At 70.6% G+C, this 115,343-nt stretch carries 97 protein-coding genes and 4 pseudogenes (2 of these 101 running past the window's edge); 63 read left to right on the top strand and 38 right to left on the bottom strand.

The window, feature by feature from the left end:
• Window positions 1-58: the 3' portion of a nucleobase:cation symporter-2 family protein gene (locus OG395_RS16080; RefSeq protein WP_327243565.1), read on the top strand. Its footprint begins 1,385 nt before the window's first position; only the last 58 of its 1,443 coding nucleotides appear in the window; its start codon lies beyond the left edge, outside the window; its stop codon occupies window positions 56-58.
• An 81-nt stretch (window positions 59-139) separates the two neighbouring features.
• Here the strand turns inward: OG395_RS16080 and OG395_RS16075 are convergent, their stop codons facing one another.
• Complete coding sequence (locus tag OG395_RS16075; RefSeq protein ID WP_327243564.1) at window positions 140-1,057, bottom strand: chitosanase; 918 nt, start codon at window positions 1,055-1,057, stop codon at window positions 140-142.
• A gap of 362 nt (window positions 1,058-1,419) precedes the next feature.
• Window positions 1,420-2,271, bottom strand: coding sequence for a chitosanase (locus OG395_RS16070; protein WP_327243563.1), 852 nt, complete (start codon window positions 2,269-2,271; stop codon window positions 1,420-1,422).
• A 60-nt stretch (window positions 2,272-2,331) separates the two neighbouring features.
• Between OG395_RS16070 and OG395_RS16065 the strand changes: the two genes are divergently transcribed.
• Both OG395_RS16065 and OG395_RS16060 read left to right on the top strand, forming a co-directional pair.
• Window positions 2,332-3,015: an alpha/beta fold hydrolase gene (locus OG395_RS16065; protein WP_327243562.1), complete on the top strand. Its 684-nt coding sequence runs from the start codon at window positions 2,332-2,334 to the stop codon at window positions 3,013-3,015.
• Window positions 3,016-3,256: 241 nt separating this feature from the next.
• Complete coding sequence (locus tag OG395_RS16060; protein WP_327243561.1) at window positions 3,257-5,392, top strand: hypothetical protein; 2,136 nt, start codon at window positions 3,257-3,259, stop codon at window positions 5,390-5,392.
• 462 nt (window positions 5,393-5,854) lie between these two features.
• Here the strand turns inward: OG395_RS16060 and OG395_RS16055 are convergent, their stop codons facing one another.
• Window positions 5,855-6,436, bottom strand: coding sequence for a TIGR03086 family metal-binding protein (locus tag OG395_RS16055; protein WP_327243560.1), 582 nt, complete (start codon window positions 6,434-6,436; stop codon window positions 5,855-5,857).
• A 168-nt stretch (window positions 6,437-6,604) separates the two neighbouring features.
• Between OG395_RS16055 and OG395_RS16050 the strand changes: the two genes are divergently transcribed.
• Window positions 6,605-7,600, top strand: coding sequence for a fibronectin type III domain-containing protein (locus tag OG395_RS16050; protein ID WP_327243559.1), 996 nt, complete (start codon window positions 6,605-6,607; stop codon window positions 7,598-7,600).
• Between the two features lie 81 nt (window positions 7,601-7,681).
• Here OG395_RS16050 and OG395_RS16045 read toward each other — a convergent pair whose 3' ends face one another.
• The gene (locus tag OG395_RS16045; protein ID WP_327243558.1) at window positions 7,682-8,920 is read right to left on the bottom strand and encodes an FAD-dependent monooxygenase; all 1,239 of its coding nucleotides are present in this window, start codon (window positions 8,918-8,920) and stop codon (window positions 7,682-7,684) included.
• Window positions 8,921-8,990: 70 nt separating this feature from the next.
• Window positions 8,991-9,491 (bottom strand): annotated as a pseudogene (locus tag OG395_RS16040) (IS200/IS605 family accessory protein TnpB-related protein); the annotation flags it as partial.
• Window positions 9,492-9,564: 73 nt separating this feature from the next.
• Between OG395_RS16040 and OG395_RS16035 the strand changes: the two are divergent.
• Window positions 9,565-9,786 carry a hypothetical protein gene (locus tag OG395_RS16035; RefSeq protein WP_327243557.1) on the top strand — a complete coding sequence of 74 codons (222 nt, stop codon included), beginning with the start codon at window positions 9,565-9,567 and terminating at the stop codon, window positions 9,784-9,786.
• Here the strand turns inward: OG395_RS16035 and aceB are convergent.
• Together aceB and OG395_RS16025 are read right to left on the bottom strand one after the other, a co-directional pair.
• Window positions 9,741-11,360, bottom strand: a complete 1,620-nt coding sequence (gene aceB, locus OG395_RS16030; RefSeq protein WP_327243556.1) for a malate synthase A — start codon at window positions 11,358-11,360, stop codon at window positions 9,741-9,743. The genes OG395_RS16035 and aceB overlap by 46 nt on opposite strands.
• Window positions 11,361-11,605: 245 nt before the next feature.
• A complete protein-coding gene (locus OG395_RS16025; protein WP_327243555.1) occupies window positions 11,606-12,208 on the bottom strand; it encodes a nucleotidyltransferase family protein in 603 nt (200 codons plus the stop codon).
• Between the two features lie 215 nt (window positions 12,209-12,423).
• On the opposite strand from OG395_RS16025, the gene OG395_RS16020 reads away from it, so the two are divergent.
• On the top strand, window positions 12,424-12,726 hold the full coding sequence (locus OG395_RS16020) for a DUF5955 family protein (protein WP_327243554.1): 303 nt from the start codon (window positions 12,424-12,426) through the stop codon (window positions 12,724-12,726).
• Between the two features lie 24 nt (window positions 12,727-12,750).
• On the opposite strand, the gene OG395_RS16015 is transcribed toward OG395_RS16020, so the two are convergent.
• Both OG395_RS16015 and OG395_RS16010 read right to left on the bottom strand, forming a co-directional pair.
• Entirely contained in the window at window positions 12,751-13,386 is a 636-nt protein-coding gene (locus OG395_RS16015; protein ID WP_327243553.1) for a response regulator transcription factor, read from the bottom strand.
• Complete coding sequence (locus tag OG395_RS16010) at window positions 13,383-14,591, bottom strand: sensor histidine kinase (RefSeq protein ID WP_327243552.1); 1,209 nt, start codon at window positions 14,589-14,591, stop codon at window positions 13,383-13,385. The genes OG395_RS16015 and OG395_RS16010 overlap by 4 nt, the downstream gene beginning before the upstream one ends.
• 111 nt (window positions 14,592-14,702) lie before the next feature.
• On the opposite strand from OG395_RS16010, the gene OG395_RS16005 reads away from it, so the two are divergent.
• Both OG395_RS16005 and OG395_RS16000 read left to right on the top strand, forming a co-directional pair.
• Complete coding sequence (locus tag OG395_RS16005; RefSeq protein WP_327243551.1) at window positions 14,703-15,800, top strand: ABC transporter permease; 1,098 nt, start codon at window positions 14,703-14,705, stop codon at window positions 15,798-15,800.
• Window positions 15,797-16,477: an ABC transporter ATP-binding protein gene (locus tag OG395_RS16000; RefSeq protein ID WP_327243550.1), complete on the top strand. Its 681-nt coding sequence runs from the start codon at window positions 15,797-15,799 to the stop codon at window positions 16,475-16,477. Before OG395_RS16005 ends, OG395_RS16000 begins: the two co-directional genes overlap by 4 nt.
• Window positions 16,478-16,538: 61 nt before the next feature.
• Here the strand turns inward: OG395_RS16000 and OG395_RS15995 are convergent, their stop codons facing one another.
• The gene (locus tag OG395_RS15995) at window positions 16,539-17,339 is read right to left on the bottom strand and encodes an IclR family transcriptional regulator (protein WP_326792942.1); all 801 of its coding nucleotides are present in this window, start codon (window positions 17,337-17,339) and stop codon (window positions 16,539-16,541) included.
• A gap of 353 nt (window positions 17,340-17,692) precedes the next feature.
• On the opposite strand from OG395_RS15995, the gene allB reads away from it, so the two are divergent.
• The 3 genes from allB to OG395_RS15980 all read left to right on the top strand — a co-directional run bounded on the left by allB (window position 17,693) and on the right by OG395_RS15980 (window position 20,637).
• Entirely contained in the window at window positions 17,693-19,036 is a 1,344-nt protein-coding gene (allB, locus tag OG395_RS15990) for an allantoinase AllB (RefSeq protein WP_327243549.1), read from the top strand.
• A 2-nt stretch (window positions 19,037-19,038) separates the two neighbouring features.
• Window positions 19,039-20,154 (top strand): allantoicase, encoded by a 1,116-nt coding sequence (alc, locus tag OG395_RS15985; protein WP_327243548.1) that lies wholly within the window; start codon window positions 19,039-19,041, stop codon window positions 20,152-20,154.
• A 153-nt stretch (window positions 20,155-20,307) separates the two neighbouring features.
• Window positions 20,308-20,637, top strand: a complete 330-nt coding sequence (locus tag OG395_RS15980; protein WP_327243547.1) for a putative quinol monooxygenase — start codon at window positions 20,308-20,310, stop codon at window positions 20,635-20,637.
• 34 nt (window positions 20,638-20,671) lie between these two features.
• On the opposite strand, the gene OG395_RS15975 is transcribed toward OG395_RS15980, so the two are convergent.
• Window positions 20,672-21,502 carry an aldo/keto reductase gene (locus OG395_RS15975; RefSeq protein ID WP_327243546.1) on the bottom strand — a complete coding sequence of 277 codons (831 nt, stop codon included), beginning with the start codon at window positions 21,500-21,502 and terminating at the stop codon, window positions 20,672-20,674.
• 88 nt (window positions 21,503-21,590) lie between these two features.
• Window positions 21,591-22,331 carry an SDR family NAD(P)-dependent oxidoreductase gene (locus tag OG395_RS15970; protein ID WP_327243545.1) on the bottom strand — a complete coding sequence of 247 codons (741 nt, stop codon included), beginning with the start codon at window positions 22,329-22,331 and terminating at the stop codon, window positions 21,591-21,593.
• Window positions 22,332-22,545: 214 nt separating this feature from the next.
• Between OG395_RS15970 and OG395_RS15965 the strand changes: the two genes are divergently transcribed.
• Both OG395_RS15965 and OG395_RS15960 read left to right on the top strand, forming a co-directional pair.
• Window positions 22,546-23,169, top strand: coding sequence for a dihydrofolate reductase family protein (locus tag OG395_RS15965; protein ID WP_327243544.1), 624 nt, complete (start codon window positions 22,546-22,548; stop codon window positions 23,167-23,169).
• Between the two features lie 353 nt (window positions 23,170-23,522).
• Window positions 23,523-24,440, top strand: a complete 918-nt coding sequence (locus tag OG395_RS15960; RefSeq protein WP_266979850.1) for a DMT family transporter — start codon at window positions 23,523-23,525, stop codon at window positions 24,438-24,440.
• 171 nt (window positions 24,441-24,611) lie between these two features.
• On the opposite strand, the gene OG395_RS15955 is transcribed toward OG395_RS15960, so the two are convergent.
• Window positions 24,612-24,815 (bottom strand): hypothetical protein, encoded by a 204-nt coding sequence (locus tag OG395_RS15955; protein WP_327243543.1) that lies wholly within the window; start codon window positions 24,813-24,815, stop codon window positions 24,612-24,614.
• A 145-nt stretch (window positions 24,816-24,960) separates the two neighbouring features.
• Between OG395_RS15955 and OG395_RS15950 the strand changes: the two genes are divergently transcribed.
• The 5 genes and pseudogenes from OG395_RS15950 to OG395_RS15930 form a co-directional block, all read left to right on the top strand.
• A complete protein-coding gene (locus OG395_RS15950) occupies window positions 24,961-26,181 on the top strand; it encodes a sensor histidine kinase (RefSeq protein ID WP_327243542.1) in 1,221 nt (406 codons plus the stop codon).
• Complete coding sequence (locus OG395_RS15945; RefSeq protein WP_327243541.1) at window positions 26,178-26,912, top strand: response regulator transcription factor; 735 nt, start codon at window positions 26,178-26,180, stop codon at window positions 26,910-26,912. The genes OG395_RS15950 and OG395_RS15945 overlap by 4 nt, the downstream gene beginning before the upstream one ends.
• Before the next feature lie 51 nt (window positions 26,913-26,963).
• Window positions 26,964-28,142, top strand: coding sequence for a cytochrome P450 family protein (locus OG395_RS15940; protein WP_327243540.1), 1,179 nt, complete (start codon window positions 26,964-26,966; stop codon window positions 28,140-28,142).
• A 16-nt stretch (window positions 28,143-28,158) separates the two neighbouring features.
• Window positions 28,159-28,578 (top strand): PaaI family thioesterase, encoded by a 420-nt coding sequence (locus tag OG395_RS15935; RefSeq protein WP_327243539.1) that lies wholly within the window; start codon window positions 28,159-28,161, stop codon window positions 28,576-28,578.
• Between the two features lie 11 nt (window positions 28,579-28,589).
• Window positions 28,590-29,009, top strand: a pseudogene (locus OG395_RS15930) (cytochrome P450); the annotation flags it as partial.
• Window positions 29,010-29,083: 74 nt separating this feature from the next.
• On the opposite strand, the gene OG395_RS15925 reads toward OG395_RS15930, so the two are convergent.
• Window positions 29,084-30,091 (bottom strand): Gfo/Idh/MocA family protein, encoded by a 1,008-nt coding sequence (locus tag OG395_RS15925; protein WP_327243538.1) that lies wholly within the window; start codon window positions 30,089-30,091, stop codon window positions 29,084-29,086.
• Window positions 30,092-30,122: 31 nt separating this feature from the next.
• Entirely contained in the window at window positions 30,123-30,302 is a 180-nt protein-coding gene (locus OG395_RS15920; RefSeq protein WP_327243537.1) for a hypothetical protein, read from the bottom strand.
• Window positions 30,303-30,578: 276 nt separating this feature from the next.
• Here OG395_RS15920 and OG395_RS15915 point away from each other — a divergent pair, with 276 nt between their 5' ends.
• From OG395_RS15915 to OG395_RS15865, 11 genes are all read left to right on the top strand, one after another.
• Window positions 30,579-31,337: a GntR family transcriptional regulator gene (locus tag OG395_RS15915; protein ID WP_327243536.1), complete on the top strand. Its 759-nt coding sequence runs from the start codon at window positions 30,579-30,581 to the stop codon at window positions 31,335-31,337.
• Window positions 31,338-31,429: 92 nt separating this feature from the next.
• A complete protein-coding gene (locus tag OG395_RS15910) occupies window positions 31,430-32,443 on the top strand; it encodes a sugar ABC transporter substrate-binding protein (RefSeq protein ID WP_327243535.1) in 1,014 nt (337 codons plus the stop codon).
• A gap of 164 nt (window positions 32,444-32,607) precedes the next feature.
• The gene (locus OG395_RS15905) at window positions 32,608-33,621 is read left to right on the top strand and encodes a sugar ABC transporter substrate-binding protein (RefSeq protein ID WP_442818566.1); all 1,014 of its coding nucleotides are present in this window, start codon (window positions 32,608-32,610) and stop codon (window positions 33,619-33,621) included.
• A complete protein-coding gene (locus OG395_RS15900; protein ID WP_327243534.1) occupies window positions 33,618-34,670 on the top strand; it encodes an ABC transporter permease in 1,053 nt (350 codons plus the stop codon). Before OG395_RS15905 ends, OG395_RS15900 begins: the two co-directional genes overlap by 4 nt.
• Window positions 34,637-35,491, top strand: coding sequence for an ATP-binding cassette domain-containing protein (locus OG395_RS15895; protein ID WP_442818565.1), 855 nt, complete (start codon window positions 34,637-34,639; stop codon window positions 35,489-35,491). The genes OG395_RS15900 and OG395_RS15895 overlap by 34 nt, the downstream gene beginning before the upstream one ends.
• A gap of 177 nt (window positions 35,492-35,668) precedes the next feature.
• Window positions 35,669-36,832, top strand: coding sequence for an ROK family glucokinase (locus OG395_RS15890; protein ID WP_327243532.1), 1,164 nt, complete (start codon window positions 35,669-35,671; stop codon window positions 36,830-36,832).
• Window positions 36,833-36,845: 13 nt separating this feature from the next.
• Window positions 36,846-37,442: a hypothetical protein gene (locus OG395_RS15885; protein WP_327243531.1), complete on the top strand. Its 597-nt coding sequence runs from the start codon at window positions 36,846-36,848 to the stop codon at window positions 37,440-37,442.
• Between the two features lie 396 nt (window positions 37,443-37,838).
• On the top strand, window positions 37,839-39,101 hold the full coding sequence (gene pcaDC / locus OG395_RS15880; protein ID WP_327249355.1) for a bifunctional 3-oxoadipate enol-lactonase/4-carboxymuconolactone decarboxylase PcaDC: 1,263 nt from the start codon (window positions 37,839-37,841) through the stop codon (window positions 39,099-39,101).
• Between the two features lie 13 nt (window positions 39,102-39,114).
• Window positions 39,115-39,771, top strand: coding sequence for an MBL fold metallo-hydrolase (locus OG395_RS15875; RefSeq protein ID WP_327243530.1), 657 nt, complete (start codon window positions 39,115-39,117; stop codon window positions 39,769-39,771).
• Window positions 39,772-39,819: 48 nt separating this feature from the next.
• Entirely contained in the window at window positions 39,820-40,599 is a 780-nt protein-coding gene (locus OG395_RS15870; protein WP_327243529.1) for an exodeoxyribonuclease III, read from the top strand.
• A gap of 71 nt (window positions 40,600-40,670) precedes the next feature.
• Window positions 40,671-40,997 (top strand): hypothetical protein, encoded by a 327-nt coding sequence (locus OG395_RS15865; protein ID WP_327243528.1) that lies wholly within the window; start codon window positions 40,671-40,673, stop codon window positions 40,995-40,997.
• A 24-nt stretch (window positions 40,998-41,021) separates the two neighbouring features.
• On the opposite strand, the gene OG395_RS15860 is transcribed toward OG395_RS15865, so the two are convergent.
• The 3 genes from OG395_RS15860 to OG395_RS15850 form a co-directional block, all read right to left on the bottom strand.
• Window positions 41,022-41,294, bottom strand: a complete 273-nt coding sequence (locus OG395_RS15860; RefSeq protein WP_327243527.1) for a mycoredoxin — start codon at window positions 41,292-41,294, stop codon at window positions 41,022-41,024.
• A gap of 77 nt (window positions 41,295-41,371) precedes the next feature.
• Entirely contained in the window at window positions 41,372-42,571 is a 1,200-nt protein-coding gene (locus tag OG395_RS15855) for an IS110 family transposase (RefSeq protein ID WP_327243526.1), read from the bottom strand.
• 235 nt (window positions 42,572-42,806) lie between these two features.
• The gene (locus OG395_RS15850) at window positions 42,807-44,039 is read right to left on the bottom strand and encodes a Cmx/CmrA family chloramphenicol efflux MFS transporter (RefSeq protein WP_327243525.1); all 1,233 of its coding nucleotides are present in this window, start codon (window positions 44,037-44,039) and stop codon (window positions 42,807-42,809) included.
• 403 nt (window positions 44,040-44,442) lie between these two features.
• Between OG395_RS15850 and OG395_RS15845 the strand changes: the two genes are divergently transcribed.
• The 6 genes from OG395_RS15845 (at window position 44,443) to OG395_RS15820 (ending at window position 48,706) form a co-directional block, all read left to right on the top strand.
• Window positions 44,443-44,616: a hypothetical protein gene (locus tag OG395_RS15845; RefSeq protein WP_327243524.1), complete on the top strand. Its 174-nt coding sequence runs from the start codon at window positions 44,443-44,445 to the stop codon at window positions 44,614-44,616.
• A 331-nt stretch (window positions 44,617-44,947) separates the two neighbouring features.
• On the top strand, window positions 44,948-45,388 hold the full coding sequence (locus OG395_RS15840; protein WP_327243523.1) for a DUF6278 family protein: 441 nt from the start codon (window positions 44,948-44,950) through the stop codon (window positions 45,386-45,388).
• Window positions 45,389-45,511: 123 nt separating this feature from the next.
• A complete protein-coding gene (locus tag OG395_RS15835) occupies window positions 45,512-46,255 on the top strand; it encodes an amino acid ABC transporter ATP-binding protein (RefSeq protein WP_327243522.1) in 744 nt (247 codons plus the stop codon).
• 14 nt (window positions 46,256-46,269) lie between these two features.
• Entirely contained in the window at window positions 46,270-47,181 is a 912-nt protein-coding gene (locus OG395_RS15830) for a glutamate ABC transporter substrate-binding protein (protein WP_327243521.1), read from the top strand.
• Window positions 47,182-47,198: 17 nt separating this feature from the next.
• Window positions 47,199-47,843 (top strand): amino acid ABC transporter permease, encoded by a 645-nt coding sequence (locus OG395_RS15825; RefSeq protein ID WP_327243520.1) that lies wholly within the window; start codon window positions 47,199-47,201, stop codon window positions 47,841-47,843.
• The gene (locus OG395_RS15820; protein WP_327243519.1) at window positions 47,840-48,706 is read left to right on the top strand and encodes an amino acid ABC transporter permease; all 867 of its coding nucleotides are present in this window, start codon (window positions 47,840-47,842) and stop codon (window positions 48,704-48,706) included. The genes OG395_RS15825 and OG395_RS15820 overlap by 4 nt, the downstream gene beginning before the upstream one ends.
• A gap of 59 nt (window positions 48,707-48,765) precedes the next feature.
• Here the strand turns inward: OG395_RS15820 and OG395_RS15815 are convergent, their stop codons facing one another.
• Window positions 48,766-50,361: a CocE/NonD family hydrolase gene (locus tag OG395_RS15815; RefSeq protein WP_327243518.1), complete on the bottom strand. Its 1,596-nt coding sequence runs from the start codon at window positions 50,359-50,361 to the stop codon at window positions 48,766-48,768.
• A gap of 147 nt (window positions 50,362-50,508) precedes the next feature.
• A complete protein-coding gene (locus OG395_RS15810) occupies window positions 50,509-51,732 on the bottom strand; it encodes a L,D-transpeptidase (RefSeq protein WP_327243517.1) in 1,224 nt (407 codons plus the stop codon).
• A gap of 227 nt (window positions 51,733-51,959) precedes the next feature.
• On the opposite strand from OG395_RS15810, the gene OG395_RS15805 reads away from it, so the two are divergent.
• The 5 genes from OG395_RS15805 (at window position 51,960) to OG395_RS15785 (ending at window position 57,557) form a co-directional block, all read left to right on the top strand.
• Window positions 51,960-53,132 (top strand): lipid II:glycine glycyltransferase FemX, encoded by a 1,173-nt coding sequence (locus OG395_RS15805; protein WP_327243516.1) that lies wholly within the window; start codon window positions 51,960-51,962, stop codon window positions 53,130-53,132.
• Complete coding sequence (gene murJ / locus OG395_RS15800) at window positions 53,129-54,817, top strand: murein biosynthesis integral membrane protein MurJ (RefSeq protein WP_442818564.1); 1,689 nt, start codon at window positions 53,129-53,131, stop codon at window positions 54,815-54,817. The genes OG395_RS15805 and murJ overlap by 4 nt, the downstream gene beginning before the upstream one ends.
• A 99-nt stretch (window positions 54,818-54,916) precedes the next feature.
• Complete coding sequence (locus tag OG395_RS15795; protein WP_327243515.1) at window positions 54,917-55,600, top strand: response regulator transcription factor; 684 nt, start codon at window positions 54,917-54,919, stop codon at window positions 55,598-55,600.
• Window positions 55,597-57,033 (top strand): HAMP domain-containing sensor histidine kinase, encoded by a 1,437-nt coding sequence (locus OG395_RS15790; protein WP_327243514.1) that lies wholly within the window; start codon window positions 55,597-55,599, stop codon window positions 57,031-57,033. The genes OG395_RS15795 and OG395_RS15790 overlap by 4 nt, the downstream gene beginning before the upstream one ends.
• Window positions 57,030-57,557, top strand: coding sequence for a hypothetical protein (locus OG395_RS15785; protein WP_327243513.1), 528 nt, complete (start codon window positions 57,030-57,032; stop codon window positions 57,555-57,557). Before OG395_RS15790 ends, OG395_RS15785 begins: the two co-directional genes overlap by 4 nt.
• Window positions 57,558-57,784: 227 nt before the next feature.
• Here OG395_RS15785 and OG395_RS15780 read toward each other — a convergent pair whose 3' ends face one another.
• The gene (locus OG395_RS15780) at window positions 57,785-58,528 is read right to left on the bottom strand and encodes a hypothetical protein (protein ID WP_327243512.1); all 744 of its coding nucleotides are present in this window, start codon (window positions 58,526-58,528) and stop codon (window positions 57,785-57,787) included.
• A gap of 104 nt (window positions 58,529-58,632) precedes the next feature.
• Between OG395_RS15780 and ggt the strand changes: the two genes are divergently transcribed.
• Window positions 58,633-60,435, top strand: coding sequence for a gamma-glutamyltransferase (ggt, locus tag OG395_RS15775; protein ID WP_327243511.1), 1,803 nt, complete (start codon window positions 58,633-58,635; stop codon window positions 60,433-60,435).
• Window positions 60,436-60,538: 103 nt separating this feature from the next.
• Here ggt and map read toward each other — a convergent pair whose 3' ends face one another.
• The gene (gene map, locus OG395_RS15770; RefSeq protein ID WP_327243510.1) at window positions 60,539-61,306 is read right to left on the bottom strand and encodes a type I methionyl aminopeptidase; all 768 of its coding nucleotides are present in this window, start codon (window positions 61,304-61,306) and stop codon (window positions 60,539-60,541) included.
• Between the two features lie 75 nt (window positions 61,307-61,381).
• On the opposite strand from map, the gene OG395_RS15765 reads away from it, so the two are divergent.
• From OG395_RS15765 to OG395_RS15725, 9 genes are all read left to right on the top strand, one after another.
• On the top strand, window positions 61,382-61,654 hold the full coding sequence (locus tag OG395_RS15765) for a helix-turn-helix domain-containing protein (RefSeq protein WP_327243509.1): 273 nt from the start codon (window positions 61,382-61,384) through the stop codon (window positions 61,652-61,654).
• A 71-nt stretch (window positions 61,655-61,725) separates the two neighbouring features.
• Window positions 61,726-61,890, top strand: a complete 165-nt coding sequence (locus OG395_RS15760) for a hypothetical protein (RefSeq protein ID WP_327243508.1) — start codon at window positions 61,726-61,728, stop codon at window positions 61,888-61,890.
• Window positions 61,891-62,144: 254 nt separating this feature from the next.
• Window positions 62,145-62,534 carry a PPOX class F420-dependent oxidoreductase gene (locus tag OG395_RS15755; RefSeq protein ID WP_327243507.1) on the top strand — a complete coding sequence of 130 codons (390 nt, stop codon included), beginning with the start codon at window positions 62,145-62,147 and terminating at the stop codon, window positions 62,532-62,534.
• Between the two features lie 143 nt (window positions 62,535-62,677).
• Window positions 62,678-64,045, top strand: coding sequence for a hypothetical protein (locus tag OG395_RS15750; protein ID WP_327243506.1), 1,368 nt, complete (start codon window positions 62,678-62,680; stop codon window positions 64,043-64,045).
• Window positions 64,046-64,442: 397 nt separating this feature from the next.
• Window positions 64,443-65,285: a nitrilase-related carbon-nitrogen hydrolase gene (locus OG395_RS15745; protein ID WP_327243505.1), complete on the top strand. Its 843-nt coding sequence runs from the start codon at window positions 64,443-64,445 to the stop codon at window positions 65,283-65,285.
• Window positions 65,282-66,565 (top strand): aspartate aminotransferase family protein, encoded by a 1,284-nt coding sequence (locus OG395_RS15740; RefSeq protein ID WP_327243504.1) that lies wholly within the window; start codon window positions 65,282-65,284, stop codon window positions 66,563-66,565. Before OG395_RS15745 ends, OG395_RS15740 begins: the two co-directional genes overlap by 4 nt.
• 182 nt (window positions 66,566-66,747) lie before the next feature.
• The gene (locus OG395_RS15735; RefSeq protein WP_327243503.1) at window positions 66,748-67,212 is read left to right on the top strand and encodes a nuclear transport factor 2 family protein; all 465 of its coding nucleotides are present in this window, start codon (window positions 66,748-66,750) and stop codon (window positions 67,210-67,212) included.
• A gap of 119 nt (window positions 67,213-67,331) precedes the next feature.
• Window positions 67,332-69,374 carry a hydantoinase/oxoprolinase family protein gene (locus OG395_RS15730; protein WP_327243502.1) on the top strand — a complete coding sequence of 681 codons (2,043 nt, stop codon included), beginning with the start codon at window positions 67,332-67,334 and terminating at the stop codon, window positions 69,372-69,374.
• Window positions 69,371-71,071 (top strand): hydantoinase B/oxoprolinase family protein, encoded by a 1,701-nt coding sequence (locus tag OG395_RS15725; protein WP_327243501.1) that lies wholly within the window; start codon window positions 69,371-69,373, stop codon window positions 71,069-71,071. Before OG395_RS15730 ends, OG395_RS15725 begins: the two co-directional genes overlap by 4 nt.
• Before the next feature lie 225 nt (window positions 71,072-71,296).
• Here the strand turns inward: OG395_RS15725 and OG395_RS15720 are convergent, their stop codons facing one another.
• From OG395_RS15720 to OG395_RS15695, 6 genes are all read right to left on the bottom strand, one after another.
• Window positions 71,297-72,859, bottom strand: coding sequence for a helix-turn-helix domain-containing protein (locus OG395_RS15720; RefSeq protein WP_327243500.1), 1,563 nt, complete (start codon window positions 72,857-72,859; stop codon window positions 71,297-71,299).
• The gene (locus OG395_RS15715; protein WP_327243499.1) at window positions 72,853-73,971 is read right to left on the bottom strand and encodes a DUF917 domain-containing protein; all 1,119 of its coding nucleotides are present in this window, start codon (window positions 73,969-73,971) and stop codon (window positions 72,853-72,855) included. Before OG395_RS15715 ends, OG395_RS15720 begins: the two co-directional genes overlap by 7 nt.
• Window positions 73,968-75,275: a hypothetical protein gene (locus OG395_RS15710; RefSeq protein WP_327243498.1), complete on the bottom strand. Its 1,308-nt coding sequence runs from the start codon at window positions 75,273-75,275 to the stop codon at window positions 73,968-73,970. Before OG395_RS15710 ends, OG395_RS15715 begins: the two co-directional genes overlap by 4 nt.
• A 108-nt stretch (window positions 75,276-75,383) precedes the next feature.
• Window positions 75,384-76,448 (bottom strand): MFS transporter, encoded by a 1,065-nt coding sequence (locus OG395_RS15705; RefSeq protein ID WP_327243497.1) that lies wholly within the window; start codon window positions 76,446-76,448, stop codon window positions 75,384-75,386.
• Window positions 76,449-77,018: 570 nt separating this feature from the next.
• On the bottom strand, window positions 77,019-78,908 hold the full coding sequence (locus tag OG395_RS15700) for an alkaline phosphatase family protein (RefSeq protein WP_327243496.1): 1,890 nt from the start codon (window positions 78,906-78,908) through the stop codon (window positions 77,019-77,021).
• Window positions 78,909-79,419: 511 nt separating this feature from the next.
• Entirely contained in the window at window positions 79,420-80,499 is a 1,080-nt protein-coding gene (locus OG395_RS15695; RefSeq protein ID WP_327243495.1) for a mechanosensitive ion channel family protein, read from the bottom strand.
• 680 nt (window positions 80,500-81,179) lie between these two features.
• Here OG395_RS15695 and hydA point away from each other — a divergent pair.
• From hydA to OG395_RS15675, 4 genes are all read left to right on the top strand, one after another.
• Window positions 81,180-82,580 (top strand): dihydropyrimidinase, encoded by a 1,401-nt coding sequence (gene hydA, locus OG395_RS15690; RefSeq protein WP_327243494.1) that lies wholly within the window; start codon window positions 81,180-81,182, stop codon window positions 82,578-82,580.
• 11 nt (window positions 82,581-82,591) lie between these two features.
• Entirely contained in the window at window positions 82,592-83,593 is a 1,002-nt protein-coding gene (locus OG395_RS15685; RefSeq protein WP_327243493.1) for a TIGR03842 family LLM class F420-dependent oxidoreductase, read from the top strand.
• 80 nt (window positions 83,594-83,673) lie between these two features.
• Window positions 83,674-85,233, top strand: a complete 1,560-nt coding sequence (locus OG395_RS15680; RefSeq protein ID WP_327243492.1) for an NCS1 family nucleobase:cation symporter-1 — start codon at window positions 83,674-83,676, stop codon at window positions 85,231-85,233.
• Between the two features lie 289 nt (window positions 85,234-85,522).
• Entirely contained in the window at window positions 85,523-85,876 is a 354-nt protein-coding gene (locus OG395_RS15675; RefSeq protein ID WP_442818756.1) for a hypothetical protein, read from the top strand.
• A 70-nt stretch (window positions 85,877-85,946) separates the two neighbouring features.
• Here OG395_RS15675 and OG395_RS15670 read toward each other — a convergent pair whose 3' ends face one another.
• Window positions 85,947-86,513, bottom strand: coding sequence for a hypothetical protein (locus tag OG395_RS15670; RefSeq protein WP_327243491.1), 567 nt, complete (start codon window positions 86,511-86,513; stop codon window positions 85,947-85,949).
• Between the two features lie 206 nt (window positions 86,514-86,719).
• Here OG395_RS15670 and OG395_RS15665 point away from each other — a divergent pair, with 206 nt between their 5' ends.
• Window positions 86,720-88,156, top strand: coding sequence for an amidase (locus tag OG395_RS15665; RefSeq protein ID WP_327243490.1), 1,437 nt, complete (start codon window positions 86,720-86,722; stop codon window positions 88,154-88,156).
• Between the two features lie 11 nt (window positions 88,157-88,167).
• On the opposite strand, the gene OG395_RS15660 is transcribed toward OG395_RS15665, so the two are convergent.
• Window positions 88,168-88,977 (bottom strand): class I SAM-dependent methyltransferase, encoded by an 810-nt coding sequence (locus OG395_RS15660; protein ID WP_327243489.1) that lies wholly within the window; start codon window positions 88,975-88,977, stop codon window positions 88,168-88,170.
• Window positions 88,974-89,957 carry a carboxymuconolactone decarboxylase family protein gene (locus OG395_RS15655; RefSeq protein WP_327243488.1) on the bottom strand — a complete coding sequence of 328 codons (984 nt, stop codon included), beginning with the start codon at window positions 89,955-89,957 and terminating at the stop codon, window positions 88,974-88,976. The genes OG395_RS15660 and OG395_RS15655 overlap by 4 nt, the downstream gene beginning before the upstream one ends.
• Window positions 89,958-90,125: 168 nt before the next feature.
• Between OG395_RS15655 and OG395_RS15650 the strand changes: the two genes are divergently transcribed.
• Both OG395_RS15650 and OG395_RS15645 read left to right on the top strand, forming a co-directional pair.
• Window positions 90,126-91,265 (top strand): sensor histidine kinase, encoded by a 1,140-nt coding sequence (locus OG395_RS15650; protein WP_327243487.1) that lies wholly within the window; start codon window positions 90,126-90,128, stop codon window positions 91,263-91,265.
• Entirely contained in the window at window positions 91,262-91,945 is a 684-nt protein-coding gene (locus OG395_RS15645; protein WP_327243486.1) for a response regulator transcription factor, read from the top strand. Before OG395_RS15650 ends, OG395_RS15645 begins: the two co-directional genes overlap by 4 nt.
• 24 nt (window positions 91,946-91,969) lie before the next feature.
• Here the strand turns inward: OG395_RS15645 and OG395_RS15640 are convergent, their stop codons facing one another.
• Window positions 91,970-92,884 carry a LysR family transcriptional regulator gene (locus OG395_RS15640; protein WP_327243485.1) on the bottom strand — a complete coding sequence of 305 codons (915 nt, stop codon included), beginning with the start codon at window positions 92,882-92,884 and terminating at the stop codon, window positions 91,970-91,972.
• A gap of 197 nt (window positions 92,885-93,081) precedes the next feature.
• On the opposite strand from OG395_RS15640, the gene phnA reads away from it, so the two are divergent.
• From phnA to OG395_RS15620, 4 genes are all read left to right on the top strand, one after another.
• The gene (phnA, locus tag OG395_RS15635; protein WP_327243484.1) at window positions 93,082-94,338 is read left to right on the top strand and encodes a phosphonoacetate hydrolase; all 1,257 of its coding nucleotides are present in this window, start codon (window positions 93,082-93,084) and stop codon (window positions 94,336-94,338) included.
• Between the two features lie 148 nt (window positions 94,339-94,486).
• On the top strand, window positions 94,487-95,842 hold the full coding sequence (locus OG395_RS15630) for an MFS transporter (protein WP_327243483.1): 1,356 nt from the start codon (window positions 94,487-94,489) through the stop codon (window positions 95,840-95,842).
• Between the two features lie 100 nt (window positions 95,843-95,942).
• Window positions 95,943-97,076: a TIGR03364 family FAD-dependent oxidoreductase gene (locus tag OG395_RS15625; protein ID WP_327243482.1), complete on the top strand. Its 1,134-nt coding sequence runs from the start codon at window positions 95,943-95,945 to the stop codon at window positions 97,074-97,076.
• A 402-nt stretch (window positions 97,077-97,478) separates the two neighbouring features.
• On the top strand, window positions 97,479-99,629 hold the full coding sequence (locus OG395_RS15620) for a zinc ribbon domain-containing protein (protein WP_327243481.1): 2,151 nt from the start codon (window positions 97,479-97,481) through the stop codon (window positions 99,627-99,629).
• 6 nt (window positions 99,630-99,635) lie between these two features.
• On the opposite strand, the gene OG395_RS15615 is transcribed toward OG395_RS15620, so the two are convergent.
• From OG395_RS15615 to OG395_RS15605, 3 genes and pseudogenes are all read right to left on the bottom strand, one after another.
• A complete protein-coding gene (locus OG395_RS15615) occupies window positions 99,636-101,087 on the bottom strand; it encodes an aldehyde dehydrogenase family protein (RefSeq protein ID WP_266979717.1) in 1,452 nt (483 codons plus the stop codon).
• 143 nt (window positions 101,088-101,230) lie between these two features.
• Window positions 101,231-102,076 (bottom strand): annotated as a pseudogene (locus OG395_RS15610) (lipoate--protein ligase family protein); the annotation flags it as partial.
• 96 nt (window positions 102,077-102,172) lie between these two features.
• On the bottom strand, window positions 102,173-102,355 hold the full coding sequence (locus OG395_RS15605) for a hypothetical protein (protein ID WP_327243480.1): 183 nt from the start codon (window positions 102,353-102,355) through the stop codon (window positions 102,173-102,175).
• Between the two features lie 181 nt (window positions 102,356-102,536).
• Here OG395_RS15605 and OG395_RS15600 point away from each other — a divergent pair, with 181 nt between their 5' ends.
• On the top strand, window positions 102,537-103,628 hold the full coding sequence (locus OG395_RS15600) for a hypothetical protein (RefSeq protein ID WP_327243479.1): 1,092 nt from the start codon (window positions 102,537-102,539) through the stop codon (window positions 103,626-103,628).
• 98 nt (window positions 103,629-103,726) lie between these two features.
• On the opposite strand, the gene OG395_RS15595 is transcribed toward OG395_RS15600, so the two are convergent.
• On the bottom strand, window positions 103,727-112,759 hold the full coding sequence (locus OG395_RS15595) for a golvesin C-terminal-like domain-containing protein (protein ID WP_327243478.1): 9,033 nt from the start codon (window positions 112,757-112,759) through the stop codon (window positions 103,727-103,729).
• Between the two features lie 369 nt (window positions 112,760-113,128).
• Between OG395_RS15595 and OG395_RS15590 the strand changes: the two genes are divergently transcribed.
• Window positions 113,129-113,713, top strand: coding sequence for a hypothetical protein (locus OG395_RS15590; RefSeq protein ID WP_327243477.1), 585 nt, complete (start codon window positions 113,129-113,131; stop codon window positions 113,711-113,713).
• A 140-nt stretch (window positions 113,714-113,853) separates the two neighbouring features.
• Here the strand turns inward: OG395_RS15590 and OG395_RS15585 are convergent.
• A pseudogene (locus OG395_RS15585) lies at window positions 113,854-114,723 on the bottom strand (IS701 family transposase); the annotation flags it as partial.
• A gap of 139 nt (window positions 114,724-114,862) precedes the next feature.
• Window positions 114,863-115,343, bottom strand: partial view of a GNAT family N-acetyltransferase gene (locus tag OG395_RS15580; protein ID WP_327243476.1) — the 3' portion only. It continues 20 nt past the right edge of the window; only the last 481 of its 501 coding nucleotides appear in the window; its start codon lies beyond the right edge, outside the window; the stop codon is at window positions 114,863-114,865.

The raw sequence follows: 115,343 nt of genomic DNA, 5'->3' as shown, positions 1-115,343 counted from the left end.
GGAGGGGAACGAGGAGGAGCCCTCCGTCGCGGCAACGGCTCCGGTGGGCGCGCACTGAGTGTGTCCGGTACGGCGCTGTGGCGCGCACGGCACCAGCCGTACGCGCCACAGGCGTATTCCGGGCAGGTCCGGGCGGGAATCAGCCGATGTGGTAGCTGTCGCCGTACACCTTCCACTCCGGCGGCGGATCCAGGTTCAGATTTCCCTTCCTCAGGAAGACCCGCTGGGCGGTGTCCACCCGGCTGGTGTCCGAGTGGTCCCCCTCCTGCTGGAGCGCCCAGACCCGCGCGTCCAGGAAGGCGTTGAGGTAGGTCACCTCGTTGCCGCCCTGCGACGGCGGCTTCGCCCTGGCGAGCGCGCGCTTGCGGATGGAGCTGAAGCTCGTGCTGTCGCTGTCGCTGTCGCTGTCGCTGCCGTCGCCGTGCGTGACGATGGCGTCGTAGTACTCGAACTGGCCGAGCGTGCCGATGCCGTCGGCCTTCCCCCGATCGACCGCCGGGTTGAAGTACACCCGGTCCCGTTCGTCGTTCTGCGCCTGCTTGAAGGCCGGGTCCGACGCGGCGGTCGCCCAGTCCTCGGCGAAGTCCGGGTCGAGGCCGTCGTGCGAGTCGGTGCCGTTCACCTCCCGCAGAGCGGGCAGATACTTCGCGAGGACGTTGCCCGGCTTGCGCCGGGTGTACAGCTCGACGAGGTCGAGCATGTCACCGGTGCCGGAGCAGAAGCCGATGATGCCCGCGGTGTAGCCGCGGCCGTCGCCGATGTCCTCGATGTACTTGTACTGTGCCTGCCAGTCGAGTGTGGAGTTCTCCGCGCTGGAGACCAGCTGCATGGCGATCTCCTTCTTCGCCGGATTGTCCAGCCCGGTGGCGGCAGCCGCCTTCCGGGTGGCGGAGACCTCGTGGCGCACGGCTGGGTGCGTGGGGGCGCCGGCGTGGGCGGTGGCGGGTGCCGCCGTGAGGGTCACCCCGAATGCGACCAGCGTGAGCCGTCCGGGGTGAGTGTTGCGACGTGCGGCGCGCTTATGACGTGCGGCGTGCTTATGGGAAGCGGGCACCATTCCTCCAAAGGGAGTTCGTCGTTCCGGATCCGCTAGGAAGCTTTCCTACCAGAGCGGAGTGGGAGTCGTGGTGGAGTGAGAGTCGTGCACTCGTTCGGCGCAAGCGAGTTGAGTCCGGCTCCGGCTACGGAAAAGCCCCGCACCACGTGCCGGACGCGCGGTGCGGGACCGTACGGAGCGGCCTGCGGATCAGGGGCGGACACCCTCTGGCCGATGGCTGTCAGCAGTCGGGGCAGGCCACGTGGATCCATACGCCCGTGGGGCCACCCTGCAGGCCGCCCACGGCCCAATGTCCCTGGTGGGCACGGCAGTTGAGATATTGACCCCGATTTCGTCGACCGTGCAGACCGCCGATCGCGGGTTCAGGGTCCGTCGATACGGTAGCTGTCGCCGTACACCTTCCACTCCAACGGTGTTTCCAGCTGGAGTCTGCCCTCGCGTACGAAGACCCGCTGCGCCGTCTCGACGCGACTGGTGTCGGAGTGTGAGGGTTCCTTGCGGATCGCGGTGACCCGGGCATCGAGGAAGGCGTTCAGATATGTCACCTCGTCGCCGCCCCGGGACGGCGGTTCGGCGGCGTCGAGAGCCTCGCGGCGCATCGTACGGAAGCCGACCGTGCCGTCCGAGTCGGCGGCTCCGTGCATCACATAGGCGTCGTAGTAGATGAACTGGCCCAGGGCGCCGAGACCGTCGTTCTTTCCCTGTTCGACCGCCGGATCGAAGTACGAGCTGTCCCGTTCGGCGTCCTGCGCCGATCGGAACGCGGGGTCGGCGGCCGCCTCCACCCACGCGTCGGTGAACGGGCGCCCGAGGCCGTCGTGCGAGTCGCTGCCCTTCACCGCGCGCAGAGCGGGCAGGAACCGTTCCAGCGGATTGCCGGGGCGCGCCGACGCGTACCGCTCGACGACCCTCAGCATGTCGCCGGTGCCGGAGCAGAAGCCGATGATGCCCGCGGTGTAGCCGCGGCCGTCACCGATGTCCTCGATGTACTTGTACTGCGCCTGCCAGTCGAGCGTGGAGTTCTCCGCGCTGGAGACCAGCTGCATGGCGATCTCCTTCTTCGCCGGATCGTCCAGCCCGGCCGCCGGGGAGCCATTGCCGGAAACGCGCCCGGGCGAGCGCCCGGAACAGCCCGCCAGCAGGGTGGCCACCGTGACCAGAGCGATGAACGGAGCCGTGGCGGGGGTGAGCCGGGAACGCGGAATGACCTTCACTTCTCCAGCCTGCCAGGCACGGAGAGGGATCTTGGTCCGTTCGCCTGTAGCGTCAGGGGTATGGAAGATCAGTCTGTTGTGGATGTCGGCGACGTCCGGCTGGCGTACCGGACCTGGGGCGACCCGTTCGGCTCGCCCGTTGTCCTGCTGCACGGCCTCGGCGGTTCCGCCGCGAGCTGGGAAGCGGTCGGGAGCCTGCTCGGCGAGGAATGGCGGGTGTACGCCCTCGACCTGCGCGGGCACGGGGAGAGCGACTGGCCCGACGAGTACTCCTTCGCGCTGATGAGGGACGACGTCCTCGGCTTCCTCGACGAGTGCGAGCTCGACCGCGTCGGTCTCGTCGGCCACTCCATGGGCGGCGTCGTCGCCCATCTGCTCGCCCAGGAGCACGCGGACCGGGTGGAGCGCCTGGTGCTGGTGGAGACCCCGCCGCCGTTCCCCAGCGAGCCGAGGCCCGCCGCGCAGCCCGAAGGGCCGGTCGACTACGACTGGAATGTCGTCGCGCCCATCCGGGCCCAGGTCGCCGACCCCGACCCGCAGTGGGCGGAGGGCCTCGGCGAGATCGTCGCGCCGACGCTGATGATCGCCGGCGGCCCGGAGAGCACCATGCCGCAGGGCCGGCTGGCCGACATGGCCTCCCTGATCCCGGACTGCCGGCTGATCACGCTCGGCGGCGGCCACCGGGTCCACGAGGCCCACGCCGACCAGGTCGCCCAGCAGATCACCGAGTTCTTCACCAGCTGAAACCCCGGCAGCCGGCTGAACCCCGGAGCGGGGGTGCCCCCCGGGAGCCGGCTGAACGGGGGGACAGGCCGCATGAGCGCCTCCCGGTACGGCGAAGAAAGATCGTGCACGATGTAGCGGGCTGTCATGCATGTCATCCGATCGGGCGACCGGAAGATCGGAGCCGGCGAAACCGCACCGGTCGGCATGGGGAGCGGCCCGGCCGACGGCATTGTCAGTGCCGGGTGCCAAGATCGTCCGCATGGAGCTTGCACTGTTCTTCGCCGAGGTCGACGCCCAGCCGTGGGCCGAGCTGCAGCATGCGTACGGAAGCGCCGCCGATGTGCCCGACTGCCTGCGGGTGCTCGCCGGGGACGACGAGGACGCGGCGTCCGAGGCGCTCTCCGAGCTGTACGGCAGCATCCTGCACCAGGGGTCGGTGTACGAGGCGACGGCCCACGCGGTGCCGTATCTGGCGCGGCTCGCGGAGGCCGGGCACCGCACGGAGGATCTGCTGGTGCTGCTCGGCGGGATCGCGGAGGGCGGAGAGGACCAGGGGGAGACGGATGAAGCCACCTGCCGGGCAGCCGTCGTCGCCCAACTGCCGTTGATCCTGGGCTGGATCGCCGACGAGAATCCCGGGTTGCGGCAGGCCGCCGCGTGGACCGGGGCCATGACGGGGGCATCCGGTCAGGTGCTGCCGGTGCTCCGGAGGCGCTGGACGGAAGAGACGGACCCCCTTGTCCGGGCCGAACTTCTCGGCGCCATCGCCCATCTGGACCCGGCAGGCAGCGTTGCCGAGGCGACCGAAGCCATGGGTGCGGGCGAGCCGGGCGAGGTGAGGATCGCGGCCCTGCTGGCCGGCGTCGACGCGGGCCGGCCCTGGGGCCCCGCCCACCACGAGGCGATGCTGATGCTCCTCCCGGCCGACGGGCTGGTCCGGAGTCGCCTCGACCAGGAGCGCAACGAACCGCTGCAGTATGTCGTCGATTCCCTGCTGCTCCGTGACACCCCCGAGGACCGCGAAGCGGCCTACGCCCTGCTCGACGCGGCACTGCGCAGCTCCGACCCCGACGCCCGCGCCGAGGCGCTGTGGGCGGCCGAGACCGCCTGTCAGCTCTCGCGCAGCGCGCCCGAACGGTTGGCCGCGCCCCTGTGTGCCCTGACGGCCGACCCGGCTGCCGTGCCCGCGGCGTACTCGCTCCTCCGGAAGCTGGGTGTCCATGGAGCGGCGGCCGCCCCGGTCCTGGCCCAACTCGCAGCAGGGCAGGGCGATCCGGCGGACCGGGCCCTCGAAGCGCTTGTCGCCGTGGCCTCCGCGCAGGCCGCGCCGCTCCTTGCGCGCGACCTGGGGCAGCGCCCGCGCGCGCTCGGTGCCGTATGCGGCTTCCCGGTCCGAGGGGGAGCCGCCCTCTCGTTCCCGTACGACCCCGACCTGCTGGACGCGATCCGTGTCCGCCTCGTCGCGGACGATCTCGAAGGCAATGAGCCGTTCTGGCTCACTGCCCTGCTCACCGCCTGGGGCAGCCGGGCATCCTCGGCCCTGCCTGAACTGCGGTCGGCGCTGGCGCGGTTCCCGAAGGTCGTCCCCAGGGCGCTGGTGGCAGTCTGCCCGCCGGAACACCGCGCGAAGGCGGCGGAACTCCTGACCACCGCGGCCCGCTCCGGACCGAAGGCGGGCAGGCTCGCGGCGGCCGGGGCGGTGCACGAGCTGACCGGCGACACCGGCCCCCTGCTGGCAGCGACGGCCGCACGGCTCGCCGAGGGTGGCTACGACGCACGGGAGGCTGCGAGCATCGCCGGTGAACTGGGCCCGGAGGCAGCCGATCTGGTGCCCGCTCTGCGGTCCGCGCTCACCGTCCCCGGGCCGAACCGCACCATCCCGCAGCTGGACGGCGATGTCGAGATCGCCACCGCCCTGTGGCGGATCACGGGGGACGCCGAGGATGTGGTGCCGGTGCTCGCCGGGGTGCTCGCGGAGGTCGAACCGGCCTGGATGCGCTGGACGTTCATTCGCGCCGCGGGAGCGGCGGCCCTCATCGGAGAGGCGGCCCGCCCGCTGGTCCCCGCGCTGGAGGGCCTGCTGGCGGACCGGCAACAGACCCCCGCCGCGGTACTTGCCCTGCACGCGATCGCACCCGAGTCCCTCGACGCCCCTCGGATGGCCGGCCTGCTCCTGGACGCCGCAGAGGCGGACGCCGAACCCGTCACCGCCATCGAAGCCCTGGTTGCCCTCGGTCCGACCGCCCTCACCGACGACCACCTGAACCGGCTCACCGCCCTCGCTGAAAGGGACCTGCGGGTGACGGCGTCAGGACTGGAGTCAGGCATCGCCCCGGCCGACGAACGACTGCGCGACCGGGCGCGCGAGGCGGTGCGTACGCTGCGACCGCACTGACCACGCGTGCCGGATCGCCTGCGCGCCGCGGGCAACGCCGAGATCTGTGGACGGGACGATGTCATCTGCCGTCCGGTCACCGAATCCCCGCGAGCTCGCCGTCATCCGGAGCGAAGGAGACCCCGCGAGTGGGTGCGCGGTTTCGTCGACCCGTGCTGCCTCTGCGCCGAGCCCTGACAGCCGGGCCCCTGACAGCCGGGCCCCTGACAGCCGGGCCACCGCACGGATAGCCTTCGACGGGAGTTCCATGTGGCGCAGCGCGAGCACGCCACCGATCGATGTGTCCGCAGTGCCGTCCGCCTCCACCCGAGACCCGGTACGCCGGACGCCTCGCAGAGCCACGAACGTCCGCGACCGCGGGACCGGCGGGCCGCACCGGACCTCCGGTGCGGCCCGCCGTATCGGCCGGGCGTGGGGCGGGCGCGGCCACGCCTCTCCGGCGGCGGCCGTCCCGCGCAGACGTCAGTCCCCGGGCTGCCAGTCCGGGCGCCGGCCGCTCATGGCGATCGCCTGGTCGACGAGGGGCGCGTCGGACGGTACGGGGACCGGCGGTCCGAAGATGTCGGGCCGCGGGATGTCGTCGCGGGGCGTCAGCATGGCCAGCGACACCCGCAGGCTCGCCTCGTCCGCCTCGTACGCCTGCCCGGTGGAGCGGGCCAGGTCCCAGCCGTGGACGACCAGCTCGTTCAGTGCGACCATCGCGGCCACCTCGCCCGGCAGATCCACACCGCCCGCCCTGGTCATACCCTGCCGGGCGGCAGGGTCGCGCCAGGCTGTCACCAGTTCGTCCAGCAGGGGCGGCAGTGCCTCGCGCCAGTCGTCGCCGAGGACCGGCAGTGCGGCGGCCGGCGAGCTGTCGGTCGTCGGCCCGAGATCCTTCCGCGCCGCGTCGCGGAAGGCCGTGCTCAGCCCGACCAGATGGGCGAGCAGCTCCCGTACCGCATAGTCGGGGCAGGGGGTGGGGTCGGTCAGCTGTTTCTCCTCGATGCCGTCGAGCAGCGCGGCGATCTGGCGTGCGGCAGGTCCCAGATCGGCCGTGGGCATCGTTTTGGTTTCGGTATCCATACTCTTCAGACCGCTCCGGCGCCCGGAACTCATCGGTCCTCGCGCGGGGAGTCCACGCCCGCACCGGTCGCATGCGGAACGTACTGCCCCATCCTCTTGTCGTGGACCCGCCAGCAGTGTCATATAGGTCCAGACCATTGCTGCCGGATGGAAGGCAAGACCGTGCAACGCCCCCACGCACACGCCGCGTTGGCCGCCTCCGCCGCCCTGCTCCTCGCCACGCTCACCGCGTGCGGCGGGACCGCCGATGCCGCCGACACGCAGAGACCGACCGCGCCCGGTGGGGTGACGGCGCAAGCGAGCAGCGCCACCTCCGTCCACGTCATGTGGGACCGGTCCTCCGACAACAAGGCGATCACCGGCTACGAGATCTACCGCAAGGGCAAGCAGGTCAGGTCCGTCGCGGCGACCCGGCAGATGACCGACGTCGACGGACTGACCCCCTCGACGGCCTACACCTTCACCGTCCGGGCCCGCGACGCCGCCGGAAACCTCTCCGCTGCGAGCAGGGCCGTCGCCGTCACCACCCCCGCCCCCACGCCTGCCGACCACGGGCCGCCGACCCGCCCGGTCGAGCTGCGCGGCAAGGCCGACGGGGGACGCTCGGCCACCCTGTCATGGGGAGGTTCGACGGATGACGTGGGTGTCACCTCGTACGACATCTACCAGGAGGACTCCCGTATCCACAGCGTGCCCGGCACGCAGACCACGGCCCACCTCACAGGGCTGCGCCCCGGGACCGTCTACACCTTCACCGTCCGGGCCCGCGACGCCGCCGACACGTCCTCGCCGGACAGCAACGACTTCGACCTCACCACCCCGTCCGCCCCGGGCGCCCCGGCGAATACCGCCCCCACCGAACTGCGGACCGACAGTCGTGTGCAGGGCAAGGAGTACGTGATCGACCTCGACTGGAAGCAGCCGGACACCGGCGGCGAGATCCCCGCATACCAGCTCTTCATCGACGGCCGGCTGACCACCACGATCGTGTGGGGTGGCAAGCCGCCCGCGGGCCGGGCGAGCTACCGGCTGACCGTCGGCGACCCGCGCGGCACGCGGTACTCGATGAAGATCCGCGCCAAGCTCCCGGACGGGAAGTGGGGTGACTTCTCCGCCCGGCGCACCATCGTCCTCGGCGGCTGACAAGAGTTCACGCGGACAGACACGGCGAGCGGGAAGCCGCACCGAACGGGCCATCGATCCGGGAAACCTCCCATTCGGGAGTCACGTCTTCAGGGCACGGCCACCGAACCCGCCGCCCACGGCGGCCCATTGCCACCAGGCTTCCAGCGCCGGTGGGTCCATCGAGCCCCAGTCCGGTGCGGCCTCCACCAAGGCATGCCCCAGTCGCCGCCCCAGCTCCACCATGGCCCGGCCGGCCGCGGTGCGCTCGGAGTCGTATGCACGGAGTGCCTCGGCCCAGCAGGGCGCGGACCGGAGCGCCGACTCGAGGGCCGTCGCGTCCTGGAGCGCCTTGACGGCACCGGCACCGGTGTGCGGGCGGGCCACGGTCGCCGCGTCGCCGGTCAGCAGGAGCCGGCCGGTGGCGTAGCGCGGCGCCGTGAAGTCGTACAGCGGCTGGACGAACAGCTCGTCCGGCGCGGTCAGACCGACCAGGCCGCCCCAGTACGGTGGCAGCAACTCGGCGGCGATATGGGCGAGATGGGAGTGCAAGGCGTCGGTGAGCGTGCCGGGCGGCAGGCTCGTCGGAGTCTCCAACGACAGTTCGAGATCCGGGGGAGGAGCGGTGTAGAGCACCCAGTTCACCCGCTGGCCGCCGGTGGCGTCCGGGATGCGGTAGACGATCACGTGGCCGCCCGGGAAGACGACGTACGCACACTTCTCGACGTCCCACAGCCGCCGGTCGGCGGCGGACATCCTGGAGACGGGGAAGGCGCCGCGCCAGGCGAGATAGCCGGCGTACTCGGGGCGAGCCGCGGAGGCGAGCCCGGCGCAGACCTCGGTGCGGACGAGGGAGCGGTAGCCGTCCGCACCGATGGCGAAATCGAACACCTCGGTACGGTCGCTGCCGTCGACGCCCGTGATGCGTAACGCAACCCCGTCCGGGGCGTGTCGCACCGCGCCGACGGTGGTGCCGGTACGGAAGTCGACCTCGCCAGGAACCCGGGTCCGCAGTTCCCGCCAGAGCGGACCCCAGTTGTACGTACGGAACGGGAAGGGCATCTCGCCGATCAGCTGTCCGAGGGGTGCGCCGCCCTCGCCGCGTACGTACCAGCGCCGACGGTTCAGCTGGATCCAGGGCATCCCCGCGTCCAGATACCCGGCCGACCGAAGTTCCTCGTACCGGTCGTCGTGCACGGCCAGCCCGACGCCCCGCTCCGCCAACCGGCCCGGCGCGCGCTCCAGGACCACGATCTCGTCGGCGCCGCCCCGGTGCGCGGCCAGTGCGGCGGCGCATCCGGCGACGCTGCCGCCCACGACGACGACCCGGCCTCCACGCATCTGATGTCTCCTCGGCTGCACGGTGGGAAAATGCCCCACGGACCACACCGTTCCTAACCAGTGTGCGTGAGTCCTGAACCCACTGTTGCGTACTGGAAGCATCCCGAACGTTTGTGGATGCGCTGGGTTCCCGCTTTCGCTTCCCGTTCGGCGACAGTCCTCCAGGGGGCCGGTCCGTGGTGGGTGGGCGGGTTCCCTCGCGCCCCCGGTCACCTGATCCGGCCTGGACGGTCCGATGCCCCGCACGATCACTCCGGTCGTGTGGGGGCGGTGCCGTCCTTCCTCAAGCTCTCAACTACGTTCGAGCAGGGGATACCCCATCCCGGACCGGGTACCCGAGAGCGCGTCGACCGATCGCGATACCGGCGGCATCGTGACGGGACATCGTTCGGCGTGGGGTGGCCAGCGGTTTCTGCCAGTGCTGGGCACCCCACTGGGAGGTGTAGGCGGGGTCGACCGCGATGATCGCGAGGCCCTGTTCGGCGGCCATGGACACGAGTCGGGCCTTGAGCTTGCCAGTCGGGATGCCTGCCACCGCCAGGACCCACTCCCGCACACCACCACTCACTTCGGCTCAGACCGACAGCAGCTCGCAAACCCCGCGGAGCGCGCCCTCCACGGAGGTCAGGCAGCGTTCCGCCACGATGTCCGAGCTGTTCGACATCCCCACGCAGGCCGACTTCATCCGGTCCTTCGCCGACGCGGGCACGGTCGACCGTGCCCCGTACGGGATCCCGTTCCTGGCCAGCACACCGCGCAGCGCTCCGCCCCCGGTGCTGTGCGGTACCGGGGGCGGAAAGCCCGACGAAGTCGGAGCGGCTCAGACCAGCTGCTCGTACGCCGGCAGTGTCAGGAAGTCCGCGTAGTCCGGGTCCAGCGACACCTGGAGAAGCAGGTCGTGGGCCTGCTGCCACTTGCCGGAGGTGAATGCCTCCTGGCCGATCTCCTCGCGGATCGCGGCGAGTTCCTCGGCGGCGACCTTGCGGGCCAGGTCCGCCGTGGCGTGCTCGCCGTTCTCGAAGACCACGTCCGCGTTGATCCACTGCCAGATCTGCGAGCGGGAGATCTCCGCCGTGGCGGCGTCCTCCATCAGGTTGAAGATGGCGACGGCGCCCATGCCGCGCAGCCACGCCTCGATGTAGCGGATGCCGACGGCGACGGCGCCCAGCAGGCCGTCGTACGTGGGCCTGGCGTCCAGGGTGTCGATGGCGATCAGGTCGCCCGGCGCCACGGAGACGTCCTCGCGCAGGCGGTCCTTCTGGTTCGGCTTCTCGCCGAGAACCGCATCGAAGGAGGCCATCGCGATCGGGACGAGGTCCGGGTGGGCGACCCAGGAGCCGTCGAAGCCGTCGTTCGCCTCGCGGTCCTTGTCGGCCTTGACCTTCTCGAAGGCGACCTTGTTGACCTCGGCGTCGCGCCGGGACGGGATGAATGCCGCCATGCCGCCGATCGCGTGCGCACCACGCTTGTGACAGGTGCGGACGAGGAGCTCGGTGTACGCGCGCATGAACGGGGCGGTCATCGTCACCGCGTTGCGGTCCGGCAGGACGAACTTCGAGCCGCCGTCACGGAAGTTCTTGACGATGGAGAAGAGGTAGTCCCAGCGGCCCGCGTTCAGCCCGGAGGCGTGGTCGCGGAGTTCGTAGAGGATCTCCTCCATCTCGTAAGCGGCGGTGATCGTCTCGATCAGGACGGTCGCGCGGACCGTGCCCTGCGGGATCCCGACGTAGTCCTGGGCGAAGACGAAGATGTCGTTCCAGAGGCGGGCCTCCAGGTGCGACTCCGTTTTCGGGAGGTAGAAGTAGGGGCCCTTGCCGAGGTCGATGAGGCGCTGGGCGTTGTGGAAGAAGTAGAGGCCGAAGTCGACCAGCGCGCCCGGCACCGGGGTGCCGTCGAGCTGGAGGTGACGCTCGTTCAGGTGCCAGCCGCGGGGGCGGGTGACGACCGTGGCGAGCTCGTCGGCGGGCCTCAGTGCGTACGACTTGCCGGACCCGGGGTCCGTGAAGTCGATGCGGCGCTCGTAGGCGTCGATCAGGTTGAGCTGGCCGAGGATGACGTTCTCCCACGTGGGGGCGGACGCGTCCTCGAAGTCGGCGAGCCAGACCTTGGCGCCCGAGTTCAGGGCGTTGATGGTCATCTTGCGGTCGGTCGGACCGGTGATCTCCACCCGGCGGTCGTTCAGCGCGGCCGGGGCCGGGGCGACCTTCCAGGAGTCGTCCGCGCGGATCGCTGCCGTTTCGGGCAGGAAGTCCAGCGTGGAAGTGCGGGCGATCTCGGCGCGGCGCTCGCCGCGGCGGGCGAGCAGCTCATCACGGCGGGGCGTGAACTGCCGGTGCAGCTCGGCCACGAACGCGAGGGCCGCGTCGGTCAGGACCTCATCCTGCCGGGGCAGGGGCTCGGCATCGACGATGGCCAGCGGGGACGGCGCTGGTGCGGACATGAGCTGTCACTCCTTCAGCGGGCGGTGCGGGCGGCGCCTTCGTGGCCGCCGGGTCGCCTCTATGGCACGGCGTGCCAGGGCTCCGGGATACGGCCGTGGGCGCCGTCTGGGGTACAGAACGCTTCTGACCAGTGGATAGTAGTTTCCTCATGGTGGAAGTTCAATGGTTTGTTGATGTCGAGATTCTCCGGGTCGACACAAGTGGGGTGGGGCTGGCGCAGCGTGCCAACGCGCTCACAGCACGTTCAGTCGAGGTGCCTCAGGTCCTCCGCGGTGTCGATGTCGTAGGCCTCCGCCACATCGGAACACTCGACGAGGGTGATCGCATCGCGGTGCGCCCGCAGGTACGCACGCGCCCCCTGGTCGCCCACGGCACCCGCCGCGATGTCCGTCCACCGGTCGGCACCGAACAGCACCGGATGGCCGCGCTCCCCGTCGTACGAGGCTGCCGCCAGCGTCACCCGGGAGCGGTACGCCGACCGGACCCGCGCCACCGCCTGCGCACCGATGCCCGGCTGGTCGACCAGGAGGACGAGCGCCGCGTCCGCCTTCGTACCGGAGAGCGCGCCGAGCCCTGCCCGCAGTGAGGAACCCATGCCTTCCGGCCAATGCGGGTTGACGGTCACCGCGCATCCCGAGAGGTCCGCCCGCGCCCGCACCTCGTCCGCCGCGGCGCCGAGCACCACATGGACGGGGTCGCAGCCGCCCTCCCGCAGAATGCGTACGGCGTGCTCGACGAGCGGCCGTCCGCGGTGTTCCAGCAACGCCTTCGGCCGGCCGCCGAGCCGCCGGCCACCGCCTGCGGCGAGCAGCAGACCTGCGACGACGGGGTGAGATGAATGAGCCATGAGGCCCTGAATACCTCACCACGCCCATGAAGTCCTACCCGACCCGACCGTGGCCCGCGTCCCCTCGTGGTCACCCCGATTTCAGTCTCCGGAGTGGCGCACGGCACCTTTCATGGCGTTAACTTGCCCGCATCCCCGGACACTTGACCACGGTCCGGGGCAGGGTCGAAACACCGGCACAAAGATGTGCGAGGGGGAGTGCTTTGTTGCGAAGCGTGGGGCAGACGCGGGTGACCAGCAGTGACGAGGACCCGAGGGTGACGGAGTTGCGTACGGCCGTCTCGCGGCTCCGCCGTGAGCTGGCGGGGCATCCCGCCGAGTTCCCCGACCGGGGGATCGCCGAGGACGAACTGGCGGCCTTGGACGCGATGGCGGTCACCGGTGTGCCCGAGATTCCGCGGCTGCGCCGCTCACTGCTGCTGATCGCGGGGGCGATCGGCTCGGTCAGCGCACTGGCATCCGCGCTCAGGGACGTGCGGGTCGCCGTGGATCTCTTCGGCGAGCCGCCGCGCAGCTGAGTACGGGAGGGGGTGCGGCGGGGGTCAGCGGCGAATGAGGCGCCGCGCCGTTGCCGCAGCCACCGCCGACGTGCGGGAGTCGACGCCCAATTTGGCGTAGATGTGGACCAGGTGCGATTTCACCGTCGCCTGGCTGAGGAACAGCGCCTTGCTGATCTGCAGGTTCGACAGTCCCTCACCGACCAGTTGCAGCACCTCGAGCTCGCGCTTGGTCAGGGCCTCCGCGGGCGTCCGCATGCGGTCCATCAGCCGGTGCGCGACGGCCGGGGCGAGCGCCGAGCGGCCGGCCGCCGCCGTGCGCACCGCTGCCGCAAGCTCCTCGGGCGGGGCGTCCTTGAGGAGGTAGCCGCTCGCGCCCGCCTCGACGGCCGCCAGGATGTCGGCGTCCGTGTCGTAGGTGGTGAGGATCAGGACCCGGGGCGCGTCGGGCGCCGCGGTGATCGCCGCGGTGGCCTCCGAGCCGTGCAGGCCCGTCCCGAACTGGAGGTCCATCAGCACGACGTCGAACTCGCCCGTCGCCGCGAGCGCCACGGCCCGCTCGGCGGTGTCGGCCTCGGCGACCACGCGGAAGTCCGGCTCGGTGTCGAGGACGGCCCGCAGCCCCGCACGCACCACCGGATGGTCGTCGGCGAGCAGCAGGCGGATGGGGGTGGTGCTCATGCGGCGGACCTCTCTTCGTGGCCTGGCAGTGGGAGGGGGAGGGTGAGCGCCAGGGCGGTGCCCTGGCCGGGGGCCGATTCGATACTCAGCGTGCCGCAGAGCGAACCGGCCCGGGCCCGCATGGCGGGGAGACCGAAACCGCTGGTCTCCGCGTCCCTCGAGACCGTGGGTGCGCCCGGCGAGAAGCCCCGGCCGTCGTCCACGACGTCCAGCGACACCGAGGTGTCCATGAAGCTGAGCGTGATCTCCGCGCGCCGGGCTGCGGCGTGCTGCACCGTGTTGGCCAGCGCCGACTGGGCGGTGCGGAGCAGCGCCACCTCGTACGGAGTCGGCAGCTCCACCGGCGTCCCGCTGACCGCGAACTGCACCGCCAGATCCGGTCCGGTGGTGCGCGCGCAGAGGCGTTCGAGGGCGCCCGCGAGCGAACCGTTCTCCAGATCGGGCGGGGAGAGGGCGCGTACGAAGCGGCGGGCCTCGGCAAGATTTTCCTGCGCGGCTTCGCGCGCCCGGCGCACATGCGCCGTGGCGGGGGCGTCCGGCGGGAGGGTGCGTTCGGCGGCGCGCAGCAGCAGCTGAATGCTGGACAGGCCCTGCGCGAGCGTGTCGTGGATCTCGCGGGCCAGCCGCTCGCGTTCGGCGAGCGTTCCCGCCGTGCGCTCGGCGACGGCCAGCTCCGCCCGGGTCGAGACCAGCTCCTCGATCAGCTTGCGGCGCCGCTCGCTCTCCCGGAACAACGCGTCGTACCCGAGGACCGTGGCGATCGCGACCGCCGCACCGAGCAGCGGCCCGATGAACGCGCCGGGCGTGATCTGCCCGCCGTGCAGCACAAAGCCGGTGATGGCAGCCGCCGCGGTGACGACGACGGCGGGCAGACCCCAGCGCATCGGCAGCAGATGCAGCTGCAGGAAGTACAGCGGGAAGGCCAGCCACAGGGCGTCCGGCGAGAGGACGAGAAGCGCGAACCAGAGCGCCCCGAGGAGCGACAGCCACAGGGCGGCCGCCCTGTTCTGCGGCTGCACGGCGGGGGCGAGCGCGCCCGCCGCGTAGACAGCGGCCATGACGCAGGCGAGCGCGACCACGGCGGTCGCGCTCGATGCGCCGTCGCTCACGGCCGGCACCGCGGCGAGCGCCAGCAGTCCCAGCAGCAGTGCGTGCAGACACAGCCGCAGTGCGGCGGCGACCGGGGTGTGCGAACGCGAATCCATGATGCGTTCCAGCGTAGACGCGCGCCGTCCGCGGCCGGTCAATCGAAAGGTTGATGTCAGGCCCGACCGGCGTGCGATGTTTTTGCGGACCGGTCGACCGAGGCTGGAGCCATGTTCGTCGCATGGAGAGATCTCCGGTTCGCCAGGGGCCGGTTCGCGCTCATGGGCACGGTCGTGGTGCTGATCACGCTGCTCGTGGGCTTGTTGTCCGGTCTTACGGCCGGTCTGGCCAGGGAGAACACCTCGGCCGTCACGGGGCTGAACGCCGATCACCTCGCGTTCGCCGCTCCGCCCGACGGCCAGTCGGTGTCCTTCACCAACTCGACCGTCGGGGAGAGTGCGTGGCGGAGCTGGGCTGAGCAGCCCGGTGTCGATGCCGCGCAGCCCCTCGGCATCCGTACGCTCAACGCCGCCGCCGTTGGAGGGAAGGGGACGGCTGCCGTGTCGGCGTTCGGTGTCGAGCAGGACTCGGGCCTTGCCCCGACGGCCGGCGGAGCGCGCGTCGCCCCGGGGAGGGTCGTGCTCTCGGAGCAGGCGGCCGACGAGCTCGGCGCGGCCGTCGGCGACCGGGTGCGACTCGGCCGCGTCGAGGTGCGTGTGGCGGCGGTCGCGGGAGATGCCTCGTACAGCCATACGCCGGTCGTGTGGACCTCGCTCGACGACTGGCAGCGCTTCGCGGACAGCGGGACGGGCGGCGCGCCGCACGCCACGGTGATCGCCCTGACCACCACCGGCGGCGCCGACCTGGCCGCCGGTGACACGGCCGCCGGCACCAGCACGCTCTCCCTCGACGACTCGCTCACCGCCATCGGCTCCTACCAGGCCGAGAACGGCTCGCTCCAGCTGATGCGCGGCTTCCTCTTCGCCATCTCGGCCCTGGTGATCGGGGCCTTCTTCACCGTCTGGACGATCCAGCGCAGCGGCGACGTCGCCGTCCTCAAGGCGCTCGGCGCCTCCACCCCGTACCTCCTGCGCGACGCGCTCGGGCAGGCGGTCGTGATGCTGGCGATCGGTACGGGACTGGGTGCCGCGCTCGCCTCGGGCATCGGCGCGGTGGTCAGCGGCGGGGCCGTGCCGTTCGTCCTCGACGCGGCGACCGTCCTCGTTCCGTCGGCCGTCATGATCGCCCTCGGTGCCCTCGGGGCGGCACTGTCCATCCGGCGGATCACCGCCGTCGACCCGCTCACCGCACTCGGGAGTGCCCGATGACCCTCACCCTCGCCGATGTCACCCTCACCTACCCCGACGGCGACGGCCGGCTCACCGCACTCGACCGGGTCTCGCTCGACGTCCCCGAGGGCTCGCTCACCGCGGTCGTCGGACCGTCCGGCTCCGGCAAGTCCAGCCTCCTCGCGGTGGCCGCGACGCTGGTCACGCCGGACGAGGGGCGGGTCGTGGTCGCAGGCCGGGAGACGGCGGGACTCGGACGCGCGGAGAAGGCGGCGCTGCGCCGCGAACACATCGGCATCGTCTTCCAGCAGCCGAACCTGCTGCCGTCGCTGACCGCCGTCGAACAGCTTCAGGTGATGACCCATCTGTCGGGCGGCACCACGCGCGGCGCCCGCGGGCGGGCGCTGGAGCTCCTCGACGCGGTCGGTCTGGCCGACAAGGCGGGCCGCAGGCCGCACCAGCTCTCGGGCGGTCAGCGCCAGCGGATCAATATCGCGCGGGCGCTGATGAACGATCCGGCGGTACTCCTGGTCGACGAGCCGACGAGCGCTCTCGACCATGAGCGCGGCGCGGCGGTACTGGAGCTGCTGATCGCGCTGACCCGGGAACGGTCGACGGCGACCGTGCTGGTCACCCACGACCGGACGCATCTGGAACGGACGGACCGGACGGTGGTGATGCAGGACGGGCGGCTGACGGCAGCGGTGCTCAGCTGACCCGAACATGTCGGTGCCCGCCGGGTCCCTGCCCGGCGGGCACCGCTGCGTCCGTATGGTCTCAGCCGGTCGGACCGCTGCTGGCCAGCGCGTCGGACAGTTCCTTCGCGACCTGCTGCAGGATCGGCACGATCCGTTCCGTCGCCGCCTCCGTCACCCGTCCCGCCGGGCCCGAGATCGAGATCGCGGCCGAGGTGGGGGAGTTTGGTACGGAGACCGCCAGGCAGCGGACCCCTATCTCCTGCTCGTTGTCGTCGACCGCGTAGCCCGCCCGGCGGACCTGGTCGAGTGCGTCCAGGAAACCGTCCGGGGTGGTGATCGTCTTCTCGGTGGCGGCCGGCATTCCGGTGCGGGCCAGCAGCGCCCGTACCTCCTCCGGCGGAGTGTGCGCGAGCAGCGCCTTGCCCACCCCGGTGGAGTGGGGGAGCACCCTGCGGCCGACCTCGGTGAACATCCGCATCGAGTGCTTCGACGGCACCTGGGCGACGTACACGATCTCGTCGCCGTCGAGCAGCGCCATGTTCGCGGTCTCGCCGGTCTCCTCGACGAGCCGCGCGAGATACGGACGGGCCCAGGTCCCGAGCAGCCGGGACGCGGACTCGCCGAGCCGGATCAGGCGCGGGCCGAGGGCATAGCGCCGGTTGGACTGCTGGCGTACATAGCCGCAGACGACCAGGGTGCGCATCAGCCGGTGAATGGTGGGCAACGGAAGTCCGCTGCTCGCGGAGAGTTCGCTGAGCCCGACCTCGCCCCCGGCGTCGGCCATCCGTTCCAGCAGATCGAAGGCGCGCTCAAGTGACTGCACACCGCCGCTGGAACCGGCGGGTTTGGAGTCGGATGTGCTGGCGTGGGACGGCGGCACGTCAACGGTCCTTTCGAGGCGGAAGGGCAAGGCAGCAGCCTACCGGGAGGTTCCCGATCGGCCCACTGCTCCCGGTGCGGCGTCCTGGCCGGTCAGGGCCTGTTTGTCCGGGTGTCCGGGATCAGCCGGACCGTTCCGCGATGCCGCACCTGGCCCATGCTACGTTCCGCCCTTCGAAATTGGTCTTTTACTTTGTGGAAATCTCCAGTCGGATGTGCGAGTGGTCCGCTTGCTGTCCGGCGAGGAAGGTGGGGTCTTGACGGGCTCGAATCCCGAGTGAAGACTCCTTCAACAGTTCGTTGAATTTCTTCGGTGGCCGTGAGCCGCCGACCATGCGGAAGTGAGGAGCACGGGTGTCCGGTGCGGACGTGAACCTGGTACTGCGCTCGACGCGCGTCGTCACCCCCGAGGGGACGCGCCCCGCGGCGGTGGCCGTCGCAGGCGGTGCGATCGACGCCGTTCTGCCGTACGACACCGAGGTGCCGACCGGTGCCCGGCTCCAGGACTTCGGCGATGACGTCCTGCTGCCCGGCCTCGTCGACACCCATGTCCACGTGAACGACCCCGGCCGCACCGAGTGGGAAGGTTTCTGGACCGCCACCCGCGCCGCCGCAGCGGGTGGGATCACCACCCTGCTCGACATGCCCCTCAACTCGCTCCCGCCGACCACCACCGTCGGCCATCTGCGTACCAAACAGCAGGTGGCAGCCACCAAGGCGCACATCGACACCGGCTTCTGGGGTGGCGCGATCCCGTCCAACGTGAAGGACCTGCGGCCGCTGTACGAGGCCGGGGTCTTCGGCTTCAAGTGCTTCCTGTCGCCCTCCGGGGTCGAGGAGTTCCCGGAGCTCGACCAGGAGCAGCTGGCCCGCTCCCTGGCCGAGATCGCCGGCTTCGACGGGCTGCTGATCGTGCACGCCGAGGACCCGCACCACCTGGCGGCCGCGCCGCAGCGCAGCGGACCCGCCTACGCCGACTTCCTCGCCTCCCGGCCGCGCGACGCCGAGAACACCGCCATCGAGAGCCTCATCGCGCACGCCAGGCGGCTGAACGCCCGCATCCACGTCCTGCACCTGTCGTCCAGCGACGCGCTGCCGCTGATCGCCGCCGCCAAGCGGGAGGGCATACGCGTCACCGTCGAGTCCTGCCCGCACTTCCTCACCCTCACCGCGGAGGAAGTCCCTGACGGGGCGACGGAGTTCAAGTGCTGCCCTCCGATCCGGGAAGCCGCCAACCAGGATGCGCTCTGGGCCGGGCTCGCCGACGGCACGATCGACTGCATCGTCTCGGACCACTCGCCCTGCACCACGGACCTCAAGACGCCGGACTTCGCCTCCGCCTGGGGCGGCATCTCCTCCCTCCAGCTCGGACTGCCCGCCATCTGGACCGAGGCGCGCCGGCGCGGCCACTCGCTCGACGACGTGGTCCGCTGGATGTCCGCCGCCCCCGCCGAGCTGGCCGGACTGACCCGCAAGGGCGCCATCGAGGCCGGGCGCGACGCCGACTTCGCGGTCCTCGCCCCCGACGAGGCCTTCACCGTCGACCCCGCCGAGCTCTTCCACCGCAACCAGGTCACCGCCTACGCCGGTAAGAACCTGCACGGTGTCGTGAAGTCGACCTGGCTGCGCGGGCGGCGGATCGCAGCCGACGGCGTCCTCGCCGAGCCCACCGGCCGCCTCCTCGAAAGGAACCACTGACCATGACGGCGACAGCGCACTTCACCGGTGCCGCCGACCCGTACTCAGGCGGCGACCCGTATGCCGACTACCGCACCGCCGACTTCCCCTTCACCCACCTCGTCGATCTCGCCGACCGGCGGCTCGGCGCGGGTGTGATCGCAGCCAACGACGAGTTCTTCGCCGAGCGTGAGAACCTGCTGAAGCCGGGGCCCGCGGAGTTCGACCCGGAGCACTTCGGGCACAAGGGCAAGATCATGGACGGCTGGGAGACCCGTCGCCGCCGCGGCGTCAGTGCCGCGCAGCCGCACCCCTCGGACGAGGACCACGACTGGGCGCTGGTACGGCTCGGCGCGCCCGGCGTCGTACGCGGCATCGTCGTCGACACCGCCCACTTCCGGGGCAACCACCCGCAGGCCGTCTCCGTCGAAGCGGCCTCCGTGCCCGGCTCCCCGTCCCCCGAGGAACTCCTCGCACCGGACGTGGAGTGGACAACCCTCATACCCCGTACGGCCGTCGGCGGCCACGCGGCCAACGGCTTCGCGGTCGACGCCGACCGGCGCATCACCCATCTGCGGGTCAACCAGCACCCCGACGGCGGGATCGCCCGCCTCCGGGTCTACGGAGAGGTCGCCCCCGACCCCGCCTGGCTGGCCGCCCTCGCCACCTTCGATCTCGCCGCGCTGGAGAACGGCGGCCAGGTCGAGGACGCCTCCGACCGCTTCTACTCCCCGGCCACCAACACCATCCAGCCCGGTCGCTCCCGCACGATGGATGACGGCTGGGAGACCCGACGCCGCCGCGACAAGGGCAACGACTGGATCCGCTACCGGCTGGCCGGGCAGGCGGAGATCCGGGCCGTCGAGATCGACACCGCCTGCCTCAAGGGCAACTCGGCGGGCTGGGCGAGCCTTTCGGTGCGGGACGGGACGAGCGGCGACTGGGCGGAAGTCCTGCCGCGGACCCGGCTGCAGCCCGACACGAACCATCGCTTCGTCCTCCCGGAGGCCGTGCGCGCCACGCACGTCCGGCTCGACATCTTCCCGGACGGCGGTATCTCACGGCTGAGGCTGTTCGGCTCGCTGACGGAGGAGGGGGCCGCACGACTGGCCGCCCGCCACCGGGAACTGGGCGGCTGACGAGGACGGGTGGCGCCACCGCCTCGCGGGTGGCGGCGCCTGTCACTCCTTCGTGCGCGGCGGCTCCCGCCACCCCCTCGGGTGCGCCCGATGCGTCCGTATCCAGGGCTTATGGGACCCTGGGTGCGTCGCACATCCCGAGCAGGAGTCGTCATGATCTTCATCGCCGTCAAGTTCACCGTCCACAGCGAAGAGCGCGACAACTGGCTGCCCGCCGTCGAGCCCTTCACTCTTGCCACCCGTCAGGAGCCGGGCAACGTGTTCTTCGAGTGGTCGTACAGCGTCGAGAACCCGGACCAGTTCGTGCTCCTGGAGGCCTTCGCGTCCCCCGAGGCCGGAGAGGCGCATGTGAAGTCCGAGCACTTCGCGGCGGCGATGGACCTGATGGCGGACCTCGTCGCCGTGTCCCCGGAGATCATCAATGTCGAGGTCCCGGGCGACGGTTGGTCCCGGATGGCGGAGCTCACGCCCAGCCGTCAGTAAACCCAGCCGCCAGTGATCCGTGAGTCCTGACGGTTCAGAACTCCTCGTGGACATCCGGGTCTCCGCCGTACCGTCGCCGCGGTCCGGCGGAGATCCTGGCCAGTTCGTCCGCCGTCAGTTCGAAGCCGAAGATCTCCAGATTCTGGCGCTGCCGCCCCGGATCGGAGGACTTCGGGATCGGGACCGCCCCCAGCTGGGTGTGCCAGCGCAGCGCGGCCTGACCGGGGGTCACCCCGTGTGCCGCGGCGACGGCGACGAGCTCGGGGTCCGCCAGGAGATCGCGGCCGCGGCCCAGCGGACTCCAGCTCTCGGTCACGATGCCCTTGGCTGCGTGCACGGCCCGCAGCTCCTCCTGCGGGAAGCGCGGATGCATCTCGATCTGGTTCACGGCGGGCAGCACTCCGGTCTCCCGTTCCAGCCGGTCGAGCTGGGACGCGGTGAAGTTGGAGACGCCGATCGAGTGCACCAGCCCGTCCTCGCGGAGCTGGATCATCGCCTTCCAGGTGTCGACGTACAGATCGACCCGGGGCAGTGGCCAGTGGATGAGATACAGGTCCACGTAGTCGAGCCCGAGATTGCGGCGGGACTCCTCGAACGACGCCAGGGTCTGCTCGTAACCCTGATGCCTGCCCGGAACCTTGGTGGTGACGACGATGTCCTCGCGCGCCACACCGCTGCGGGCGATCCCGCGTCCGGTGCCGGTTTCGTTGCGGTAATTGAGTGCGGTGTCGATGAGCCGGTATCCGAGGTCCAGCGCTCCGGCCACGGCGTCCTCCGCCGCGTCGTCCTTCATCGGCCAGGTGCCGAGCCCGACGGCGGGGAGGGTGCGGCCGTCGATGAGAGGGTGAACCGGGGTCTCGGTCATGATCTCCCTTGTCGTTCGAAACCATCCTGACCAGGGTAGGACGGGCAGGGGCACGGGACTGGGAGGGCGCGGCCGGGCGGAGTACGGGTCAGGCCGCGTGGCCGCCGTCCACCACCACCTCCGTACCGGTGATGTACGCCGCTTCGTCACCGGCCAAGTAGGAGATCAGGGAGGCCACTTCAGCCGTCGTACCGAAGCGGTCCAGGGCGGTGTCGGCGCGCTGTCCGGCGGCGTACGGGCCGTCGGCCGGGTTCAGGTCCGTGTCGATCGGGCCGGGCTGGACCAGGTTCACCGTGATGGAGCGCGGGCCGAGCTCATGGGCGAGCGGCTTGGTGAGACCGGCGAGCGCCGACTTGCTCATGGCGTAGAGCGTGCCGCCCGGACCGCCCGCGCGCCTGCTCAGGGCCGTTCCGACGGAGATGATGCGACCGCCGCGCTCCATCCGGGTGGCCGCCGCCCGGCAGGCGAGGAACACCGCCCGGACATTGACGGCCAACACCCGGTCCACATCGGCCGGGGTGAGTGAGCCGATGGGGCCGAGGACGCCGATGCCCGCGTTGTTGACGAGAATGTCGAGCCGGCCGAACGTGTCCGCGGCCTCGTGCACGGCCGCCGGGACCGCCTCGGGGTCGGCCGAGTCGGCGCGCAGGGCGAGCGCGCGGCGGCCGTACGCCTCGATCTTCTGGACGATCTCACGGGCGCCGTCCTCGTCCTGTACATACGTCAGCGCCACATCGGCGCCGTCCTGGGCGAGCCGCAGCGCGGTCGCGGCGCCGATGCCGCGGCTGCCGCCGGTGACGAGTGCGGTCCTGGTGTCGGTGCTGGTCATGGTGGGCTCCTTGCCGGTCGGGGCTGCTGTTTCGACAGGGACAAGGAAAGTCCGTTCGCTGCGCGGTGACCGGCGGGAAACGGACGCCTACGCGGCGGAAGCTCCGCCGGGTGGACCGATGAGTTCCGGGCGAAAGCGGGGTCGGAAGAGACAGCAGTGCACGACAGCCCGGACGGCCCGGGAAGGAGCCGGACGGCTCAGAAGGAGAAGGACCATGGCGAAACTGACACTCACCGCGTTTCTTTCCCTCGACGGCGTCATGCAGGCGCCTGGTCGCCCCGACGAGGACCCGAGCGGCGGATTCGAGTACGGCGGCTGGCTCGTGCCGTTCATGGACGAGGGCATGGAGCAGTTCATGACCGAGGTGTTCGACCGGTCGGCGGCGTTCCTGCTGGGCCGTCGTACGTACGACATCTTCGCCGCGTACTGGCCCGGGGTCACCGACCCGGACGACCCGATCGCCGGCCGGCTGAACCCGTATCCCAAGTTCGTCGTGTCGACCACGCTGGAGAAGGCCGACTGGGAGAACACCACCGTCGTCTCCGCCGATGTCGCCGAGGAGGTCGCCCGGATCAAGGCGCGCACCGTGGGCGGCGAGCTGCAGATCCACGGCAGCGGCACGCTCGCCCAGTCCCTGATGGCGCACGACCTGATCGACGAGTACAACCTGCTGACCTACCCCGTTGTGCTCGGCCGCGGCCGTCGGCTCTTCCCGGAGGGCGGGCTGCCCACCGCGTTCGCGCCGGCCGGCGCCCGCACCACCCCCAAAGGCATCGCGATCCACACCTACCGGCCCGTCGGCCGGGCTCGGTTCGGCTCGGTCGACGACAGGCTCTGAACCGCGCCCGCCCGGTCGGGCGGCCTTCCGCGCCTCGTCGGGATGCGGACGACGGTCCTGGCGCCGCGCTCGCCGGGCAGGGCGGGAGACGGAACGCGTCGCCGCCCCGCTTGCCCTTCACCGCGCCCGCCGATGGACCCACCCGTCCGCCATGTGGCCAAGTGCGCGTCGCCCCTGCACCCGGGTTCGCGGGACCGTTCGTGCAGGAGCGCCGGCCACGCCCGAGCGGTGAGACAGGCGTTCCTGGTGCCGCGGACCTCCCGGTACCGTGATCGTTCCGCGGGTGAGCCGGTGCGGTCTCATGGTTCCCGCTGTGGAGCATCACGAGAACCACGAGTGCCAGGAGAAACCAGGTGTCCTCGATCGCCCTGCCCGCCCTCGCGCCACCACGCCGGGCCTGGCTGACCGATCTGCCCGTGCTGCTCGTCGCGGTCGTCTGGGGCGCCAGCTATCTCGCCGCCAAGGGCATCACGACCACGCAGACCGTCATCGCGGTCCTCGTCCTGCGATTCGTCATCGTGCTGCCCGTGCTGGCCGCCACGGGGTGGCGCAGGCTGCGGGCGCTCAGCGCGGCTCAGTGGCGCGGCGCGGGGCTGCTGGGGCTGGTCCTCAGCGGGATCTTCCTTGTGGAGACGTACGGCGTCGTGCACACCTCGGCGACCAACGCCGGCCTCATCATCAGCCTCACCATGATCTTCACACCGCTCGCCGAGGCCGCGGTGACCCGGGTCCGGCCGCCCAGGGCCTTCCTCGCCGCCGCCGCGCTGTCCGTCGCCGGTGTGGTGCTGCTGACCCAGGGCGGCGGTTTCACCAGTCCCTCGGTGGGCGATCTGCTGATGCTGGTGGCCGCACTCGCCCGTACCCTCCACGTGCTGCTGATGGCCCGCATCAAGTCCGTCCAGGACGCCGACTCGCTGTCGCTCACCACCGTGCAGCTCGGCAGCGCCGTCGCCGTCTTCGCCGTGCTCGCTGGCGTGCCCGGTACCGGGGCGTCGCCGTGGGCGGTGGCCTCGGAGTTCGGAGTCCGGGAGTGGGGCGGGCTGCTCTTCCTCTCCGTCTTCTGCACGCTCTTCGCGTTCTTCGTGCAGATGTGGTCGGTACGCCGCACCTCGCCGTCCCGGGTCAGCCTGCTGCTCGGTACGGAACCGCTGTGGGCCGCCGCCGCGGGCATCGCCATCGGAGGAGAACGGCTCGGGGTCCTGGGCGTGGTGGGCGCGGTGCTCGTCCTCGCCGGGACGGGCTGGGGGCGTCGCGCCGCCGCTGCTCCGTGAGCCGGCCGGTCACGGCCTCCCCCACGACAGCGAGTGGGCTCCGATGCCCCGCGACTCCACCTGCGGCGTTGTCGTCAGTCACCGACGCTCCGCGGCGACTGCGTCCTCCGCCTTGCCGTCGAAGCCGCACGACGCCGCTCGCTGATCCATTCCCAGTGGCGGGAGAGGCCGTCACTCCTGGAGCCGGTCCGCCGCAACCATCACCGAGGCGCCCGCCACCACCAGCACGATGTTGACGAAGACCGGGTAGCCGCTGAGGAACTCCAGCCGCCGCACCACCGCCCAGAGCCGGAACCAGCCCGTCCATTCGTGCAGCAGCCCGGCGACGCCCTGGACGAACACGATGAAGCCGACCGACTCGCAGAGTTTCTTCATGGGGAGAGCCTCGCGGGCCCGTTCCGGCCGCGGCGTCGGCCGGCGGTCTGCGGCACGGCGCCGAAAGTATCCGATCCGGCAACTTTGGTGGCATCCCGCTCCCGCACGGCCGGTACGAGCGCGTCACTTGAGTAGTTTTGTCGATATGACGCGTACGGAGTACCGCTGGCTGCTGCCCTCGGCCATGGCCGAACCCGAGCTGCCCGGCGACCACGGTCGCCGGGCGCGCCGCACGGTACGGGACTGGGCTGTCGACATCACGGCCTTCCTCTGTGCGGCCGGCATCGGCCTGCTCGCGGCCGCCGCGATCGACGCCGACCGCACCACCCCCGACGGTGTCGTCCTCATCGACTCGCTGATCGGCGCCGCGGCCTGCTGCGCGCTGTGGACGCGGCGCCGGTGGCCGGTCGGACTGGCCGTGGCCCTGACGCTGCTCGCCACCGTCGAACCGGTCGCTGCCGGGGCCATGCTCGTCGCGCTGTTCAGCGTGGCGGTGCACCGGCCGTTCAAACCGGTGGCCGCCGTCGGTGCGCTGGCCCTGGCCGTCGCACCCGTACAGCCGTATCTGCGCCCCGACCCGGACACCTCGTTCGTCGCCTCCACGATCATCGGTGTGCTGCTGGTCCTGCTGGTGCTGAGCTGGGGCATGGTCGTGCGGTCCCGGCGCCAGCTCGTCATCACCCTGCGCGAGCGCGCCCACCGGGCCGAGACCGAGGCCGACCTCCGCGCCGAGCAGGCGCAGCGGCTGGCCCGCGAGGCCATCGCCCGCGAGATGCATGACGTCCTCGCCCACCGCCTCACCCTCCTCAGCGTCCACGCGGGCGCCCTCGAATTCCGCCCCGACGCGCCCCCCGCCGAGGTCGGCCGGGCCGCCGGGGTGATCCGGGACAGCGCGCACGAGGCGCTCCAGGACCTCCGCGAGATCATCGGTGTCCTCCGCAGCCCCGGCGACAACGGGGAGGGCAACCGGCCGCAGCCCACCCTTGCCACCCTCGACACGCTGATCGCCGAGTCCCGTCGCGCCGGTATGAAGGTCACCCTCGACAACCGCGTCGCCGACCCGGCCGCCGCCCCCGCCGCCACCGGCCGCACCGTCTACCGCATCGCGCAGGAAGGCCTGACGAACGCCCGTAAACACGCCCCCGGAGCCGAGGTCACCGTCACCGTCACCGGGGGTCCGGGCGACGGTCTCACCATCGAGGTGCGCAACCCGGCGCCCGTCGAACCGTTCGAGCGGGTCCCCGGCTCCGGCCAGGGCCTCATCGGTCTGACCGAGCGCGCCACCCTCGCCGGGGGCCGCCTCGGCCACGGGCCCGAACCCGACGGCGGATTCGGGATCCGGGCCTGGCTACCGTGGACCTCATGACCACTCCCCTGGATCCTCCGGCACAGCCCGTGCGGCTGCTCATCGTCGACGACGATCCGCTCGTGCGGGCCGGGCTGACGTTCATGCTCGGCGGCGCGGACGGCATCGCAATCGTGGGGGAGGGAGCGGACGGCTCCGAGGTCGCGGACCTCGTCGACCGGCTCCGCCCCGACGTGGTGCTGATGGACATCAGAATGCCGACCGTGGACGGACTGGCCGCGACCGAGGCGCTGCGCAGCCGCCCCGACGCACCGGAAGTCGTCGTCCTGACCACCTTCCACGCCGATGAGCAGGTGCTGCGGGCCATCCGCGCCGGGGCCGCAGGATTTGTCCTGAAAGATACGCCGCCCGCGCAGATCGTCGACTCGGTGCGCCGGGTCGCGGCGGGTGACCCCGTGCTGTCGCCCGCCGTCACCCGGCAGCTGATGGACCGGGCCGCGGGCATCGGAGCGGGGACCGGCGCCGACGACCGCGCGGGCCGGGCCCAGCGGGCACGCCGGAGGATCGCCGGTCTCGCCGAGCGGGAGCGCGAGGTCGCGGTCGCCGTCGGACGCGGCCGTTCCAACGCGGAAATCGCCGCGAGCCTCTATCTCAGCGTGGCCACCGTGAAAACACACGTGTCACGCATTCTTGCGAAGTTCGACTTCAACAACCGTGTCCAGATCGCGCTGTTGGTGCACGATGCGGGGCTGCTCGACGAGGAGGACGACGGCGCGGGCGACGTACGCTGAGACGGTTCGATCCGAGGCGATCGAACCGAACCGGCCGGGAGGGGCTGAACCGTGTCCGCAGTCGACATCGATCTTCGCGGGGTCCATGGCTTCACCGCGAACCCCTATCCGACGTACGCGAAGCTGCGCTCCGAGGGCCCGGTGCACACCATCCGCACCGATGACGCAGAGCGGATCTGGCTGATCGTCGGGTACGAGGAGGGCCGCGCCGCCCTCGCGGACCAACGGCTCAGCAAGGACTGGCGGACCTCGGACCTCTGGATCGGTGACGGCGATCCGATCAACGCCAACATGCTGGAGATGGACGCGCCGCACCACACCCGGCTGCGCAAGCTCGTCGCCCGCGAGTTCACCGCCCGAAGGATCGAGTCGCTGCGGCCGCGGGTCCAGCAGATCACCGACGAACTGCTCGACGCGATGGTGCCCGCGGGGCGCGGCGACCTCGTCGACACGCTCGCCTTCCCGCTGCCGATGACCGTCATCTGCGAGCTGATCGGCGTACCGGACCTGGACCGCGACCGGTTCCGCCTGCTGTCGAACGGCATCGTCGCCCCGACGTCCCCGGACACGGGAGGCGAAGCGGTCCGCGCGATGGGGGCCTATCTCGTGGAACTCATCGAGGACAAGCGGTGCGCGCCCGGCGACGACCTGATGAGCGCGCTGATCAGGGTGCGGGACGAGGAGGGTGACGGACTGTCGCCCGACGAACTCGTCGGCATGGCCTTCCTGCTGCTCGTCGCCGGACACGAGACCACCGTCAATCTGATCTCCAACGGCGTACGGGCCCTGCTCGCCCACCCCGGACAACTCGCCACACTCCGTGCCGACCCCGGTCTCATCGACGGAGCAGTCGAGGAGATGCTCCGGTACGACGGACCGGTGGAGACCGCCACCTTCCGCTTCGCCCGGGAGCCGGTCGAGATCGGCAACCGGACCATTCCGGCGGGCGAGGCGGTCCTGGTCGCCCTGGCCGGTGGCGACCGCGACCCCGCTCGCTACCCGGACCCGGACCACTTCGACATCCGCCGTGACGCCCAGGGCCACCTGGCCTTCGGCCACGGCATGCACTTCTGCATGGGGGCGCCGCTGGCCCGGATGGAGGGCCGGATCGCGATCCGTACGCTGCTGGAACGGTGCCCGGATCTCGCACTCGACCCGGCCGGTGCGGAGCTGGACTGGCTGCCCGGGATGCTGATCCGAGGGGTCCGGCAGCTGCCGGTGCGCTGGTGAGGTAAGAAGGCGTGTCATGAGCGGACTTGACATGCAGATGGCGCAGAAGGTCCTCGACAGCCAGCCGTTCAGCGGGCTCGTCGGGGCACGGATCACCGCCTTCGGGGACGGCGCCGCCACCCTCGAAGTGGACATCCGGCAGGAACTCCAGCAGCAGAACGGCTTTGTGCACGGCGGCGTGCTGTCGTACGCCGCCGACAACTCGATCACCTTCGCCGCCGGAACGACCCTCGGGCCGGCCGTACTGACCGGTGGCTTCTCGATCCAGTACATCCGTCCGGCCACCGGTCGCACCCTGATCGCCCGCGCCACCGTCGTCCACACCGGCCGTCGCCAGGCGGTGGTCCGCTGCGATCTGTTCGCCGCGGCGAACGACGGCGCGGAAGCCCTGTGCGCGGTCGCCCAGGGAACCGTGCTCTCCGCCCGGACGCAGTGAAGGGACCCTCCTTGACCGGTCGAGCGACCGAAGCGACCGAATCCGCGGATGTCGTCGATCTCGCCGCGCTCGGTGAGACGTTCACCCGCGACCCCCACCCCGTCTACGCCACGCTCCGGGAGCGCGGACCCGTCCACCGGATCCGGATGCCGGAAGGCACCGACGCCTGGCTCGTCGTCGGATACGAAGAAGGCCGCACCGCGCTCGCCGACCAGCGGCTGTCCAAGCAGTGGGACAACGCCTCACCCGCTCCGGGCGTCAGCAGGGTCTCCGCCGGGACGTCCATGCTCAGCTCGGACGCGCCCGTGCACACCCGGCTGCCCAAGCCGGTGACCCGCGAGTCCACCTCGCGCCGTATGGAGCAACTCGCTCCACGGATCCAGGAGATGACCGACGAACTGCTCGACCGGATGCCGGCGGAACCGGACCGAAGGACCTGGCGTACGGGCCATGCTGATCCGGGCCCCGAGCGGCTGCCGGTCGCCTGGTAGCGGGGCCCGCACCGTCAGCCGGTGCGGATCTCCGCCACCGCCACCGGCCGGTGCTCGCGCCGGGACAGCTCGCACGCCTCCGCGATCCGCAGCGCGTGCAGAGCCTCCTGGCCGTCGCACGGGTTGGTCGCCTCGCCCCGCACCACCTGTACGAACGCGTCGAGTTCCGCCTCGTACGCCGCGGCGAACCGCTCCAGGAACCCCGGCCACGGCTTGGCCGGGGCGGTGGGGCCCTGGGGTTCCACCGACGTCAGCGGCGTACGGTCGTCCAGGCCGACCGCGACCTGGTCGAGCTCGCCCGCCAGCTCCATCCGTACGTCGTACCCGGCGCCGTTGCACCGGGTCGCCGTCGCCGTCGCCAGTGTGGAGTCGTCCAGGGTCAGCAGCGCCGTCGCCGTGTCGACATCGCCCGCCGCCCGGAACATCGCGGGACCGGCATCCGAACCGGTGGCGTACACCTCCACCACCTCACGGCCCGTCACCCACCGCAGGATGTCGAAGTCATGGACCAGACAATCCCGGAACAGGCCGCCGGAGTTCGGCAGATACGCGGCGGGCGGCGGCGCAGGATCGGACGTCATGGCCCGTACGGTGTGGAGCCTGCCCAGCACCCCGCTCCGCACGGCGGTGCGCGCCGCACCGTACCCGGCGTCGAAGCGGCGCATGAAGCCCAGTTGGAGCACGCTCCCGGCCCGCTCGACCTCATGCAGGGCGCCCAGCGTCCCCGCCAGATCCAGTGCGATGGGCTTCTCGCAGAACGCCGGCAGACCCGCCCGCGCGGCCAGAGCGATCAGCTCCGCATGTGCCGAGGTGGCCGAGGCGATCACGACGGCATCCACCCCGGCGGCCAGCACCTCGGCCGCGGACCCGACGGCTGTCGCGCGGCCGATACGGTCCGCGACCCCGGCCGCCCGCACCCCGTCGGTGTCCGTCACCACCAGGGTGTCCACCTCGGGGTGGCGGGCCAGCGTGCCCGCATGGAAGGAACCGATCCGGCCGGTGCCGATGAGTCCGATACGCATGGACCCAACGTGCCGCCCACCAGCTGCGCTGTCAACTATATGTCCTGACAAACCAGGGTGTGTTCGACGCCTCCAGACGCAGCACCGACACCCCGTACGGCTCGAGTGTCACATTGTCCACCGGTTCACCGTCGAGCGCCGTGAGGCGGCGCCCCGCCTCGACGGCCGGCTTCACCCGCAGCTCCTGCGGACGCCCGCTGACCAGCCACACCAGGCGGTGTCCTGCTCATAGGCCGGCGGAGATGGTCGACGGTCCCCGGGCGCCGTGCCCCCGCGCGCACGGCCGGCTCGTCGTAGAGGCGGCGCACCACGTCGTTCTCCATGCGGTGGACGTACGGGCCCGGCCGGTCGGTGGCGCGCGGCGGTGTCGCTCAGGTACGACGGCCTCACGCGCGGAGCGACGCGATGAGGCGAGGACACCCTGATTGTCCGGACAACAGGACGACCTGACTACCGGCCGTCCGGACGTGACAGCTACGCTCCTGCCGTGTCCAAACCCACCGCCGACCCCGCCGCCCTCGAACTCGGCGTGGACCGCAGCAGCCCGGTCCCGCTCTACTACCAGCTGTCCCAGCAGTTGGAGGCGGCCATCGAGAAGGGCCGGCTCGCCCCCGGCAGCCTCCTCGGCAACGAGATCGAGCTCGCGGCCCGGCTCGGCCTGTCCCGCCCCACCGTCCGCCAGGCCATCCAGTCACTCGTCGACAAGGGACTGATGGTCCGTCGCCGCGGGGTGGGCACCCAGGTCGTCCACAGCCAGGTCCGGCGTCCGCTCGAACTGAGCAGCCTGTACGACGACCTGGAGGCGGCCGGGCAGCGCCCCACCACCCGCGTCCTGCGCAACACGGTCGAGCCCGCCCCCGCCGCGACCGCCGCCGCCCTCGGCGTCCCGGAAGGCACCGAGGTCCACCTCGTCGAACGGCTGCGGTCCGCGCACGGCGAACCGATGGCCCTGCTCCGCAACCACCTGCCGGCCGGCCTCGTCGACCTGTCCACCGAACGACTGGAGGCCACCGGCCTCTACCGGATGCTGCGGGCCGCCGGGGTCACCCTGCACAGCGCCCGCCAGACCGTCGGCGCCCGCCTCGCCACGGCCGAGGAGGCGGCACAGCTCGCCGAGCCCGAGGGCGCGCCGCTGCTGACCATGGAACGCACCACGTACGACGACACCGGGCGGGCGGTCGAATTCGGCTCGCACATCTACCGGGCATCGCGCTACGCCTTCGATTTCCAGCTGCTTGTCCGCTGACGCCCGCATATCGGCCCGTTGACGGGGTCCCCGCTCCTCGCTACAACTCCCCAAGCCGCACTCGGGCGGCCGGGAGACAAGGCGGACCCACCATGCGTACTCCTCGCAAGGCAGCACCCCTGATCGCCATCTGCGCCATCAGCCTCGCCGTCACCGTCGTCGCCGGATGCAGCAGCTCCGGCGGCAAGAGCTCCGAGGACGGGTCCGGCAGCCGCAGCGGGGAGGGAGTCAAGGGCGTTTCCACACCCCGCATGAAGATCGCGATGATCACGCACTCGGGGGAGGGCGACACCTTCTGGGACATCGTCCAGAGCGGTGCGAAGCAGGCGGCGGCCAAGGACAACGTCGAGTTCCTCTACTCCGCGAACAAGGAGGGCAAGGAGCAGGCCCAGCTCGTCCAGGCCGCCATCGACCAGAAGGTCGACGGGATCGTCGTCACCCTCGCCAAACCGGAAGCCGTGGCGGACGCCGTCGCCAAGGCCGTGAAGGCGGGCATCCCCGTCGTCACCATCAACTCGGGCGCGCAGTTCTCGAAGGGTGTCGGCGCGATCGGCCATATCGGGCAGGACGAGAAGGTCGCCGGCGAGGCCGTCGGTGAGGAGCTCAACAAGCGGGGCCGCAAGAAGGCCGTCTGCGTCATCCACGAGCAGGGCAATGTGTCGCTGGAGGAGCGCTGCGCCGGGGTGAAGAAGACCTTCAAGGGAAGCGTCGAGAACCTCAGCATCGAAGGCACCAACATGCCCGCCTCCACGTCCTCCATCGAGGCGAAGCTCCAGGCCGACCACGGCATCGACGCGATCGTCACCCTCGGCGCTCCGTTCGCCGCCGCCTCCGTCAAGGCCAAGGAGGGCTCCGGCTCCAAGGCCGAGGTCGACACGTTCGATCTCAACGCCGAGGTCGTCAAACGGCTGAAGGCCTCCGAGGTCGGCTTCGCCGTCGACCAGCAGCCCTACCTCCAGGGCTATCTCGCCGTCGACGAACTGTGGCTCGACAGGACCAACGGCAACGTCATCGGCGGCGGAAAGCCCGTGCTCACCGGCCCGGCGATCGTCACCGCCACCGATGTGCCGCAGCTGGAGAAATACACCGCGCGCGGTACCCGGTGACCCGCGTGCGGACCGCCGTGCCCACTTCGTGCCGACACCCACGGCCCGCCCCTGCCGGGCGGCGCCGAGTCGGACTCGGGGATACTTGGCCAGCCGGACCGGGTGGGAACACCGCCGGTCGGCACCAAGCAGCACAGCGAGCAGCACAAGAAGGGCACCACGTCGTGGCAAGGGTTCGGACAGGGGTACGTGCGATGGGCGCCGTGCTTGCGGCGGTGCTCGGGGCCTCCCTCGTGGGATGCAGCAGCACCGGTGGCAAGCGGGCGGAGGAGCGCGCGGCCCGGGCCGCCGCCGAGGGCCGGTCCGCGGTGAACACACCCCGCTGGACCTTCGCCATGGTCACGCACTCGGGCGACGGCGACACCTTCTGGGACATCGTCCAGAACGGTGCGAAGCAGGCGGCCGTCAAGGACAACATCAAGTTCCTGTACTCGCACAACGACGAGGCGCAGCAGCAGGCCCAGCTCGTCCAGGCCGCCATCGACCAGAAGGTCGACGGGCTGATCGTCACGCTCGCCAAGCCCGACGCGTTGAAGGACGTCGTCGCCAAGGCGACCCGGGCCGGGATCCCGGTGATCACCGTGAACTCGGGCTCCGCGGAGTCCAAGGCGTTCGGCGCGCTCACCCACATCGGCCAGGACGAGTCCGTCGCGGGCGAGGCCGTCGGCGACGAGCTCAACGCGCGCGGCCGCAAGAAGGCCCTGTGCATCCTGCACGAGCAGGGCAACATCGGGCACGAGCAGCGCTGCGCCGGAGCGAAGAAGACCTTCGACGGGCAGATGCAGAACTTGTACGTCGAGGGCACCAACATGCCCGACGTCCAGGCGTCCATCGAGGCGAAGCTCCAGGCGGACAAGAGCATCGACGCGGTCGTCACCCTCGGCGCGCCGTTCGCCGACGCCGCTGTGAAGGCGAAGCGGACCGCGGGCTCCAAGGCCGAGATCGACACCTTCGACCTGAACGCCAAGGTCGCCACCGCGCTCCAGGACAAGACCCTGGGCTTCGCCGTGGACCAGCAGCCGTACCTCCAGGGGTACGAGGCCGTCGACCTGCTCTGGCTCTACCGCTACAACCGCAATGTGCTCGGCGGCGGCCGCCCCGTCCTCACCGGCCCGCAGATCATCACCTCGAAGGACGCCGCCCAGCTGGCGGAGTACACGAAGCGGGGGACCCGATGACCACGACGGAGCAACCACCCGCGCCCTCCGGGGCCGACGAGCGGCTGCTGCGCACCTCACCGCTGCGCAGGCTCCTGGGCCGTCCCGAACTCGGATCGGTCGTCGGCGCCGCGGCCGTCTTCCTCTTCTTCTCGATCGTCGCCGACAGCTTCCTGCGCGCGTCCAGCTTCGGCACGGTGCTGTACGCGGCGTCCACCATCGGGATCATGGCGGCGCCGGTTGCCCTGCTGATGATCGGCGGCGAGTTCGACCTCTCCGCCGGTGTGCTGGTCACCAGCTCCGCGCTGGTCTCGTCGATGTTCAGCTACCAGATGACGGCCAACGTCTGGGTCGGCGTCTTCGTGTCGCTGCTGGTGACCCTGGCCATCGGTGCGTTCAACGGGCTCATGCTGACCCGTACCAAACTTCCGAGCTTCATCATCACGCTCGGCACGTTCCTGATGCTGACCGGTCTCAACCTCGGCTTCACCAAGCTGATCAGCGGCACCGTGTCGACGAAGTCCATCGGCGACATGGAGGGCTTCGACTCGGCCCGCAAGGTCTTCGCCTCGGAGTGGACCGTCGGCGGGGTCGAGTTCAAGGTGACCATCCTGTGGTGGGCGGTGCTCGTGGCGATCGCCACCGGGATCCTGCTCCGTACCCGCTTCGGGAACTGGATCTTCGCGGTCGGCGGCGAGGCCGACGCGGCCCGCGCGGTCGGCGTCCCGGTGATCCGTACCAAGGTCGGGCTGTACCTCGGGGTCGCCTTCGCCGCCTGGGTCTCCGGGCAGCATCTGCTGTTCTCGTACGACGTGGTGCAGTCCGGTGAGGGCGTCGGCAACGAGCTGACGTACATCATCGCGGCCGTCATCGGCGGCTGCCTGATCACCGGAGGTTACGGCTCCGCCATCGGCTCGGCGGTCGGCGCGTTCATCTTCGGCATGACCAGCAAGGGCATCGTGTACGCGGAGTGGAACCCGGACTGGTTCAAGTTCTTCCTCGGAGCCATGCTGCTCCTGGCCACCCTGCTCAACGCATGGGTACGCAAGCGCGCGGAGGCGACGACATGACGACCCCGGCCCCCCGGGCGCTGATCGAGCTGGACCACGTCAGCAAGTTCTACGGCAACATCAAGGCGCTCCAGGACGTCTCGCTGGTGGTCCACGCGGGCGAGATCTCCTGCGTACTGGGCGACAACGGCGCGGGCAAGTCCACCCTCATCAAGATCATCGCGGGCCTGCACCGGCACGACGCCGGCACGTTCCTCATCGACGGTGAGGAGACCACGCTCGCCAATCCGCGAGACGCCCTCGACCGGGGCATCGCCACCGTCTACCAGGACCTGGCCGTCGTCCCGCTGATGCCCGTCTGGCGGAACTTCTTCCTCGGCTCCGAGCCGACGACGGGTGTCGGCCCGTTCAAGGCGCTCGACGTCCGGAAGATGCGCGAGACCACCCGCTCCGAACTGCTGCGCATGGGCATCGACCTGCGCGACGTCGACCAGCCGATCGGCACCCTGTCCGGCGGTGAGCGCCAGTGCGTCGCCATCGCGCGCGCCGTCTACTTCGGTGCCAAGGTGCTCGTCCTGGACGAGCCCACCGCGGCGCTCGGCGTCAAGCAGTCCGGGGTCGTGCTCAAGTACGTCGCGGCCGCCCGGGACGCCGGACTCGGCGTGGTTCTCATCACGCACAACCCGCACCACGCGTATCTGGTCGGAGACCGGTTCGTGCTGCTCAAGAGGGGTGCCATGTCCGGCAGCCACGCCAAGGACGGCATCACGCTCGACGAGCTGACCCGCCAGATGGCGGGCGGCAGCGAGCTCGAGGAGCTCAGCCACGAGCTCCAGCGGGCCACGTCACCGGGGCGCCCGGACACCGACGACACGCCTTAGGAATGTCCGGCGGATCATGGCCGGGCTCGACCCTGATCCGCCCGACACCCCTGGGGCGAAGGCGCCGCGGGGCCCGGCCGCCCGCCCCGGCGCCCCGGCAGTGGCAGAATCGAGCCCGACGGGCGCCGTCCGTCGCCGGGAGCATCACCACCCGGCCCCCCAGACCCCGCAGGGACGATGAGCACGTACCGCGACTTCGCACACCGCGGCTCCGCCCGCGCCACCGTCCTGCGGACCGTCGGCACCCGTGAGCGGCGCTCGCACCTCACCGCGCCCCGGGTGCCCACCGTCGGCATCGACATCGGGGGTACGAAGGTGATGGCGGGCGTCGTCGACGCCGACGGCAACATCCTGGAGCAGCTGCGCACCGAGACGCCCGACAAGTCCAAGAGCCCCAAGGTCGTCGAGGACACCATCGTCGAGCTGGTCCTCGATCTCTCCGACCGGCACGACGTGCACGCCGTCGGCATCGGCGCGGCGGGCTGGGTCGACGCGGACCGCTCCAAGGTGCTCTTCGCTCCGCACCTCGCCTGGCGCGACGAACCCCTCAGGGACGCCCTGGCCTCGCGCCTCGTCGTCCCCGTCATGGTCGACAACGACGCGAACACCGCCGCCTGGGCGGAGTGGCGCTTCGGCGCCGGCCGCGGCGAGGACCATCTGGTCATGATCACGCTCGGCACCGGCATCGGCGGCGCGATCCTGGAGGACGGTCAGGTCAAGCGCGGCAAGTACGGCGTCGCCGGTGAGTTCGGCCACATGCAGGTGGTGCCCGGCGGGCACCGCTGTCCCTGTGGGAACCGCGGCTGCTGGGAGCAGTACAGCTCCGGCAACGCCCTGGTCCGCGAGGCCCGGGAGCTGGCCGCCGCGGACTCCCCGGTCGCCCACGGCATCATCGAGCGCGTCAAGGGGAACATCCCCGAGATCACCGGGCCGCTCATCACCGAACTGGCCCGGGAGGGCGATGCGATGTGCATCGAGCTCCTCCAGGACATCGGCCAGTGGCTCGGCGTAGGCATCGCCAATCTGGCCGCCGCGCTCGACCCCTCCTGCTTCGTCATCGGCGGCGGTGTGAGCGCCGCGGACGATCTGCTGATCGGCCCCGCCAGGGACGCCTTCAAACGCCACCTCACCGGCCGCGGCTACCGGCCCGAGGCCCGGATCGCGAAGGCGCAGCTCGGCCCGGAGGCAGGTATGGTCGGCGCCGCCGACCTGGCCCGGCTGGTCGCGCGGAGGTTCCGCCGCACCAACCGCCGTCGCGTCGAGCGGTACGAGCGGTATGCGCAGATCTACGACCAGGCCGCGAACACCATCCGCTCCACGCGCAACACCCGCACCTCCTAGGGATTCCCAGAACATGACCACAGCCGAGCACCCCGTTGTGCCGCGCCAGTCCTCGCCGCCCGGCGAGGGTGGCGGCAGGCCCCCGCAGGACCGGCGCCGGACGATCCGCCGGCGCCTGATCACGGCGACCATCATCGTGCTGCTGATCGGCGTCCCGGCCGGCTATCTGCTGATCTCCGCAGGGCAGAGCCGTCGCTCCGGTCAGGACAAGGAGGCCGAGGCCGCCGCGCAGGGGATGCGCGAGGGCTGGCCGTCCCGGATGCAGCGCAGGATCTTCGAGCTGCCGATCCCCGGCAACGCACTGGAGGTCCAGTACTACGAGACCAACAACTGGAAGGCCAGCCGGATGTACGTGCAGTTCCGCACGTCGTCCGCCGGGCTCGACCGGTTCCTGAGCCGTCTCGGCAGCGGTCGCGCCGCCCTGCAGGAGGGCGAGGTCACCATCGGGGCCCGCGACACCAAGATCGCCGGCTGGTACTTCGGCCCCGGCGCCGACTGGGCGGGCACCACGCACACCAACAAGGACCCGCGTCCCACCCAGAACATCAGTGTCGACATGACCGATCCGGCATCCCCTGTCGTATATGTCGTGTCTGCGGCCACCCCCTGACCAGAAGCCGACAGGGCGCTCACTAACCTGGAGCGAGTGAGCGATGTGAGTGAGACGAAGACCCCGCAGTCCGCGCAGTCCTTCCCGGGGCCGCAGTCCGCACCACCGGCGCAGCCGTTCCAGGGGCCGCAGACGGTGGAGCCGTTCCCGGGTCTGCAGCCCGTGGATCCGTACGCTGCCGTGCAAGGCACGCAGCCCGGGCTGCATCTCCAGCCGGTGGATCCGTTCCACGGACCGCAGACCACATCGGCGCCGCCGTCGCACGTGCAGCCCGAGCACACCCCGTTCCAGGCCGCGCACCTGGAGCCGGTGCCGCCGGGCCGACAGGCGCCACCCGTGCAGCCCGCGCCACCGACGCAGCCCGCCCCGCCCCGGCAGGCCTCCCACGCGCAGCCGGTGCACACCCTGCAGTACCGGTTCGACGGGCCGCAGGACGCCCCCGTCCTCGTCATCGGCCCCTCGCTCGGCACCACCTGGCACATGTGGGACCGGCAGATACCGGAGCTCTCCCAGCACTGGCGGATCTTCCGCTTCGACCTGCCGGGCCACGGCGGCGCCCCCGCCCACCCGGCCACCTCCGTCGGTGAACTCTCCGACCGGCTGCTGGCCACCCTCGACGGTCTCGGCGTCCAGCGCTTCGGTTACGCGGGCTGCTCCATCGGCGGCGCGATCGGTGCCGACCTCGCGCTGCGCCATCCGCACCGGGTCGCCTCGCTGGCCCTGGTCGCCGCCTCGCCCCGGTTCGGCAGCGCCGACGAGTTCCGGCAGCGCGGGGTGGTCGTCCGCACCAACGGCCTGGAGCCCATGGCCCGCAGCGCGCCGGAACGCTGGTTCACCCCCGGCTTCGCCGCCGCCCAGGCCGCGATCGTCGAGTGGGCCGTCCAGATGGTCCGCACCACCGACCCCGGCTGTTACATCGCCGCCTGCGAAGCGCTCGCCTCCTTCGACATCCGTACCGAGCTCAGCCGCATCGGCGTCCCGACCCTCGTGCTGGTCGGCGCCGAGGACCGGGTCACCGGGCCCGCCGAGGCCCGGACCCTGGTCGCGGGCATCCCGGACGCCCGGCTCGCCCTCGTCCCCGGGGCCTCGCACCTCGCCCCGGTCGAGCAGCCCGCAGCCGTCACCGACCTGCTCGTCACCCACTTCTCGACGAGCTGGCAGGACACCCTCGCCGCCATCCCCGTCCCGGGCACCGGCCCCGCGCTCTCCGCCCCCGTGCTGCCCATCGCGGAGATCGCCCCCGCGACGGATCAGCCGGAGGCCGCGACCAGCGGCCGCGCCGACCCGTACGAACCGGGCATGAGGGTACGCCGCGAGGTGCTCGGCGACGCCCATGTCGACCGGGTCATGGCCGCCTCCGACGAGTTCACCGGCGAGTTCCAGGAGCTCGTCACGCGCTACGCCTGGGGAGAGACCTGGACCCGTGAGGTCCTGGACCGCCGCACCCGCAGCTGCATCACGCTCACTGCGCTGGTTACCTCCGGCCATCTGGAGAGCCTGGCCGCGCATATCAGGGCCGCCCTGCGCAACGGGCTGACGCCCACAGAGATCAAGGAGGTGCTGCTGCAGACCGCCGTCTACTGCGGCATACCGGCCGCGGGCGCCGCGTTCACGATCGCCCAGACCGTGATTCAGGAAGAAACGAGGCCCCGCCCGTAGCAGGATGGGGACCATGACTGCTGCGAACCCCGTGCACCTGACCCTGACGAAGAAGACGCACTCCTGCATCCGCCTGGAGAAGGACGGGCGGACCCTTGTCATCGACCCGGGCGGCTTCTCGGAGGAGGACGCGGCACTCGGCGCCGACGCGCTGCTGGTGACGCACGAGCACCCCGACCACTTCGACGAGAACCGGCTGCGGGCCGGTCTGGAGGCCAACCCGGCCGCACAGATCTGGACCCTGCGCAGCGTCGCCGACCAGCTCTCCGCGGCGTTCCCCGGGCGCGTCCACACCGTCGGACACGGGGACACGTTCTCCGCGGCCGGCTTCGACGTACAGGTGCACGGCGAACTGCACGCGGTGATCCACCCCGACATCCCGCGGATCACCAACATCGGCTTCCTGGTGGACGGTTCGCTCTTCCATCCGGGCGACGCGCTCACCGTGCCCGACCACCCCGTCGACACCCTGATGCTTCCGGTGATGGCCCCATGGAACAAGATCTCCGAGGTCATCGACTACGTACGCGAGGTCAAGCCGCGGCGCGCCATCGACATCCACGACGCGCTGCTCACCGATCTCGCCCGCCCGATCTACGACCGGCAGATCGGCAGCCTCGGCGGCACCGACCACGGCCGGCTGACCCCGGGTGACTCGACCGACCTGTGACCGGCGCCGGTCCGGCGACTGTCAGTGGGAGCCGCTAGGTTTACGTACATGCGCATCGCCACGTGGAACGTCAATTCGATCACCGCCCGCCTCCCCCGGCTGCTGGCCTGGCTGGAGAGCACCGGCACGGACGTGCTGTGCATCCAGGAGACCAAGTGCGCGGCCGAGCAGTTCCCGGCGGACGAGCTGCGCGAGCTCGGCTACGAGTCCGCGGTCAACGCCACGGGCCGGTGGAACGGGGTCGCGCTGGTCTCCCGGGTGGGCCTGGCCGATGTCCTCATGGGGCTGCCCGGCGGCCCCGATTACGAGGGCGTGCAGGAGCCCCGGGCGATCTCGGCGACCTGCGGCCCGGTCCGTCTCTGGTCGGTGTACGTGCCGAACGGGCGTGAGATCGCCCACGAGCACTACGCGTACAAGCTGCGCTGGTTCGAGGCCCTGCAGAAGGCGGTCGGCCCCGACGCCGCGGGTTCCCAGCCGTTCGCGGTCCTCGGCGACTTCAACGTGGCGCCGACCGACGAGGACGTCTGGGACCCCGCCCTGTTCGAGGGCGCCACGCATGTCACCCCCGCCGAGCGCGCCGCCCTCGCCACCCTCCGCGAGGAGGGCCTCTCGGACGTGATGCCGCGCCCGCTCAAGTACGACCGCCCGTACACCTTCTGGGACTACCGCGAGCTGCGCTTCCCGAAGAACAAGGGCATGCGGATCGACCTGGTCTACGGCAACGCCCCCTTCACGGCGGCGGTCAAGGACAGCTATGTGGACCGCGAGGAGCGCAAGGGCAAGGGCGCGTCCGACCATGCGCCGGTGGTCGTCGATCTGGATCTGTGACCGCCGGCCGGTGACGTCGCGCTGCTCCTGGCGCACAATGGCGCCTTGATCGGCAACGTCCCGGGGGGACCGTGCAGACCCGTACCCGAGCTCTTGCCGCCACCGGCGCCGCCGCCCTGCTCCTCGTGCTCACCGGATGTGGCGGCGACGCGCCCGCCAAGGCCGATCCGAAGGCGTGCAGGGCCGTCATGGAGAAGCGGTTCGTGGAGAACACGGCCGACGGAATCGTTCCGACGGAGTGCAAGGGCGTCGCCCCCGAGGTCGTGGCGGGCTTTGTCGAGGACATCTTCAATGCCCATATCGGCGACGCGACCCGGGACGCCGTCAAACAGCTGGAGGACGAACAGGGCGGCGGCATGAAGGTGGGTGTCGACGAGCCGCCGACACCCAGTCCCTGATTGTCCCGTCCGGCCGGTCCGGACCTACGACGCCTCCAGCTGCGGCGCGTGGGCCCGGACCGCGTCGAGCACCTGCCGCTTGGACGGGTTGACCATCGCGTGCCCGGCCACGGACACCGTCGGAACGGTTTCGTTCCCGTCGGCGACCGAGCGGACGAACGCCGCCGCCTCGGGATCCCGCCAGATGTTCACCTCGGTGTACCTGAGGCGGGTGAACCGGAGCCGCAGGCGGAGTTTCATGCAGTACGGGCAGCCGGGCCGCCAGTAGACGACCATGCCGTCGCGGTCCTCGGCCATGCGCTTCCCCCTGTTCGCCCACGTGCGAGGGCAAGCATCTCAGATCGGCCCGGGCCGATTGATGCTCCTATTGGCTGTCAAGCGGCGGTTAGCCAGTCGCGGTAGGCGTTGGCGAGGGTGTCGTCACGGCGGGTGCCGCGTTCGATGCAGGAGATGACTGCGGGCCAGACGTTGAAGTGGTGGGCGGCGGCGGTGAGGGTGATTTTCTTGGCCTGGCGCGCGGGTCGCAGGTCGGCGATGGCGGGGACGGCCACCGCTGTGGTGAGGCAGCGGAAGACTTCCCGGGCGATCGCGCGTTTGAGGAGTCGGATGATCTCTTTCTTGGTCCGTCCGGCTTCGGTCTGCCTGGTCACGTAGTCGCGGGTGCGGCCATCGCTGGCCATCCGTACGAGGGCTATCCGGTAGAGAGCGGCGTTGGCGGCGCGGTCGCCGCCCCGGGAGAGACGGTGGCGGTTGGTTTTGCCGCTGGAGGCGGGTACGGGGGCGGCGCCGCACAGGGCTGCGAAGGATGCCTCGGTGCGCAGGCGTTCAGGGTTTCCGCCGGCTGTGACAAGGAGCTGGGCGGCGGTGTCGGGGCCGACGCCGTAGGCGGCGCGCAGGCCCGGATTCTGCTCGGTGACGGCGGCGTCCAGTGCCGCGGTGAGTGCGTCGTGCTCGGTGGTGAGGGCCTGGACGCGCTGGGCGAGGCTCTTCAGTGCGGTCAGGACGGCGACATGCAGCTGGTCGCCGGTGGGACGCAGGCGGGCGAGGGCGTTGATCTGCGTCTTGCCGTGCAGGGCACGGTACTTGGCGCGGATGCCGTCCGGGGCGGTGATGAGGATGTGGCCGATCTGGTTCAGGGTGGCGGTGCGGGCCTTGATCGCGGACCGGGCTGCGTTGTGGAGGGCGCGTATGCCGCTGACGGTGTCATCCTTCGGCGCGGCTGCCGCCCGTCCGGACAGGGCGGCGCGGGCGGCCGCGTAGGCGTCGATCGGATCGGACTTGCCGATCCGGCGGCGTTCGGCCTTGTCGGGCCGGTTGACCTCCACCACTGCCAGGCCCGCGTGGCGGGCGGCACGGGTGAATCCGAGGCCGTAGGAGGAGGTTCCCTCCACTCCGACGGCGGTCACGGTGCCGTGTGCGTTGAGGAACGCGATCGCCGCGGCGAAGCCGGCGGTCGTGGTCGGGAACTCGGCGTCGGTGACGTGGCCACCGTGGTCGGTGACGACCGCCACGTGGATCGTGTCCTTGTGGGAGTCGACTCCTCCGTACACGGTCTCGTGCGCTGTGTCCGTCATGCCCGCTGCTGTCATGCTGAAGGTGCCTTCCTAGCCGGAGGTGGCGCCCGGCCGGGTGGGGCAGACAGGACATTGAGGGGGCTTCTGACCAAGCTCCTATCAGGTCATGTTCCACCTGGCCGGAGCCATGAAGAACGGGTCCCGGCAGCCGGACAGAACAACCGGAGGACAGCCCAGCAGGGCGTCAGTCAGTGGTGGAGCCACGACCACCGGAACCCACTTACGAGTATCAATGTCAGTGGTCGCCGATACGGTGATCCCTGTCATTGTCCCGCTTGCTGGCTGCTTGCGAAGGCTCCGACCGCCCCGCCCGTTCAGCGCCGGGCGGGGCGTCATATGCGGTCGACGCCGCGGTCGCGCCGAGCGCCAGGACCATCAGCAGCGCACTCACCCACAGCGGCGACCGGAAGCCGAACCCCGCACCGATCGTGATGCCGCCGAGCCAGGGCCCCAGCGCGCCGCCCACGTTGAAGGCGGCCGTGGAGAACGAGCCGGCCAGCGTCGGCGCACCGGGCGCCGACTGGAGCACCCGCGAGATCAGCGCTGTTCCGGTGCCGAACGCGAGCATGCCCTGGACCAGGACGAGCGCGACGACCGCGACCGGGCTCCCCGCGGTCAGTGCCAGCCCGGCCCAGCCGGCGGTGAGTGCCACCAGCCCGGCGCTGGTGACGGCGACCGGCCGCGCATCGACGATCCGGCCCGCGACGGTGACACCCAGGAACGAGCCGACCCCGAACAGCGCGAGCACGGCAGGCACCCACCCGGCGCCGACCCCCGTGACCCGGGTGACCAGCGGCTCCAGATAGGAGAACGCGCAGAAGGTCGCGCCCTGCACGAGTGCGCTCGTCAGCAGGGTGAGAGCGAGCCGCGGCTCGGTCAGGGACCGCAGTTCGGCACGCCCGCCCACCGCGTGGGACTCGGCCCGTTCGCCGGGGATCGTCCTGGCGATCACCGCAAGAGCCGGTACGGAGACGAGGGCCACGGCCCAGAACGCAGCGCGCCACCCCCAGTGCCCGCCCAGAACCGCACCGGCGGGCACCCCCGCGACACAGGCGACGGTGACACCGCCGACCACCACCGACGTGGCGCGTGCCCGGGCGCCGGGTCCGGCCACGGAGACCGCGGTCACCAGCGCCACGGCCCAGAAACCCGCGTTGGCCAGCGCTCCGACGATCCGTGTCGCCAGCAGCAGGCCGTAGCCGGGTGTGACCGCGCCCATGACATGGACGGCGGTGAAGACGGAGAGGAAGAACAGCAGCGCGCGACGCGGGGGCCAGTTCCGGCTGAGGAGCGCCATCGCGGGTGCGCCGACGACCATCCCGACCGCGAACGCCGACGTCAGCAGGCCGGCGGCCGGGATGGATACGTGCAGGTCGTCGGCGATGTCCGAGACCAGACCGGACAACATGAACTCGGAGGTGCCCTGGGCGAAGACGGCGAGCCCGAGCGCGTAGACAGCGAATGGCATGAAGAAACCCCATGGGCAGACTGATGGAAGGACCAGGCAGGGGGTGTGGGCCGCGCCCGCCCGACGGGTCGAGCGGCAACGCGTAAGAGCGTCAGGCCTGTTCATGGACGTGACGCGACAACGCGGGCAGCGTCGTGGCCGGAAATCAGGGCACGAGCGCATACGGGGAGGTGCAGCCCACACTGCGGTGGTCCTGCGGCGGCAGCCGGGCAGAAGCGATCCTCCGGCCTGATCGGCCGTGCGGGATCGACTCGACAGCGGGTCAGCCACCGGCGGGACCGGTGGCTAGTTTTTGTTCGCCTCGGGGCTGGACATGATCGCGAACGTACCAGTCGGGATCACTCCGCCTCCACCCCTTTCACAGGAAATGGCCTGCACACGTACCTGGGTGGGCTGCGCGGTCATGACGGACGAGCTCGTGGGTGCGCATGTGCTGAGGACTCGTCCGACGGGCCTGACGCTGCGGGAGCAGACTCGCGCCGACACGGCGGAGCAGGTCGCGCTGCTGGACCGGAACCGCGTGCGTCCGGCCTCGGCCGGCGCGCACGAGGAGGAGCCGGCTGCCGACCGTGCGTGAGTGGGGCGGCACCTGGCCGACGTTCCCGGGGACGGTTCCGTGCGGTGCGGAGTGCGGCTGGACGGCGTACTGCTCGGACGCGTCGATCCGGTGGCGGCCACGCCCGCCCGGTACGCGATCGAGTACTGGCTGGACGCGGCGCACACCGGCGCTCCGGTACCGCGTCCTGGCCGTCCGTCGGCCGGGTCGGGCGGGTGTGACGGCCTGCCCGGCGGTTGCGGGCGGCGCGCGCGGCGGCGCACGGGTGGGCGTGCGCACCTGGTTCAGCACTCGAACGACAGACCGCGCGCCCTGTGGTGCGTAACCGGGCTGGGATGCGACCCTGAGTGGCATGAACATCCCCTTCTTGGACAACTGGCGTAAGCGTCACGACGGTAGGCGCGGGGCGGGCCTCGCGGCCGCCGTCGAGGCCGACCCGGACGGCGTGGCCGAGCTGCTCGCGGAGTGTGAGCTGCTGCGTGTCCGAGCGGGGCAGCGAGGGCTCGAACTCGACGACACTCCGGCCTCGTTGACGGCGCTCGACCAACTGCCGCCCCGCTGGCGGGACGACCCCGAGGAGTTGCCCTGGCTGGGTAACGACGCCGGGCTGTACCTCGGCACGGTCCTGGTACGGAACGTCCCCGGTGCCGTCTGGCACATCTGGCCCAGCGGGCAGCCGGTGGTGCGGCTCGCCTCCGGGCGGGAGATCGATGTCGTCGAGGCAGGGCTCGACTGGGCGATGGCCGGCATCCCTGAGCTCTCGCAGGTGTACGCGGAGTCAGCCGAAGGGTAGGCGAAACGCCGAAACCTAATAAAACGCCTTATACCCCATTTGTGCGTGTCGGGTACGAAGTCCCTTGCTGGGATGGATAGTTTGCGCTGACCTCGACACAGCGATAAGTGGGTAGGGCAGCGTATGGCCGTCGATCCGTTGATCGAGCTGCGGGACGTCAATAAGTACTACGGAAAGTTGCACGTACTGCGGGACATCAATCTCACCGTCGGCCGCGGAGAGGTGGTGGTGGTCATCGGCCCCTCCGGCTCCGGCAAATCGACGCTCTGCCGGACCATCAACAGGCTCGAGACGATCGAGTCGGGCTACATCGCCATCGACGGCAGGCCCCTCCCGGAGGAGGGCAAGGGACTCGCGGAGCTGCGGGCCGAAGTCGGGATGGTCTTCCAGTCCTTCAATCTCTTCGCACACAAGACCGTGCTGGCCAATGTCTCGCTCGCTCAGCTCAAGGTCCGCAAGCGCAAGAAGGACCAGTGCGACCTGCGGTCCCGGGAGCTGCTGGAGCGGGTCGGGCTTGCCTCCCAGGCGGACAAGTATCCCGCCCAGCTCTCCGGCGGTCAGCAGCAGCGGGTGGCCATCGCCCGCGCCCTCGCCATGGACCCCAAGGCCCTCCTCTTCGACGAGCCGACCTCGGCGCTCGACCCGGAAATGATCAACGAGGTGCTGGAGGTCATGCAGCAGCTGGCCCGGGACGGCATGACCATGGTCGTCGTCACCCACGAGATGGGGTTCGCCCGGTCCGCTGCCAACCGTGTGGTCTTCATGGCCGACGGCCGCATCGTCGAGGACCGCACCCCGGAGGCGTTCTTCACCGCCCCTGAGACCGACCGGGCCAAGGACTTCCTGTCCAAGATCCTCAAGCACTGACGGGAGGCTCACTGTTGCGTACGAGAAGACTTCTGGCCGCCTGCTCGGGCCTCCTACTGGCCGTCATCGCCGCCGGCTGCGGGAAGGAGGGCAGCCCTCCGGTGAAGGGGCCCAAGCCCGGCCAGCTGCCGGTCTACAAGGTCGACACCGCGTTCCGGCTGCCCGAATCGAAGACCTGGACGAAGGCCAGGAAGCGCGGATACCTCCGGGTCGGGGCCAAGGAGGACCAGCCCTATCTGGGCGAGAAGGACCCGGCCACGGGCATCTACTCCGGATTCGACATCGAGATCGCCCGGATGATGTCGGCCTCGCTCGGCTTCGACCCGAAGACGATCCACTTCAAGACGATCGCCTCCGCCAACCGCGAGACCGCGCTGCAGAACGGGCAGATCGACTACTACGTCGGCACCTACACCATCAACGACATGCGCAAGAAGCTCGTCGGGTTCGCCGGGCCGTATTTCATGGCAGGTCAGTCCCTGCTCGTGCGCACCGACGAGCACGACATCAACGGCCCGCAGGACCTGGCCGGCAGGACCGTCTGTTCGGCCGCGGGCTCGACCCCGTACCAGCGCATCGCGGCCGACTACCCGAAGGCGATCCTGGTCGCGTACGACACGTACTCGATCTGCGTCGACAACCTGCTCACGTACCAGGTCGACGCCGTCACCACCGACGACGCCATCCTGCTGGGCTTCGCGGCCAAGGCGCCCAAGGAGCTGAAGGTGGTCGGCAAGCCGTTCTCCGAGGAGCCGTACGGCATCGGCGTCCAGCGCAGCGACAACGCGCTCCGGTTCGCACTCAACGACGCCCTTGAGGCCAACGAGAAGAACGGCAACTGGAAGAAGGCGTTCGAGGCCACGCTCGGCCTGTCCGGGGTGCCCGCGCCGACTCCGCCGCCCATCGACCGCTACCCGGCGACCTGAGAGGACGGGCCACGTCCATGGACGTACTCACAGAGAACTTCTCGCTCTACGGCAAAGGCTTCCTCGGCACTCTCGAACTCACCGTCTACGCCTCGATCCTGGCGCTGGTCCTCGGCTTCGTCATGGCCTCGTTCCGAGTGGCGCCCGTCGGCTCGCTGCGGGTGTTCGGCACGGTCTGGGTGACGGTGCTGCGCAACACCCCGCTGACCCTGCTCTTCTTCGCCGTCCTGCTCGGTCTGCCGCGTTTCGGCCTGGTCCTGCCGTTCAAGGTCTTCGCGATCCTCGCCCTCGGCTGCTACACCTCCGCGTTCATCTGCGAGGTGCTCCGCTCCGGCATCAACACCGTGCCGCAGGGGCAGGGCGAGGCGGCCCGCAGTCTCGGAATGACCTTCGGGCAGACGCTGGGCAACGTGGTGCTGCCGCAGGCGTTCCGCTCGGTGATCCCGCCGGTCGGTTCGACGCTCATCGCCCTCGCCAAGAACTCGGCGATCGCGGGGGCGTTCAGCGTCACCGAACTGCTCGGCACCTACAAGACCCTCAACGAGCTGGGCTACAGCATCATCTGGACCTTCGTCTGGATCGCCGTCGGCTACCTCATCATCACGTTGTCCATCAGCGCGCTCTTCAACGTGCTGGAGAAGCGCTACGGAGTGGCCCGATGACCCGGACGGCGGCCGCCTCCGCGCTCTACGACATCCCGGGTCCGCGGACCCGTAAACGCCACTTCGCGTACGGAATCGTCTCGACGGCCGTGATCATTGCCCTGGTCGGCTGGATCATCTATCTGCTCGTCGAGACCCAGCAGTTCACCAGCGCCAAGTGGACCCCCTTCGAGTACAAGGGCATCCAGGAACTCCTGCTGCGCGGACTCGGCAACACACTCAAGGCTTTCGCCTACGCGGCGGTGCTCTCACTGGCCCTCGGGGCGGTCCTGGCCGTCGGCCGGCTCTCCGAACACCGGGCGGTGCGCTGGCTGGCCACGCTCGTCGTGGAGTTCTTCCGGGCCATGCCCGTCCTGGTGATGATCTTCTTCATCTTCGTGGCGCTGAAGGTGCAGCCGCTGCCCGCGCTGGTCGCCGGACTGACCCTCTACAACGGCTCGGTGCTCGCCGAGGTGTTCCGTACCGGCATCAACTCGGTGGAGCGCGGCCAGCGCGAGGCCGCGTACGCACTGGGGATGCGCAAGACGCAGGTCATGACCTTCGTGCTGGCCCCCCAGGCGGTCCGCGCCATGCTGCCCACCATCATCAGCCAGTTGGTGGTGGCCCTGAAGGACACCTCGCTCGGCTATCTGATCACGTACGAGGAGTTCCTCCACGCGGGCAAACTCATCGCGTCCAACCTCGACTACGACCTTCCCTTCATCCCCGTGGTGATGGTGATCTCGCCGATCTACATCGGGATGTGCATGCTGCTCTCGTGGTTCGCCACCTGGGTGGCCAAGCGGGAGCGGCGCAGTCCGAAGACGGAGGCCGTGGAAGTCGCACCGGCCGAACCGGGAACGCTGCTGCCGGGAGTGAAGTAGCCCGGGACCGGCCGTACGGCCGTCCGGAGGAGCGGTACCCGCCCGGCAGCAGCCGGTGATCACTTCTCGCGCAACGGGACGGACAGGTACGAGGGGTCCGCGCCCGGCGAGGAGAAGGTCAGCTGTGCGCCGGAAGGGTTGTGCTCGATGTACAGGGGGTCGACGGTGTCGATCACCAGGGCCAGACGATGACCGGCCGGGACGTCGTACGCGGTGGAGAACAGCTCCAGGTCGACGGCGAACGGGCGGCCCGGAGACTGTCCGTGGAAGGTATGGGGGGCGTTGCTCACCAGCTTGCCGAGGCCGAGCGGCCCCACGTCGTAGAGATACGCGACGAGGGTGCCGCTCTCCTTGTTGCTGGTGACCGTGGTGTGAAGCCTCGCGGTGCCCCGGATGTGCCGCGCGGAGCCGTACCTCTCGGACTGCCAGACGCTTGCGAACGTGCGCGGCAGCAGCGGGATCGAGACGACCGGCGGCAGCTTCACGAACTGGTCGAGGGCGTTCGACAGCAGGGTGATGCCGCCATTGGCGCCCGAGTCGACGTTCGCGTAGACCTTCTCCGTACCGCCGAGCGCGAGCCGCTCCTTGGCGGCGCCGACCGACTTCCAGTCCGGGTAGCCCTCGTAACCGCTGTCCGTACGGGACTTGAGCTGAACCGGCTGCTCCTGGTCGATGCCGTTGCGCTCGCCCTTGAGGTAGCGGTCGAACCATCGGTGTGCGTCGGTCCAGATGTCGTTGGGCAGACCGAGCAGCCCGGTGGCCTCCGCGGTGGCGTGGTCACCCGGGCGGAACTCCAGGCGCTTGGGGCCGCTGAGTTTCTCGAAGAACGCGGCGTACTGGTTGGGCGGGAAGATCGTGTCGCCCCAGGCGTTGCCCATCATCACGGCGGCGCCGTTGGCGTTGATCTCGTCCAGATGTGTGGCGGGGGAGCGCTTCTTCCCCCAGGCGATCATGTCTTGTTCCTTGGCCAGGTTGGAGCCGAGGAAGTCGGTCAGGGTCTGGTTGAGCTCGTCGCTCGGGCGGCCGGTGAGCAGGCCGGCGCCACCGAGCAGCGCGGCTGCCTGGAGGTGCTGGGTGCGGCCGCTGTAGATGGAGTCGATGAGATCGGCCCAGCCGCTCAGCGCGACGACAGCCTTGATCCGCTTGTCGTGTCCGGCTGCCAACAGGCTGATGCCCGCGCCGTACGAGACGCCGCCCATGCCGATCCGCTGCGGGTCGGCCGGCGTCCGGTCGAGCGCCCAGTCGATCACGGCGGAGACATCGGCGATGTCCGGCGGACCGGCGACCTCGATCCTCCCGCCGGAGAGCCAGAAGCCGCGCGAGGTGTAACTGACCACCACATAGCCGGAGTCGGCGAGCTGCTGTGCCTGCGCCAGGTACTCGATCTGCGGCATCGACCAGCTGGTGGGCAGCACGATGAGCGGGTGCTTCTCGCCGGTCTTCGCGCCGGCGGGTGTGAAGACATTGCCCTTGAGCGTGATTCCGCCGGAGCCGGGGATGTCATGGAACGTCAGGCTCGGGGCGGAATCCGCCACGGGCGCGGCGGGGGTGTCGGCGACGGCCGCCGGGGCCGCGCCGAGGGCGGCTCCGGCGATCAGGACGGCGGCGGTTCCGAGGGCAGCGGTGGTGCGCAGAGCCGGGTACGGACGTCCCACGGGTCACTCCTCACGCGTGTCAGTGCAAAGTGACCCGACGGTAACTCCAGTCGCTTACCGTTGGTAACTCCCCGGTGAGTTGCGTGAGGGTAACGATTGTTGGACGCGATGTCAGTAGCGGCCGGGGGCCGGGAGCAGGGCAACGCGTCAGCTGAGTGCGCTCTTCGCCTGCCAGTCGGCCCAGGACACATTCCACGCCCCGTAGCCGTTGCCCACCGCGACCGTCCCCTTGGCGTCCGCGCCGGTGATCTCGAACGGGTCGCCGACCTGCGCCTTCTCGAACAGTTCGGCGGCGTTCGCATTGCTCATTCCCACGCAGCCGGAACTGTGGTTGGCGACCCCGAAGTACGCGGCGTTCCACGGCGCTGCATGGGCGTACATCCCCGACCAGGTCAGCCGCATCGACGAGTCGACCATCTTGTCGTACGCATCGCCCAGACCGACCGTCTCGGAGCGCATGTTGATCGTGCCCTCCTTCGCCATCAGTACGGCGGTGCCCCGCCAGGACGCCTTCTCGCCTCCCGGGGTGCCCGCCGACATCGGCACGTCGATGACCGTCTTCCCGTCCCGGTGCAGCGCAAGCCGGTGACGGTCGAGGTCGACCTTGACCACCTGGTTGCGGCCGATGGTGAAGGTCGTCCGGTAGTCGCGCACGAACCAGCCGCCGGCCGTTCCGGAGTTGATGCCGTCCAGTTCGGCGTCGAGCGTGACGCGAGTACCGGACTTCCAGTAGTTCTTGGGCCGCCAGTCGACGCGGTCCTTGCCGGAGTAGTCCTGCAGCCAGCCCCAGGAGCCCTCGGTGTTGTTCGACGTGGACACCTTGAGTGCCTTCTCGACCGCCGCCTTGTCCTTCACCGGGTTGTCGAAGACGATCGACAGCGGCTGGGCGATACCGACCGTGGTGTTCTTGCCGGGGGCGAGCGTCAGCTTGTTGACCTTGTCGGCCTCGGCTGTCGAGAAGCCGGCACGGTCCGTGCCACCCCTGGTGTCCGTCGCCTCGACGCTGTACTCGGTGCCGGGTGCGGCGACCCGGTCCGAGGTCCAGCTGCGGCCGTCGCCGGATATCCGGCCGGTGAGCGCGTCGCCCTCGGCGGCGGTCACCTTCACCGTCTTGAGCTTTCCGTCGGCCAGCGTCACCTTCACCGGCTTGCCCGCGGTGGCCCCGGAGCCCTGGAGGTTCACCGAGATCCTGGTGTCCGGAGCCTGAGAAGTCCCGGCGGCGTGACCGGATCCGGAACCGGCGTCCGATGCGGCAGCGCCGGAGCAGGCGGTCAGGGCGGCACCGAGCACCGCCGTTCCGGTTATCAGGGTGAGCCGGGCCGGGCGGGCCGAGGGCGCGGTACGGCGTATGTGCCGGCGTGCAGAGAACAACGAAAAACCTCCAGGGCTGTGCTTCTCACCGGTGGAGAGGCATTCACCAGACATTAGGTTCCTCAAATCCCCGAAAGGCCATGGATTCCGTTGTGTGACAAGGAATGGAGCGCAACGGTCATCGTCCGGTCACATGCGCCGCTCGACCCCGTCATGGACCGCTGTGAGCATCCTGTGCAGCCCCGCCGAGCCGAGCGGAGGGGCGGGACCAGGGGAGGGCCACGGACATGTCAGCGCTGCTCGCGACCGGTGACCGCAGAGGTGAACAGGGGATGCGTATACGCAGCCTCACCGCCGCCGAGCACCGGGCGGGTGTGACCGCGCGGCCCGGGGCGAGCTTTCTGCAGTATCCGTCCTGGGCCGGCGTGAAGGACCGATGGACGTCGGAAATGGTCGGATGGCACGGCGACGACGGTGAATTGGCCGGCAGTGCCCTGGTCCTCTACCGGCAATTCCCGGGCACCCGTAAATTCTTTGCCTATCTACCGGAAGGGCCGGTGGCCGACTGGGCCGATCCGGAGATCGACCGCTGGCTGCGGCCGTTGACGGCGTATCTGCGGAAGGCAGGTGCCTTCGCCGTACGGATGGGGCCGTCACCGGCGTACCGCCGCTGGGACGCCGCCCGGCTCAAGGCGGCCACCGGGCCCGGCCGGAAGATCCGCGACGTACTGGCGACGGAGGCGGACCCGCTCGGCACCGCGGTCGCCGACCGACTCCGGGCGCGCGGCTGGCGTCGGTGCGGCGGGGACGGCGACGCGGGCAACGACGCCGACGCGCAGCCGCGCTACGTCTTCCAGGTGCCGCTCGCCGGACGCACCCCTGACGAGCTGTGGGCGGGACTCAACCAGGAGTGGCGCCGCAACGTCCGCAAGGCCGAGAAGTCCGGTGTCCGGATCGTCGTCGGCGGCGCGGCGGAACTGCCCGAGTTCCACCGGCTGCTGCGGATCACCGAGGAGCGCGACGGCTTCCGCCTCGGCCGCTCCCTCGCGTACTACCAGCGGCAGTACGCCGTGCTCAACGCCGAACAGCCCGGCCGGATGCAGCTCTATCTCGCCGTCCACGAGGGCGAGATCCTCGCCGCGCACACCATGATCAGCGCCGGGCGGCAGGTCTGGTACCAGACGGGCGCGTCCGCCGACCACCGGCGCGAGGTCCGCCCCAGCAACGCCCTCCAGTGGCGGATGTTGCTCGATGCGCACGCCCTCGGCGCCGAGCTGTACGACATGCGCGGGGTACCCTCCACCCTTGACCCCGGCGACCGCTCCTTCGGACTGCTGCGCTGGAAGCTCGGCACAGGCGGGCAGGTCGTCGAGACCCTCGGGGAGTGGGAGACATCGGTGGGCGGAGCCGCCAACAACACGCTGTACAGGGCGTTCCAGGCGTACCTGGCCCGCCGGTGACCGCCGCACAGACGACCGGGGCGGTCGCGCAGGAGGGGCCGGGGGGACAGCAGAAGCCGGGATCGGTGCTGCGCAGTGGCGCCGTCATGGCCGCGGGCTCGATCGTCTCGCGGGCGACCGGGTTCATACGCTCGGCGGTCGTCGTCGCCGCCCTCGGTACCGGACTCACGGCCGACGGATACACGGTCGCCAACACCGTCCCCAACATCCTCTACATGCTCCTGATCGGCGGGGCCCTCAATGCCGTGTTCGTCCCGGAGCTGGTGCGGGCCGCCAGGGAACACAGCGACGGCGGCGCCGCGTACACCGACCGGCTGCTCACCGTCTGCACCGTCGGCCTCGTCGCCCTCACCTCGCTCGCGGTCGTCGGCGCCCCGCTGATCGTCGGCACCTACACGGACTACTCCGGGGAGCAGGCGGAGCTCACGATCGCGCTGGCCCGCTACTGCCTGCCGCAGATCCTCTTCTACGGGCTCTTCACCCTCCTCGGCCAAGTACTCAATTCCCGGAACCGGTTCGGCGCGATGATGTGGACCCCAGTCCTCAACAACGTGGTCATCATCGCGGTGTTCGGGCTCTATCTGACGGTCGTGGCAGGTTCCGGCGGGGAGTTGACCGCCACCCATGCACGGCTGCTGGGCTGGGGGACGACCGCCGGAATTGTCGTGCAGACGGTGGCCCTGGTGCCCGCGCTGCGGGCCGCGAAGTTCCGCTGGCGACCCCGGTTCGACTGGCGGGGGAGCGGTCTGACCCGTCCGCTGCGGTCGGCCGGCTGGCTCGTCATGCTGGTCCTGGCGAACCAGGGCGCCTACTGGGTGGTGACCCGGCTCTCCACCATCACCGGACAGCACGCCGTCGAGCAAGGGGTGGTGGGCGGCGCGGGCTACACCGCGTACAGCTACGCCTTTCAGCTGTGGGTGGTGCCGCAGGGCATCGTGACCGTCTCGCTCGTCACGGCGCTGATGCCGCGGATGAGCCGGGCGGCGGCCGACGGCGACCTCGCGGGGGTGCGCCGCGATGTCTCGTACGCGCTGCGGACCACGGCCGCGGTCGTGGTGCCCGCGGCGGGTGCGTTCTTCGCGCTGGCGCCGTGGGTGATGGGGGCCGTGTTCGGATACGGCCGTACCGGCGACGCCGACATCGCGGTGATGGCGGGGATGATGATGGCGTTCGCGCCGGGGCTCATCGCGTACTCCGGGCAGTACGTGCTGTCCCGTGGGTTCTACGCGATGAGCGACACCCGTACGCCGTTCTTCCTGAACCTGGTGATCGCCGCGCTCAATGCCGGGCTGTCGGCGCTCGCCTATCTGATGCTGCCTGCGCGGTGGGCGGTGACGGGGATGGCGGGGGCGTACTCGGTGGCACTCTTCGCGGGGTTCGCGGTCACGGGGTATGTGCTGCATCGCAGGGTGTCTCAAGGCGCCGGGGGAGCAGGGTCGGTGCTGTGGCGCTCGGCCGGACTGTGGGCGCATGCACGGCTGGTGGTGGCGTGTGTGCCGGCGGGGGCGCTGGCGTACGGGGTGGCCCGCGCGTGCGACGGGTTCGGGGACTTCGCGGCCGTGGGGGCGGGTACGGCAGTGCTGCTGGGGGTGGTGGGGCTGTTGGCCCGGCCGCTGCGGTTGAGCGAGGTCAGCGTGATGTTGAGTGCGGGGCGTGCGCGGATCCGGGGGGTCGGGGGACGGTGAGAGCGTGGCGTTCGCGTCCGGCTGCCGTCCCGTTCCCCATAGCCGGAGGGGCTTGATGTGCCGGACAGGTTCGATCACGATCGTGGGGATACTGGTGCCATGCCGCGTGTGCTTCTGATCGAGGACGACCCCTCCGTACGGGAAGGGGTCGAGCTCGGGCTGCGTCGGCGCGGGCATGAACTCCGGGCCGTGGAGAGCGGGGAGGCGGGACTCGGTGCGCTGGCGGAGTTCCGGCCCGATCTCGTCCTGCTGGATCTGATGCTGCCCGGCATGAACGGCGTCCAGGTCTGCCGTCGCATAAGGGAGTCCAGCCAGCTGCCGATCATCATGCTCACGGCACGCGGCGACGACTTCGACGTGGTCGTCGGGCTGGAGGCCGGGGCCGACGACTACATCGTCAAACCCGCCCGTACCGAGGTGATCGAGGCCAGGATCCGGGCCGTGCTGCGACGGCTCGCCGAGCCGGTCGGGCGCAGCGGCATCGAGTTCCACGGCGAACTCGCCGTGGACCGCGCCGGGCTCTCCGTCGCCAAGGCGGGGGAGCGCCTCCTGCTCGCCCCCTCCGAACTGAAGCTGCTGCTGTACCTGTCGGCCTCGCCCGAGCAGGTCTTCAGCAGGCAGCAACTCCTCGAATACGTGTGGGAGCACAGCTACCACGGCGACGCGAGGCTCGTCGACGCCTGTGTGCGGCGGCTGCGGCAGAAGATCGAGGACGTGGCGGGCAGCCCCCGCTACATCCAGACCGTCCGTGGCTTCGGCTACCGATTCGGGCCGCTCGAATGAGGCTTCTCGCCGCCCGGTTCGGCCTGCGCATCCGCCTCATATCCGCCTTTCTGCTGGTCGCGGCGATCAGCGCGGTCACCACCGCGACCCTGACCTACCGCGAGGCCCGGTCCGCGATCCTTCAACAGGCGCAGGACACGGCGGTCGCCCAGTTCCGGGACCGGATCACCGCACAGGCGGTGTCCCTGCCGGTCGACGCGACCAGGCTCCGGACGATGTGTCAGACACTCGCCCGCGAGGGCAAGCCGCACACCTGGATCGTCTTCGCCGAATACGCGGACCTGAAGGTCTCGTCCTCGGACCGGTCCGTCTCCAACGTGATCACACCCGAACTGCGCGATGCGGCCCGGAACACCGCGCACGCCTCGTTCCAGCGGGTCGTCAAGGACGGAAAACCCTGGTTGACGATCGGGATGCCCGTGATGTTCGACCGGGGCGAGGGGCGTCAGCCCACCGGGCTCGTCCTCTACGCCGTGATGCCGCTCCTCCCGGAGGAGGCCAATGTCAGCGCCATGGTCACCGCGGCCCGCGACGGAGCCCTGCCCGCCCTCCTCATCGCGCTGGTGCCCGCACTGCTCGCCGCCCGCAGTGTGCTGCGCCCGGTGCGTGATCTGCGGCGGGCCGCCGCCGGTATCGGTCGAGGCGAGCTCGACACCCGCATCGAGGTGAAGGGCTCGGACGAACTCGCCGATCTGGCCTGGACGTTCAATGAGTCGTCCACCAAGCTCCAGCAGTCCGTGGAGGAGCTCCGGCAGGCGGAGGAACGGGCCAGACGCTTCGCCTCCGACGTCTCGCACGAGATGCGCACCCCGCTCGCCGGGATGCTCGCCGTCACCGAGGTCCTGGACGAGGACGCCGCGCACCTGAACGCCGACACTGCGGCAGCCGTGCGGCTGATCAGCGCGGAGACCGGGAAGTTGGCCACACTGGTCGAGGACCTGATGGAGATCTCCCGCTTCGACGCGAAGGCCGCGGACCTTCATCCCGACGAGGTCGATGTCGCCGAGACGATCCGCAAGACCTTGCAGAGCAGACGGTGGGAGGACCGGGTTGCCACCGAACTCCCGGAAGGCGTAAGGGCGGTGCTCGATCCGCGCCGTTTCGATGTGATCGTCGCCAACCTGGTCGGCAACGCGCTGCGGCACGGCGCCGAGCCCGTCTCCGTACGGCTGTGGACCGAGCGGCGGGACGGGAGGGACCGTCTGGTGACGGAGGTCGCGGACAGCGGTCCCGGGATCGACGCAGCCGTGCTGCCGCACATCTTCGACCGGTTCTACAAGGCCGACGCGGCACGAACCCGGTCGGCGGGCAGCGGACTCGGTCTGGCGATCACGCAGGAGAACGTACGGCTGCACGGTGGCACGGTCCACGCCGCCAACGTCCCCTCCGGCGGCGCGGTGTTCACCGTCGAGCTGCCACGGGAGGGGGTGTGAGGCGGCTGCGCGCCCTGGTCGCGCTGATGGCGTTCGCGCTGCCGGCGACCGGGTGCGGCATCCGGGCCTCGGACGTGGTCGAGGTCGGCGATCCGGCGACCGTGGACGTGGCGACGGGGAGCCGGGAGGGCACACTGCTGTACTTCGTCTCCTCGTCCTCCCCGGGGACGCTGCTGCCCGTCGTACGGCAGATCGACATACCGACGGAGACCGCGTCCTCGGGTACGGGGGATCTGAAGGGCTCGTCGGGCAAGGCGCTCGTCCTGCTCTTCGCGGGCCCCTCCAGAACGGAGCGGGATGCCGGACTGGCCACGGAACTCCCCCAGAGCCATGCCGGGTTGAGCATGGCCGTGAATCGGAGCGGGGTGCTGGTCCGGCTGGACGGCCCTGTCACCGGACTTTCCGGACTCGCCCAGCAGCAGCTGATCTGCACGGCAGTCCACTCCGGCGTGCCCGATCCGGGTGCGGCGGTGACGCTGTCCGGCACCGATGGCTCCGTCGGGCCCGCCCACTGCACCGTCTGACCGTCCCCGGGTGGACTCGGGACGAGATCGTCCGGCCGGGTGCGACCCGGCCGGTGCCGGAGTGCCGTCCGGGCGCTCGAAGCCGATCACGCTGATCAGGGCGTTGTCCCGGCGCGGTGGTCCGGTGACCTTCGACGGCGGGTTCCACCTGGTGTCGGTGCTCGCATCCGCCCCGGTGCGGGCCGCATCGGTGTGGACCGGCCCGGTCGGGCCGACGTCGCGGCCGATCAGCTTGCCGCGCGGTGCGAGGTACGCGGCGCGGGTACGGGTGTCTGCGCCGCCTGTGTCACGTCCGCGACCAGTTCCACCACATCGGGCCCGTACGCCTGCGAGTTGACCACCTTCAGAAGCAGGCAGAACGTACTGGTGCCGTGCTTGCGCGACAGCTTCTCGTAATTGCGGGCCAGGTAGCGTGAGGCGGCCTGATTGGTGATCGCCTGTTGTCCGCAGAACAGGAAGACCGGACGAACGTCCTGACCGGCCGTCAGTCGAGCGAGCACCACGTACTCGGCGACGCCCTTCTCCATCCGGTAGCGCTCCGAGCCGATCTGGAAGGCGCCGCGGTCCGGACCCGGCTCCGGATCCGTGTTCACCTTCACGCCCGGCAGCAGCGAATGCAGATGGGCGGCCATCCGGCGGTTGGAGACCGGACCGCCGACGCAGAACTCGGTGCGCTCGCCGAAGCCCTGCTGGGTGACGTCGTGCGAAAGGATCTGCGCGTGCGCCGAGCAGTCCTTGATCAGCGCGGAGAGTTCGAGCAGGGCGAAGACGTCGTGGCGGTGGACGGCGCCGTCGCCGCCCGCGTCGCGGTTGACGACCAGCAGGCACTCGGAGTTCCCGGGCAGCCCGAAGAAGGCCTGCTTGCGGCGGAGCTTGCGGCGCCAGAGGTAGGTTCGGGCGATCCAGCCGAGGGCGGCGCTGATGCCGGCGGCTATCACGCCGAGCACGAGGTTGCGTACGTCGTCAGTCATGGGCGGGCATGGTATCGGTGATTCGGATCCACGTTCACTGCGGTCCTGACGAGACGTAGGAGGCGGAGTTACCCTGCGCGGACGATCCTTCACTGGAGGTGCGCATGCGACGTTCAGTCGCGCGGAATGTGTCGTTCTTGGGTGTTCTCGCCGCCATCGTCTCGGTCGGGGCGGCCGCACCGCCCTCGTCCGCATCGTCGATATCGCCGCCCCCCAAGTCGCCCGTCGCCGTGGGCTACGGCGGCGCCGTGGCCAGCGTCGACGCGGACGCCACGGCTGCCGGGATCGAGGTGCTCCGCAACGGCGGCAACGCCGTGGACGCCGCCGTGGCGACCGCGGCCGCGCTCGGCGTGACGGAGCCCTACTCGGCGGGCCTGGGCGGGGGCGGCTACTTCGTCTACTACAACGCCAAAAAGCACACGGTGGAGACCATCGACGGCCGCGAGACCGCGCCGCGAAGCGCGGACTCCTCCCTCTTCCTGGAGGACGGCAAGCCCCTCGCTTTCGCGGACGCGGTCACCAGTGGTCTGGGCGTCGGCACGCCCGGCACCCCGGCCACCTGGGCCACCGCGCTCGATGCCTGGGGCAGCAAGCCATTGAGCGGGCTGCTGAAGCCGGCCGAGCGACTCGCCAGGGACGGCTTCGTCGTCGACTCCACATTCCGTTCGCAGACCGAGGGCAACCAGGCCCGGTTCGCCGACTTCCCGGACACCGCGAAGCTCTTCCTGCCGGGCGGGCAACTGCCCGTGGTCGGCTCCGTCTTCAAGAACCCCGACCTTGCGCGTACGTACGAGAAGGTGGGTCGCGACGGCATCGACGAGCTGTACCGCGGCGATCTGGCCGACGACGTCGTCCGGACCGTCCGCAAGCCGCCCGTCGACCCGAAGGCGAGCCGGGTCGTGCGCCCCGGTGATCTCACGGCGAAGGACCTGCGCTCCTACCGTGCCCTGCGGCAGGCCCCGACGAAGGTCGGCTACCGGGGGCTCGACGTGTATGGCATGGCGCCGTCCTCGTCCGGGGGTACGAGCGTGGGTGAGGCGCTGAACATCCTTGAGAACACCGACCTTTCGCCGGCGAGCGAGGCCCAGTATCTGCATCGCTACATCGAGGCGAGCCGGATCGCGTTCGCGGACCGCGGGCGGTGGGTCGGCGACCCGGCGTTCGAGGACGTGCCGACGCGCGGACTGCTGAGTCAGCGGTTCGCCGACTCGAGGGAGTGCCTGATCAAGGACGACGCGGTGCTGACCAGCCCCCTCGCCCCCGGCGACCCGCGCCATCCGGCCGACTGTGCGAACCGTGGAACGGCTGCTCCGACGACCTACGAGGGGGAGAACACCACGCATCTGACGGCCGCCGACAAGTGGGGGAACGTCGTCGCGTACACCCTGACCATCGAGCAGACCGGTGGCAGTGCCATCACGGTTCCGGGGCGTGGCTATCTGCTCAACAACGAGCTGACGGACTTCTCGTTCGCGCCCGCCAACCCGGCGGTGCACGACCCGAACCTGCCGGGCCCGGGCAAGCGGCCGCGGTCGTCGATCTCGCCGACGATCGTGCTGAAGCACGGGCAGCCGGTACTGGCCCTGGGCTCGCCGGGCGGCGCGACGATCATCACCACGGTGCTGCAGTCGCTCATCGGCACGGTCGACCGCGGTCTTCCGCTCGTCGATGCGATCGCGGCGCCACGCGCCAGTCAGCGCAACTCGCCGACGACCGAGCTCGAACCCGCGCTGTGGAACAGTCCGCTGCGGGCGGAGCTGGAGTCGCTCGGCCATGCCTTCAAGCTGAACCCGGAGATCGGGGCGGCCACCGGTGTGCAGCGCCTGCCGGACGGGCGGTGGCTCGCGGCGGCGGAGAAGGTGCGGCGAGGCGGCGGATCCGCGATGGTCGTGACGCCGAGCAACTGAATGTGATCATGTGTCAATGAAGCGGACCACGGGGCTGGTTCGTGGCCGGTAGGCGGCCATGGGCCGGCCCCGTGGCCGTGACGGAGTCATGGGTCCGGGTTGTTCAGAGGGCGGTGAGGACGCGGGGCCCCGCGTCCGTGATCGCCACTGTGTGCTCGGCGTGCGCCGCCCGGCTTCCGTCGGAGGTGCGCAGCGTCCAGCCGTCCCGGTCCGGATGGAACGCGTCGTGCCCGCTGCCGATCAGCATCGGCTCGATCGCCAGCACCATTCCGTGCCGCAATGGCATGCCGCGGCCCGGTCGTCCCTCATTGGGGACGGCCGGGTCCTCGTGCATGGAGCGGCCCACGCCGTGGCCGCCGAACCCGTCCGGAATGCCGTATCCAGCGGTCCGGCAGACCGTTCCGATCGCGTGTGCGATGTCCCCGATCCGGTTGCCGACGACCGCCGCCGCGATCCCCGCGTCCAGTGCGGCGAACGCCGTGTCGATCAGTCGGGTGTCCGCGGGCCGGGCGCGGCCGACGGTGAAGCTGACGGCCGAGTCGCCGACCCAGCCGTCGAGCGTCGCGCCCGCGTCGATGCTCACCAGATCGCCGTCGCGCAGCCGCCGGTCGGTCGGGATGCCGTGCACGATCGCGTCGTTGACGGACGTGCAGATCACCGCGGGGAAGGGGGTGGGTGCGAAGTGCGGCCGGTAGTTCAGGAACGGCGACCCGGCGCCCGCGTCGCGCAGTACGCCGCGTGCCACCTCGTCGAGTTCGCGCAGCGACACACCGACCGTCGCTGCTTTCCGTACGGCTGTCAGGAGCTGGGCCACGACCCGCCCGGCCTCGCGCATCGCCTCTATGGATGTATCCGTCTTGAGCTGCACCACGCCAATTATTATACCGATCGAAGCGGTATGAGAATAACGGCGGTATGAGAATACCGCCGGCGCTAGAATGGCGGCATGGTACGAACGCCTCTCACCCCGGAAGAGCGCCTTCGCGGCGAACGGCTCGGCAGCTTGCTCCGCGAGGCGCGAGGCGCGCGCAGCATGGTCGAGATCGCCGCGAGCGCCGGAGTCTCCGCCGAGACACTGCGTAAGATCGAGACCGGTCGCGCCCCGACGCCCACGTTCTTCACCGTGGCGGCACTGGCCGGCGCACTCGGCCTCTCCTTGGACGATCTGCTGATCCGCTGCGCCGAGGAACCTGACACGGCCGTCCCACTGGCCGGGTAGCGGCTGGCGGCCCGGGGCGGCGCGGATCCGCGTGGGGCTGCCCGGTCGGCGACCGTCGGCTGAATGCGGTGGTGGCCCGGTCCAGGTTCATCGGTGGCGTCATCATCACCCGGTCCGGCTCCTCGCCCGCCACGGCCAGGGTCTCGAACGCGGCGACGTGGCCCTGCGAGAAGACCCGGTACGGCTTCGGGCAATCCGGCGCGTCCCTCACCCGTACCCCCGGCGCGGTCTCCTAGGGGTGCCGCTGCGCCGGGTCACCCGAAGCTCGTCACCCGGGATGCCGCGGGCCATGGAGCGGGACGGCTTTCTCACCCGCACCGTCCGCGACGAGCGGCAGTCGCGGGTCGAGTGCGAACTGACGGCGCCGGCCCGCTCCCCCCGCTCGGCCCGCTCGACACGGCCTGCGCGTGGACCCGCGAGCATCTTCCGGAGCTGGTGAGCGCGCACGAGGCATACGCGCCCCGTTGACAGGACGCGTAGGGTCACGCCCGTGACTCCTCAGACACTCCAGGACTTCGACCGCAGCGAGTACGTCAGCCTGACCACGTACCGGAAGGACGGCACGCCCGTCGCCACGCCCGTGTGGGCGGCGGCCGGCGGTGAGGAGCTGTTCATCTGGACCCGGAGCGACTCGTGGAAGGTCAAAAGGATCCGGAACAACAGCCGGGTCACGGTGACCGTCTGCGACGTGCGCGGCCGGATCGCCGACGGTGCGCCGAGCGCCGAGGGCACGGCGCGGCTGCTCGACGAGGCGGGGACGCGTGTCGTACGCGGCGTGCTGGCCCGCAAGTACACCTGGAAGTTCTGGCTGGTCGACTGGCCGGCCATGGTCGTACGCCTCGGGAAGCGGCCGCACACCGGGATCGCCGTCACCTTCTGAACGGCGGCTGCGGGGGCGTGCGCGCTTGCGGCCGTGCGCCGACCGCACCCCAGTGGAAAAGCGGACGTAGCCGTCCCGTAACACGCCTGCGGTCGAATGCCTGCGGACTGGAACGCTCCAGTCGACGGTGGGTGAGGGCGACGATGACGGAACATCAACGTGCTGCGGAAGTGACCGAGTTCGCGACGTATCTGCGGAGCCTCACGGCTCTGCTCGACCCCGGGCGCGGTTGGTACGGGGTGTTCTTCCGGCGCGACCCCGAGGGCATGCGGACCTGCCTCGACGGGACGGAGATCCCGCCGTGGGACGTGGTGGAGTCGCTGCTCCAGGACCTGGCCACAGAACGTGGCAAGGGGTTCGCGGAACGTGAGTCGGTACGCGCCGCCGCCCTGTACTCCGCATCGGCCGCCGCCCACGACCGGCGGCCGGGCGGACGACAGGCACTCGTCGACCGGCTGGAGCTGATGCTCAAGGAGCAGGCTTACGCGGCCCGGCAGTTGCGCGCGGCCGGGCCGCACGGCACACCGGCGCCGGACGAACAGGCGCTTGCGTGGGCCCAGGACGACCACGCGCGCGCCTCTGCCCGCTGCACGGAGCTGCGAAATCGGCTGGCGGCCGTGACGGTGCCGCAGGGCTGGTTCCGGGCGGAGGACTCGCGAGGGGCGGCGGAGCGGCCCGAGTCGCCCCGTGTGCCCGGACCCCGCAGCGCCCCCGATCCCGCCCCCGCTGCCCAGGAGCAGCAGCTTTCGTCGCCTGCCCCCGCTCCGCCGCCCGCCCGCAAACGTAAGAAGCCGCGAGGCGCCCGCTTCGCCGGACTTGACGTGGACGACGACAACGGCCTCGACGCCCCCATGACCGCACCTGTCCTGCCCGTCCCGCCGGTTACCGCCGCCGGGCCGCGCGGCGCGCGCTTCGGCGGCGCACCGACCGGGGAGGACGTCGACGCCCGCGCCCGTAAGTCGCCCCGGGCCGCCCCCGACCAGGCCGCGCGCCGCGCCGCCGCAGAGGCCGTCCAGACGCTTGTCCGGCTGCGTACCGAGGGCCGCGGCGGCGAGGCCCATGTCGTCCTCTGCGAGGCGGCGGGCTGGCCCGCGGACCGGCTGCCGTTGCTCGCCGACGAGCTGCACCGGTCGGGGCTGGCGGCCGACTGGGCAACTCTGCTCTGGGAGGTCGCCTCGCTTCCTCCCGTCGAACTGGCCGCCGCGGCGGGCGCGCTGGCCGCGGCGGGGCGCACCGACGACTGCGGGCAGCTGCTGCGCCAAGGGGTGGCTCGGCCCGCGGCGGAGATCGCCGACGCGGTGCTGGCCCTGGACCGGGCGGGTCTCGAACCGGAGGCGCAGGCGCTGATGGGCGCCTTTGTCCGCGTGCACACCCCGGAGGACGCGGCCCGGATCGTGGAGGGCGATCCCCGTCAGCTCGTACCGCAACTGCTCGCCGCCGCACGTGCGGTGTCCCCGGATCGGGAGTGGGACCTGGTGCACGCACTGCGGGTCGCGGGCACTCTCGGCTGACCCGCGGAAGCCTCACACGATCACCAGCCCGGCGATGGCCTGCGGCGCGTCGAGGAGGCGCCGGCGGAGACCGGGCGGCGGCGAGGGTCGGCAGGGCGCCGGCCTTGAACGTTGCTGCGGCGGGCGCCGGGGTCACGGTGTGGAGCACGGTCCACGAGCCGATCACCCGTACCTGCTTCCGTGCCGGACGGGGTCTGTCGGCGTGGCATCTGCTCTCCCCTGGGGAAGGAAGAGAGAGTGTGAACCGCACGGGTGCGAAACATGATCGACTCGGCCGGTTCACGGCGATGGTCTTGCCCCACCGTGTGGCGGGGCTTACGTTCTCCTCCTGTGCACCGAATCTACGTGCGTAGAAAACACGTAGAGGCTCTCTGACGCCGCGTCGAAGGAGCAGCTCATGTCCCACGTCGTACGCGCCGCACTCGTCCAGGCGACCTGGACCGGCGACACCGAATCCATGATCGCCAAGCATGAGGAACATGCTCGCGAGGCCGCCCGGCAGGGGGCGAAGATCATCGGCTTCCAGGAGGTGTTCAACGCCCCCTACTTCTGCCAGGTGCAGGAGCCCGAGCACTACCGCTGGGCCGAGGCCGTCCCGGACGGGCCGACCGTCCGGCGGATGCAGGAGCTCGCCCGCGAGACCGGCATGGTGATCGTCGTGCCCGTCTTCGAGATCGAGCAGTCCGGCTTCTACTTCAACACCGCCGCGGTGATCGACGCCGACGGCTCGTACCTCGGCAAGTACCGCAAGCACCACATCCCGCAGGTCAAGGGGTTCTGGGAGAAGTACTACTTCAAGCCCGGGAACGTCGGCTGGCCGGTCTTCGACACCGCCGTCGGCAAGGTCGGCGTATATATCTGCTACGACCGCCACTTCCCCGAGGGTTGGCGCCAACTCGGGCTCAACGGAGCCCAGTTGGTGTACAACCCGTCCGCGACCTCGCGCGGCCTCTCCAGTTACCTCTGGCAGCTGGAACAGCCGGCGTCCGCCGTGGCCAATGAGTACTTCGTCGCCGCGATCAACCGCGTCGGCCAGGAGGAGTACGGCGACAACGACTTCTACGGCACCAGCTACTTCGTCGACCCGCGCGGCCAGTTCGTCGGGGAGGTGGCCAGCGACAAGGAGGAGGAACTCCTCGTCCGCGACCTCGACTTCGGCCTCATCGAGGAAGTGCGCCAGCAGTGGGCGTTCTACCGGGACCGCCGCCCCGACGCGTACGAGGGACTGGTGGAGCCGTGAGCAGTCTCCACCACCGCCACCTCGCCGTCAGCCCCGAATGGCTCGCGCTCTACTACCGGCATCCGCTGGAGATCACCCACGGTGAGGGCCGCTATGTCTGGGACGCGGACGGCAAGCGCTACCTCGACTTCTTCGGCGGCATCCTCACCACGATGACCGCTCACGCGCTGCCCGAAGTGACGAAGGCGGTCACCGAGCAGGCCGGGCGGATCATCCACACCTCGACGCTGTACCTCAACCGGCCGATGGTCGAACTCGCCGAGCGCATCGCCACGCTCTCCGGCATCCCCGACGCCCGGGTCTTCTTCACCACCTCGGGCACCGAGGCCAACGACACGGCGCTGCTTCTCGCCACCACGTACCGCAGGTCCAACCAGATCCTCGCGATGCGCAACAGCTACCACGGCAGGTCGTTCTCGGCCGTCGCCATCACCGGCAACAAGGCCTGGTCGCCGACGAGTCTGTCCCCGCTGCAGACGCTGTACATCCACGGCGGGGTCCGGACCCGGGGCCCGTACGCGGAACTCAGCGACGCACAGTTCATCAAGGCGTGCGTGGCCGACCTGGAGGACATGCTCGGGCACACCCGTGACGCCGCCGCGCTGATCGCCGAACCCATCCAGGGTGTCGGCGGGTTCACCTCCCCGCCCGACGGCCTGTTCGCGGCGTTCCGCGAAGTGCTGAGCCGGCACGGCATCCTGTGGATCTCCGACGAGGTGCAGACCGGCTGGGGCCGTACCGGCGAACACTTCTGGGGCTGGCAGGCGCACGACCGGAACGGCCCGCCGGACATCCTCACCTTCGCCAAGGGCATCGGCAACGGCATGTCGATCGGCGGCGTCGTGGCCCGCGCCGACGTCATGAACTGCCTGGACGCCAACTCCATTTCGACGTTCGGCGGCTCGCCGGTCACCATGGCGGCGGGCCTGGCCAACCTGTCGTACCTCCTGGAGCACGACCTCCAGCGCAACGCGCGACGCGTCGGCGGACTGCTCATCGAGCGGCTGCGGGCGATCGTCGCGGGCTCGGAGTGCGTGCGGGAGGTGCGCGGCCGGGGCCTGATGATCGGCGTCGAGCTGGTGAAGCCCGGCACCGACGAGGCCAACCCGGAGGCGGCGACCGCTGTGCTCGAAGCGGCACGCGAGGGCGGGCTGCTCATCGGCAAGGGGGGCGGGCACAACACCAGCGTGCTCCGGATCGCCCCGCCGCTGTCGCTGTCCATCGCCGAGGCGGAGGAGGGCGCGGAGATCCTGGCGGAGGCTCTTCGATCGGTGGAATGAGCAGCGGCGCATGAGAAGCGGCCGATGAGAAGCGGCGAATGAGCGACGGGGGTGTGGGTGGCGGCCGGTGCGCGGCTGTGTAGCGTGACCGCCACCCGCACCGCAGCGTCGCCATGACACCCTCGTGTCGCCATCACGCCCACGTGCCGCCACCGCCCCCGTGTCCGCTCAGGAGCACCGCCATGCCCGAGAACACCCGCCCCCTCCCGTCCACCGCCAGGCCCGGTGCATCGGCGACCGACGCCGACGCCGTCTGGGCCGTCCTCACCGGAATGTACGAGGCGTACGAGGCCGGCGACCGGACGAGGATCGACCGGGCACTCGACCCCGAGGCGACCGTCTGGGACTCCGCCGCCGACCCGCTCCTGCTCGGCAAGCCCGACCTCGACCGGGTCCGTGACGCCCGCCCGGCAGCCGGTGCGGGACCGGTGGAGACCGGCCTCACCGCGTACGACCGCACCGTCGACGTCTTCGGAGACATCGCCGTCCTGCGCTTCTGGCTGCGCGTCCACTTCGAACCCGCCGCGGACGGTGGCCCGAACCGCCCCGAACTCATCCGGAACACCGTGATCCTGCACCGGGCCGGGGAAAGCTGGCGGATCGTCCACCTCCACGAGGACGTGCGACAGCCGGGCCCAGCCGGCTGATTCAGCAGGAACCCGGCGCTGCGCACAGGCGGGCTTCGTGTGCCGTGCGCAGCGCACAGCCGGCCGCCGCACCTCGTCGATAACGTCACGCCATTCCCTTGAGAAAGCCGGGAGGCGGCATGACTTACCGGGTGGCCATGGACATCGGCGGCACATTCACCGATGTCGTCGCGTACGACGAGACGCGCGGCACCTTCGACGCGGCGAAGACCCCCACCACGCCGGGAGACCTCGCCGAGGGCGTCTTCTCCTCGCTGGGCCGGGCGGTCGACGACCCCGCCGACATCTCCTTCTTCGTCCACGGCACCACCCAGGGCCTCAACGCCCTGCTGGAGCGGAAGGGCGCCCGCGTCCTGCTGCTCGCCTCGGCCGGGCTGCGCGACGTCTACCAGATCGCTCGCGGCAACCGGGACCGCATGTTCGACCTGCACTACCGCAAGCCCGTGCCGCTCGTGGACCGGTACGCCACCGCCGAGGCGGGCGGCCGATTCGACTCACGCGGCACCGAGCTGGTCCCGCTCGACGAGGACGCCGTGCGGGCCGCGGCCCGCCGCGCCCGCGACGAGGGCTTCGACGCCGTCGCCGTCGCGCTGCTCTTCTCCTACGTCAACCCGGCCCATGAGGTGCGGGCCGGCGAGATCCTCGCCGAGGAGCTCGGCGACAACGTGATGATCGTGCTCTCCCACCGGGTGGCGCGCGAATGGCGCGAGTACGAACGCACCTCGTCCGCCGTACTGGAGGCGTACACAGGTCCGGTCGTACGCCGTTACCTCGGCCGGATCGAGGACCGCTTCGCCGCACACGGGCTGACCGTTCCCGTCCAGGTCATGCAGTCCTCCGGCGGCGTCGTCAACGCCTCCTTCGCCCGCCGCCACCCGCTCCAGACCCTGCTGTCCGGACCGGTCGGCGGCACCATGGGCGGGGTCGCGGCGTCCGCGCTGCTGGGGCGGCCGAACGCGATCTGCGTCGACATGGGCGGCACCTCGTTCGATGTGTCGCTCGTCCTCGGCGGGCGGCCCAATGTTTCCAACGAGGGCGCAGCCGACGGCTTCCCCGTCCTCATGCCGCTCGTCGACCTGCACACCATCGGTGCGGGCGGTGGTTCCCTCGCCTACGCCGAGGCGGGTGGACTGCGCGTCGGCCCCGAATCGGCGGGCGCGGTGCCCGGCCCCGCCTGTTACGGGCGTGGCGGCACCCAGGCCACCGTCACCGATGCCAACACCGTCCTCGGCCGCGTCGACCCCGACTGGTTCGCCGGCGGGCACATGACCCTGGACACCGGAGCGGCCCACCGCGCCGTCGCGGAACTCGCCGACACGCTCGGTCTCGATCCCATCGAGCTGGCCGGCGGCATCTGCGACGTCGCCAACGCCAAGATGGCCCAGGCGATCCGTACCCTCACCGTCGAGCACGGCCTGGAACCACGCGAGTTCGTGCTTCTCGCCTTCGGCGGCGCCGGACCCATGCACGCGGTGGAGATCGCCCGCGAACTCGGCATCGAGGAGGTCGTCGTCCCGCGCTTTCCCGGCGCGTTCTCCGCATGGGGCATGCTCGGAACCGAGGTCCGCCGCGACCTCACGCTCCAGTTCTTCATCCCGGGTGCCGACCTCGACGGCGCGGCCATGGCGGACGCCCTCGCCGGACTGCAGGCCGAAGGCTTCGAAGCCCTCGCCGAGCAGGGCGTACCGGCGGCCCGGCACCGTATCGAGCATGCCGTCGACATGCGGTACGAAGGCCAGGACTACACCCTGACCGTGCCGCTCTCCGGCCCCGCCGAACCGGCCGCCGGAGGCTTCCTCACCTCGGTCGCCGAACGCTTCGCCCGGCTTCACGAACGCCGTTACGGCCATGCGACCCCCGAGGCGCCCGTCGAGTTCGTCACTTTGCGTACCACCGCGCTCGGCGGACTCCCCGAACTCGCCGCCGTCCCGTACGCGGCAGCAGCCGGCGAAGCCCCCGAAGCCCCGGTCAAGCCGGTCGTCTTCGGCGGCGCCGCGCACGACACCCCGGTGCTGCGCCGCGAGCACCTCGCCCCCGGGCAGCACATCCCCGGCCCCGCCGTCATCGTCGAGGCCACCTCCACCACCGTCGTCCCGCCGGACGCCACGGTCAGCGTGGACGACAACGGATTCCTCGTCATCAAGCTCGGAGGCGTCGCATGACCAGTACGTCCCAGGTCGCCGTCGACCGGGTCACCCCGGTCGCCGTCGATCCCGTCACCACGGAGATCATCCGCTGCGCGCTGCTCCAGGCCGCGGAGGACATGAACACCACGCTGATCCGCTCCTCCTACACCCCGACCATCTACGAGGCCAAGGACTGCGCCGTCGCGCTCCTGGACCGCGACCACCATGTCCTCGGCCAGTCCTCCGGCCTGCCGATCTTCCTGGGCAACCTGGAGGAGTGCACCCGGGCCACGGAGCAGATGTACGGCGCCGGGATCTGGCGGCCCGGCGACGTCTGGGTGCTCAACGACTCGTACATCGGCGGTACGCACCTCAACGACGTCACCGTCTACGCCCCGATCTTCGTCGACGGCGAACTCGTCGGCTTCGCCGCCTCCCGCGCGCACTGGATCGACATGGGATCCAAGGACCCCGGCGGCTCCATGGACTCCACGACGATCCATCAGGAGGGCCTGCGCATGGGCCCGTTGAAGATCTACGAGAACGGCGAACCCTGCGAGCTGGTGCACGACCTGATTTCGCGTCAGGTCCGCTTCCCGTACCCCACCCTCGGCGACATGCGTGCCCAGGTGGCCTGCGCGCGCACCGGTGCACGACGGCTCGCGGAGATCGTGGGACGGTGGGGCCTGGAGACCGTGCTCGCCGCCCGTGACACGATCTTCGCCCAGACCGAGCGACTGGAGCGCCAGGAGATCTCCGCGATCCCCGACGGTGTGTACGAAGCCACGGGGCATCTCGACAACGACGGCATCGACCTCGGCACACCCCTGCATGTCACCGTCCGTGTCACCATCGACGGCGACCGCATGACGATGGACGTCACCGACTGCGCCGACCAGGCAACCGGACCCGTCAACTGCGGTGCCGCGCAGACCGTCGCAGCCTGCCGGGTCGGCTACAAGCTGCTCGTGAGCGGTGAAGTCCCGCTGAACGGCGGCTCGTTCAAGCCGCTCGACGTGCGTACCCGGCCCGGCACCATGCTCGCCGCCGTTGAACCGGCCGCCTGCCAGTACTACTACTCGCACCTCGGTCTGGTCATCGACCTGGTCGTCGAGGCACTGGCCCCGGCCGTCCCGGACCGCGCCGCCGCGGCAAGCTACGGCGACTCGATGATCGTCCAGTTCACCGGCACCGACCCGCGCAGCGGAAAGCTCTTCGTCTCCCAGGAGGCGACGGTCGGCGGCTGGGGCGCCTGGGAGACGTCCGACGGCGAGTCCTGCCTGATCAACAACGTGAACGGCTCGCTGCGCGACATGCCGGTCGAGGTGCTGGAGACCCTCTTCCCGGTGCGCGTCGAGGAGTACGCGATACGCCCCGACTCCGCCGGTGCGGGCCGCACGCGCGGAGGCAACGGCGTGGTGCGCCAGTACCGGTTCGCCTCCGACCAGCAACTCTCCCTGTGGTGGGAACGCTCGGTCACCCCGGCCTGGGGCGTCTTCGGCGGCACGGCGGGTGCTGCCCCGCGGGTGACACTCAACCCGGGGCGTGACGGCGAGCGTTCACTGCTGAAGATCAATGCGCTGACCGTGCGCGAGGGCGATGTGCTGCGCTGCGAGAGCGGGGGTGGCGGCGGGTTCGGCCCGGCGGGGGAGCGGGCGGCCGAGGCGGTGGCCGAGGACGTGCGGCAGGGCCTGCTGACCGCGGCGCATGCGGCGGCCGTCTACGGAGCCTGACCAGCGGACCGGCCCCGCACCGGGGCCGGTCGCACCGGGGCCCCCGCCGGCCCATCTGCGCCGCGTCGCCCTGCTCACTCGGCCTCCGGTTGCCGCGGCAGTGCTCGCGGACGCGGAGACGCGGCGTGCGACCGACGGCGAGCCGGCCGAGAACCGGGAGCGGCCGACGCGGGACATTCCGCGCCGCAGCCGGTAACTCCCGTGGACACAGCGACGGTGAGCCGCTCAGCGTTCACCGTCACCGTCACCGTCCCCGGGCAGCAGCACCCGGCAGGCCAGATGAAGCGCCAGCCGTTGTGACGCATCGTCAGGATCGAAACCCAGTGAGCGAATACGCTCCAGCCGGGCCGCCACCGTGTTGCGGTGCACCCCGAGCACCTCGGCCGCCGCCGTCGGCGCGGCGCCCGCGTCGAGGACGATCGCCAGCGTACGGAGCAAGGTGCCGTCCCGGTCCGCCGCGAGGAGCGGGGCGAGCACGACCTCCGCCGGTCCGCGCAGCAACTCCGTCGGTACGGCGGACAGGAGTTGGGCCGCGCCCATCCGGTCTCCGCGCACCACGCTCCCCGGATCACCCGCGGCCGCGACACCGGCCGCCGCGCACGCGTCGGCGAGGACCGGACCGAGGGACGGCAGTGATTCCGCCGTTCCCGCCACCCCGCCCGCGACCGGCACATAGGCGGCCAGGGCCGCGAGGGCGTCGGTCAGCTGCCGGGTCGCGTCGTCGAGCGGGTCCGCTCCTTCCGCCCGGGTCACCGACTGCCAGGCCACCCAGCAACCCTCGTATGCGACCAGCGGCCCTCCCGGTCCGACCGTCGCCCAGACCGCGCGCAGCGCAGGGCCGGGGTCGAGGCCCTCCCGGCCCGCGACCGGGCGCAGCGCGTACGCGACGAGCGGGCCACGGGCGGGCCAGCCCAGCGCGGCCGCCTCGGCACGCTCCTCCTCACCCGGCCCCGCCCCGGGCCCGTCGTCGCCCAAGGCTCGGGCATCAGCCTTCAGCAGTCGGCGAAGCAACAACTCCGCGCGGTGGCCGGTACGTTCGTCGTCCAGACGGCGCAGCGCGCACCACGCGGTGAGCGGCGCGACCGCGAGCCCGAGCACGTCCCGCACCGTCTCCTCCCACCCCGCGACCCGCGAGCCCGACCGGGCAACCAGGGTGCCCAGCGAGCCGCCGTCGCCGTCCGGGACCTCCACCCGGACCGTGAGCGCCCCGCCCTCCACCGAGAGCGCGGCCCGTCGGCCCGCCAGCACCTCACCGGCCGTCCCGGTCAGCGCCACCGCCGTGGACGGCAGTACCGCGTGCAGAGCGGAGAGCACCCGTCCGGCGTGCGGTCCGGCGTCGGCGAGCGCCCGGGCGGCCTGGGCCACCAGCGCGGTCCGTCCGGCGTCCGGGCGGGCGACCGCCGATGCGATACGGACCGCAGCGTCCAGCGGGTCGTCGTCGATCACCAGCAGGGGTACCCCGAGCCGGTCGGCGAGCGCCCCCACCGAACCCGGCCGCCCCGCCGACTCGGTGACCACGACACAGGCCGCGGCGTGCTCCCATGCCTTGCGCAGCGCCATCTCCACGGTCCAGCCCGCGGCAGCCACCCTGCCTGTCAGCACGACCGCCGTGTGCGGTTCGAGGGTGTCGAGGGCCGCCGTACGGTCCACGATGCGCACCGACCGCACCTCGGTGCGCCGGCCGCTCTCCCCGGACATCCGGACCCCGGCGAGCCGCCCCTGCTGGACGAGTTCGGCGACGGTGAGCGCGCCCTCGCGGACCGGGCGGCCGGTCGGCCTGTTCACCACGAGTCCTCCTGTGTGTCCTGCGGACCGACCGCGCCGGCCCGGGCCAGCCGTCGGCCCTCGGGTGTGCGCCAGGCCGGCGCGGCGGGGATGACCACCACTTCGACCTCCACACCCGGCACCGCCCGTTCCACATCCAGCACGCGCCGGTCTGCGGAGGCCGACAGGATCAGGATCTGGTCGGGCGCGGCGGCGACGGGCGCCCCGTCCGCCAGCGCCAGCAGCACCTCGTTGTGCGCCTCCAGACGGAAGTGACGGCCGAGCCCCTCCGTCTCGGCGACCAGCACACTCGTCGGGCGCGACGGCAGTGCGGGCCACGGGTGGGTGTCCGGGCCGCCGACCTGCTCGTACGGTTCCGGCGCCCCGTAGCCGTGCTCGTCCGCCGGGTGCTCCACCGCCGTGATCCGGCCCCGGCACAGCCGCCGCAGCGACCAGGGCGCGAACAGATCGCGGGGCGTCGCCGTGCCCGCGCGGATCGCCCTGCTGACCGTGCCCGGCACCACGGAACCCGCCAGGACCCCGCCCGACATGGCATAGCAGACGGCCACCGCCCAGCCGCCCGCCGCCGGAACCAGCGGCCGCACCAGATCCTCCACCCGCCCGCCGGCGGACTCCACCACGACCACATCGCCCGACGGGGTCGCCAGCGCGAGCGGCGCCGCGGCCACCCCGGCCAGCGTGAACGTCGACTGCTCCAGCAGCGGAAGCACTCGTCCGCAGCCGTCGCCGTCGACCAGCGGAAGCCCGCAGTCCGCCGCGGCGGCCACCGACAGCAGGGCGTTCTCCCCAGCCGTGTTCAGCGCGACGACCGCGTCCGCCCGGGCGCCCAGCAGCCGTTCCAGGGCACGAACGGCCCGTACCGTCTCCGCACCGGTCGGCAACTGCTCGGCGAGCGCCGCCGATGAGCCGACCAGCGTGACCGTCACACACAGACGCAGGCCGTTCAGCTCGTCGGGGGCCAGCAGCCGCACCGGCCCGTGCGCGGCCACCGACGCCCGTGCCCAGTCGAGCGCCACCCGGAACGCCGACTCCGCCGCGCCCGCCGCCAGCACCAGCGACCCGGTCGCCAGCTGTTCCAGCACGGCTGCGTCCACCCGGGGCGGGGCCCCGCTCATGGCGTGGCTCCTGCGGGTGGGCCCACGGCCCGGACCCTGATGCGGTGGACCCCGCCCGGCAGATACGAGACGGGCGTGTGGACCGCTCGTGCCACCCGGGCCCCGCCCGGCGCCGCACCCGCCGACACGACCCGGGCCAGCGCCTGGTCGCGGGCCAGCCCGATGAGCCGGTCCAGTTCCGCCCGGCCCGGCGCGACCACCACCTGCTCCAGCTCCACCCGGGTGTCCGCGCGCGCCGCGCCGTACGCCGCCGCCGAGATCGCCTCACGGTCACCACCGAAGTGCGGCGCCGCGCCGCCTGCGTACAGCACCGTGCTGCCCGGCGCGCGCTCCAGCACTCCGGCCACCAGCGCGTCGACCCGGGGCCGTGCGTCGGTGGGCAGATCCTCGCCGCCGAACGGCAGGGTGTTCAGGCGCGGCCTGCCCACATCCATCCAGAGCCCGCCGGGCCCCGGGCCCGCGTCCCCGGCCTCCAGTTCGCCGTCCGTGACGGCTGAGCAGCGGACCGCGGAACCGGCGGCGTCCACCACGACCGCCCGCTCGGCGCCCGCCCGCAGTGCGGCGCCGCGCAGCGCGCAGGCCGTGGCGGAGACCGTGGCGATCACCGGGTAGCGGCGTACGTACTCGGCGGAGACGAGACCGGCGTCGTCCCGGGCGAAGAACAGCGGGGCGGTGATGCCATGGGCGCGCAGTGCTCGTTCGGCGGTGGTGGTGAGGTGCTCGGCCCAGCGGCCGAGCGCGGCGTTGGCGGCGGCGGCGTTCTCGCGCTCGCGCAGACCGGGGGAGCCGATCTCGTGCGAGAGGGTGATGTGCGCACCGGGCAGGTGGTGGGCGATCACGGAGGCCGCGGCCAGCTCCGGTTCCGGGCGGGCGGGCGAACCGGCCGCGCAGAGTGCGAACGAGGTGATCGAGGCAGCCGCCGCGTCCCGGGCGAACGCCGCGACCCCGGCCCGGTCCAGCGGCGCCAGCGTCCGGCCGGTGAGCGAGGACCCGCCCGTGACGACGCGGGTCAGCCCGCCCGGATGCGGGGACGGGCCGAGCGCGGGATGGCTGGGAGGTGAGATGCGCAGCACGGCGACGGGCGACGGGTCGTAGGGCGCGCGGTCGAGGTCGGTCGTGAGACAGACGACCTCGACGCGCTCGTACGGGACGTTCATGCGGGGACCCAGCGCGTCCAGGACATCGCGCAGCGAACGGTTGAGGGAGGCCGACGAGTCGACCACGGCGTGTGCCGATGTCGTGCCGCCGGGGCCGACGAGAACGGCCACCGTCGTCGTACGCCCCACGTCCACACCGAGTCTCACCTGCATCATCCTGCCATCAGGCCCTGGGGCGCGCGCCGTGGGAACCGGCCGCCGACCGGTGGGGGAGACGGCCGAGCGGGCGGAATGCGTCGCGGCCGTCACGACCCGCTACTCCAGGTCCTGGCCCTCGGTCTCCGGCAGCGGAGCGGCGAAGAGCAGCGCCACCACCAGGAAGGAGGTGATGAACAGGACCGTCGTCGAGAAGCCGGTCGCCTGCGCCAGGAGGAAGCCGACCACCGAAGGGGCGAGGGAAGTCGCGACCAGCTGGGCCGCGGTGGCCCAGGAGTACCCCGTACCGCGCAGAGCGGTCGGGAAGAACTCACCGTTCCAGGTGTTCCATACGCCCCAGGCGCCGAGGCTGAAGAAGGAGAGCGCGAAGTTCGCGATGTACAGCTCGGTCATCGAGCCGGAGTAGGCGAAGAAGATTCCACTGACCGCGGCGAGTGCGACGTACGGCAGAAAAACCTTCTTGCGGCCGAAGCGCCCGGTCAGCAGGGACGCGGACACATAGCCGGGGATCATGAACAGGGCGCTGAGGGCGACGAAGCCCAGGCTCGCCGACATGCTCAGGCCCTTGTCCTGGAGCAGCGTCGGCAGCCAGGTCTGCAGACCCCAGTATCCCCAGTTGAAGGTGAAGTTCACGACGAGCATCTGCAGCGTGATCCGCAGCAGCCTGCCGCGCAGCAGCTCCACCGGACGCCCGGCCCGCTCGGGGGCGACGACCTCGAAGCGGGTGCTGGCGGGGACATCGGCACCCAGCCTGCGTAGCACGGCAGCCGCGTCGTCGTGCCGGTTCTGCCCGGCCAGCCAGTACGGGGACTCCGGCACCCAGGCGCGGATCGCGAACACCCAGAGCCCGGCAAGGGCCGAGGCGATGGCCACCACATGCCAGCCCAGGCCGGCCAGCAGCTGCGTCACACCGACCGCGGCCAGGACACCGATCGGCCAGCCGATCGACAGATAGACCGCGGCCCGGCCACGCGTCCGGGACGGCAGCAGCTCCAGGAAGTACGGGAAGGTGACCGTGTAGATTCCGGCGAGCGCCAGCCCCGACAGCACCCGGGTGACCAGCAGCACCGTGAAGTTCGGCGAGAAGGCGCTGGCCAGGGCGATGGCTCCGTACGCGGACAGGCTCCACAGACATACCGCGCGCCGGCCGATCCGGTCCGACACCGGGCCAGCGCACCCGGGATCATGCCGAGAGCGACGGCGGAGAGCACCCAGCCGATCCGGCCCGCGTCGATGGAGAACGCGTCCCCGAGATCACCGGAGACGTAGACGAGGGCGAGTTGCTCCCACGACTCGATGACGAAGGCCATGAAGAGGGCCAGCGCCGCCAGGAGATGGGCGCGGCCGAACGGCATGGCCTCGAAGTAGGCGCCGACGGGGCGGAGCCCGGCGGCCCCGGCCTTGTCCGGACCTGTCTCCAGGGGTTCTCCGGTTGCACCGGAACGTGCAGTTGTCGCGCTCACCGGCTGTCCTCCAGGCTTTCGTACTGACCGACTCACCCCTCAGCGGGTGGGGATGGCGGCACAGTAGACAGGCCCGGGGGCGGGGACCTGTGCGCAGCGCACAGTGGCGCGGGGGGCCGCTGTGCTGTGTGCCCCGGCGGCCTGTGGAGGGCCGCGCCGGCGGGAACTGCCACGGTAACCCGGCGCGGGAGCGGCGCGGCCGGGGCCGCTGTCCGGCGTGTGCGCGACGGGGCCGGGCCCCGGTGGGTGGCTCCGGGGCCCGGCCGGTCGGTCAGCCCCGGTGGCCGGTGGGGCGGGTGAGGGCCAGGCTGCGGACCGCGTCGAGTTCGCCGTAGTACGCGAGGTGCTGGTAGCGCACGTCGGTGACGGTGAGGGTGGCCTCGGCGTTGCCCTGCTGCACGGTCGCCCCGAAGCGGACGGAGCCGTCCATCTTCGTCGTGCCGGTCAGCTTCTGCACCTGGTTGCCGTACCGCAGTTCGGCGACGACCTTCGCACCCCGCACCGGAGCGCCCTGTGCGGTCTTGACCGCGCCGTCCGCGGTGACCTTCCACGCGGCGTCGGAGCCCGGCCGGCCGAGCAGCTCGGTGTCGGCCTTCAGGGAGGCGACGGCGAGCTGCGACGGCGGGTTGGGCTGGCCGAACGCAACCTGGTCGACGGTCCAGAAGGCACTGTTCGTACCCGTGTAGCGGAAGCTCAGCTTCGCCGACTGTGCGCCCGCCGGAATGTTCAGCTGCAGGTGCTCGACCGTGTTGGTGTTCGCCCGGTACGACTTCACGAGCTGCGGCGCGCCACCGTCGTACGAGACGTAGACGTCACCGGTCTGCGGGCCGTCGACGAGGTAGTTCGTGGCGTACGAGACGTTCGCCGTGGCCGCACCGTTCAACGGGAAGGCGGGGCTGACGAGCGTGGAGTCGAACTGTCCTGCGTCGTGCGCCTTGTCGTCCCACTCGTCGGAGTCGGCGACGGCGAACACATTGCGGGCGCGGACGTTCGTCTCGCGGCCCTGGCCGCGCTCGGCGTTGGTCCAGAACTCGTCGGTGGCGAAGGACCAGCCGCGCCACTCGGTGACGCCACCGGACGGCATCTTCGAGTTGTCGATGGTCCAGCCGTCGGGGGCCGTGTTCGTCCACCCCTTGGTGCCGGCGGGGAGTTTCGTCTCGTCGACGGGGGTGCGGAGCGTGTCGCGCAGCGTGTCGAAGGCGTCCGGCTTCAGGGCGGAGAGCGCGGTGCCGTCGAGGTTCCAGGAGGGATCGATGGCGACGCCCTCGTGGTGCAGAACGGTCGGCGCGATGTCGGTGATCTTGACGTCGTCGCGTACCGAACCGGGCTCGATGCCCCGGCCGCGGGCGATCACGAAGGTGCCGCGCTCCAGCGGGGTGTTGCCGCCGTGGCCACCGGTCGGGGTGTGGCCGTGGTCGGCGGTGATGACGACGAGCCAGTTCTCCGTGGCGTACGTCGGCCGGGAGGCGACGGCGTCGAGCAGCCGTCCGACCTGTCCGTCCACGGTGTTGAGCGCCTTGAGGTAGGCGTCGCTCGCGCTGCCGGAGGCGTGCCCGGCGCCGTCGACCTCGTCGAGGTGGACGAAGGTGGAGTCGGGATTGCCATGGGCGAGATAGTCCGCGGCCTTCGCGGTGGTGCCCTCGTCGTTGCCGCCGGCGATCCGCAGATCCGTCGTCGAGCCGAAGATGATCTGCGGGACCGGGCTCCAGGTGCCGACGACCAGGGTGGACGTGGTCGGGTCGGCGGCCTCCAACCGGGTCGCGTAGTCCGGGTACTGGCCGTAGTTCGGGGCGGTGAAGTTGTTGTCCTTCACGTTGTGCTTGTCGGGCCAGACACCCGTGGCGATGGACGACCAGCCGGCGCCGGAGACGGTCGGGGCCATCGGGTTCGCGTACAGGTTGCTGCGCGCGGTCAGCCCCTCGGACATCAGCTGCTCGAGGTGCGGTACGTCCGCGCGGGCGAAGGCGTCGAACGTGGCGCCGTCGATGCCGATGACGAGGGTCTTCGCCTGCTTGCTGCCGGACGGCAGACCGGCGTACGGGGCCGCGGCGGCGGCCCGGGACTCGTCGGCGTGGGCGACCGGGGCGACGGACAGCGGAAGGGCGGCGGCGGCGACGGTGGCGGCGGCCAGCACGGTACGCGCGGAGCGCGATATGGGCACGTGATCCTCCGGGATCGAAAGCGGGGAAACCGGACAACGGGTGTTCGATGACGCGCCACAGACTCGCCGTCCGTGGTGATCGCCTCACGCCCGAAACGGGACGAGCGCGTGAACCGTACCCAACATTTGGACCAGACCCGTAACCATTACGTTATTTTTGACTCGGTTGTTATCGTCCGCGGGGCGACGGTGCCGCGCCGAGTGATCCGACGCGAACTCATCGGGTTTCAGGCGCTGTTGGCCGGAGGTTGAGCAGTCGGGGGTGCGGCGCGGTGTTCACGGACGGCCGGCGTTGTGCAACGCGGAGCGGAACGGTCCGTACCGCGGCCCGCCCGGCGGACATCCGGACGCAGCCGCCACGCGTGGCCGTACACCGCGAAGGACTGCCCGGCGGGGTGACCGTACTGTGCGAAGCTCGCCCGAAAGTCGCCGGTGTGACGGCCCGCCGGCGCGACCGGACCGGTGTGACCGGGAAGTCGTGATCAGCCGCATGGCTGCGACGCGACCACGGCTACGACAACGACTCCGTCGCCTCGCGCTGGTGAGGGATCGCGACCGGCGCCGCTCCCGGCTGCACAGTCACGGTGCGCGTCGGAGCGGGGACCGTGATGCCCTCGGCCCGGAATCGCTCGTGCAGGCGCTTGATGAACTCGTGCTTGATCCGGTACTGGTCGCTGAACTCGCCGACCCCCAGAATGACCGTGAAGTTGATCCTGGAGTCCCCGAACGTGTGAAACCGGACGGCCGGTTCGTGGTCGGGGACGGCGCCGGTGGTGTCGGTCATCACGTTCTCGACGATTTCGGTCGTGACGCGCTCGACGTGTTCGAGGTCGCTGTCGTAGCCGACACCCACTTGGACCATGATCGAAAGTCGCTGTTCCGGCCGGCTGAAGTTGATCATGTTGGTGCCGGCGAGCTGTGCGTTCGGGATGATCACGAGGTTGTTCGACAGCTGACGCACCACGGTGTTCCGCCAGTTGATGTCGACGACATAGCCCTCCTCGCCGCTGCTGAGCCGGATGTAGTCGCCTGGCTGCACCGTCTTCGAAGCGAGGATGTGCACGCCCGCGAACAGATTGGCCAGCGTGTCCTGCAACGCCAGAGCGACCGCCAGACCGCCCACGCCCAGCGCGGTGAGCAGAGGCGCGATGGAGACGCCCAGCGTCTCGAGCATGACGAGGAAGCCCATCGCCAGCACCACGACGCGCGTGATGTTGACGAAGATCGTGGCCGATCCGGCCACCCCCGACCTGGACTGCGCCACGGACCGCACCAGACCGGTGATCACCCGGGCCGCCGTGAGCGTCGCGGACAGGATGAGCAAAGCGGTCAGCGTCATGGTGACGTGGTGCCCGACCCTGGCGGTCAGCGGAAGCGCCGTGGCTGCCGCAGCCGCGCCGGCGGCTGTCGCCGCCCAGGGGACCAGCGTCCGCAAGGCGTCGACGATGACGTCGTCACCGCGCCAACGCGTCCTGCTGGCTCGTTCTCCCAGCCATCGCAGGGTCACGCGCAGCAGGAGGCCCGCCGCGATGCCGGCAGCCACCGCTGTACCGGCGACGATCAAGTCGTGGAGAGTGAGAGCCCGGTTCACCGCTGCGCCCCCGCTGTCCGGGGAACACGACTGATGGGGGGAACCGCCGCCGTTTCCGGGCGCCGGACGGGGTGCTTCGTCACCGTTTTACCTGTTCGATTCTCGGGTGTGCGGTTCGCGCCGGGAGACACGGATGTGCGGGCTGGGGTCCGACGCGATCGCCCATCCTGCCGTACGCGTTCGAAAGCGCCGCGGCTGACCCTGCGTCGGCTCAAGCAGGGCGGAAGTGCTGATGGCAGTCCAGAGTGCGAGAGTACGGGGGCCTTCCCGCGGTTCGTGACGTTCATGGGTCTCATGGCCTTCCTCGGACTTCGTTCCTTGCGTCACCCCCGTCGATGGACAGTTCAAGGGCTGCGGAGGGTGTGGTTCCCGAGGGGCCGCCCGTGTTCAGGTGCCGGTCGGTTCCGGCCGGAGCTGTCGAGACCGGTCTTCCGGCGTCGCCCGACCGTCCACAGAGCGGCCGAACGACCGCCAGGAGAGCCGGGGCAAGTCCGCCCGGCGGTATACGACGAGACGCGGCGTCGGCTTTGGGCCGACGGTGTACGCCGTGCCCGGAAACGTAAACGTCTTCAGCGGTTAGCCGCAGCGGTATTGCCACAGTGGGTAACCCACTTCTACGTTCTTCATCACGCACCATATCTACGTGCGTAGACCCATTCCGCCACAGTGAGGAGGGGTACATGAGCCGCACCGTCATCCACGGCGGCCTCGTCGTCACCGCGTCCGACGAAATCCACGCCGACGTACTCATCGAGGGCGGCCGCATCGCCGCGCTCGCCGCGCACGGCACCGACGCGGCCACGAGCTGGACCGCCGACCGGACCATCGACGCCTCCGGCAAGTACGTCATCCCGGGCGGTGTCGACGCGCACACGCACATGGAGATGCCGTTCGGCGGCACCTACGCCGCCGACACCTTCGAGACCGGCACCCGGGCGGCCGCCTGGGGCGGCACCACCACGATCGTCGACTTCGCCATCCAGACCGTGGGGCGCGCGGTCCGCGAAGGACTCGACGCCTGGTACGCGAAGGCCGACGGCAACTGCGCCATCGACTACGCCTTCCACATGATCCTCTCCGATGTGAACGAGTCCTCGCTCAAGGAGATGGACCTCCTCGTCTCGGAGGGAGTCACCTCCTTCAAGCTGTTCATGGCGTACCCCGGTGTCTTCTACAGCGACGACGGCCAGATCCTGCGCGCCATGCAACGGGCCGCAGGGAACGGCGGGCTGATCATGATGCACGCCGAGAACGGCATCGCGATCGATGTCCTCGTCGAACAGGCGCTGGCCGCGGGCCGCACCGACCCGCGCTACCACGGCGACGTCCGCAAGGTGGCGCTGGAGGCCGAGGCCACCCACCGTGCCATCCAGCTCGCCCGGGTCGCCGGATCCCCGCTGTACGTCGTGCACGTCTCCGCCGACGAGGCCGTCGCCGAGCTGGCAGCCGCCCGCCACAAGGGACTTCCGGTCTTCGGCGAGACCTGCCCGCAGTACCTCTTCCTCTCCACCGACAACCTCGCCGAGCCGGACTTCGAGGGCGCGAAGTACGTCTGCTCCACCCCGCTGCGACCGAAGGAACACCAGGAGGCGCTCTGGCGCGGCCTGCGGAACAACGAGCTCCAGGTCGTCTCCACCGACCACTGCCCGTTCTGCTTCTCCGGCCAGAAGGAGATGGGCCGCGGCGACTTCTCGAAGATCCCGAACGGCATGCCCGGCGTGGAGAACCGGATGGACCTCCTCCATCAGGCGGTCGTGGACGGCCACATCTCCCGCCGGCGCTGGATCGAGATCGCCTGCGCCTCCCCGGCCCGGATGTTCGGCCTCTACCCGAAGAAGGGCACCATCGCCCCGGGCGCCGACGCCGATGTCGTCATCTACGACCCGCACGCCGAGCAGACCCTCTCCGCCGAGACGCACCACATGAACGTCGACTACTCGGCGTACGAGGGAAAGCGGATCACCGGACAGGTCGAGACCGTCCTCTCGCGCGGCGAAGTCGTCATCGACCGGGGGACGTTCACCGGGCGCGCCGGCCACGGCATGTACATCCCGCGCGCCACCAGCCAGTACCTGGACTAGGAGCACCTGCCATGGACTTCGGACTCGTCCTCCAGACCGACCCGCCCGCCTCGGCCGTCGTGGGCCTGATGCGGCGCGCCGAACGCAACGGTTTCCGCTACGGCTGGACCTTCGACTCGGCGGTGCTCTGGCAGGAACCGTTCGTCATCTACAGCCGGATCCTCGAACACACCGAACGCCTCATCGTCGGCCCCATGGTCACCAACCCGGGCACCCGCACCTGGGAGGTCACCGCCTCCACCTTCGCCACCCTCAACGACATGTACGGCAACCGCACCGTCTGCGGCATCGGCCGCGGCGACTCCGCGATGCGCGTCGCCGGACGCAAGCCCAACACCCTGGCCCGCCTCGGCGAGGCCATCGACGTCATCCGCGATCTCGCCGAGGGCCGGGAGGCGACCGTCGACGGGCAGCCGGTCCAGATCCCGTGGGTCAAGGGCGGCAGACTGCCTGTCTGGATGGCCGCGTACGGCCCGAAGGCGCTCGCCCTCGCCGGACAGAAGGCCGACGGATTCATCCTGCAGCTCGCCGACCCGTTCCTCACCGAGTGGATGATCAAGGCCGTACGGGACGCGGCGGCGGAGGGGGGCCGCGACCCGGACTCCGTGACCATCTGCGTCGCCGCCCCCGCCTACGTGGGCGACGACCTCGACCATGCCCGCGAGCAGTGCCGCTGGTTCGGCGGCATGGTCGGCAACCACGTCGCCGACCTGGTGTCCCGGTACGGCGAACACTCCGGCCTCGTACCCGAGGCACTGACCGAGTACATCGCGGGGCGTGCCGGATACGACTACAGCCACCACGGACGCGCCGGAAATCCGGACACCGCCTTCGTCCCCGACGAGATCGTCGACCGGTTCTGCCTCCTCGGCCCCGCCGAGGCACACATCGAGAAACTCCGGGCGCTGCGCGACCTGGGCGTCGACCAGTTCGCCGTCTACAACATGCACGATGCGCGCGAAGCGACGATCGACGCGTACGGCTCCGAGATCATCCCCGCCCTGTCCGCCTGACCCGCGCCTCCCCCCACGGCTGTACGCGCCCCTCTCCCCAGCCCGCACGGCACCGCTCCCGAGCGAAGGGTCCAGCCGCCATGACGTCCACCGTCCCACCCACTCCACCGATCCCACCGCAGGACCGCATATCCGCGCCGCCGGACCGGGTGGAACTCGCCCCCGGGGCCGTCCCCGCCGACAACCGCTTCATCAACGAGGACCTGTTGCCCGTTCCCCTGGAGCGGCGCAACTGGACCACCTACAACTTCGCCGCCCTCTGGGTCGGGATGGCCCACAACATCCCGTCGTGGCTGCTCGCCTCCGGTCTCGTCGCCCTCGGCATGGACTGGAAGCAGGCCGTCTTCACCATCGCGCTGGCCAACCTGATCGTGCTCGGCCCGATGCTGCTGACCGGCCACGCCGGACCCAAGTACGGCATCCCGTTCCCCGTGCTGGCCCGCGCCTCCTTCGGTCTGCGCGGCGCCAACCTGCCCGCGCTGATCCGGGCCGCGGTCGCCTGCGCCTGGTTCGGCATCCAGACCTGGATCGGCGGCGTCGGCATCTTCACCCTGCTCGGGAAGATCTTCGGTGGCTGGGCGAACGCCTCCGAGATCGGCGGGCAGCCCTGGACGCTCTGGCTCTGCTTCGCCCTCTTCTGGGCGGTCGAACTCGCCATCATCTACCGGGGGATGGACACTCTGCGGCGGTTCGAGAACTGGGCGGCGCCGTTCGTCATCGTCGGCGCCCTGGTGCTGCTGGTCTGGGTCGCCGTCAAGGCCGGCGGCTTCGGGCCGCTGCTCGACCAGCCCTCGAAGCTCGGCTGGGGCGCGGACTTCTGGCCGGTCTTCTTCCCGTCCCTGATGGGCATGATCGCCTTCTGGGCCACGCTCTCCCTGAACATCCCCGACTTCACCCGCTTCGGCGCCGGTCAGCGCGCCCAGATCTGGGGTCAGACGCTGGGCCTGCCGACCACGATGACGCTCTTCGCGCTCCTCTCGGTCCTGGTCACCTCCGGCTCGCAGGCCGTCTATGGAAAGGCGATCTGGGATCCGGTCGAGCTCGTCGCCAGGACCGACAACGTCTTCGGACTGCTCTACGCCCTGGTGACCGTGCTGATCGCGACGATCTCCGTGAACATCGCGGCGAATGTGGTGTCACCCGCGTACGACCTGGCCAATCTCGCACCCAAGCTCATCAACTTCCGTACGGGCGCGCTGATCACGGGTGTCGTCGGTGTGCTGATCATGCCGTGGAAGCTCACCGAGACCCCGGAGCTGTACATCTTCACCTGGCTCGGTCTGGTCGGCGGTCTGCTCGGTACGGTGGCCGGCATCCTGATCGCCGACTACTGGATCGTCCGACGCACCGTACTCGACCTCGCCGATCTCTATAGCCCCGGCGGCCGCTACTGGTACACGGACGGCTGGAACTGGCGCGCCGTCGGTGCCTTCGCTGTCGGCGGCGTCCTGGCCATCGGCGGTTCCCATTCCGCCCCCGGAAAGGGCCCGTTCCCGGCCGACGGCCTGATCCCGTTCCTGAAACCGCTCGCGGACTACGGCTGGGCGGTCGGCCTGGCCTCCTCGCTGCTGCTGTACGTGCTGCTCAGTGGCCGGTCCGGGGTCACAGCGGCTGCTGGGAAAGGCTCAGCAGCGCGCTGATGTCGAGCGTCTCGGCCGCCGACGACGCCGCCGCTCGTGAGACCGAGCACGATCACCGTCGCCCGGGCCGACGTCCGCGTGCCGGAGCGATGACCGGTCACGTCGCCTCTCACGGAAGGAGATGCCGGCCCGGTCCGGTGTCGGCGCCCGACCATGTGGGCGTCCGCCCGGGCCGGAACGGCCGCGCACCCGCGTACACAGGGTGAGGTCCAGCCCAGTTTTCTGTCACGGACGGTGGGGGACGGTGTCGGGGCACCGAGTCCGTCACCAGGAAGAGGAAATGCGAACGATGAAGCTGTGCATGGGGAGTCCGTCCGGGGCCGTGCTGCGGGTCGCCGTTGTCGCAGGAATGGCCGCGGCGCTCGCGGCACCCGCGACGGCCGCCACCGCCGTGACACCCATGGCGACGCCACCCGGCCTCTCCTGCGACACGGGAAAGCACGAGATCGACGACTACACGGGATACGCGCTGTGCCGGAACAACGGCACCACGGCGCAGACCTTCTGGGTGCACCTGGTCTGCGGCTGGTCGCCGGACGTGGACGGTGAACACGTCACCCTCAACCCGGGCCAGTCCGGCCAGTCCACCGCACACTGCGCGGGCATCGGCACCGGGATCGGCGAGATCAGCGTCCAGCCCTGAGGGCTGTCCGCCGGAGGCGGAGTGAGTGAGCACGGTGGTGGTGTCGACCGTCCTCGGCCGACCGGGTCCGTCACCGCGCGGCTGTCCGTTCCAACAGGACTGCGAGCGCCGTCGCCAGCCGCTCCCGCAGCCCGTCCGCGTCGCCGTCCACCCACCGGTGGTCGGCGTGGAACGCCGACCGGTCCACCCGCCAGTCCCGCACCGTGCGGCAGCGCTGGGTGACGAACCGCTCGTGGCGCCCACGCCGCGCGGCACGGCGGGCGTTGCGCGAGAGGTGCGCGCTGTGCCGCTCGGCCACGGCCCGCGCCGTGGCCACCTCCGGCTCCCCCGGCAGCAGCAGCTTGATGTGGTGTTCGAAGTTACAGGCGGGGGACAGCGAGGCAGCCTCGTCCGCCGTCTGCGGTGTGTCCGCGTTCCAGGGGGAGGCCTCGATTTTCACCCGTATGACGGGGAAGCCCGCCGCCCGAAGTTCGGCCGAACGGAGCAGGGCGGCGGCCCGCCGCTCGGTGAGGGTGCCGCGCCCGGTCTCGGTCAGCATGGGCTGGTCGGGCATGGCGCCGCGGTCCAGGACGATGAGGGTGAGCTTCAGCCCCATCCGTGCCGCCCGGTGTTCCAGGCGTGCACTCGCGTCTCGCACTCTCCCGCGAACTCTGATTCCACGGGCCCCCACCCCAGCCGTTCGGTTCTGTCCACTCCAGCCGGAGAAACCAGCAAGCGGTACTGACACTCCATGCGGAACGGTTGAGTGGACCGGCCGCTACTCGTTACCCTCCAGTAAGTTCGCTTGGGCGGACAGATTCGGAAGGCGCGGGCACGCGCCGAAATCCGGGAGGCGTACAGCCCATGTCCTCAGCAGAGTTCACGGAGTCGACCGGACTGGCGGACAGCGCACGCGAGCTGGCCGACGGCCGGACCACCTCGACCCAGCAGGTGTCCGCCGCCCTCGAACGCATCGAAGCGAGCCAGAACACCCTCAACGCCTTCCGGCACCTTCGTGCCACCGAAGCACTCGCCGAGGCCGCCGAAGCAGACCGGCGCCTCGCCGCGGGGGAGCGGCTGCCCCTGCTCGGGGTGCCGGTCGCCGTCAAGGACGACACCGATGTCGCCGGAATGCCCACCTACTTCGGCTGCCGCGGCGACCTGCCCGCGGCCACCGCCGACAGCGAGGTCGTCCGCCGCCTGCGCGCCGCGGGGGCCGTGATCGTCGGGAAGACCAACTCCTGCGAGCTCGGGCAGTGGCCCTTCACCGAAGGAGCCGCCTTCGGCGCCACCCGCAACCCCTGGAACACCGGCCACACCCCCGGCGGCTCGTCCGGCGGTTCGGCCGCGGCCGTGGCCGCCGGGCTGGTGCCCGCCGCGCTCGGCTCGGACGGCGCCGGGTCCATCCGTATCCCCGCTGCCTGGACCCATCTCGTCGGCATCAAACCGCAGCGCGGCCGGATCTCCGTCCACCCGCACCACGACGCCTTCCAGGGCCTCACCGTCAACGGACCGCTGGCCCGCACCGTCGCCGATGCCGCCCTGCTGCTCGACGCGGTCGCAGGGCCGCACCCCGGCGACCCGCACCGGCCCCCGCCCGTCGCGGCCTCCGCCGCCGCGGGCCGCCACCCCGGCCGGCTGCGGATCGCCCTCGCCTGGCGGCCCCCGCTCACCCTCACCGGTACCGCCCCCCACCCCGACGTACGACGGGCCGTCACCGCACTCGCCGAGGCGCTCGCCCGGCTCGGCCATCAGGTCGAGGAGGCCAGGCCCCGTTACGGGCTGATCGGTCTGGGCTTCGTCCCCCGTGCCACGGCCGGGATCGCCGAACTTGCCGCGCTCCACCCCGAACCCGCCCTCCTCGACCCGCGCACCCGCAGCGCCCTGCGCACCGGCACCCGGCTCGGGGGCAGGGTGGTGCGGGCGGCCCGGGCCCGGGAGGTGCGCCAGCAGCGCAGGATCGGTGCGCTCTTCCACACACCCCGGGTGGGAGCCCGGTTCGACGTACTGCTCACCCCGACCACCGCCGCGCCCCCACCCCGGATCGGCACATTCGACGGCCTGAGCGCCTGGCGCACCGATGTGGCGATCACCGAGGCGTGCCCGTACGCCTGGCCGTGGAACGTGCTGGGCTGGCCCGGCATCAATGTCCCGGCCGGGTTCACCGCCGACGGGCTCCCCGTCGGCGCCCAGCTGCTCGGTCCCTCCCGCAGCGAGGAGCTGCTGATCTCCCTCGCCGCACAGCTGGAGGCCGATCAGCGCTGGTACGAGCACCGGCCGCCTGCCCCCACGGGCTCCTGACGCGCCACCGGTCAGAGCGGGCGGCGGGCGTCGACCACCCACACCCCCGCCCGCAGCAGCACACCCTCCGCCGTCTCGTACGGCAGCAGGCTGTCCGTCATCGAGGCCCGGGTGGCGTCGGAGACGGTGAGACCCGGCGTACGGGAGACGAAGAAGTCCACCGCGTCCGCAGCGTCCCGTCCCCAGCAGGTCGTGGCCGTCACGGGGGCGATGCCGATCTCCTCGAAGCCCACCGCGCCCAGCACCTTCCGGACGCGCTCCGGGTCCGAGAGCGAGGCCATGGCCACCGCCACCGCGTTCTCCACCGGGTGCTCCTGTCCCAGCAGGGAAGCCAGCAGCCCGAGCGCCTCGCGCTCCGCACTGTCCGGCAGCGGGGGCTGCGGGCAGATGAACGCCAGCCGGCCGCCGGGGCGCAGGGCGCGCGCGATATTGGTGAACGCCGCGATGTGGTCGGCGAAGAACATCACGCCGCCCCGGCTGATCGCCACGTCATAGCCGCCCGGCTCGAACGGATGGACCTGTGCATCCCCCAACTCGTAGGAGACGGAGGGGAATTCCTGGGGGTCGGTGAGAGCCCTGGCGCGTTCGATTAGCGGCACGGAGACATCGACGCCGGTGACCCGGCCCCGCGGGGCGCGCCGGGCGGCGATCCGGGTCGAGGGCCCGCTGCCGCAGCCGATGTCGACGACCCGGTCGTCCGCGCCTATCGCCGCGGCGTCGAACAGCGGCTCGTCGAAGCGGGCCAGCATGGCGTCGTAGCGGTCGGGATGGTCGGCCCAGTGCCGGCCGATCGGTCCGTTCCACGCGTCGGTGGCAGTCATGCGTGCTCCTCGGTCCTTGTGATCAGGGTGGCCTCGATGCGCTCGACGGCGCAGATCGCGCCGAACGCGATCAGATGAACCAGGCAGTGATCGGTGAACGGCGGCGCCAGCCAGGCCGCCACGTCCTCGTCCGTGATCCGGTACGGGGCGCGCGCCGCGAGCAGCGCAAGCCGTGCGCCCGGCCGCTCCGCCCGGGCCGGTAGTTCCCCGCCGTGCAGGGGAAGCGGTGCGACGCCGTCCCAGGCCGCCACCGACGCCCGTACCAGCTCCGCGTCCTCGTCGCTGAGCAGCCCCGCACCCAGGTGCGCCGCCGCGCGCAGCGCGCCGAACGCGGTGCCGATCGGCGTGTCCGCCGCCCACGTGGGCGCCGCCCCCTCGGTCTCCAGCAGGGCCAGGCTCTCGCCGGGAACCAGTTCGCGGCGGACCGTACGGGCCAGCGACCGGCCCGCCACGCTCCGTACCAGGCGGTACTTCTCGGCGCCCCCGGGCAGCATCTCCTCGGTCAGCAGGGACGACACGATCCGGTTGATGAAGTGGAAGGCGAGCGCCGTCCCGATGTACTCCGGTGCCTCCCCGGACGGGAACGGCTGCGGCGTGCTCATGTCCTTGCCCCACGCCAGCAGTTGACGGTGTCGGGAGTCCTCGGGCTGCTCGCCGCGGGCGATTCTCTCGGCCAGGGTGTGGTCGCCGGTGGCATGCAGGAGCACGGTGTGCGCGGTGACGCAGAACGGGCACCGGTTGGCGAGCGACACCCCGGCCGCCACCACCTCCTTTCCGGTGCGCGACGCCTGCCCGGCCAGCAGGGACTCCCGCATGACGGCCCAGGTGCCGGTCAGCAGCGGCGGCGCGGCGGACAGGACGACAAAGGTCGCGGCGCGGTCGATACCGAAGTCGGTGGCCAGCTGTGCGTAGACATCGGCGACCACTCCGGTCGCCGACGTCGGTGGTTCGGGTGAGGTGTAGCGAAAGGGTCCGGTCATGGTGACGATGCTCACCCGTCGGACGGTGCCCGGTCGTCGTACGGTCGAAGGCAGTTGAGGATGGTCCCGGCCGACCGGCGGTGGCCCTGACTACTGCCCCGGGAGTAGTGCGGAGTCCGTCCCGCAGGATGATGACCACGCCGCTGCACGGGAGTTAGGGTGCGGCGCATGCAGGGGGACATCGGCCGGCGGACTCACCTGCTGGACACTGGACTGGCCGTCGCGATCGGCGCGGCGGTTCTCGCCGCGGCCTACGCCGCCTCGGGGCCGGACACCCTCGACCTGTTGCTTGTCGCAGTCGGTAGCCTGGCTCTCACCGGCCACCGGCAGGCGCCGCGCGCCGTGCTCGCCGTCACCACCGTCTCCATGCTGGGGTACGTCGTGCACGCGCACCCCGGAACCTGGGCGGCGTTCCCCGTGCTGGCCGCCGTGCATGCGGCGGCGCGCAGCGGACACCGTGTGTGGGGCATCGCCGCGGGCGCCCTCTTTCTCGCCGGGTACTTCATGGTCCTGATCGTCGCCGCACCCAGCGCGCAGGACACCGTCGAGCGGACCGTGCTGCTGCTCGGCTGGTTCCTCTGCGCCGGCGTCACCGGACTCATCGACAAGAACTGGCAGGCCTATCTCCGCCAGACCGAGCAGCGGGCGCTCGACGCCGAACGCAGCCGTGACGAGACGGCGCTGCGCCGGGCCGGGGAGGAGCGGCTGCGGATCGCCCGGGAGCTGCACGACTCGCTGACCCACTCCATCTCGATCGTCAAGCTTCAGGCGGGAGTTGCCGTTCACCTGGCCCGCAAGCGGGGCAGTGAGGTGGAGCCCGCGCTGCTCGCGATCCAGGAGGCGAGCGGCGAAGCGATGCGGGAGCTGCGCGCGACCCTGGAGGTACTGCGCACCGATGTGGTGGAGCCGGGCACGGGGCTGGACCGTATCGACGAGCTGGCAGAGCGGGCCCGTACCGCGGGCATCGCACTGTCCGTCACCGTCACCGGAGTCGAACGCACCCTGCCGTCGGACGTCGACCGGGCCGCCTACCGCATCGTGCAGGAAGCACTCACCAATGTGGCCCGGCACGCCGACCGCGCCCGGACGACCGTCGAAATCATCTACGGGGAGCACGTGTTGACCGTGAGCGTCGACGATCAGGGTCCCTGCGCCCCCGGCGATGCCGTCACCGCGGGCACCGGCCTCACCGGCATGGGCGAGCGTGTCAGGGCCCTCGGTGGCACCCTCGCCGCCGCACCACGCCCGGCCGGCGGCTTCTCCGTACGCGCCGAACTGCCCCTGCGGACAAGGGGAAACCCGGTATGACACACCAGGAAGCGATCCGGGTGCTGATCGTCGACGACCAGGCCCTGATGCGCGCCGGATTCCGCGCCCTGCTGGACGCCGAGGACGGCATCGAAGTGATCGGCGAGGCAGCCGACGGCCGTCAGGGAGTGGAACTCGCCCGGCACCACGCCCCGGACGTCGCCCTCGTCGACGTACAGATGCCCGTGATGGGCGGCATCGAGGCCACCCGCGAGATCGCCGCCGACCCGCTGCTGGCCGGCGTCCACGTCGTCATCCTCACCAACTACGGGCTCGACGAGTACGTCTTCGACGCGCTGCGCGCCGGGGCCGCCGGGTTCCTTCTCAAGGACACCGAGCCCGCCGAACTCCTCCAGGCCATCCGCGTCGCGGCCCGTGGCGACGCGCTGCTGTCGCCCGCCATCACCCGCCGCCTGATCGGCGAGTTCGTCTCCCGGCCGCCCGACCGGACCACGGCCCCCGGCTTCGAGACCCTGACCCGCCGCGAGCGCGAGGTGAGCGCGCTGGCCGCACGTGGGCTGACCAACGAGGAGATCGCCGCGCACATGGTGATCAGCCCGTTCACCGCAAAGACCCATGTCAGCCGGGCGATGACGAAGCTGGGCGCCCGGGACCGGGCCCAACTCGTCGTCTTCGCCTACGAGTCGGGTCTCGTCGCGCCGCGGGACCCCCTCCCCTGAGACGTTCCGGGGCCCCCGACGGAATCATCGGCCCGGAAGCTCCTGCGGCCAGCGGCCGATCTCACGGAGCAGTCCCATGAACGCACGCTCCGCCGGGGACAGCACCCGGTCGCGCCGTCGCACCAGACTGACGGGACGGGACCGGGGCTGCGGAGTCACCGGAAGGACGGCGAGCGATCCGGCGCGCACATCGTCCACCACGGCGTGTTCCGAGATCAGCGACACCCCGAGCCCCGCCGCCACGCACTGCTTGACGGCCTCGGGACCCCAGATGTCTCCGTGCGGAACCTCCGTCAACTCCCATTCCGCCAGGACCTGTTCCTGCAGCTCCCGGGTCTGGGATCCGGGCTCCCGCAGCAGGAACCGCGACTCCGACAGGTCCTGCGGCCGGACCTCGCCCGCGTCCGCCAGTGGATGGCCGGGCGCGGCGATCAGCACCAGCCGCTCGTCGAGAACGGTCTCCGGCACCAGCTGCGCGGCCGTCGGCGCTCCCGCCACCACCGCGATCCCGATGGCACCCGACAACAACCGCTCCAGCACAGCCTCGTTGTTGCCGACGAAAATGTCGCACTCGATGCCCGGATGCCGCTCCTGGAACCGGGCGAGCAGCGGCGGCAGCAGGTACGTGCCGACCGTCGTCGTGCCGCCCACCAGCAGCCGCCCGGACGTCAGTCCACTCACCTGCTGCACGGCGGCGACCGCCTCGTCGGCGAGGAGGAAGACCCGTCGGCCGTACTCGGCGAGCACCTCGCCCTCGGCCGTCGGCCTGATCCTGGCCCCCGACCGGTCGATCAGCGTGACGCGCAAGGACTGTTCGAACCGGCGCACCTGATTGGAGACCGACGGCTGACTCATGTACAGCTTGTGCGCGGCCGCCGAGAATCCCTGGTGCTCGACCACCTGCATAAAGATCCACAACCGGTGGAGGTTGAGTTCCACACGCCTCCCTAAGTTGATCGTCGGCGCGGAGCCTAGCCCCGATCCGGCCTGGTGGGGAGGGGGTGCGGCAGGGCGGATGCGGCTATGACGGCTATAGCGATCCCGGTGGTTCTGCCCGCCCCGCGCCGGGTGCTACCCATGAGCTGTGAGGCGGCAACCACCGCCTCGGTACTTCGACCTCAGGGGTGGATCCGTACATGAAGGAATCTGTTGCCGAGCAGTTCGAGGTCAACGGGCGCGGCTACGCGTGGCCCCGGCGGCCCGTCGTCGTGGTCTGCATCGACGGCAGTGAGGACGCCTACCACGAGCGGGCGATCGCGGACGGCAGGATGCCCTTCCTCGAGCGGATGCTGGCACGGGGCAGCGATCTGCGGGCCGACTGCACCATGCCGTCCTTCACCAATCCCAACAACATCTCCATCGCCACGGGTGCGCCGCCCGCCGTGCACGGCATCTGCGGCAACTACTTCTACGACACGACGTCCGGCACCGAGATCATGATGAATGCCCCGGAGCTGCTCCGGGTGCCGACCCTGTTCGCCGCGTTCTCGCAGGCAGGTGCCAAGGTCGCGGTCATCACCGCCAAGGACAAGCTGCGCCGGCTGCTCGGCCGCGACCTCACCGACGGCATCTGCTTCTCCGCCGAGAAGGCCGACCAGGTGACCGACGAGTCCCACGGGATCAGCAAGGTCCTCGAACGCGTCGGCATGGAACTGCCCTCGGTGTACAGCGCCGAGCTCAGCGAGCTCGTCATGGCCGCGGGCACCGACATACTGGCCAAGGACCGCCCCGACCTGATGTACCTCTCCCTGACGGACTACATCCAGCACAAGCATGCGCCGGGATCACTCGTCGCCAACGACTTCTACGCCATGCTCGACAGCTACTTCGAGCGGATCGACGCACTCGGAGCGGTCCTCGTCATCACCGCCGATCACGGCATGAACGCCAAGAGCGACGCCGACGGCGCGGCCCAGGTCGTCTTCCTCCAGGACCTGCTCGACACCCGGCTCGGCGCGGGAGCCGCCCGCGTCATCCTGCCCATCACCGACCCGTACACCGTCCACCACGGGGCGCTCGGCTCGTACGCCACCGTGCACCTGCCGGACGGCACGGACCGGGCCGGTCTGCTCGCCGAACTCGCCGCCCTGGAGGGCGTGGACACCGTCCTCACCCGCGAGGAGGCCTGCGAGCGCTTCGAACTCCCCGGCGACCGCATCGGCGACCTCGTCGTCATCGCCACCCGCAACACGGCGCTCGGCACCACGCCCGCCCGGCACGACATCTCCGGCTTCAAGGAGCCGCTGCGCTCACACGGCGGTCTCACCGAACAACGCGTGCCGTTCCTCGTGAACGCGCCGACCGGTCCGCTCCCCGACGGACACCGGCTGCGCAACTTCGACGCCTACTGGGTCGGCAACGCCCTGGCAGCCGGACGGCCGCTCACCTCCTGACCGTACCGCCGTACCACCCCCAAGGACCCGGCCCCGGCGCGCTGCCGAGGCACGCGCCGGGGCCGTGCCATGCCCTTCTCATGCCTGCGGACCGCCCCACCGAACCGCTCATCTCCCCAACCACGCACATCGAGGACAGGACCCCGCCATGGCCGACCTCGTACCACAGAACCAAGGATCACCCGTCACCACCCGCGACGCACTGGACCGGATCTCGCCGCTCCTGCGGAGCGCACGCGCCGCCCGCTGGCGCCGGCAGATCTTCGCGATCACCTGGATCGCCTACGCAGGCTTCTACTTCGTACGGCAGGCATTCTCCGTCGCGAAACTCGGCATCCTCGACGATCCCGCCGTCAACACCGTGCTCACCGAGCGTGCGCTGGGCGTCATCGACGCCGTCTACCTCGCGGCCTACGCGGCCGGGCAGTTCCTGTGGGGCATGTGGGCCGACCGGTTCGGCCCCCGCGTCGTCGTCATCGGCGGCATGATCGGGGCCGTCGCCGCCGCCTGCATCATGGGCGTGAGCAGCGCACTCCTGGTGTTCGGCGGTGCGATGGTCCTGCAGGGACTGTCGCAGTCGGCCGGGTGGGCGCCGCTCTGCAAGAACATGGGCAACTTCTTCACCGTGGCCGAACGCGGCCGGATCCTGGGGCTGTGGTCCACCAACTACGCGTTCGGGGGCCTGGCCGCACCGCCGTTCCTCGGCTGGGTCGCGTACTCGGTCTTCGACAGCTGGCACGCGGCGTTCCTGGCCGGCGCGGCCACACTCGCCGCGGTCCTGCTGCTCTTCGTGCTCTTCCAGCGCAACGCCCCGCAGGACGTCGGTCTGGTCGAGCCCACCGAGGAGACGGACCCCGAATCCGGCACCACGCCCGAACCCGTCCCGACCGAGCCCTCTCTCACCGGTCTCGCCCTCTACCGGGAGACGCTGCGCGACCGCATGGTGCTCACACTCGGACTCTCGTACTTCCTGCTCAAGCCCGCGCGGTACGCCATCCTGCTCTGGGGACCGGTGATCGTCAGCCGTCGGCTGCCCGAGATCGACAAGGTCGGCGCCACCCTCATCCCCGTCGCCTTCGGCGTCGCGGGCATCCTCGCCCCGATTCTCGTCGGCTGGGTCTCCGACCGGTTCTTCCAGTCCCGGCGGGCACCCGCCTGCGTCATCGCGCTCGGTGTACTGACTGCCGCCCTCGCTCTGTTCATGCCGCTCACCGCCGCCGGCAGCGCCGAGGTGATGATCGCGGTGCTTGCGGTGATCGGTCTCTCCGTTTATGCGGCCGACGCCATGATCTCGTGCGTCGCAGCGGTCGACTTCGGCAGCGCCAAGGGCGCGGGGACGGCCGCCGGACTGGTCAACGGCTGCGGTTCGATCGGTGCGATCCTCGGCGGGCTGCTGCCGGGATTCCTCTCCGGCGGCGTCCTGTTCACCGGCTTCGCCGGGGCCGCGCTGCTCGCCGGGCTGTTGATGCTGCCCCACTGGAACCGGCTTCCGCGCACCGCGTGAGCACGCCACGGGCCGTACGCCGTCGGCCGGTACGCCGCCGAACCCCGTACGCCACCGGACCGCGCACCCTCATCCCGTACGCCTTGAGAAGGGGATCACCATGACTGTGAACCGAGCCGACACCGCTGTCGTCGGCGGCGGAATCGTCGGCCTCGCACACGCGCTGGCCGCCGCCCGCCGCGGCGACCGAGTCGTCCTGTTCGAGCGCGACGACTACGCCGTGGGCGCCTCCATCCGGAACTTCGGCATGATCTGGTCCATCGGCCAGCAGCGCGGCGCGACGTACGAGCGGGCGCTGCGCAGCCGTGAGATCTGGCTGGAGACCGCCGCCAAGACCGGCCTGTGGGCCGCCGAGACCGGATCACTGCACCTGGCCCACCACCCCGACGAGGTGGACGTGCTCGAAGAGTTTGTCGCGACCACGCCGCCCGCCCGGGAACGGGGCGTCAGGATGATCACGCCGCGGGAGACGCTGGAGCGCTCCGGCACGACCCGCGTCGGCGGGCTCCTCGCCGCGATGTGGAGCCCGACCGAGCTCAACGTCGACCCGCGCCGGGCCATCCCGGCACTCGCCTCGCATCTGGTTGCCGAGTACGGCGTCGACATCAGGTTCGGGGCGACGGTCCGGGGCATCAATCTGCCGACCGTGGAGACGACCGACGGCGACTGGTCGGTCGACCGGGCCTACGTCTGCAGCGGCAACGACTTCGAGACCCTGTACCCCGACGTCTTCGCCGAGAGCGGCCTGGTGCGCTGCAAGCTCCAGATGATGCGGACGGGCCCCCAGCCGGAAGGCTGGGAGCTCGGCCCGATGCTCTGCGGCGGGCTGACCCTGCTGCACTACGCGGCGTTCGACGACTGCACGTCCAAGGCCCGGCTCGCCGAGCGGATGGGACTCGAACTGCCCTTCCACCGGGAGAACGGCATTCATGTGCTGCTCTCCCAGACGGCCGACGGCCGTCTGACGATCGGTGACAGCCACGCGTACGCCAAGACCCTCGACCCGTTCGAGGACGAGGCGATCAACCAGGCGGTCCTCGACTACCTCGATACGTTCGCCGTGCTGCCCGACCCGCGGATCACCGAGCGCTGGGTGGGCTACTACCCGTCGCTGCGGGACGGCCGGACCGAACTGGTCGTCGAGCCGGAACCGGGCGTCACCGTGGTCAACGGGGTCGGCGGGGCGGGGATGACGCTCTCGTTCGGACTGGCGGAGGACGTCATCAGCACGTGACGTCACGTCGATGCCCCTCATCTGCCCGGCAGATGAGGGGCATCGGCATGTTCCGGGCCGTGCGGAGGGTCTTCAACTGTTGGGGGTTTGGCTTAAGCAGGCTGGTTGATGCTGCTTCGCGTTATTGGGACGGTTCCTCGGACTCTCCCACCCGTTTCCTCCTTCCTGGTAACGGTTTCCGCTGTTGTTGTGAGGGGGGTTCCTCCTTCTCTGCGTCGTGGGACGTCGACGATCTTGGTTTCCCCGTGCATTGCGGTGCCCCGGGGTGCGGAGGGCTCGGGCGGATCGACGGGACACGGTAAGGCCGTGTCCTTGTGTGAGGGTCGTTCGTTAGTCCGATCAAAGCGCCGGGGGTGGCCGCTTCGGGGGACTGACCGGGATCGTGCGGAAAAGGAAGGGGGGATGGGTGTGGCCAAGTTGATGGCGACGGCCACCTGTACCGCCTTCCGTGGTGTCCTGGAGAGCAGCGGTGAGCGGGTCGGGCAGGGCTTGCTGTTCGAACGGGTGGGGTTTTGGGCCCGGTTGAGTCAGGAGCTGACCGGTGCTCTGGTGGCTTCGCGGTGGGACGAGGACTCGCTGGACGTGCTGGCCGCCGGGGCGGACGAGCGGGGCGAGGCGCTGCCGTCCAAGGGGTGGATGGCGATGCGCCGCCTGGACTGGCCGCAGGCCGTCACACTCCCGGCCGGGGTGTATGTGTCGGACCGGGTGCGCCGCGGTGCCGAGGAGTACGCGGCCCGGGCTCTGCGTCTGGCCCTGCACCGGCGCACCATCGTGACCGCGATCCTGGCCACCTGGCCCACCGATCCGAGGCGGCGCACCGAGGCGGAGTGGGCGGCGCTGCGGAAGCTGCTGCCCGCCGGTGTGAGCGGTGCCGAAATCCGCAACCGCACCCGCCAGATCCGTGCGTACGTGGCCGAGCACGGGTACCGGCCCGCCGGATTGTGCGTGCTGGAGGGGCCGCCGCAGGTCGGCGAGTTGGTGCTGCTTGCCGCGATGGACCGCCAGCAGGTCACCCTGGCCAGGGTGGACGAGACCACCGCCCGTTTGCGTCTCAAGCTTCCGCTGTGTGCGGCTCCCGCCTCGGGCCGTGACTGGGCCTGGCACGTGATCGACATCCGCCTGCCCGGCACCGTCGGGGTGGACTCGGTGCTGCACACCCCCACCCTGCGCCCCACCCGGGCCGGGAGGATCGCGGTGGACCTGCCGCACTCCCGGCCCGCCCCGGCCACCAAAGCGAGCGGGCATACCGTGGCACTCGGCTTCGACTGGGGTGTGGGCACCCTGCTCACCGGCACGCTCGGCCGCCTGACCGGCAAAGGACAGACCCGGCGGGTTCTCACCGACGGGCGGCCCCTGATCTTCGACGCCACCACCGTCAGCGCCACCCTGCACCGGCTGCGCGGCGTCCGCGAGCACCTCGCCGCCAAGCGCGATCACCAGCGGGCCCTCGCGGACGGCCTCGGCTCCCCGCACCTTCGCTGGGGCGAACACCTCGATCGGGCCCGGGTGCTGGAGGTCGAGCACGGGCGGGTGTGTGCCCGGATCCGGCACCTGAACGACGCACTGGCCCGGGCGGCGGCCCGCTGGGCCGTCGACCAGGCGGCAGCGCTCGGCGCGAGCGTCATCTACCTCGAAGACCTCGCCACCCTGGAGGCCCGAGGCCACCGACGTGGCAATGCCCGCCTGTCGGGGCAGGTGCGCGGCACGGTGGCCGAGGCGATGCGGTACCTGGCCGCGAAGGCGGGCATCGCGGTGGTCACCGTCCCGGCCCGCGGGACCTCCAGGCTGTGCCCCGGCTGCCTGGGCGCCCTGACCCACCACCCTGCCCCCGACCGGCTGGCCGAACGCGGCTGGAGATGGGCGCACTGCACCCGGTGCGGGCTGTCCATGGACCGCGACCATGCCGCCGCCCGCCGGATCGTCTCCCGCGGCCTGCTCGCCCAGACCCACACCACCACCGACCCCACCACCCACACCCGCACCATCCGCACCACCGTCGACGGCACCGTGACCCCGGTCCGCCGCCCGAAGAAGACCACCCGCCGCATGCGCCGCCAACACCAAGCACAGACGGCCCCGCCCCGCCCGCACGGGCCGAAGACCACCCCGGGCAAGGGTCACCCCACCCCCAGCAGGCCCACTGGCCCTGGTGGCCGAGACACCCGGCACGCCGCCCGAGGGCAGGCCCCGGGCCCGAAGACTTCCCGCCGTATGCCCGACGCGCGTACGGTCCCCGCCACCACCCCCACCGGGATGGTCCAGCGTCCGGCGGGGCATGACACCACGACACCCACCCCCACCGGGCCGGTGTCAGGTCATGGAGTACCCGCCCATGTACGGCCTGAGGAAGACCTTCCTCCACCCGGACGCAGGCGGCTCTCACGCAGAACCTGTCGACGACGCACCCGCGCCGCCGAGCGGACCGGCTTCCACCACCTGCACGCCACCGCAGTCCACCCCCTCACCCCGAGGATCGGACCCCGCCCAGGCGACCGCACACGGCCACGCCGCGCCCGAAAAGCCCGGAAACCACAGGCACACACAGAGTTCTAGAGACGCTCAGTAGGCGATGCAGGCCGAGTGCCACTCGGTGTAGAAGTCCCACACTTCGGGGGAGCACTCCGGCGGCCCGTACTGGGAGGCCTTCGAACCGACATGCGGCAGATGGGCGTAGGCCCCGACACCGGGACGGTTCACATGGAGCATCCCCGCCTCGAACCGGTCGATCGCCTCGAACGCCCGCGACTGGGACGCGGTGAAGATGGTCCCCGACATCCCGTACTTCACTGAGTTGGCTATCGTCATGGCCTCGTCGAACCCGTCAGCGTCGACGACGGCCAGCACTGGTCCGAACACCTCCTCCTGGGCCAGCTCGCTGTCCCACGGCACATCACGGATGACGGTCGGCTGCACGTAGCAGCCCTCGGGCAGGTCGTCACGCCGTTCCCGCCCGCCTCCGCACAGCACCTTGCCACCGTCGCGCTGCGCGCCGGCGACGGCTGCCAACGCCGCTTCCGTGCGTGCGGTGTTGACCACCGGGCAGATCCGGGACGCGGGATCGTCCCCGGGCCCCACCCGCAGCCCCGCGACCTGCCCGACGAGCCGGTCGAGGAACTCCTCCCGTACCTGTACGTCGACCACCACCCGGCTCGTCGCCGAGCAGCGCTGCCCCGCCTGACCGAAGGCTCCGTGCACCACGGCGTCCACGGCCTTGGCGAGATCGGCGTCGTCGCACACGATCAGCGCGTTCTTGCCGCCGAGTTCGAGCTGGGTGCGGAGCAGCCGATGCGCACCACCGGCGTGGATGGCGGTGCCGACCGGCAGCGATCCGGTGAAACTGATGCCCGCGACAGCAGGGTTGGCGACCAGTGCCTCGCCCGCCGCCACATCGCCCTGGACCAGATTCAGCACCCCGCCGGGGAGCCCCGCCTGCTGGAATATATCCACCAGGAGCGCCGAGGTCAGCGGGGTGAGCGGGGACGGCTTGAGCACCGCCGTGCAGCCGGACAGCAGCGCGGGTGCCACCTTCCACATCGGGATCGCGAGGGGGAAGTTCCACGGCGACACCAGCCCCACGACCCCGATGGGCTTCCTGAAGGTGTAAGCAAAGGTGCGCTCCTCCTCCGCGGGGGCAGTCACCCCACCGAGCAGTCGCGCCTGACCGGCGGTGAATTCCAGCACGGCCCGCGCCCGGTTCACTTCGCCGCGCGCCTCGCTCAGCAGCTTGCCCTGTTCGCGGGTGATCACGGCGGCGACCTCCGCGGCCCGCTCGCCGAGGATGCGGCCGGCCGCGGTCAGATACGCGGCCCGTTCGATCGGGCCACGGCCGCGCCAGGACGGAAGTGCGGCGGCGGCCGCGTCGACCGCCTGGTCGACGTCGACACCGCCGGATTCGGTGAACTCACCGATCACATCGGCGAAATCGGCAGGATTGACGTTCTCCCGGACCTGCCCCGACTCCGCGGGGACCCACTGTCCGTCGATGAAGTTGAGCCGAAGGTGCTGTGACATGCCCTCCCCTTCATTTGGACCCACCGGCAGCAGTGCCGGACCAGGTCAGGCTGGCGCAGGAGAAGGGCTGTCACAATGCGCGATTGGCGAATGCCCCCGATAGCATCGACCTATCGGGGGGTCCGGAGCGGCGGGGCGGAGCCCTACGGGACGCGTGCGGTCCACTCCTCGGTCCCGAACTTCGTCGCCACGAGCTCCTCGGCCCGCGCCATCTCCTCGTCCGTCACGTTCCCCCGGGTGAGGCCGTGCCGGGTCCGGAAGGAGTCGATCATCCGCTCGATGACGGCTTCGCGCGTCAGACCGGTCTGCCGCCGCAGCGGGTCGACGCGCTTCTTGGCGCTCCTGGTGCCCTTGTCGGAGAGTTTCTCCTTGCCGATCCGGAGCACGTCGAGCATCTTGTCGGCGTCGATGTCGTACGACATGGTCACGTGGTGCAGCACGGCGCCCTCTCCGCCGACCACTCGCTTCTGCGCCGCGCCCGCGATCTTCCCGGCGTCCGTGGCGATGTCGTTGAGCGGCTGGTACCAGGCCTTGATGCCCATGTCGCCGAGCGCCTCGAGCACCCAGTCGTCCAGATAGGCGTAACTGTCGGCGAAGGAGAGGCCGGAGACCAGGGAGTCGGGGACGGAGAGCGAGTACGTGATGGTGTTGCCCGGTTCCACGAACATGGCCCCACCACCGGAAATGCGGCGAACCACGGTCATCCCGTGCTTCGCGGCCCCTTCGGGGTCCACCTCGTTCCGCAGGGACTGGAAGCTGCCGATCACCACAGCAGGTGAGGCCCACTCCCATACCCGTAGAGTCGGGGGTCGCCGCTCAGCGGCCACCTCGGCGGTGATCACCTCGTCCAGTGCCATGTGCAGGGCTGGTGCCTGTGGCTCCGTGTGCACCAGTTGCCAGTCGTAGTCGCTCCACTCGGTCGCGTGGGCCAGAGCACGCCGGACGGCGATGCCGACGCCCTCCGCTGTCAGCCCGAGCATCGTGGTCGATTCGTCGGCCACCTCTCGCGCTCGGCGCACGGGAGCGGGCCGGCCGGACTCTGCCGCGACAGCGTCCGCGTCCAGGTCGAAGACGCCGTCCTCCTCTCACGAGGAGGAGTTCAGCCACTGAGGTATGTATGCCAAGGTCCACGCACTCCACTGCTTCAGGACCTGCACCGGCGCGAACTCCGCCGGCCAGACGTCGATCCGGATCCGTTCCATCGTCTCCTCGGACTCGTCCGCTGCGATACCCGTCTCCACAGCCCGCGCCAGGTTCTGCTGCTGCACGGCCCGACGGCACTTCGAGGCCGGCCTCGAGAACGTGGTCCAAGGACGACACGTCGAGCGTGGGCGGCTCCGTGGCGACGTGCGCCTGCGCATTCACGTCGACGTTCGCCTCGGTCCGGATCCCGCGGCTCTCCCCGCGGCGGCACGCTACCTGCCACTCGGGTGTGGAAGTATGCCGTCCATGTCCACCGATCCCATAGACGCGGCCGCTGTGGCACACACGGCCCGCCTCGTTGCCGCGGTCCCCACCCCCCTCGGCGCCGCGGACGCCGACGCTCCGCGCATCCAGTACGGGCCCGGCCACAGGCTGCTCGTCCAGCGCGGGGACGACGAGCTCGCCGTGGTCGGGCTCGGCCCGACAGGGCAGGAGCACGGCGCCGAGTTCCGCTTCCCCGCCCCCTGGCCTCGGCCCTTCGGCGATGTCACCGTCTCTCCCACGGGCGACCTCGCCGTGTTCAGCGGCGTGCACGCCGTACGGGCCGTGGACCGGACAGGCAAGGTCCACTGGGAGCTCCCGCACGGGTGCTGGTCCGCCGCCAAGTGCACGGCGGCCCATGCCTCGTTCGAGGAGTACGCGGACGACCCGCGGCATCGGCGCGCAGGCCGCGGTTCCGCCGCGTTCAGCCCGGACGGCAAGCTGGTGTGGGCCCATGTGCGGCACGCACAGGACTGGCCGCACGAGGAGTGGCTGGTCCTCGACGCGGCCGACGGGTCGGTGCTCGGCCGGACCAGGACCTCGACCGTGGGTTCGGCGTCCGCCCACTTCCCGCATCCCGACGGCTCGTACATGGGACTGACCGTCGGTGAGGGGCATGAGGACTCCCCTTCCCTGTGGGGGCATTGGGACGGTACCGACCTGGGCTTCGAACGCATCGAAGGGGTACTGCTGCAGGACGTCAGTCCGTCCGGTGGGCACTTCCTGTGCACGGATCCCGGCCAGTGGGCGCTGTATCTGCACGAGTCCCCCGGCGCGCAGGAGGCCGGACGCCTCAACGCCAGGGATGTCGTGCCACCCGCGCCGGGTGAGGACATGGCGCGCTGGGATTACGAGGGCGCCTACCCCTACGAGGACGGCGCCGTCGTCAGCACCGATGGGCACACCGCCGAGCCCCGTCACTGGCTCGTGGACCCGGGCACACTCGCCCTGCGCGGGCGGATCGTCTACTCCCTGCCGGTCTCGGGCAGCCCATTGCCGGCCGGCCCCGGCCTGTGGGCCACCCTCGCCGAGGACCGCACGGCCGTGCACCTGTGGAGTCTGGCCGACGCGAGCTGAGCGCGTCCCGCGACGCGAACGCCCGGCCGGGGAAGCTCCCCGGCCGGGCGTCCTGCTTGCGTGTCTGGCGGCGCCACTGGAGGTGGCGCCGGTGTCTCCTAGCGCCTCAAGCGCCAGAACGTCCTGAAGTCGGTCTTGTCGGACGCTCCGCCGAACACCTCACCGTCGAGCTTCATCTTGCTCTGCTCGACGAGTGGTGCGCAGATGTCGGAGCACACGTTCTTCGACGCGCCGCCGTACAGCACCTCGTAGTCCGGGTTCTCCTCGAGCCACCTGAACACCGATTCCTCGGCGTGCTCGTAGGCGGGATTGCCCTTCTTGGTCACACGTCCGGGCACCAGGTTGCCGGGCACGAACGACTGGCCGTCGAAGAGGTCCAGAAGGTCGCCCTTCTGACCGGAGCTCATGCCCACCTTCTCGATGATGTCCTTGGTGCCCTTCTTCCGGACCCCGATGACCGCGACGGTCACCATGGACTCCTTGAAGAAGTGGAGCTGACCGGCGAGTTCCTGGGCGCTCTGTTGCGCCCTGACCGCCTCGTCCTTGTAGCCACAGTTGTGGACCAGGACCGCGGCGGTACCCGACCCCACGTAGTACGTGTGGACGCCCTCGACCGACAGGTTGTAGACCCTGGCCGAGCGGTGGGCGGTGTCGACCGCACTGATCTGGACCCAGGTACCGGCCGAGGTCTGCAGCCACATACCGGACTTGAGGTCCTTGGCCGGGACCCACTTGCCGAAGTCCGGCAGCCAGTACAGGTGCGCGGCCGTCGAGGTCAGCTTGAGCGACTTGCCCTTGCCGCCGGAGTCGACGGTCAGGGTGACGAGGTCCTTGGTGCCCTCGTGATCACGCGTCTCGGTGACCTCCCGGGCCCGGGTGTCCCCGGTCTCCGGGTCGGTGGCCACGACCAGGTCGCCGACCTCCAGCTTCTCGATGGCCCGGGTGGTGCCGTCCGCGAGGACGACCTGGGTGCCCGGCAGGAAGCTGTTCACCTTGCAGGCGGGTGCCTGCGGACTGTCCGGCGACTTCGTCGTCGGGGCGTCCACGCCGTCCGCCTTGCGGACGTCGCTCGCGGCGTTCGCCGCGTCACCGGCGTTGTCCACCGCCTTGCGCACGTCGTTGGCGGAGTCCACCGCCTCGACACCCTTCTCGACGTAGCGGCCGGCCTTGACGGCGGTGGCCGCGTACCCCGCGAGCGGGATCGCCGAGGTCAACGACAGTTCGGCGTCGACATAGTTGCCCTCGGCCGCGTACCAGATGCCGTTGGCGACGTCGGCGACCTCACCGACGACGGGGACCAGGCCGACCACGTCGAGCGTGGCATGGCCGATGTCCGAGAGCGACAGACCGAACAGGTGCCCGTCGAGCTCGAGGAAGCTGATCGGGTTGCCGCCGGCGAACGCGTACCGGTTGCCGGTGAACGGGTCGGTGGCCAGGGACATGTCGGCCAGGGCGCCGCTGTACGAGTCCCGGGTGAGGAAGCGGTTCAGCCCCGGGTCGTAGTTGCGGAAGCCCATGTCGTACGTGCCCGAGGCACCGTCCCAGCGCGAGGAGTTGAAGCGGAACGAGTTGTAGTCGCTCTTGCCCTCGGTGCCGCTGCCCGGCTTGTCCGCACCGGTCATCTGGGACGAGTCGTCCGAACCGTAGGCCGTGTAGCCGTACGTGGAACGGGTCTTGCCGTCCTTCTTCGTGATCGCCTCGACGTCGCCGCGCGGACTCGTGACGTACTGCGAGACCTCCTTGCTGCCGTCGTCCTTGTGCTTGATCTGCGTGGCGCGCTGACCACCGGCTATGTACTGGTAGTCCTTGTCCGCCTTGCCGTCGACCGTCTCGCGCAGGAGCGTCTTGTCCATGGCGAGGTAGGTGAACGCTGTGGTCTTGCCCTGGTCGCCCGAGGTGGTCTGGGAGACCGTCCGGTCGAACGGGTCGTAGACGTACGAGGTGGTCACCGCGGTGGCGCCCACGCCCTGCCGGACCTTCGCCTCACGGTCGAAGCCGTCGTAGTAGTGCTTCTCGACGGTCTGACCGCCGGTGCTGACGGTGTCGAGCCGGCCCAGCGGGTCGTAGTTGTAGGTGGACGTGACCCCGCCCGAACTCGCCGACAACAGGCGGTTGCGGTCGTAGCGCTGGGTCGTGGTGACGTCTTCCACCGTCTGCTCGACGATGTTGCTGTTGCGGTCGTAGCGGTAGGACTCGGTGGACGCGTCGTCGCCGCTCTTGGTGACCTTGGTGATGCGGTCCTGCGGGTCGTAGTCGAAGGTGTACGTGTTGTTGATGTAGGCCGAGTTGTCATCGGCGTTCATCAGCTTCAGGACGTCCTTGGAGCGGTGCCCGTTGGGCGAGTACTCCAGGTCGTGCTGCGCCACCACGGTGTCGCCCGAGGTCTTCTCGAGCGACTGCTCCACCGACCCGTCGGGGTAGTAGCGCATATCGAGCGTGTTGCCGTTGGGCTTGGTCTGCTTCAGGAGCTGGCCGCGCCCAGTGTAGGTCATCGTGGTGATCTGCTGATCGCCCGCGGTGGGCGAATCGGCGTTGGTCACCTTCTTGACCATGTCGCGCTCGTCGTACTCGATCTTCGTCCAGGTCAGATCGTGCGTGGACGTGACGGGGTTGCCGTTTTCGTCGTAGGTCAGCGAGGTGGTGTTCTTCACCGTGCCGCCCGCGGACTCCTCCACCTTGGTGATGTGGTTGAGGCCGTCGTACGAGATCTTGTACGTGTCGATCTTCGCGCCCGGCGAGAGGTCACGGACCTCGGTCATGTTGCCGTTCGCGTTGTAGCTGTAGGTGAAGTCCTTCTTCTCGTTGTCCGTTTCACCGGAGTTCGAGCGGACCAGCTTCACCGCGTCCGCGAGCACCGTGCCATTGGCGGCGTCGGTCAGCGTGACCTTCTGCGGACCGTCCTCCACGAACGCGTAGGACCCGAGTGAGACCCACGCGCCGGTGTTCGCGGTCTGGTCGACGGTCTTGGTGGTGCTGCCGCCGTCGTGGTCGACCTTGAACTTGGCGTCCGAGGCGGCACCCGTCAGCTTCGGGTAGCGGACGAACACCTCGTAGGTGCCGTTCTGCGGGATGTTCAACTGCCAGGACAGCGACGAGGTGCCGGTACCCGCGGGGTGCGAGTACGTGTCGTAGCCGTACTGCTGCTCGGCCTGCGTCCGCGACCAGTTGCCCTGGGTCGCGGTGTTGTTGAAGTCCGAGCTGTCCACCAGGACGACCTGGTTGCCGACCGGCACACCGTCGTCCGAGCGGGCCTTCTTGTTGCCCGACGGGTAGTAGTCCCAGGTCATGGTGCGCTGCTGGGAGCCGCCCGCCGAGGTCAGCGTGTTCTTCGTCTGCTGGCCGAGATTGTTGTACTCGTAGGCCGTGGTGATGTCCCACGGGTCCTTGGCCGTACGTGTCCAGCCGTTGTCCAAGTACGTGTACTCGGTGACGTTGCGGACCGTCTGGCCATCCGACGGGGGAGCCGAGACCGACTTCAGGTTGCCGACGGAGTCGTACTCGTAGAACACCGAGTCCGGTGAGGAGTAGACCGCTTCGTCCTTGTCGTAGGGCGAGCGCTCCTCCTTGACCCGGTTCAGCTCGTCGTAGACCGTCTCCGACATGAAGTCCGCGTCGTCGTCACCGGTGGCGACACCGCGCGGGGTGGTGGTCTTCGTACGGTTGCCGACCTGGTCGTACGCGTACTTGGTCGTGCGGTAGGTGATGTTGCCGGAGGTGTCCTCCTTGACCGGCACCTTGGACTCCACGAGCGCGCCGCGTTCGTCGTACGCCGCGAGCGACTCGTTGCCCTCCGCGTCGGTCTGCGCGATCTGGAGGCCGTCCTTGTCGTAGCGGACCGAGGTGGCCCACTCCAGGGCGTCGACCGTGCGCTTGACCCGGTGGTTCAGGTCGTATTCGTAGCGCGTGGTGTAGTCGTCGGCGTTCGCGGTGGCGTTCTTGCGCGCGTCCACGACCTTGACGACGTTGCCGACGTTGTCGTACTCCACCGTCGCCTTGTTGCCCTCGGCGTCCACCATCTCGATCGGCTGGTAGATCGCGTCGAACTTGGTGGTGGCGGTGTAGTCGCCCTCGGTCGCCGTCAGGTTGCCCTGTGCGCCGGTACCGGAGACGAGGTTGCCGACCTTGTCGTAGACGGAGGTGGACTTGCGCACCGGACCGCCGGGCTCGTCGGACGGCTTGACCGACTCGATCCGCTGGTCCGCCTTGTCGAACACCGCCGTGGTCTCGGTCCCGTTGGGGGCGAAGGCCTTGGTGATGTTGTCGTTGGCGTCATAGACCGGCTCCGGCGTGACGATGAACTCGCCTGCCTTCTGGTCCTTGGGCTCGCGCTTCTCCAGCGGTCTGCCGAACGCGTCATAGGCCTGGGTGACCTCGGCGCCCTGGGCGTTGGTCACCTTGGTGACGTTGCCTCGCACGTCGTAGACGAAGTGCGAGGGGTTGCCGGCCGCGTCCGTGATGGTCTTCGGGTAGCCGACCGGCTCGAACTCGCCGTACTGTGTGGCGTGCCCGTTGGCGTCGGTCTCCTTGATGACCTGGCCCAGCGCGTCGTACTCCGTGCGAGAGGTGTAGTCGCCCTCGGTGGCGGATGCGACGCCCTTGGGGTCGGTGACCGAGGTCAGGTTGCCCCTGGTGTCATAGCCGAACCGGTAGGTGCGGCCCTCCGGGGACTTCTTCTCGAAGAGGTCCGCGATATGGCCGTCGAGCCCGTAGGAGTATGTGAGGGTCTGCGCCGCGGTGCCGTTCTTGTTGGCCTCGGCGTCCTTCATTTCCAGCGGATAGCCGGTGCTGGTGTCGTACTTCCACGTGGTGACCGCGCCGTTGGCCTCCTCCAGGCGCGTCACATTGTTGTCGGTGTCCCAGGCCGTCTTGGTGGTCTCGGACTTGGCGTTGGTCATCTGGGTGGCGCGGCCGTACCCGTCGAGCACGTACTGCGTGTCGTGGTTCTCGGCGTCCGTCACCTTGGTGTTGACGACCGAGCCCGCCGTGCCGTCCGGATCGGTGTACACATAGCCGGTGGTCCCGCCCAGGCGGTCCGTCAGCGTCTGCGTGTTCCAGTGGAACTTCGGGTCCTCGCCCTCGCTCGGGTAGTAGTAGTCCAGCGAGGTGGAGTTGCCGCGCGGGTCGGTGACCTTGACCAGCTTGGCGTTCTTGTTGCCCTGCTCCATGTCGTACGTGAAGCGGAACACCTTGGGCTGCGCGCTGCCCGCACCGTCGGTGAGGGTGGTGAGCAGGCCCTGGTCGGAGTACTCGAAGGTGACCTTCCGGCCCGAGATGTCGGTCATCGACTTGACGTGGTCGATGATCTTCGGGCTGTTGGTGTCGGCCTTCGTGTAGTAGTCGACCGTGAGCGACTGACGCGCGGCCGGGTCCTCGATGTAGGTGAGGAACTTGACCGGCTTGTTGTTCGACTTGCGCTCGGCGTAGGTGTACGTCTGCGTGTTGCCGTTCTTGTCGACGATCGACGTCAGGTAGCCGTCGCAGTCGAAGAAGAACTGGGTGCGGTCCGGGCGGGTCAGCGACCAGGCCTTCGGGTCGCCGTCCTTGTTCGGGGTGCAGTCCACGCCGCTGCCCTGCCGCAGCAGATAGTGCACGCCCGCCGGGGCCCGCCAACTGCCGTCGTCCTGCTTGCGGAAGATGTGCGCGGTGCCGTCACCGTCGGGGAGGGTGACCTGGGTCGGGTCGGGGTTGGGGTGGAAGTCCAGCGCGGCGCCCAGGCGCAGCGGCATCGCGGCCTGAGCCGACCAGCCGTGGCCGAGGACCGTGTCGGAGGTGTCCTGGGAGTTGTACGCGAACCGGGCGAAGGTGGTGATCCCGCGGCCCGGGTTGGAGAACGCGTTGTACTGCCAGACGCTGTTGCCCGCGTACAGGTTGGTCATCAGCGACGAGCCCGCACCGGTGTTCTTGCCCGCGTAGGAGTAGAACTTCTCCAGACCGAGCTGGTTGGAGGTCGGGTCCTCGGTGCGGACGTTCTGCGCCAGCGGGGCAATGCCCTCGCTGTCGGACAGCCAGATGCCGGTCGTGGTGTTCTTCAGGTCCCACTTCAGCACGTAGTCCAGGCGCTTGTTGCCGGAGTCCGAGTTGATCGGGGCCTTCAGCTTGGCCGGGACGGTGACCGAGTCGCCGGGCAGGACCTCGGCGGGCAGCGCCGTCTGCAGCTGGTTGCCGCCGGTGGTGGCGTCGGTGCCGTCCGGGAGCGACCAGGTGTAGGAGAGCGCGTAGTTGCCCGCCATCCAGGTGCTGGTGGTGGTGTTGGTGAGGGTGACGTCGACGGTGTACTCGTCGCCCGGGGTCATCCGGGACGGCGTGTACGGGGCGTGGTACGTCGTCTCCGTCGACTTCGTCAGATAGGTGACGACCAGCTGCGGGCGCAGCTGCGCCTCCTCGGCCTCGGAGGAGAGGAACAGCGTCCGCTCTCGTGGGCCGGCCGTCGACTCGTCCCTCAGCTTGACCGCGACGCCGTGATTGCTGGACGGGTCCGAGATCCAGCCCTGTGCCAGCGAGGTGAGGTACCACGACTGCCGTGCCGGGTCGTTGGTGACCGTGCCGACGGTGTCGGAGACGGCGGCGTCCATGTCACCGCCGGCCGTGGTCCACGACGTGGTGGGGTTCGCCTCCGTCCAGGACGCGGTCGCCTCGTCGAAGTCACGGGTGAGACCGTGGGCTTCGTAGATCGCGCCGTTCGAGTCTGTCGTGGTCTGGAAGCCCCACATGTCCAGCTTCGCCTCGAGGACCCGGGCGTTGCCCGGGATCTCGCTGACGGTGGGGAACTTCAGCAGGGCACGGGTGTTGCCGTACGTGGCCGAGTTGTTGCCCACCGACAGCCACGGGTGGGCGACACCCGCGTCGGTGAGCGTGTCGTGACCGGTGGACGGCTCCGCCGAGGAGAGCGTGGTGTCGCTCTGCCCGGACTGCAGCACCACCGTGGTGCGGCCGGCCTTGGGCAGACGCACCAGCTCCGTGGCGGACGGGAGGATCTGCCCGTTGGCGGTCTTCACCGCGACCATGTAGTAGTACGCGTCGCCGAACTCCTCGGCGGAGTCGGCCGGGGTGGGCCGGGCCGAGGTGTCCGTGTACGCGCGCGTGTCCTTGGCGACGGGGGAGACCAGGGTCTGCGAGGACGGCGTGAAGTGCTGGAAGACGCTGCGGTGGACCTGGTACTCGACGATGTCGTCGCTCGGCGAGGTCGACGGGTCGGTGTACTCGGGCCAGCTCAGCTCGGCACCGGTGGAGTGGATGACTTTCGGCGGGTTGACGTCGACGCCCTGGTTGCCCCAGGTGAGTACCAGCTTCGGGTAGTTGGCGGCCTCGCCCTTGTAGCCGTACTCGGCGGCCTCGTACCGCGGGCCGCCCTTGGGGGCGCTCGCGGACTCGTCGGCGGCCTTCACCACGAAGCCGTGGTTCTCGTAGGTTCCGTCGAGCCACTGCTGGACAGTCCTGGTCACCGGGAAGGAGTGCCAGGTGTTGACCTCCTGCGGCTGCTTGGTGACCACACCGCCCTTGGTGAAGCGCACCGCGTCCGCCTGGACGGCCGTCGTCGTCGAGGCGGGCCCGTCCCCGAGGACGACCTGCCCGGTGGTGCCGGCCTTGAACGGGTGCTTGCCGAGCGGTTTCCACACGCCCTCGGTGCCGGCCTGCTGGTTGACCTCGTACGTCTTGCTGCCGCCGGCGTACGTCACCGTGTAGGGCGCGTTGCTGGCGCGGTCGAAGGCCGGGACGTAGTGCACGTCGACCTGGTAGTCGCCGTCCTCGGGCAGGCTCGGCCGCCAGGTGTATGTGTCACCGGGCGTGGCGTCCTTGTTGTAGCGGTAGCCCTGGCCGATCGCGTACTGGGTGTACGCGGTGTTGGTGGACGCGGGCCAGGCGCCCTGGGCGGCGGTGGTGCCGGGGTCCCCGTCGTCGACGAGGACCGAGGTGCCGGACAGCTCACCGGTGATGCCCTTGGCGTTGTTCCAGGTGGCGCCCGTCTCGGTCCAGGGAGTGGTGGCCCGGTGGGCCTCCAACTGGACCTCGGTGGCGCCGTTGGTGTGGGTCTGGTCGTAGTACAGCTTTAGTTCGGCCGAATCCAGCCGGGTGTCGGCGGGTATGCCGGACAGGCCGAACCGCAGCAGCGCACGCGAGCTGCCGGTGCTGGTGTTGCCGACCGAAAGACGCCAGAGGTCCGCGTAGTTGGCGCCCGGGTCGTCCGAGGAGATCATCACGTTCGCGGCCTGCGACGGTGTCGGCGCGATCGTCACCGTCGGGTCGACCGTCACCGGGTACTGGCGCTCCGGCGCCGCCAGCCACCTGGCGTCCGGCTTCAGGCTGATGCCGTACGACCCGTCCTTGCCGGACAGGACCTGGCGGACGGCGTCGGTGCCGGTGGTGCCGTACGCCGAGGCGGCGTCCTTCTTCGCGTCCGTCATGAACGGCGCGGGGATCACCAAGGCGGGGACGCCGACGGGGGAGTTCTCGCCGTACAGCGAGATGGTCCCGTTCTTCTCCGGCTTCGGGGTCAGGCCGCCCGTGGTGAGCGTGAACTCGAAGGAAGGCGTGCCCTTCGGACGCTCGTTGAGGACGATGTCCTCCTTCACGCTGCCGTTGCCGACGGTGTAGGAGAGATCGGTCCCCTGGCCCAGGGCGTTCTTGTAGGTGACCTTGTTGCCGTCGACTGCCGGGGTCAGCTTCGCGGCACCGGCGTTCTTCAGGCCGATGGCGACCCAGTGGCCCTTGTCGAGCTCGAAGCGGACCAGCTCACCGGGGCGTGAACCGAAGTAGGTGCGGGCGAGGTTGGTGGTGTTCGCCTTCTCGAAGCCCTTGCGGTCGGTGTCGGTGACCGCGGTGTCGATCGCCTTCCACTCGGCGTCCTCGCCCTTGCCCTTCTCGTACGAGGTGGGCGTGGCCGAGACCTCGGACTGGACCCGCCCGTCCGACATGCGCCAGTGACGGGAGTAGGGCGTCCGCTGGTCCGTCAGCTCTTTGACGCGCTTGGCCTTCGGCGCGTTCTTTGCCTTGGCGAGCTTGTCGTTGGCCGGGACATCGGTGTCGGGGAGCTCTGGCGGATCAGCAGGTTCGGTGTCCCCGTCGGCGAAGAGACCGCGGAGGCTGTCGGCGAGTCGTCCCGTGTCGGGTGGTGCCGCGAATGCCGGTGTCATCGGTGCGACGGTCGCGAGGACCGCCAGCGCCGCACTCGAGGCCAAGAGCCTTACGGCCCGTGGTCTGTGCATCGGTTTCCCTTCGAAGGAACCAAGGACCATCTGCCGGACGGCAGTTGGCAGCCAAGACCTCTAACAAAGGACACCCCGTCCACGTCAACTGCATAGACCATCTACACAACTCACCTAAAAGCCATGGCTGTTGGCATTTGAGCTGCTGTTTTCCTTCTTCTTCACAGGATCTTCCCGCACGTGATGCGTTGACATCAGGCCAATCCTGACCGGGGACCAGGATCCCTTGACAGGGGCCTCCCCACGCCTTTTGGATCGGGCGGGGCCCGTCCGGGCCTGCGGCCGAGGGGAGTTTGGATGAGCAGCGAGACGCGCGAGGCGGGGCCCTCCACGTCGACCGTCGAGCACGCGGGGGCGGACGCGGACGCTCCCGAAACGACCGAGACGGCTGACGCCGGGGCCGGAAGCGACGGACACGGCGGGACTCCCCCGGTCGACACCGAGGACGGCGGCCACAAGACCCACTCCGACCGCCCCGTGCTGATCGCGGCCGTCGGCTTCCTCGTGCTCTGTCTCGGCTTCGTGCTGTTCGGTATGGTGCGCGGCGGCGACGAGGGCAAGGCCGAGCCTAAGATCCCCACCGCGCCGGTGACGTACGAGGTGACCGGCGAGGGGACCGCCGACCTCAGCTACCAGGGGGCGAGCGAGCAGGGCACGGCGGAGACCGTCTCCGGCGCCCGACTGCCCTGGAAGAAGACGGTTGAGGTGCCTCTCGGTCAGAACCCTGTCATCAGCATCACTCTGCGCGAGCAGGGCGGTCAGGCCCGCTGCGCGGTCGCCGTGCGCGGGCGGCACGTGCAGAGCGCCACGGCCAGCGGTGGGTTCGGCCGGGCGACCTGCTCGGCGCCCCTGCCCGCGCCGGCACCCGAGGCGTCCAACTGACCTTTTCTGGTGTTGATGAGTTTGGGTTCTGGTCCAACTTCTGTTTGCGCCGTGAGGCGCTGTTGGTTCGAGTGGAGGTGGAAGACCTGCACCAACCCGCTGTCGCAGCAGCAGGGTTGAAGCTGAGGGCAGCCTGATCCGGGTGCCGGAGCGGGCGAGTAGCAGCGGTAGTAGGCGAGTTCACCGGTGGTGCGGTTGCGGCGGATCAGCAACTGGTGACTGCCGGGCCGGGGCTCGGCCAGGTCGATGATGGCCCAGTCGTAGACGCGGTGGCCCTTGGCGCCGTGCCCGGCCGACCGCTTCTGCCAGGCCCGCTTCGGTACCCTCGCGGCCAGGGCGTCCGCACGGAGCTTCCCGGCGCTGGTGGTCACGTTGGCCGAGCAGGCGACGGCGAGCACGTAGCCCACCTGGCGCTCTTCCAGCGCGGACCGCAGCTTCGGGTTGCCGCCGTAGACCTCGTCCCCCGCGACCCAGCTCACGCGGTGCCCGGCGTCCAGGAACCGGCCGATCATGCTGGCGGCCAGCTCCGGTTTGGTAGCGAAGGCGGTGTCCTCGGCCAGGCCCGCGGCTCGGCAGCGGTCCGGGTCGCACGTCCACGAGCGCGGAATGTACAGCTCCCGGTCCACCGCCGCGTGCCCGTGGCGGCCTGCGTAGACGAGGTAGACGGCGACCTGCGCGTTTTCGATCCTCCCGGCGGTACCGGTGTACTGGCGCTGGACCCCGACGGTGTGCGTGCCCTTCTTCACGTCCCCGGTCCCGTCGACCACCAGCACCGCATCCTCGTCGCCCAGATGCTCAAGCACATACTCACGCACGTCATCACGCACGCGGTCGGCATCCCACCTGGCCCGGCCGAGCAGGTGCTGCATGCCCTCCGGACTCGCCTCCCCGGCCCACTGGGCGATCGACCAGCAGTTCTTGCGCGGCAGGTCCGACAGCAGCCCCAGCACCAAGCCCCTCACCCGGCGCCGGGGCTCCACCCCCGCGAACCGGCCCGCTATCCGGCCCATCAAGACCTCGAACGCCTCCTGCCAGCGGGCAGGGTCTACGCTTTGACCTGCGGCCACCGCACGATCGTTTGTCTTCACACACCGATGATCAGCGGTGGCCGCAGCCTTCCCGCAGCCGGTCCACCAGCAAGATCACGGTCTACCGCTGCAGTACCAAGTCGCGCTGATACCAGGGGCCTGACTTACCACCGAGGTCGGCCGGGCCGGCCGGGCAAACCAGGACAAACCCGGCCTTGATCAGCACCCTCTGGGACGCGACATTCTCGCGGGAGGTGCCCGCCCGCAGGGTGCGCAGCCCGTGCCTCGCCACCGCGAGCCGGCACAGCTCCCGGACGGTCGCCGTCGCCACGCCGCGGCCGGCGACGTGCTGCGCGACCCGGTAACCGAGCTCAGCAGTGCCGTTCTCGAGGTCGTACAGGTTGAACCGGCCCAGAACCGAGCCGTCCTCGGCAACGAGCAAGTAGAAGGCGCAGATGCCGGCCTCCTGCTCGGCCAGCAGGGCGCTGTACCGGTCGGTGAACTTGTCGAAGAAGTCGTCGCCGCGGTCGGGGACCGAGGCAGCGAAGTAGGCGCGGTTCGCCAGCTCGAAGGCCAGGACCGCCGGGGCATGGCCAGCATGC

Origin of the sequence: Streptomyces sp. NBC_01320 (assembly GCF_035974375.1) — a bacterium.
Lineage (GTDB): Bacteria > Actinomycetota > Actinomycetes > Streptomycetales > Streptomycetaceae > Streptomyces > Streptomyces yanii.
This window is presented reverse-complemented; position numbering and strand designations above follow the sequence as displayed.

Coding starts and splice junctions, on each gene's coding strand:
- OG395_RS16075 (WP_327243564.1), bottom strand. CDS start 1,057: ATGGTGCCCGCTTCCCATAAGCACGCCGCACGTCATAAGCGCGCCGCA.
- OG395_RS16065 (WP_327243562.1), top strand. CDS start 2,332: ATGGAAGATCAGTCTGTTGTGGATGTCGGCGACGTCCGGCTGGCGTAC.
- OG395_RS16060 (WP_327243561.1), top strand. CDS start 3,257: ATGGAGCTTGCACTGTTCTTCGCCGAGGTCGACGCCCAGCCGTGGGCC.
- OG395_RS16055 (WP_327243560.1), bottom strand. CDS start 6,436: ATGCCCACGGCCGATCTGGGACCTGCCGCACGCCAGATCGCCGCGCTG.
- OG395_RS16050 (WP_327243559.1), top strand. CDS start 6,605: ATGGAAGGCAAGACCGTGCAACGCCCCCACGCACACGCCGCGTTGGCC.
- OG395_RS16045 (WP_327243558.1), bottom strand. CDS start 8,920: ATGCGTGGAGGCCGGGTCGTCGTCGTGGGCGGCAGCGTCGCCGGATGC.
- OG395_RS16035 (WP_327243557.1), top strand. CDS start 9,565: ATGTCCGAGCTGTTCGACATCCCCACGCAGGCCGACTTCATCCGGTCC.
- aceB (WP_327243556.1), bottom strand. CDS start 11,360: ATGTCCGCACCAGCGCCGTCCCCGCTGGCCATCGTCGATGCCGAGCCC.
- OG395_RS16025 (WP_327243555.1), bottom strand. CDS start 12,208: ATGGCTCATTCATCTCACCCCGTCGTCGCAGGTCTGCTGCTCGCCGCA.
- OG395_RS16015 (WP_327243553.1), bottom strand. CDS start 13,386: ATGAGCACCACCCCCATCCGCCTGCTGCTCGCCGACGACCATCCGGTG.
- OG395_RS16010 (WP_327243552.1), bottom strand. CDS start 14,591: ATGGATTCGCGTTCGCACACCCCGGTCGCCGCCGCACTGCGGCTGTGT.
- OG395_RS16005 (WP_327243551.1), top strand. CDS start 14,703: ATGTTCGTCGCATGGAGAGATCTCCGGTTCGCCAGGGGCCGGTTCGCG.
- OG395_RS16000 (WP_327243550.1), top strand. CDS start 15,797: ATGACCCTCACCCTCGCCGATGTCACCCTCACCTACCCCGACGGCGAC.
- alc (WP_327243548.1), top strand. CDS start 19,039: ATGACGGCGACAGCGCACTTCACCGGTGCCGCCGACCCGTACTCAGGC.
- OG395_RS15980 (WP_327243547.1), top strand. CDS start 20,308: ATGATCTTCATCGCCGTCAAGTTCACCGTCCACAGCGAAGAGCGCGAC.
- OG395_RS15975 (WP_327243546.1), bottom strand. CDS start 21,502: ATGACCGAGACCCCGGTTCACCCTCTCATCGACGGCCGCACCCTCCCC.
- OG395_RS15970 (WP_327243545.1), bottom strand. CDS start 22,331: ATGACCAGCACCGACACCAGGACCGCACTCGTCACCGGCGGCAGCCGC.
- OG395_RS15965 (WP_327243544.1), top strand. CDS start 22,546: ATGGCGAAACTGACACTCACCGCGTTTCTTTCCCTCGACGGCGTCATG.
- OG395_RS15955 (WP_327243543.1), bottom strand. CDS start 24,815: ATGAAGAAACTCTGCGAGTCGGTCGGCTTCATCGTGTTCGTCCAGGGC.
- OG395_RS15950 (WP_327243542.1), top strand. CDS start 24,961: ATGACGCGTACGGAGTACCGCTGGCTGCTGCCCTCGGCCATGGCCGAA.
- OG395_RS15945 (WP_327243541.1), top strand. CDS start 26,178: ATGACCACTCCCCTGGATCCTCCGGCACAGCCCGTGCGGCTGCTCATC.
- OG395_RS15935 (WP_327243539.1), top strand. CDS start 28,159: ATGAGCGGACTTGACATGCAGATGGCGCAGAAGGTCCTCGACAGCCAG.
- OG395_RS15925 (WP_327243538.1), bottom strand. CDS start 30,091: ATGCGTATCGGACTCATCGGCACCGGCCGGATCGGTTCCTTCCATGCG.
- OG395_RS15910 (WP_327243535.1), top strand. CDS start 31,430: ATGCGTACTCCTCGCAAGGCAGCACCCCTGATCGCCATCTGCGCCATC.
- OG395_RS15900 (WP_327243534.1), top strand. CDS start 33,618: ATGACCACGACGGAGCAACCACCCGCGCCCTCCGGGGCCGACGAGCGG.
- OG395_RS15895 (WP_442818565.1), top strand. CDS start 34,637: ATGGGTACGCAAGCGCGCGGAGGCGACGACATGACGACCCCGGCCCCC.
- OG395_RS15890 (WP_327243532.1), top strand. CDS start 35,669: ATGAGCACGTACCGCGACTTCGCACACCGCGGCTCCGCCCGCGCCACC.
- OG395_RS15885 (WP_327243531.1), top strand. CDS start 36,846: ATGACCACAGCCGAGCACCCCGTTGTGCCGCGCCAGTCCTCGCCGCCC.
- OG395_RS15875 (WP_327243530.1), top strand. CDS start 39,115: ATGACTGCTGCGAACCCCGTGCACCTGACCCTGACGAAGAAGACGCAC.
- OG395_RS15870 (WP_327243529.1), top strand. CDS start 39,820: ATGCGCATCGCCACGTGGAACGTCAATTCGATCACCGCCCGCCTCCCC.
- OG395_RS15860 (WP_327243527.1), bottom strand. CDS start 41,294: ATGGCCGAGGACCGCGACGGCATGGTCGTCTACTGGCGGCCCGGCTGC.
- OG395_RS15855 (WP_327243526.1), bottom strand. CDS start 42,571: ATGACGGACACAGCGCACGAGACCGTGTACGGAGGAGTCGACTCCCAC.
- OG395_RS15850 (WP_327243525.1), bottom strand. CDS start 44,039: ATGCCATTCGCTGTCTACGCGCTCGGGCTCGCCGTCTTCGCCCAGGGC.
- OG395_RS15845 (WP_327243524.1), top strand. CDS start 44,443: ATGACGGACGAGCTCGTGGGTGCGCATGTGCTGAGGACTCGTCCGACG.
- OG395_RS15840 (WP_327243523.1), top strand. CDS start 44,948: ATGAACATCCCCTTCTTGGACAACTGGCGTAAGCGTCACGACGGTAGG.
- OG395_RS15835 (WP_327243522.1), top strand. CDS start 45,512: ATGGCCGTCGATCCGTTGATCGAGCTGCGGGACGTCAATAAGTACTAC.
- OG395_RS15825 (WP_327243520.1), top strand. CDS start 47,199: ATGGACGTACTCACAGAGAACTTCTCGCTCTACGGCAAAGGCTTCCTC.
- OG395_RS15820 (WP_327243519.1), top strand. CDS start 47,840: ATGACCCGGACGGCGGCCGCCTCCGCGCTCTACGACATCCCGGGTCCG.
- OG395_RS15805 (WP_327243516.1), top strand. CDS start 51,960: ATGTCAGCGCTGCTCGCGACCGGTGACCGCAGAGGTGAACAGGGGATG.
- OG395_RS15795 (WP_327243515.1), top strand. CDS start 54,917: ATGCCGCGTGTGCTTCTGATCGAGGACGACCCCTCCGTACGGGAAGGG.
- OG395_RS15790 (WP_327243514.1), top strand. CDS start 55,597: ATGAGGCTTCTCGCCGCCCGGTTCGGCCTGCGCATCCGCCTCATATCC.
- OG395_RS15780 (WP_327243512.1), bottom strand. CDS start 58,528: ATGACTGACGACGTACGCAACCTCGTGCTCGGCGTGATAGCCGCCGGC.
- ggt (WP_327243511.1), top strand. CDS start 58,633: ATGCGACGTTCAGTCGCGCGGAATGTGTCGTTCTTGGGTGTTCTCGCC.
- OG395_RS15765 (WP_327243509.1), top strand. CDS start 61,382: ATGGTACGAACGCCTCTCACCCCGGAAGAGCGCCTTCGCGGCGAACGG.
- OG395_RS15750 (WP_327243506.1), top strand. CDS start 62,678: ATGACGGAACATCAACGTGCTGCGGAAGTGACCGAGTTCGCGACGTAT.
- OG395_RS15745 (WP_327243505.1), top strand. CDS start 64,443: ATGTCCCACGTCGTACGCGCCGCACTCGTCCAGGCGACCTGGACCGGC.
- OG395_RS15735 (WP_327243503.1), top strand. CDS start 66,748: ATGCCCGAGAACACCCGCCCCCTCCCGTCCACCGCCAGGCCCGGTGCA.
- OG395_RS15730 (WP_327243502.1), top strand. CDS start 67,332: ATGACTTACCGGGTGGCCATGGACATCGGCGGCACATTCACCGATGTC.
- OG395_RS15725 (WP_327243501.1), top strand. CDS start 69,371: ATGACCAGTACGTCCCAGGTCGCCGTCGACCGGGTCACCCCGGTCGCC.
- OG395_RS15715 (WP_327243499.1), bottom strand. CDS start 73,971: ATGAGCGGGGCCCCGCCCCGGGTGGACGCAGCCGTGCTGGAACAGCTG.
- hydA (WP_327243494.1), top strand. CDS start 81,180: ATGAGCCGCACCGTCATCCACGGCGGCCTCGTCGTCACCGCGTCCGAC.
- OG395_RS15685 (WP_327243493.1), top strand. CDS start 82,592: ATGGACTTCGGACTCGTCCTCCAGACCGACCCGCCCGCCTCGGCCGTC.
- OG395_RS15680 (WP_327243492.1), top strand. CDS start 83,674: ATGACGTCCACCGTCCCACCCACTCCACCGATCCCACCGCAGGACCGC.
- OG395_RS15675 (WP_442818756.1), top strand. CDS start 85,523: ATGAAGCTGTGCATGGGGAGTCCGTCCGGGGCCGTGCTGCGGGTCGCC.
- OG395_RS15665 (WP_327243490.1), top strand. CDS start 86,720: ATGTCCTCAGCAGAGTTCACGGAGTCGACCGGACTGGCGGACAGCGCA.
- OG395_RS15660 (WP_327243489.1), bottom strand. CDS start 88,977: ATGACTGCCACCGACGCGTGGAACGGACCGATCGGCCGGCACTGGGCC.
- OG395_RS15655 (WP_327243488.1), bottom strand. CDS start 89,957: ATGACCGGACCCTTTCGCTACACCTCACCCGAACCACCGACGTCGGCG.
- OG395_RS15650 (WP_327243487.1), top strand. CDS start 90,126: ATGCAGGGGGACATCGGCCGGCGGACTCACCTGCTGGACACTGGACTG.
- OG395_RS15645 (WP_327243486.1), top strand. CDS start 91,262: ATGACACACCAGGAAGCGATCCGGGTGCTGATCGTCGACGACCAGGCC.
- phnA (WP_327243484.1), top strand. CDS start 93,082: ATGAAGGAATCTGTTGCCGAGCAGTTCGAGGTCAACGGGCGCGGCTAC.
- OG395_RS15630 (WP_327243483.1), top strand. CDS start 94,487: ATGGCCGACCTCGTACCACAGAACCAAGGATCACCCGTCACCACCCGC.
- OG395_RS15625 (WP_327243482.1), top strand. CDS start 95,943: ATGACTGTGAACCGAGCCGACACCGCTGTCGTCGGCGGCGGAATCGTC.
- OG395_RS15620 (WP_327243481.1), top strand. CDS start 97,479: ATGGGTGTGGCCAAGTTGATGGCGACGGCCACCTGTACCGCCTTCCGT.
- OG395_RS15615 (WP_266979717.1), bottom strand. CDS start 101,087: ATGTCACAGCACCTTCGGCTCAACTTCATCGACGGACAGTGGGTCCCC.
- OG395_RS15600 (WP_327243479.1), top strand. CDS start 102,537: ATGTCCACCGATCCCATAGACGCGGCCGCTGTGGCACACACGGCCCGC.
- OG395_RS15595 (WP_327243478.1), bottom strand. CDS start 112,759: ATGACACCGGCATTCGCGGCACCACCCGACACGGGACGACTCGCCGAC.
- OG395_RS15590 (WP_327243477.1), top strand. CDS start 113,129: ATGAGCAGCGAGACGCGCGAGGCGGGGCCCTCCACGTCGACCGTCGAG.